The 82,968-nt window shown below is 73.5% G+C and carries 72 protein-coding genes, 1 pseudogene and 1 riboswitch (1 of these 74 cut by a window edge); of the genes and pseudogenes, 38 read left to right on the top strand and 35 right to left on the bottom strand.

Translation table 11 applies throughout. From position 1 onward, the window contains the following. Positions 1-189: 189 nt before the first annotated feature. The 4 genes from ACWDD7_RS17235 to efeU form a co-directional block, all read right to left on the bottom strand. Positions 190-669, bottom strand: a complete 480-nt coding sequence (locus ACWDD7_RS17235) for a DUF5709 domain-containing protein (RefSeq protein WP_450457901.1) — start codon at positions 667-669, stop codon at positions 190-192. A gap of 120 nt (positions 670-789) precedes the next feature. After that, on the bottom strand, positions 790-1,941 hold the full coding sequence (locus ACWDD7_RS17230; protein WP_450457900.1) for a HoxN/HupN/NixA family nickel/cobalt transporter: 1,152 nt from the start codon (positions 1,939-1,941) through the stop codon (positions 790-792). Positions 1,942-2,144: 203 nt separating this feature from the next. Next, entirely contained in the window at positions 2,145-3,416 is a 1,272-nt protein-coding gene (efeB, locus tag ACWDD7_RS17225) for an iron uptake transporter deferrochelatase/peroxidase subunit (RefSeq protein WP_450457899.1), read from the bottom strand. Positions 3,417-3,454: 38 nt separating this feature from the next. After that, positions 3,455-5,494, bottom strand: a complete 2,040-nt coding sequence (efeU, locus tag ACWDD7_RS17220; RefSeq protein WP_450457898.1) for an iron uptake transporter permease EfeU — start codon at positions 5,492-5,494, stop codon at positions 3,455-3,457. A 212-nt stretch (positions 5,495-5,706) separates the two neighbouring features. Between efeU and ACWDD7_RS17215 the strand changes: the two genes are divergently transcribed. From ACWDD7_RS17215 to ACWDD7_RS17200, 4 genes are read left to right on the top strand one after another with little or no spacing between them, the layout of a single operon-like run. Continuing rightward, a complete protein-coding gene (locus tag ACWDD7_RS17215) occupies positions 5,707-6,372 on the top strand; it encodes a DedA family protein (RefSeq protein WP_450457897.1) in 666 nt (221 codons plus the stop codon). Between the two features lie 40 nt (positions 6,373-6,412). Next, a complete protein-coding gene (locus tag ACWDD7_RS17210) occupies positions 6,413-7,099 on the top strand; it encodes a phosphatase PAP2 family protein (RefSeq protein WP_450457909.1) in 687 nt (228 codons plus the stop codon). A gap of 38 nt (positions 7,100-7,137) precedes the next feature. Then, positions 7,138-7,440 (top strand): isochorismatase family protein, encoded by a 303-nt coding sequence (locus tag ACWDD7_RS17205; protein ID WP_450457896.1) that lies wholly within the window; start codon positions 7,138-7,140, stop codon positions 7,438-7,440. Next, complete coding sequence (locus ACWDD7_RS17200; protein WP_450457908.1) at positions 7,326-7,715, top strand: hypothetical protein; 390 nt, start codon at positions 7,326-7,328, stop codon at positions 7,713-7,715. The genes ACWDD7_RS17205 and ACWDD7_RS17200 overlap by 115 nt, the downstream gene beginning before the upstream one ends. 79 nt (positions 7,716-7,794) lie before the next feature. On the opposite strand, the gene prcB is transcribed toward ACWDD7_RS17200, so the two are convergent. Continuing rightward, positions 7,795-8,649, bottom strand: coding sequence for a proteasome subunit beta (gene prcB, locus ACWDD7_RS17195; RefSeq protein WP_351868089.1), 855 nt, complete (start codon positions 8,647-8,649; stop codon positions 7,795-7,797). Positions 8,650-8,676: 27 nt separating this feature from the next. Next, the gene (locus ACWDD7_RS17190; RefSeq protein WP_450457907.1) at positions 8,677-10,194 is read right to left on the bottom strand and encodes a hypothetical protein; all 1,518 of its coding nucleotides are present in this window, start codon (positions 10,192-10,194) and stop codon (positions 8,677-8,679) included. 157 nt (positions 10,195-10,351) lie between these two features. On the opposite strand from ACWDD7_RS17190, the gene ACWDD7_RS17185 reads away from it, so the two are divergent. Then, on the top strand, positions 10,352-10,735 hold the full coding sequence (locus tag ACWDD7_RS17185) for a BlaI/MecI/CopY family transcriptional regulator (protein ID WP_392213379.1): 384 nt from the start codon (positions 10,352-10,354) through the stop codon (positions 10,733-10,735). 149 nt (positions 10,736-10,884) lie between these two features. Further along, positions 10,885-11,778, top strand: a complete 894-nt coding sequence (locus ACWDD7_RS17180; RefSeq protein ID WP_351868083.1) for a M48 family metalloprotease — start codon at positions 10,885-10,887, stop codon at positions 11,776-11,778. A 13-nt stretch (positions 11,779-11,791) separates the two neighbouring features. On the opposite strand, the gene ACWDD7_RS17175 is transcribed toward ACWDD7_RS17180, so the two are convergent. Both ACWDD7_RS17175 and ACWDD7_RS17170 read right to left on the bottom strand, forming a co-directional pair. Beyond that, positions 11,792-14,149, bottom strand: a complete 2,358-nt coding sequence (locus tag ACWDD7_RS17175) for a glycoside hydrolase family 65 protein (protein WP_450457894.1) — start codon at positions 14,147-14,149, stop codon at positions 11,792-11,794. Then, positions 14,146-14,886 (bottom strand): beta-phosphoglucomutase family hydrolase, encoded by a 741-nt coding sequence (locus ACWDD7_RS17170; protein WP_450457893.1) that lies wholly within the window; start codon positions 14,884-14,886, stop codon positions 14,146-14,148. Before ACWDD7_RS17170 ends, ACWDD7_RS17175 begins: the two co-directional genes overlap by 4 nt. An 86-nt stretch (positions 14,887-14,972) precedes the next feature. On the opposite strand from ACWDD7_RS17170, the gene ACWDD7_RS17165 reads away from it, so the two are divergent. From ACWDD7_RS17165 to ACWDD7_RS17150, 4 genes are all read left to right on the top strand, one after another. After that, complete coding sequence (locus ACWDD7_RS17165; protein WP_450457892.1) at positions 14,973-15,656, top strand: nucleoside/nucleotide kinase family protein; 684 nt, start codon at positions 14,973-14,975, stop codon at positions 15,654-15,656. 121 nt (positions 15,657-15,777) lie between these two features. Further along, on the top strand, positions 15,778-16,695 hold the full coding sequence (locus ACWDD7_RS17160) for a MurR/RpiR family transcriptional regulator (protein ID WP_450457891.1): 918 nt from the start codon (positions 15,778-15,780) through the stop codon (positions 16,693-16,695). A 345-nt stretch (positions 16,696-17,040) separates the two neighbouring features. Continuing rightward, positions 17,041-17,403: a hypothetical protein gene (locus ACWDD7_RS17155; protein ID WP_392213387.1), complete on the top strand. Its 363-nt coding sequence runs from the start codon at positions 17,041-17,043 to the stop codon at positions 17,401-17,403. Positions 17,404-17,553: 150 nt separating this feature from the next. Beyond that, complete coding sequence (locus tag ACWDD7_RS17150; protein ID WP_450457906.1) at positions 17,554-20,004, top strand: SpoIIE family protein phosphatase; 2,451 nt, start codon at positions 17,554-17,556, stop codon at positions 20,002-20,004. A gap of 31 nt (positions 20,005-20,035) precedes the next feature. Here the strand turns inward: ACWDD7_RS17150 and ACWDD7_RS17145 are convergent, their stop codons facing one another. Next, complete coding sequence (locus ACWDD7_RS17145; protein WP_351868068.1) at positions 20,036-20,521, bottom strand: flavin reductase family protein; 486 nt, start codon at positions 20,519-20,521, stop codon at positions 20,036-20,038. Positions 20,522-20,734: 213 nt separating this feature from the next. After that, positions 20,735-21,577, bottom strand: a complete 843-nt coding sequence (locus tag ACWDD7_RS17140; RefSeq protein WP_450457890.1) for a hypothetical protein — start codon at positions 21,575-21,577, stop codon at positions 20,735-20,737. Positions 21,578-22,144: 567 nt separating this feature from the next. On the opposite strand from ACWDD7_RS17140, the gene ACWDD7_RS17135 reads away from it, so the two are divergent. From ACWDD7_RS17135 to ACWDD7_RS17120, 4 genes are all read left to right on the top strand, one after another. Then, positions 22,145-23,299 (top strand): CaiB/BaiF CoA transferase family protein, encoded by a 1,155-nt coding sequence (locus ACWDD7_RS17135; protein WP_450457889.1) that lies wholly within the window; start codon positions 22,145-22,147, stop codon positions 23,297-23,299. A 171-nt stretch (positions 23,300-23,470) separates the two neighbouring features. After that, complete coding sequence (locus ACWDD7_RS17130; RefSeq protein WP_351868060.1) at positions 23,471-24,232, top strand: TetR family transcriptional regulator; 762 nt, start codon at positions 23,471-23,473, stop codon at positions 24,230-24,232. 174 nt (positions 24,233-24,406) lie between these two features. After that, the gene (locus ACWDD7_RS17125; RefSeq protein WP_351868057.1) at positions 24,407-24,823 is read left to right on the top strand and encodes a Zn-ribbon domain-containing OB-fold protein; all 417 of its coding nucleotides are present in this window, start codon (positions 24,407-24,409) and stop codon (positions 24,821-24,823) included. A gap of 173 nt (positions 24,824-24,996) precedes the next feature. After that, positions 24,997-27,777 carry a hypothetical protein gene (locus ACWDD7_RS17120; RefSeq protein ID WP_450457888.1) on the top strand — a complete coding sequence of 927 codons (2,781 nt, stop codon included), beginning with the start codon at positions 24,997-24,999 and terminating at the stop codon, positions 27,775-27,777. A 32-nt stretch (positions 27,778-27,809) separates the two neighbouring features. On the opposite strand, the gene ACWDD7_RS17115 is transcribed toward ACWDD7_RS17120, so the two are convergent. Both ACWDD7_RS17115 and ACWDD7_RS17110 read right to left on the bottom strand, forming a co-directional pair. Then, positions 27,810-28,199: a PPOX class F420-dependent oxidoreductase gene (locus tag ACWDD7_RS17115; RefSeq protein WP_392213397.1), complete on the bottom strand. Its 390-nt coding sequence runs from the start codon at positions 28,197-28,199 to the stop codon at positions 27,810-27,812. Positions 28,200-28,221: 22 nt separating this feature from the next. Next, complete coding sequence (locus tag ACWDD7_RS17110) at positions 28,222-29,400, bottom strand: MalY/PatB family protein (RefSeq protein WP_450457887.1); 1,179 nt, start codon at positions 29,398-29,400, stop codon at positions 28,222-28,224. Here ACWDD7_RS17110 and ACWDD7_RS17105 point away from each other — a divergent pair. Both ACWDD7_RS17105 and ACWDD7_RS17100 read left to right on the top strand, forming a co-directional pair. Next, positions 29,399-30,426 (top strand): annotated as a pseudogene (locus ACWDD7_RS17105) (hypothetical protein). The gene ACWDD7_RS17110 and the pseudogene ACWDD7_RS17105 sit on opposite strands and share 2 nt — an antisense overlap. Before the next feature lie 52 nt (positions 30,427-30,478). Then, positions 30,479-31,309: an SAM-dependent methyltransferase gene (locus ACWDD7_RS17100; RefSeq protein WP_351868047.1), complete on the top strand. Its 831-nt coding sequence runs from the start codon at positions 30,479-30,481 to the stop codon at positions 31,307-31,309. A 55-nt stretch (positions 31,310-31,364) separates the two neighbouring features. On the opposite strand, the gene ACWDD7_RS17095 is transcribed toward ACWDD7_RS17100, so the two are convergent. From ACWDD7_RS17095 to ACWDD7_RS17085, 3 genes are all read right to left on the bottom strand, one after another. Then, entirely contained in the window at positions 31,365-31,550 is a 186-nt protein-coding gene (locus tag ACWDD7_RS17095) for a hypothetical protein (RefSeq protein WP_085568129.1), read from the bottom strand. A 209-nt stretch (positions 31,551-31,759) separates the two neighbouring features. Further along, complete coding sequence (locus tag ACWDD7_RS17090) at positions 31,760-32,458, bottom strand: L,D-transpeptidase family protein (RefSeq protein ID WP_450457886.1); 699 nt, start codon at positions 32,456-32,458, stop codon at positions 31,760-31,762. Between the two features lie 102 nt (positions 32,459-32,560). After that, complete coding sequence (locus ACWDD7_RS17085; protein ID WP_392213402.1) at positions 32,561-33,190, bottom strand: maleylpyruvate isomerase family mycothiol-dependent enzyme; 630 nt, start codon at positions 33,188-33,190, stop codon at positions 32,561-32,563. A 71-nt stretch (positions 33,191-33,261) separates the two neighbouring features. Here ACWDD7_RS17085 and ACWDD7_RS17080 point away from each other — a divergent pair, with 71 nt between their 5' ends. After that, on the top strand, positions 33,262-34,182 hold the full coding sequence (locus ACWDD7_RS17080) for a LysR family transcriptional regulator (protein ID WP_450457885.1): 921 nt from the start codon (positions 33,262-33,264) through the stop codon (positions 34,180-34,182). A gap of 17 nt (positions 34,183-34,199) precedes the next feature. Here the strand turns inward: ACWDD7_RS17080 and ACWDD7_RS17075 are convergent, their stop codons facing one another. The 5 genes from ACWDD7_RS17075 to ACWDD7_RS17055 all read right to left on the bottom strand — a co-directional run bounded on the left by ACWDD7_RS17075 (position 34,200) and on the right by ACWDD7_RS17055 (position 38,056). Then, the gene (locus ACWDD7_RS17075; RefSeq protein WP_450457884.1) at positions 34,200-34,994 is read right to left on the bottom strand and encodes an SDR family NAD(P)-dependent oxidoreductase; all 795 of its coding nucleotides are present in this window, start codon (positions 34,992-34,994) and stop codon (positions 34,200-34,202) included. A gap of 66 nt (positions 34,995-35,060) precedes the next feature. Then, positions 35,061-35,975, bottom strand: coding sequence for an SDR family oxidoreductase (locus ACWDD7_RS17070; RefSeq protein WP_351868033.1), 915 nt, complete (start codon positions 35,973-35,975; stop codon positions 35,061-35,063). Between the two features lie 44 nt (positions 35,976-36,019). Then, a complete protein-coding gene (locus ACWDD7_RS17065; RefSeq protein WP_450457883.1) occupies positions 36,020-36,310 on the bottom strand; it encodes a DUF4180 domain-containing protein in 291 nt (96 codons plus the stop codon). Positions 36,311-36,338: 28 nt separating this feature from the next. Beyond that, positions 36,339-36,968 (bottom strand): MBL fold metallo-hydrolase, encoded by a 630-nt coding sequence (locus tag ACWDD7_RS17060; RefSeq protein ID WP_351868028.1) that lies wholly within the window; start codon positions 36,966-36,968, stop codon positions 36,339-36,341. Continuing rightward, complete coding sequence (locus ACWDD7_RS17055; RefSeq protein WP_450457882.1) at positions 36,968-38,056, bottom strand: S-(hydroxymethyl)mycothiol dehydrogenase; 1,089 nt, start codon at positions 38,054-38,056, stop codon at positions 36,968-36,970. Before ACWDD7_RS17055 ends, ACWDD7_RS17060 begins: the two co-directional genes overlap by 1 nt. A gap of 852 nt (positions 38,057-38,908) precedes the next feature. Between ACWDD7_RS17055 and ACWDD7_RS17050 the strand changes: the two genes are divergently transcribed. Further along, on the top strand, positions 38,909-39,691 hold the full coding sequence (locus ACWDD7_RS17050) for an acyltransferase domain-containing protein (protein ID WP_450457881.1): 783 nt from the start codon (positions 38,909-38,911) through the stop codon (positions 39,689-39,691). Between the two features lie 9 nt (positions 39,692-39,700). Here the strand turns inward: ACWDD7_RS17050 and ACWDD7_RS17045 are convergent, their stop codons facing one another. After that, a complete protein-coding gene (locus ACWDD7_RS17045) occupies positions 39,701-40,006 on the bottom strand; it encodes a hypothetical protein (protein ID WP_392213411.1) in 306 nt (101 codons plus the stop codon). Between the two features lie 165 nt (positions 40,007-40,171). Between ACWDD7_RS17045 and ACWDD7_RS17040 the strand changes: the two genes are divergently transcribed. Together ACWDD7_RS17040 and ACWDD7_RS17035 are read left to right on the top strand one after the other, a co-directional pair. Then, a complete protein-coding gene (locus tag ACWDD7_RS17040; RefSeq protein ID WP_351868017.1) occupies positions 40,172-40,537 on the top strand; it encodes a nuclear transport factor 2 family protein in 366 nt (121 codons plus the stop codon). Between the two features lie 358 nt (positions 40,538-40,895). Then, a riboswitch (ZMP/ZTP riboswitch) is annotated at positions 40,896-40,976 on the top strand. Between the two features lie 25 nt (positions 40,977-41,001). Beyond that, a complete protein-coding gene (locus ACWDD7_RS17035; protein ID WP_450457880.1) occupies positions 41,002-41,862 on the top strand; it encodes a bifunctional 5,10-methylenetetrahydrofolate dehydrogenase/5,10-methenyltetrahydrofolate cyclohydrolase in 861 nt (286 codons plus the stop codon). Between the two features lie 120 nt (positions 41,863-41,982). Here ACWDD7_RS17035 and ACWDD7_RS17030 read toward each other — a convergent pair whose 3' ends face one another. Next, positions 41,983-43,008 (bottom strand): alcohol dehydrogenase catalytic domain-containing protein, encoded by a 1,026-nt coding sequence (locus tag ACWDD7_RS17030; protein ID WP_450457879.1) that lies wholly within the window; start codon positions 43,006-43,008, stop codon positions 41,983-41,985. A gap of 864 nt (positions 43,009-43,872) precedes the next feature. On the opposite strand from ACWDD7_RS17030, the gene ACWDD7_RS17025 reads away from it, so the two are divergent. The 6 genes from ACWDD7_RS17025 to ACWDD7_RS17000 are packed head-to-tail and all read left to right on the top strand — an operon-like array spanning position 43,873 to position 50,543. Next, the gene (locus ACWDD7_RS17025; protein ID WP_351868008.1) at positions 43,873-44,403 is read left to right on the top strand and encodes a (2Fe-2S)-binding protein; all 531 of its coding nucleotides are present in this window, start codon (positions 43,873-43,875) and stop codon (positions 44,401-44,403) included. Then, complete coding sequence (locus tag ACWDD7_RS17020) at positions 44,400-46,781, top strand: xanthine dehydrogenase family protein molybdopterin-binding subunit (protein ID WP_450457877.1); 2,382 nt, start codon at positions 44,400-44,402, stop codon at positions 46,779-46,781. The genes ACWDD7_RS17025 and ACWDD7_RS17020 overlap by 4 nt, the downstream gene beginning before the upstream one ends. After that, complete coding sequence (locus tag ACWDD7_RS17015; protein ID WP_450457876.1) at positions 46,778-47,632, top strand: FAD binding domain-containing protein; 855 nt, start codon at positions 46,778-46,780, stop codon at positions 47,630-47,632. The genes ACWDD7_RS17020 and ACWDD7_RS17015 overlap by 4 nt, the downstream gene beginning before the upstream one ends. A 15-nt stretch (positions 47,633-47,647) precedes the next feature. After that, entirely contained in the window at positions 47,648-48,523 is an 876-nt protein-coding gene (locus tag ACWDD7_RS17010) for an AAA family ATPase (protein WP_351868000.1), read from the top strand. 5 nt (positions 48,524-48,528) lie between these two features. Further along, positions 48,529-49,764 (top strand): vWA domain-containing protein, encoded by a 1,236-nt coding sequence (locus ACWDD7_RS17005; protein ID WP_450457875.1) that lies wholly within the window; start codon positions 48,529-48,531, stop codon positions 49,762-49,764. Between the two features lie 59 nt (positions 49,765-49,823). Then, a complete protein-coding gene (locus tag ACWDD7_RS17000; RefSeq protein ID WP_450457874.1) occupies positions 49,824-50,543 on the top strand; it encodes an SRPBCC family protein in 720 nt (239 codons plus the stop codon). A 165-nt stretch (positions 50,544-50,708) separates the two neighbouring features. Here the strand turns inward: ACWDD7_RS17000 and ACWDD7_RS16995 are convergent, their stop codons facing one another. From ACWDD7_RS16995 to ACWDD7_RS16980, 4 genes are read right to left on the bottom strand one after another with little or no spacing between them, the layout of a single operon-like run. Continuing rightward, on the bottom strand, positions 50,709-51,299 hold the full coding sequence (locus ACWDD7_RS16995; protein WP_351867994.1) for a GNAT family N-acetyltransferase: 591 nt from the start codon (positions 51,297-51,299) through the stop codon (positions 50,709-50,711). A 27-nt stretch (positions 51,300-51,326) separates the two neighbouring features. Then, the gene (locus ACWDD7_RS16990; RefSeq protein ID WP_450457873.1) at positions 51,327-51,821 is read right to left on the bottom strand and encodes a metallophosphoesterase family protein; all 495 of its coding nucleotides are present in this window, start codon (positions 51,819-51,821) and stop codon (positions 51,327-51,329) included. A gap of 9 nt (positions 51,822-51,830) precedes the next feature. Continuing rightward, a complete protein-coding gene (locus ACWDD7_RS16985; RefSeq protein ID WP_450457872.1) occupies positions 51,831-52,841 on the bottom strand; it encodes an SDR family oxidoreductase in 1,011 nt (336 codons plus the stop codon). Positions 52,842-52,869: 28 nt separating this feature from the next. After that, a complete protein-coding gene (locus ACWDD7_RS16980; protein ID WP_450457871.1) occupies positions 52,870-55,818 on the bottom strand; it encodes an enolase C-terminal domain-like protein in 2,949 nt (982 codons plus the stop codon). Between the two features lie 121 nt (positions 55,819-55,939). On the opposite strand from ACWDD7_RS16980, the gene ACWDD7_RS16975 reads away from it, so the two are divergent. Together ACWDD7_RS16975 and ACWDD7_RS16970 are read left to right on the top strand one after the other, a co-directional pair. After that, the gene (locus tag ACWDD7_RS16975; RefSeq protein ID WP_351867984.1) at positions 55,940-56,377 is read left to right on the top strand and encodes a MarR family winged helix-turn-helix transcriptional regulator; all 438 of its coding nucleotides are present in this window, start codon (positions 55,940-55,942) and stop codon (positions 56,375-56,377) included. Positions 56,378-56,500: 123 nt separating this feature from the next. Beyond that, the gene (locus tag ACWDD7_RS16970; protein WP_351867981.1) at positions 56,501-57,085 is read left to right on the top strand and encodes a hydrolase; all 585 of its coding nucleotides are present in this window, start codon (positions 56,501-56,503) and stop codon (positions 57,083-57,085) included. 129 nt (positions 57,086-57,214) lie between these two features. Here the strand turns inward: ACWDD7_RS16970 and ACWDD7_RS16965 are convergent, their stop codons facing one another. Beyond that, the gene (locus ACWDD7_RS16965) at positions 57,215-57,583 is read right to left on the bottom strand and encodes a DUF6479 family protein (protein ID WP_392213427.1); all 369 of its coding nucleotides are present in this window, start codon (positions 57,581-57,583) and stop codon (positions 57,215-57,217) included. A gap of 66 nt (positions 57,584-57,649) precedes the next feature. After that, complete coding sequence (locus tag ACWDD7_RS16960; RefSeq protein ID WP_351867977.1) at positions 57,650-57,937, bottom strand: hypothetical protein; 288 nt, start codon at positions 57,935-57,937, stop codon at positions 57,650-57,652. Between the two features lie 224 nt (positions 57,938-58,161). Here ACWDD7_RS16960 and lanKC point away from each other — a divergent pair, with 224 nt between their 5' ends. The 4 genes from lanKC to ACWDD7_RS16940 all read left to right on the top strand — a co-directional run bounded on the left by lanKC (position 58,162) and on the right by ACWDD7_RS16940 (position 65,144). Beyond that, complete coding sequence (gene lanKC, locus ACWDD7_RS16955; RefSeq protein WP_450457870.1) at positions 58,162-60,888, top strand: class III lanthionine synthetase LanKC; 2,727 nt, start codon at positions 58,162-58,164, stop codon at positions 60,886-60,888. A gap of 49 nt (positions 60,889-60,937) precedes the next feature. Continuing rightward, complete coding sequence (locus ACWDD7_RS16950; protein WP_351867971.1) at positions 60,938-61,048, top strand: SapB/AmfS family lanthipeptide; 111 nt, start codon at positions 60,938-60,940, stop codon at positions 61,046-61,048. A gap of 194 nt (positions 61,049-61,242) precedes the next feature. Beyond that, positions 61,243-63,189, top strand: coding sequence for an ABC transporter ATP-binding protein (locus tag ACWDD7_RS16945; RefSeq protein WP_450457869.1), 1,947 nt, complete (start codon positions 61,243-61,245; stop codon positions 63,187-63,189). Positions 63,190-63,284: 95 nt separating this feature from the next. Continuing rightward, positions 63,285-65,144 carry an ATP-binding cassette domain-containing protein gene (locus ACWDD7_RS16940; protein WP_450457868.1) on the top strand — a complete coding sequence of 620 codons (1,860 nt, stop codon included), beginning with the start codon at positions 63,285-63,287 and terminating at the stop codon, positions 65,142-65,144. Between the two features lie 38 nt (positions 65,145-65,182). Here ACWDD7_RS16940 and ACWDD7_RS16935 read toward each other — a convergent pair whose 3' ends face one another. Continuing rightward, positions 65,183-65,791 carry a LuxR C-terminal-related transcriptional regulator gene (locus ACWDD7_RS16935; protein ID WP_392213432.1) on the bottom strand — a complete coding sequence of 203 codons (609 nt, stop codon included), beginning with the start codon at positions 65,789-65,791 and terminating at the stop codon, positions 65,183-65,185. 351 nt (positions 65,792-66,142) lie between these two features. Here ACWDD7_RS16935 and ACWDD7_RS16930 point away from each other — a divergent pair, with 351 nt between their 5' ends. The 5 genes from ACWDD7_RS16930 to ACWDD7_RS16910 all read left to right on the top strand — a co-directional run bounded on the left by ACWDD7_RS16930 (position 66,143) and on the right by ACWDD7_RS16910 (position 74,928). Then, positions 66,143-68,290 (top strand): SpoIIE family protein phosphatase, encoded by a 2,148-nt coding sequence (locus ACWDD7_RS16930; protein WP_450457867.1) that lies wholly within the window; start codon positions 66,143-66,145, stop codon positions 68,288-68,290. A gap of 466 nt (positions 68,291-68,756) precedes the next feature. After that, on the top strand, positions 68,757-68,972 hold the full coding sequence (locus tag ACWDD7_RS16925) for a type A2 lantipeptide (protein ID WP_351880883.1): 216 nt from the start codon (positions 68,757-68,759) through the stop codon (positions 68,970-68,972). Between the two features lie 102 nt (positions 68,973-69,074). Then, entirely contained in the window at positions 69,075-69,881 is an 807-nt protein-coding gene (locus ACWDD7_RS16920) for an HlyD family efflux transporter periplasmic adaptor subunit (protein WP_450457866.1), read from the top strand. Continuing rightward, complete coding sequence (locus ACWDD7_RS16915) at positions 69,878-72,103, top strand: NHLP family bacteriocin export ABC transporter peptidase/permease/ATPase subunit (protein WP_450457865.1); 2,226 nt, start codon at positions 69,878-69,880, stop codon at positions 72,101-72,103. The genes ACWDD7_RS16920 and ACWDD7_RS16915 overlap by 4 nt, the downstream gene beginning before the upstream one ends. Continuing rightward, the gene (locus ACWDD7_RS16910; protein WP_450457864.1) at positions 72,103-74,928 is read left to right on the top strand and encodes an NHLP bacteriocin export ABC transporter permease/ATPase subunit; all 2,826 of its coding nucleotides are present in this window, start codon (positions 72,103-72,105) and stop codon (positions 74,926-74,928) included. The genes ACWDD7_RS16915 and ACWDD7_RS16910 overlap by 1 nt, the downstream gene beginning before the upstream one ends. Positions 74,929-74,985: 57 nt before the next feature. On the opposite strand, the gene ACWDD7_RS16905 is transcribed toward ACWDD7_RS16910, so the two are convergent. Then, positions 74,986-75,510 carry a hemerythrin domain-containing protein gene (locus ACWDD7_RS16905; protein ID WP_450457863.1) on the bottom strand — a complete coding sequence of 175 codons (525 nt, stop codon included), beginning with the start codon at positions 75,508-75,510 and terminating at the stop codon, positions 74,986-74,988. A 232-nt stretch (positions 75,511-75,742) separates the two neighbouring features. Here ACWDD7_RS16905 and qcrB point away from each other — a divergent pair, with 232 nt between their 5' ends. Next, positions 75,743-77,377 (top strand): cytochrome bc1 complex cytochrome b subunit, encoded by a 1,635-nt coding sequence (qcrB, locus tag ACWDD7_RS16900; protein WP_450457862.1) that lies wholly within the window; start codon positions 75,743-75,745, stop codon positions 77,375-77,377. A 65-nt stretch (positions 77,378-77,442) separates the two neighbouring features. On the opposite strand, the gene ACWDD7_RS16895 is transcribed toward qcrB, so the two are convergent. From ACWDD7_RS16895 to ACWDD7_RS16875, 5 genes are all read right to left on the bottom strand, one after another. Continuing rightward, positions 77,443-78,618: a hypothetical protein gene (locus ACWDD7_RS16895; RefSeq protein ID WP_450457861.1), complete on the bottom strand. Its 1,176-nt coding sequence runs from the start codon at positions 78,616-78,618 to the stop codon at positions 77,443-77,445. Between the two features lie 155 nt (positions 78,619-78,773). Continuing rightward, positions 78,774-79,166, bottom strand: a complete 393-nt coding sequence (gene ctaF / locus ACWDD7_RS16890) for an aa3-type cytochrome oxidase subunit IV (RefSeq protein WP_450457860.1) — start codon at positions 79,164-79,166, stop codon at positions 78,774-78,776. Further along, the gene (ctaD, locus tag ACWDD7_RS16885; RefSeq protein WP_450457859.1) at positions 79,163-80,881 is read right to left on the bottom strand and encodes an aa3-type cytochrome oxidase subunit I; all 1,719 of its coding nucleotides are present in this window, start codon (positions 80,879-80,881) and stop codon (positions 79,163-79,165) included. The genes ctaF and ctaD overlap by 4 nt, the downstream gene beginning before the upstream one ends. A 689-nt stretch (positions 80,882-81,570) precedes the next feature. Continuing rightward, on the bottom strand, positions 81,571-82,020 hold the full coding sequence (locus ACWDD7_RS16880) for an OsmC family protein (RefSeq protein WP_450457858.1): 450 nt from the start codon (positions 82,018-82,020) through the stop codon (positions 81,571-81,573). Positions 82,021-82,225: 205 nt separating this feature from the next. After that, positions 82,226-82,968, bottom strand: partial view of a ribonuclease BN gene (locus ACWDD7_RS16875; RefSeq protein ID WP_392213443.1) — the 3' portion only. 67 nt of this gene lie beyond the right edge of the window; 743 of the gene's 810 nt are visible here — the last part of the coding sequence; the start codon falls outside the window, past its right edge — the gene reads right to left on this strand; its stop codon occupies positions 82,226-82,228.

Raw genomic sequence — 82,968 nt, 5'->3', positions numbered from 1 at the left:
CTGTCTTAACTACACTCTTTCCCTACCCCCCGCTCTCCCTATCTTCCGGCGGCGTTCGTGACCCTTCGGCCTTCGGGGTTTCACGGGGTACCCCGGGGGGGCGGCGCCGCGCGGCGCCGCCCGCCCTGGTGCATGCTGTGCGGCTCGTGCCCCTGAGGAGGGGCACCGGGAGCCGGCGGGGGCGATCCGTCAGTCCGGCAGGTCGGTCTCGTCCGGTACGACATGCACCGCGGCCTCCTCCGCGCCCGCCGCTCCCCCGTCGATGCCCACGTCCTCGGCGACCTCCTCCTTGGTGGTGTCGGCGTGGGTTCCCTCGTCCGGGGCCACCAGGCGGCCCGCCCGGACGTCGCCCACCTCGCGGTCGAGGGGCTCGCCCTCGCCGCCGGGCAGGTCGCCGATGTCGTCGCCGACCGGTTCACCCGTCTCCGGTACCTCCTGGCGCAGTCGCTCGTCGAGGGTCTCGCCCGCGCGCTGCTCGGCGGCGGTGGTGCCGCGTTTGGTGACGCCGAGGGGGCGTTCGGGCGGGGAGTAGCCCTCGTCGAGCATGTCGTCGTAGGAGGGTTCGCCGACCGCGTCCTCGGGGTCGAGGGGCGCGGCGTCCGCCTGCTCCTCGTTGGTCCCGGTGGGCTGGTAGGCGTCGTCCCCCATGGGAGTCTGCGCTTCGCTCATCGTCGCCTCCTTCCGTGTTCGCGTGGCGGTCCCGGTCCGCGTTTCCCGCAGCCGGGACGTCAACCCCGCCGGGCCGGATCCGGCCGGCGCGACCGCCGCGCCCGCGCCGGCGCGACGGCTTCAGTCGGCGGACCGCTCGGCCAGGCCCGCGGTCCACTTCTCCTCGATGCGCCCCGCCTTCCACACCAGCAGCGCGAGCGCCCAGGTGGCGAAGAACAGGCCGACGATGACGAAGCCGACCGTGTTGAGGTCGAGCCCCGCGACCCAGTCCCAGAAGAAGCCGTGCAGGTCCATCTTGTCGGCGAGCAGGCCGAGGAGTTCGACGGAGCCGATGATGAGGGCCACGGCGACGGACAGACCGGTGACGGTGAGGTTGTAGTAGACCTTGCGCACCGGCTTGGAGAACGCCCAGCCGTAGGCGAAGTTCATGAACGAGCCGTCGATGGTGTCCAGCAGCGACATGCCGGCCGCGAACAGCACCGGCAGGGTGAGGATGGCGTACCAGGGCAGCCCGGAGGCGGCGCCGGAGCCGGCGAGGACGAGCAGGGCGATCTCGGTCGCCGTGTCGAAGCCGAGCCCGAACAGCAGCCCCAGCGGGTACATCTGCCAGGGCTTGCTGATCGAGTTGGTGACCCGGCCCAGCAGGCGGTTCATGAAGCCCCGGTTGTCGAGGTGGGCCTCCAGGGCGGCCTCGTCGTAGTGGCCGGTGCGCATCCTGCGGAAGACCTTCCAGATGCCTGCGAGGATGACGAGGTTGATCCCGGCGATGAGGTAGAGGAAGGCGCCGGAGACGGTCGTGCCGATGAGGCTGGTGACCTGGTGGAGGTGCGAGTTGTCGTCCTGGACCGGTCCGGCCAGCGTCTTCATGCCCAGGGACAGCAGCAGGGCGAGACCGAAGACGATGCTGGAGTGCCCGAGGGAGAACCAGAAGCCGACGGACAGCGGGCGCTGCCCCGAGCCCATGAGCTTGCGCGTGGTGTTGTCGATGGCCGCGATGTGGTCGGCGTCGAAGGCGTGCCGCATGCCCAGGGTGTAGGCGGTCACGCCGATGCCGATGCCGAAGGACTCGCCGCCGACGCTGAAGTGCTGCGGCGCGATGACGCCGACGAGCGTGCCCCAGCCGATGACGTGCAGGGCCAGCACGAAGGCGACCATCGAGCCGACCCTGATCCACTCCTGGCGCGTCATGGAGCGTCGGACGCGTTGCCAGGCCGACGGCTTGGCGCCGGCCTGTGCGGGGAGGGACGGAGCGGGACCAGGGGCGGCCGTCATCGGGAGGGTCGTTCCTAACGTCGTACGGGTACGGCTGCGCACCACAGCCTGGTGCCATCATCCCGTACTTGCAAGTCATGTGCAGTAAAGGCGGCGGCAGGCCTTTCCCATGGTCAGGAAAAGACCATGAACAGGAAAAGGCCGCTCCCCCGGGCGGGGGAGCGGCAAAGCGGCGGGGCCGGGCCGGGAGGCCGCGGGTCCGGTCAGGCGGAGAACATGCCCCGACCCAGCCAGTCCCCGGCACCCCGCACGCCGGGCAGGGCGAAGAAGTAGCCGCCGCCGGTCGGGGAGATGTAGTCCACCAGGGGCTCGTCGATCAGCCGGGTCTGCACGGCCTCGAACTGGCGCTTGACGTCCTGCTGGTAGCAGCAGAAGACGAGGCCCATGTCGAGGTCGCCGACGTTGTCCACGCCCCGGTCGTAGTTGTAGCCGCGGCGCAGGATGCGGGAGTCGTCCGACTTCGCGGTGCGCGGGTTGGCGAGGCGGATGTGGGAGTCCAGCGGGATCGCGTTGCCGTGCGGGTCCTTGGCGTAGTTGGGGACGTCGGTCTCCTCGGCGCCGTCCAGCGGGGCGCCGGTGTCCTTGCGGCGGCCGAACATCCTCTCCTGCTCGGTGAGCGAGACCCGGTCCCAGAACTCGACCAGCATCCGGATGATCCGGATGACCTGGTAGCTGCCGCCGGCGGCCCACGCGGGCTCGCCCTGGCCGTCGCCGACCCAGATCAGCCTGTTCGTCTCGCGCGCGGAGTCGACGTCCGGATTGGCGATCCCGTCCTTGAAGCCGAGCAGGTTGCGCTGGGCGCCGGTGGGCCTCGGCGCGTTCTGGAAGCCGTCGATGCGCCACTTGACCTGCATCGCGCCCCGGGTGTGCCGGGCGATGTCACGCAGGGCGTGCAGCACGGTGTCCCTGCTCTGCGCGCAGATCTGCAGCGAGAGGTCGCCGTGGCACTCGGCCGGGTTCAGGTTGTCGTTCGGGAAGGTCCGCATGGGCACCAGCCGGGCGGGCCTGGCCTTGCCGAGGCCGTAGCGGTCGTCGAACAGGGAGGAGCCGACGCCGACGGTGAGGGTGAGGCCGTCCGCGGGGACCTCGGGGCCGAGGATGCCGTTGTCGGAGGGCGGCGCGCCGACGCCGAGGTCGGCGGGGGCGCCGCCGGAGGTGAGGGAGCGGGCCCGTTCGGTGACGGTTCTCAGCAGGTCGGCGACGCCGTCGCGGTCGTCGGCGATGACGTCGAAGGAGACGAACGCGGCGGCGGCGGGCGGCGGGGTGGTGATCCCGGCCTGGTGGGCGCCGTGGAACGGCACCTTCGTACGGCCGTCCGGGCCGCTCGTCCGGGCCTCGGCCGTGTCGCCGCTCGCGCCGAGCGCGAAGCCGCCGCCGGCCAGGACCGCACCCGCGGCACCGGCGCCCAGCGCGCCGCGCACGAAGGAGCGGCGGGCGGGACCGACGGGGCAGGACGGCGTGTCGGCGGTGGACATGGGCGGGTTCCCTTCGGGGTGCGGGTGCGCGGTGGTCATCAGGCGGACTTCCGGATCTCCAGCAGGTCCGGGATCGGGGCGAGGTCCTCCAGGAGCTGCCCGGTGGCCCCGTCGAGGCGCTGCCGGTCGGCGGCGGAGAGCTTCTCGACGGGGGTCCAGTGGGCGCCGTCATGGGCCGCGTCCAGCAGCTTCTGCACCCGGTCGATGTCGCTGTCGACGGTGGGCGGCGCCTTGGGAGCGCGGTCGGTGAGCAGCGGCTTGAGGACGGTGAGCAGTTCGCGGGTGCCGGCCAGGTTGGCGTCGGCGGTGGCGAGGTTGGTGCCGCTGCCCTCGTCGGTGTCGCCGGTCAGCTCGAACTGGAGGGTGTTCTCCAGGATCTCGTGGGCGCGCAGCGGCAGGTCGCCCGGGTCGAAGTCCTGGCTCGGGAACGCCTTGCGCAGCCCGGCCGCGTCCGCGCTGAGCCGCCTGGCGGGCCCGGTCAGCTCCTTGGCCGACTGCCCGTGCCACAGGCCGTACTCCAGGCGCAGGAAACCGGTGAAGTCCTTGTCCTGCTCGCCGCCCGGCAGGCCGTCGGCGCGGCCGTCGATCTTCTGGTCGAAGTCCTCGAAGGTGCCGTAGGCGGCGCCCAGGGAGGCGTAGGTGCGGTGGGCGGTGAGCCAGTCGGTGCGGGCCTTGTCCAGGTGGCCGCCCTCGATGTCGTGCCGGAGGGTGCCGGTCTGGGCGACGAGGGTGTCCAGACCCTTGCCGACGTACGTCCTGTACGACGCCAGGGGCGCGGCGAGGTCCTGCTCGGAGACGGGGGCGACCGGCTTGGCCGCGCCGCCGCCGGCGACGGTGACCGGCTTGGAGGTGACGGCCTGGCCGTTCGCGGGGACGCAGCGCCAGGCGTAGGTGCCGCCGGCGACGGTGGCGACGAGGTCACGGGTGGTGCCGGGGGCGAGGCCCTCGATCTCGCCGTAGACCGCGTTGGTCGACGGGTCCACGAGGTAGACCTCGGCGGCCTGGCGGCCGGTGTTCCGCATCCGGAAGGTCTGCCGGCCGGGCTTGGGCGCGGTGAAGCCCTTGCCGCAGTCGGTCCCGGAGACGGCGACGGTCTGGTCCCCGGCGGGCTTGGGGCGGCCGAGGGTGACGAAGAGTCCGGCGATCACTGCGGGTACGGCGACCACGGCGGCCGGGACCACCCAGGCCGGGCGGCGCCGGGCCGCGGGCTCCGGCGCGTCGGCACCGTCCGCGGCCGCCTCGGGCTCCGCCTTGGGCTTGGGGGTGGTGACGCGCACGCCGCGCACGAAGAGGGTCATCACCACGACGAGGTAGGCGACGTAGGCGACCACCTGGAGCCAGGTCATGGTGGGCATCAGGTTGAAGACGCCCTGGATCAGGGTGCTGTACCAGGAGCCCGCGTCGATGCTGCCGGCGAGGTCGACGGCGTAGGCGGTCCCGCCGGGCAGCACGCCGCCCTCCTGGAGGTCGCGCAGGCCGTAGCCGAGGACCCCGGCGGCGATGACGATGAGGACGACGCCGGTGGCGGTGAAGAACTTCGTCAGGTTGATCTTCAGGACCCGGCGGTACAGGCCCCAGCACAGTCCGGTCGCGAGGACCAGGCCGATGGCGGCACCGGTCAGCGGGCCCGCGGACTCACCGGCCGCCTGGGCGGTGGTCCACAGGAACAGGGCGGTCTCCAGGCCCTCACGGCCGACGGCCAGGAAGGAGGTGAGGATCAGCATGCCGGAGCCCATGGCGAGGGCGCCGGTGACCTTCTGCCTCAGCTCGCTGGAGAGGTTGCGGGCCGAGCGGCGCATCCAGAACACCATGGCGGTGACGAACGCGACGGCGATCACGCTGAGGGAGCCGCCGAACGCCTCCTGGGCCGTCTCCGGCATGGACGCGGCGGTGAAGGTGAGCACCGCACCGAAGCTCATCGCGACGGCGATCGCGGCCAGGACGCCCGTCCACACCTGCGGCAGCCGGGAGCGTGCCTCGGCGCGCACCAGGGTGGCGACCAGGATGGAGACGATGAGTCCGCCTTCGAGCCCCTCTCTCAGTCCGATCAGGAAACTCGGAAACGCGTCGTCCCACATGCCCTGCGACCCTCCCGGTAACTTAGCGAAGGCATGCCTTACCTTCGCGACCATGATGACCACACCTTCGTAGGCAACCAGTCACGAACCGGTAATCCCCCGGCAAAGTCCGGGAAGGATGCCCTGTCCGCGTTCGTCGGGGCGCCGGACCGACGTCTACAAATGTGTAGTCACATGTTGTCGAGGCAAGTCGAAGGAAAGGGCGTGCGGCCGTGGCCACTCCCCCACATCTGGCGTCGCAGCTCGCGGTCAACGTGCTCGACGCCCACTCGCTGCTGGCCGCCTTCGGCGTGTTCGGCGTCGGCGTGGTGCTCTTCGCGGAGACGGGCCTGCTGATCGGGTTCTTCCTGCCCGGGGACTCGCTGCTGTTCACGGCGGGGCTGCTGTGCACGGGCTCGGCCGACCGCGGGCTGCACCTCTCGCTCGGCCCGCTGCTGCTCGCGGCGGCGCTCGGCGCGCTGGCGGGCTCCCAGTGCGGGTTCCTCATCGGCCGCAGGGCGGGCGGCGCGCTGCTGGCCCGCACCCGCTCGGCGAAGCTGCGCGAGGGCGCGCGCCGCGCGGAGGAACTGCTGGACCGGTACGGCCACGCGAAGGCGATCGTGCTGGCCCGCTTCGTGCCGGTGGTGCGCACCGTGCTGAACCCGATGGCGGGCGCGCTCGGCGTGCCGACGCGCACGTTCACCGCGTGGCAGGTGATCGGCGGCCTGGTCTGGAGCCTCGGCCTCACGCTGGGCGGGTACGCGCTGGGGTCCTCGATCCCGAACGTCGACAAGTACCTGCTGCCGGTGATCGCGCTGATCGTCGTCGTCTCGCTGATCCCGCTCGCGGCGGAGGTGCTGCGCTCACGGCGGGCCGCGGCGGCGAAGGAGACATCGTGACGAGGGGCTCGGAGGCTCGGGCATGGCAGTCGTCGACGGTGTGAGCCGGCGCGGTCTCCCGGTGCCGGTGGCCGCCGCGGGCCTCGGCGCCTGGCTGGCCTTCGCCGCGCTGGCCCTGGTCGTGGTCGCGCGGCACGGCACCCCGCTCCCCCCGGACCGCGCCCTGCTCGCCTGGTCCCTCGGGCACCGGCCGCCGGTCGCGGTCGCCGTGGCACGCGGGCTGACCGACACGGGGACGGGGGCGGTGCCGTACGTCCTGGCGGTCGCGGCCGGACTGACGGCGGGCCGCACGACCCGGCAGCGGTGCGCCGCCGCGCTGCTGGGCCTGGTCTGCCTCGGCCTGGGGCAGGCGGTGCGGTACGGCGTGATGGACCTGGTCGGCCGGGCGCGCCCGCCGCGCGGGGACTGGGAGGCGCTCGCCTCCGGCTGGTCGTTCCCCTCCGGCCACACGACCACCTCGGCCCTCACCGCCGGACTGCTGATCGCGGCACTGTGGCTGCGCGCCCCGCACGGCCGGGGCCCGCTGACGCTGCTCGTCGCCTGCTGGGGCGCTGGAGTGGGGCTGACCCGGATCTTCCTGGGGGTGCACTGGTTCACCGATGTGCTGGGCGGCTGGCTGTTCGCGGCGGGCTGGCTCGGCCTGCTGCTCGCGGCGGCGGCCCGGTGGCTGCCCGCCGACCTCCGCCCCGGCGCTCCGGGCCCGCGTTCCGGGGCGGAAGCATCCTGAGGCGATACCGAGGCGGCTTTACAAGTCCGCTGCGCGGTTTGAGCGTCACCCAGGTGGTGCTCACCGGCGTCTCGACCGGTTCGGACGTCGAGTCGACCGCGCGCTCGGCCTCCGACCACGGCCACCCCGTCGCGCCGGCCACCGGCGCCATGTCCGATCCGGACGCCGGGGCCCACCGGCACAGCGCCGAACGCGTCTTCCCGAAGCTCGGCCGGACCGCGACGGCCTGTCCCCGCACCTGGCCCGGCCCCCGCCGCCGTCCGGCACCGCGCAACTCCTGCTGGTGGACGAGGACATCGACGCTCCCCCGGCCAGGCCGGCCGTGCGCTGCCTCGCGCTGATCGACACGGCTGCCGGGCATCTCGACCCGGGCGCGCTCGGCGCCCGGCAGCCGGGCCCCGGCGTACGGCCGCTGCGGTCCGCCATCGACCGCGGCCACCACGGCCCCGCCCGCGTCGAGGGCCACGGGCCGCACCGCTACACCTTCCGGCTGTTCGCCCTCGCCGCCCCGGTGGACACCCCGCGACCGGACCGGGCCCGCCCCCTCGCCCTGCTGCCCGCCGTCCCCGCCCCCGTCCTCGCCCGCGCCCGCCTGACCGGCGTCTACCAGCGCTGAAGGGCTTCGGGGGTGCCGTCGGCCAAGGTCCATTCGGCCGCCGCGGGTTCGTTGCCGCTCGCCCCACGCGCGGTCGGGGTCAGGGCGCGACGTGCGGGCCGTCCGGGCGCTCGTCGCGCATGCGCACCATCTCCCGGGCCAGCTCCTCGGTCTCGGCCTCCGGCATCCGTTCGAAGCCGTCCTCGGTGATGAACGAGACGATCGGGAAGATACGGCGGTTGAGGTCGGGCCCGCCGGTCGCCGAGTCGTCGTCGGCGGCGTCGTACAGTGCGTGCAGCGCGGCGAGGGCGGCCTCGCGGCGGGTCAGGCCGGGCCGGTAGAGCTTCTTGAGGGCGCCGCGGGCGTACGGCGAACCGGAGCCCTCGGCGTGGAACTCCCGCTTCTCGTACAGCCCGCCGGCCGCGTCGAAGGCGAAGATGCGGCCGCCCTCGCCCGTGGGCGCGCCGACGTCGTACCCCGCGAGCAGTGGCACGACCACGAGGCCCTGCATGGCCTGGGCGAGGTTCTGCCGGATCATCGTCGCGAGGCGGGTCGCCTTCCCGCGCAGGGTCATCGGGATGCCCTCGATCTTCTCGAAGTGGGCCAGCTCGACCTGGTAGAGCCGCACCATTTCGAGGGCGAGTCCGACGGTGCCGGCGAAGGCGACGGCCGTGTGGTCGTCGGCGGGATGGACCTTCTCCAGGTCCCGCTGGGCGATCAGGTTGCCCATGGTGGCCCGGCGGTCCCCGGCGAGCAGCACGCCGTCGCCGTAGGTGAGCGCGAGCACCGTGGTGCCGTGCGGGAAGCGGTCGGGGCCCGCGCTCGTGCCGGGGGGCAGCGGTGCCGCGGTGGGCAGCAGGCGGGGCCGGTGCGCCGCCAGGAACTCGGCGAAGGACGAGCTTCCCGGCGTGAAGAACGCCTCGTCCGGCAGCCCAGCGGTGTCGTTCCCCGTCATCTGCTTCCCCTCCGTACGCACGCGGTGTCACCCGTCTCCTACCTGACCCGGCCGAACCGGAAACTCCCCGCGCCCCAACGTGTAGTACAGCCGTCGGCTTTCGGCCGGAACCCAGGGCCAGTCACGGGCGTACGCGGGCGGTCGCGCACCGGCCGGCACGAGGGTGGCCACCGGGATGCGCCGGGCGGTGCGCGCGATGGCGTCCGCGGTGGTGTCGGCGTTGGGGCCGGACGTCGCGGCCGAGGAGCAGCCGGCGTAGAAGGCGATGGGCAGGGCGTCGTCGCCGGTGACCAGGCAGGGGGCGCGGACGCCCAGCCGGTGCAGGGTCTCGGCGGTGCGCGACCAGGCGCGGTGTCCCGCGGTGGTGCCGTGCGCCACGTGCACCAGGACCGTCACCTGGGCGGCGAGATGGACGACGAGTCCCAGGCACAGCGCGGCGGCGACCACCGGGCGCCGGCGCCGGGGGGTGACGGTGACCAGCCGGAGCAGCGCGGCGGCGACGGGGACCGCGAGCAGGGCGTAGGCGGGCAGCAGGAAGCGGGGCGCCGCGTAGCCGATCAGGAACAGGTACGGGAAGGCGGCCGACGCCGCGCACGCGAGCGGCAGCGCCGTGGCCGTCGTCCGTCCGGCGCGGACCGCGAAGTACAGGGCGAGCGCGGCGAGGACGGGCAGCACGAACCACCAGACGGTGAGGAGCGGGGCGGGCAGCGCGCCGGTGCACGGCCGGCACAGGGTGCGCCCGCCGAGGCTGCGCACCTGGTCGACGACGGCGAGGTGCCAGCCCAGTCCGCCCTGGATCGCCGAGCCCTCGGCGAGCCGGTGCAGCAGGCCGCCGTAGCGCACGTAGGCCTCGATCACCCACTCGGCCACCCCGGCCGCGAGGCCGGCGAGCAGCGCCGCCGACCGCCTCCGGTGCCGGCGCAGCAGACCGACCGCGAGCAGGGGCAGGACGACCCAGACCGCGTCCATGGGGCGCATCCAGCCCATCAGCGCGGCCCCGGCGGCGAGACCCGTCAGCGCGGCCCGGTCCGCGGGCGGTGCGCCCGCGCGCAGATATGAGCCCACCACCGCCAACGCCCCCACCGCGACCCAGTAGTTGGGCATGGCCTGGAGGCCGTAGAAGAGGGTCACCCACAGGGAGGCGAAGAGGGCGGCGGCGAGGGTGAGGACGCGCGGCGGGAACAGGCCGCGCCAGGTGCGCAGCGCCAGGTACAGGGCGAGGCCGGACAGGACGGCGAGGTAACAGCGCAGCAGGACCGTCGAGGACGACCACGCGGCGACGGGCGCGACGAGCAGGGAGATGCCGCGGGCCCTCGGCGCGCTGAAATAGGACGCGGGGGCGCCCGCGCCGACCTGGCTGACGTACACCGCCTCGTCCCAGCCGAGGCCCATGCCGGGCCGGACCAGGAGCAGTTGGGCCAGAGTGAAGGCGGCGGCGACGGCCGCGAGCGGGACCGCGGGCCGCGGGCCCCGGCCGCCGTCGGACAGGTGCCAGAAGCGTGCGGCCCGCGTCCGGGCGGGTGCGGCGTCGGCGCTGCCGGTCATCATTCCCCCTTCGCCCCGTACGGGGCATTACCGGAAAACACCACCACCCCATCACAGAGTCGGCCCGGATCGCGGGCGAACCCGCCCGCTCCCCGGGGTGTCCGGTGGAGGCGGGACGGCCATCGGCCCCCGCCACTACGCGCTGTAAGGTTGGCCCATGGCTGGCACAGGGTCCCGGGGCAGGGTGGAACGGCGCAGCGCCGGGGAGCTGGAGAGCGAGGTGCTGGCCGCCCTCTGGGCCACCGACCGGCCGCTCACCCCGGCGGAGATCCAGGCCGGCATCGGCGGCGGTCTCGCGTACAACACGGTGCACACCATCCTCAAACGGCTGTACGACAAGGGGCTGGTGCTGCGTGACGCGGACGGGCGGCGCGGTGCCTACCGTCCGGCGAAGAACGCGGCCCAACTGACCGCCGAGGCCATGCACCAGGCCCTGGACCGGGGCCCGGACCCGATCGCCGCGCTCCAGCAGTTCGTGACCGGCCTGAGCCGCGAGGAGGAGCAGGCGCTGCGCGCGCTGCTCGCGGAGGGCGACGCGTGAGGGCCGGGTCATGAGGGCGCGTTCATGAGGGCGCGCTCATCAGGGCACGCTCATCAGGTACGTGCATGAGACCCGGCACCTGAGGTCCGGCACCTGAGGATCGGGCCATGAGGTTCCGCGCACGACGTCCGAAACACGAGGTCTCGCGCATGAGATTCGATGTGTACACCCCGCTGGCGGTGTCGCTGCTGCTCGCCGTGGCGGGCCCGTTGACCGGCCGGTACGTCGCACCGGCGGCGGCCGCGCGGGTGCTGGCCGCGGCCGCCGTGCTGACCGCCGGGGCCACCACGTGGTCGCTGGTGCTGCTCGGCGCCGTGCTGCTCGGGGACGCCCCGCCGGTGGTGCGCGAGGCCCGGGAGAACGGGCGGACACCGGCCGCTCCGGTGCCGGAGGAGATCGCGCTCGCCGCGTGTCTGGCGCTGGTGGTCGTCGCGGTGCGGGTGCACCGGGCCGTACGCGACGAGCGGCGCACACGCCGGGCGCTGCGGCGGCTGTGCGCCGGGCACCCCGCGGACACGGAGTTGATCGTCGCGTCCTCGACGGTGCCGCGGGCGTTCGCGATCCCCGGGCGGCCGGGCCGGATCCTGGTCACCTCGGCGATGCTCGGCGCGCTCCGACCCGACGAGCGGCGGGTGCTGCTCGCGCACGAGCGGGCCCATCTCGCCCATCGGCACGGTCTGCTGGTGACGGCGGCCACGCTCGCGGCGGCGGCCGACCCGCTGCTGTGGCCGGTGCGTTCGGCCGTCGTCTACCTGGTGGAGCGGTGGGCCGACGAGCAGGCGGCGGCCGCGGTCGGCGACCGTCGTACCGCCGCCCGCGCGCTGGCACGGGCCGCGCTCACCGCGGGGCCGGTCCGCCCGGACCACGCGCTGCGCTTCGGCGACCGTGCCGTCACCCGCCGCATCACCGCCCTCCAGGCCGGACCGCCGCCGAGCCTGCGGTCCGCCGCGCTGGCCGTCCTCGCCCTGAGCACCCTGCCGCCGCTGCTGGCGGCCGATGCCACGGGCGACCTCTTCGGGCTGCTGACGGGCACGCTGCACTGAACGGGCGGGTCCCTTACGAGGCCCCGTTCGGCGCACGGTGCCGCGGCTGCTCCGGCGCCGGCCGGCGCGCGGCCGGCGGTACGGCGCGCACGGCCGGCTCGGCCAGGGTCACCGTCACGGGCTCGCCGTGGTGCCGCAGGGTCAGCGCGGGCCCGTCCAGCAGCGCGTACGTCGTCTTGTCCGCGCCGATCTCCACCCGCAGCCGCCGCCCCCGGAACTCCACGTGGAAGGCGAGCCGGGCGAGCCGTTCGGGCAACCGGGGGGCGAAGCGCAGCCGTTCGCCGTCGCGGCGCATCCCGCCGAAGCCCGCCACCAGGGCCATCCAGGTACCGGCGAGCGAGGCGATGTGCAGCCCGTCGCGGGTGTTGTGCTCCAGGTCGTGCAGATCCATCAGGGCCGCCTCGGCCGTGTAGTCGTAGGCGAGGTCGAGATGACCGGTCCGGGCGGCGACGACGGCCTGGCAGCAGGCGGACAGGGAGGAGTCGCGCACGGTCAGCGGCTCGTAGTAGGCGAAGTCCCGGGCGATCTGCTCCTCGTCGTACCGCTCGGCGAAGTAGCCGTCGCAGGTGTACAGGGCGAGCACCAAATCGGCCTGTTTGACGACCTGTTTGCGGTAGAGGTCGAAGTACGGGAAGTGCAGCAGCAGCGGGTACTGGTCGGGCCGGGTGCCCTCGAAGTCCCAGCGCTGGTAGCGGGTGAAGCCGGAGTGCTGTTCGTGGACGCCGAGTGCGGCGTTGTACGGCACGTGCATCGCCGAGGCCGCGTCCCGCCAGGCCGCGCCCTCCTCCTCGTCCACGCCCAGCCGCTCGGCCACGCGCGGATGGCGTTCGACGGCATCGGCGGCGGCCAGCAGATTCTGACGAGCCATCAGGTTCGTGTAGGTGTTGTCGTCGGCGACCGCGCTGTACTCGTCGGGGCCGGTGACACCGTCGAGATGGAACACGCCGTGCACGTCGTGGTGGCCGAGCGAGCGCCACAACCGGGCGGTCTCCACGAGCAGTTCGACCCCGGCCTCACGTTCGAAGGCGGTGTCGCCGGTGGCCTCGACGTAGCGGACGACGGCATCGGCGATGCCGGCGTTCACATGGAAGGCGGCGGTGCCGGCCGGCCAGTACGCCGAGCCCTCCGGTCCGGCGATGGTCCGCCAGGGGAACGCGGCCCCGGCGAGCCCCAGTTGGGCCGCGCGTTCACGGGCCTCGTCCAGGGTGTTGTACCGCCAGCGCAGCGCCTCGGCGACGGCCGCGGGCGCAGTGTGGGTGAGCACCGGCAGCACGAACATCTCGGTGTCCCAGAAGGCGTGCCCGTCGTAGCCGGAACCGGTCAGGCCCTTCGCGGGTATCGCGCGCCGCTCGGCACGGGCCCCGGCCTGGAGGACGTGGAACAGGGCGAACCGTACGGCCTGTTGGATCTCCTCGTCGCCGGTGACCTCGACGTCGGCGCGCGCCCAGAAATCGTCCAGGCAGGCCCGCTGGTCGGCGAGCAGGCCGGGCCAGCCGTCGTGGGCGGCGGCCGCGAGCGCGGCGTCGACCTGGTCGGCCATCGCGGGCAGGGAGCGGGAGGCGGACCAGCCGTGGGCGACCAGCTTCTCCACCCGCAGCGTCTGACCGGGCTCCAGGACGGAGGTGACGGTCAGCCGGGCCAGGTCGGTGCCGCTCTCGCTGCGGGCGGTGGTGCGTCCGGGTCCGCTGACGACATGGTCGGCGGCGACCGCGACCCGCAGGCCGCTGCGCCGGGTCCGGTGCACCAGGCGCAGCCGGTTGCCCGAGGCGAGGTGGTCCTCCTGCTCCAGGGGCGACCGGAGCGCCCTCGCGGCGCGCGGGTCGCCGTCGGAGTCCGGCAGGCTCTCGTTGGCGACCAGCTCGGACTGGATCACCACCCGGCTGCGGGCGTCGACGGCCTCCACCTCGTACGCCACGGCGGCCACGGCGCGCTGGGTGAGCGAGACGAGCCGGGTGGAGCGCACCCGGACCGTGGAGCCGGCCGGGGAGGTCCACTCGCAGGTGCGCTCCAGCACCCCGCGACGCAGGTCGAGGACCCGCTCGTGGGCGGTGAGGCGGCCGTAGCGCAGGTCGAACGGCTCGTCGTCCACGAGGAGGCGCAGCACTTTGCCGTTGGTGACGTTGATGACGGTCTGGCCCGACTCCGGATAGCCGTACCCGGCCTCCGCGTAGGGCAGCGGGTGCACCTCGTGCACACCGTTGAGGTAGCTGCCGGGCAGTCCGTGCGGTTCGCCCTCGTCGAGGTTGCCGCGCCAGCCGACGTGGCCGTTGGACAGCGCGAACACGGACTCGCTCTGGGCGAGGACGTCGAGGTCGAGGACGGTCTCGCGGACGGCCCACGGCTCGACGGCGTACGACCCCTGGGTGATCACCGCTTGCCCCCCAGCTCGGCGAGGTCCTTGACGACGACGCTCGCGCCGTGCGCGTACAGGGCGTCGCTCTGGCCGACCCGGTCGAGGCCGACGACGTACCCGAAGCCGCCCGCGCGGCCCGCGTCCATGCCGGCCAGGGCGTCCTCGAACACGGCGGCCCGGGACGGTTCGACGCCGAGGTCGTGGGCGGCGGCGAGGAAGGTGTCGGGGTGCGGCTTGCCCGGCAGCCTCCGCTCGGCGGCCACCACGCCGTCGATCCGTACGTCGAAGAAGTGCTCGGCGCCCACGGCCCGCAGCACGTCACGGCAGTTGGCGCTGGAGGAGACGATCGCGGTGCGCAGCCCCTCGGCCCGGACCGCCTCCAGGTAGCGCAGGGTGCCCTCGTACGCCTCGACGCCGCCGGTGCGGATCCTCTCCAGGAGCAGTTCGTTCTTCCGGTTGCCGAGGCCGTTGACGGTCGGGGCTTCCGGCGGGTCGCCCGGGGTGCCCTCCGGCAGATGGATGCCGCGCGAGTCGAGGAAGGCGCGCACACCGTCGGCGCGCGGGCGGCCGTCGACGTACTCGTCGTAGTCGGCGACCGCGTCGAACGGCCGTGCCCCTGGGCCCTCGTGGGCGCGCAGGAACGCGTCGAACGTCTCCTTCCACGCGGCCGCGTGCACCACGGCCGTCCTGGTGACGACGCCGTCGAGATCGAAGAGGCATGCCTGGATGTCGTCGGGCAGACCGAGCAGAGTCATACCGAGGACTGTTCCCCGTGAGCGGCGCTCCAGTGGGTGTCCCGCGCCACAGGTTTTCCGGCTTCCGGGGTGACACACTCTGCGGTGTGCCGCCGACCTTCCCCCCTGCGCCCCTGACCTTCGACGACCTCCTGGCGCGCGCCCGCGCACTGCCCCGAGGAGGCCGGCGTGCCCTGCTCGGCCTCGCGGGCGGCCCCGGGGCGGGCAAGTCCACGCTGGCCGAGCAGTTGGTGCGCGCCCTGAACGCCGACGGGCCCGCGTGGGTCGCCCACGTCCCCATGGACGGCTTCCACCTGGCCGACGCCGAACTCGACCGGTTGGGCCGCCGGGACCGCAAGGGCGCGCCGGACACCTTCGACGCGGCCGGGTACGCGGCGCTGCTGCGGCGGCTGCGCGACGACACCGAGGAGGTCGTGTACGCGCCCGGGTTCGAGCGCGTCCTGGAGCAGCCGCTGGCCGGTGCGATCCCGGTGCCGCCGGGTGCGCGGCTGGTGGTGACCGAGGGCAACTACCTTCTCCTGGAGGAGGGTTCGTGGGCGCGGGTGAAGCCATGCCTGGACGAGGTGTGGTACTGCGAGATCCCCGAGGAGGAGCGGATCCGCCGACTGGTCGCGCGGCACGAGGAGTTCGGCAAGGAGCGGGCGGCGGCGCGCGCCTGGGTGCTGGGCACGGACCAGCGCAATGCCGAGCTGGTGGCGACGACACGGGACCGGGCGGACCTGCTGGTTCCGGTCGGCGCGCTGCCGTCGCCGGATCGCGCGGCCGGTTAGCGGCGCCGTTCGCCCCGGGGCTCCCGTTGTGTTCCGGTTCGCTCGATTGCTGGTCAACCCGCTGGTCACGGCCTTGGGTGAGCTATGTTGAGTGCTCGTGGGAGACAAAGGAGACGGACCGGTGCCCTCGCCGCAGCAGGCCCGCGCACAGGCATCAGCGATCACCTCGGGCAAGACCGCGCCGGAGGTCGAGGCGGCCCCGACCTCCCAGCTCAGGGAGCTGTTCGACGGCCCCCGTCTGTCGCCGGGGCAGCGCCGGATCGCCCAGTACCTGATCGAGCACATCACCGAGGCCGCGTTCCTGTCGATCACCGAACTGGCGGACCGGGTCGGGGTGAGCCAGCCCTCGGTGACCCGCTTCGCCGGCGCGGTCGGCTTCAGCGGCTATCCGGCGCTGCGCGAGCGGCTCCAGTCGATCGCCCTGAAGACCCTGGCCGGCGGGCCCGGCGAGCCGAACCGGGCGAATGAGTTGCAGGCGGCCGTGGACGCGGAGATCGCGAACCTGGAGAACCTGCGGCGCGACTTCGCCGACCCCGACCGGGTGATCCACATCGGCCGCGAGCTGTCCCGCTCCACCCCGCTGACCGTGCTGGGCCTGCGCATCTCGGAGTCGCTGGCCGAGTACTTCGGGTACGCGGCGCGTCGCATCCACCCCGATGTGCGGCTGGTGACGCGGGGCGGCAGCGTGGCCTACGACGCGCTGCTCCAGTCCCGCGAGGCCGGCGGCAGCTGGGTGCTGGCGTTCGCCATGCCCCGGCACTCGCACGAGACCCTGCAAGCGGTCCGGGTGGCGCACCGCGCCGGTCTGAAGGTTGCCCTGATCACCGACCTCGCGCTCGGCCCGGTGGCCGACGAGGCGGACGTCACCTTCGCCACCGGCACCGGCTCCCGGCTGGTCTTCGACTCCTATGCCGCGCCGGGCGTGATGGCGGCGGCGCTGCTCCAGGCGATGACCGACGCGGATCCGGAGCGGACGCAGGCGCGCCTGGAGAAGTACGAGCAGGTGTCGGAGCAGCACCAGTTCTTCGTCAGGGACTGAGTCCCTCTCTTCCCCCGCCCCGGAACGACCGCCGGTCCTGCGGCGGCGTCCTCACACCCGTGAAGATCTTGCGGTCACCGATCGCCCCTAGGTGGATCTTTCACCCCATATCGCGCATGAATGTTTTCATACGCCTTGCAAACTGCTCGGTATATATAAATACTCTGCTGGCGGATCGCCCGCGCGGGCACCCTCCAACGCCGACCCCTACCCATATCGGCGCCCGGGGTGTCCGGTGGTGCGGCGCCCCTGTGCCGCACCGGGGGCGGCCCCGGTCATCCCCTAGACCGGGGCCGCCCGTATCTCGTCGGACCACCCTCACGACGCCGCAGACCGGAAGTGACCATGCAACTGACCAGCACGCGCATCAGCCCCGACTGGCCCTGCCAGGTCAAGACCCCGGGCTCGTACGACTGGGAGCGCTCGGCCGCCAAGTGGCTGCGCGAGCTGATCCCCGCCCGCTACGCCAGCTACCCGGCCCTGATCCGGCACCCCGTCCTGCTCGCCCGGCACGCCCAGATCCAGGTCGACCAGGAGATCCGGGTCGCCCGCACCGCGCTCCAGACCGCGCGGGCGGAACTGCCGACGCTCGGACTGCCCGAATCGGTCATCGAACACACGATCAAGATGTACGCCGCCGAGGTGCTCCAGCTCCAGCACATCGCCCGCAGCGTCCGCGCGGTCAGCACCGCCCTGGGGCGCCGCTGAGGCGCATGGCGCCCGGGTCGTCGCAGGCCCACGGGTGGGCCACCGGGAAGGGCGGGCCGAGGGCCGCAGGGCCTCGGTCACCACGGACGAGTGATCGAACGCCCCCGAATGTGCGATGCTCAACGCGTGACGAGCGAGTCCGTGCCCCCGATGGACGACCCCGGAACGGGCGCCGACAGCGCGGCGCTGGCCAAGGTCGTGGCCCGTCAGCGCGCCGAGCTGGAGCAGCTGCGCGACCTCGCCGCGACGACGGCGGTCATCGAGCGGGCCAAGGGTGTCCTGATGGCGGTCACCGGATGCGCCCCCGACGCCGCCCACGAGGAACTGCGCCGCCGCGCCGAGGACAACGGGCGCACCCTGATCGAACAGTGCTGGCTGACGCTGGGCTCCCTCCCGCCGCCCCAGGAACAGCCGCCTCCCGCGCCCCCGGCACCCGCCCCGCGCGCGACCCCGCCCGCCGGTGCCCCGGAGATGGCGGACGTACTGGCGCAGACAGGCCGGGACCTGCTCCGGGTCGGCTCGCCGCACGAGCTGGCCGGGCGGCTCCTGGACCACCTGGCGCCGGAGGTGCGGGCCGACGCTGTACTCCTGTACGAGCGGCGGGCCGAGGGCGGTCTCGAACTGGTCGGCCATGCCGGGATCGACGCGCACCTCGCCGCCCAGTGGCGGCATGTGCCCCCGCTGGACAGGGTGCCCGCGTTGGAGGCCCTGGCGGCGGGCGAACCCCTGTGGCTGGAGGACCTGGCGGCCGACCGCACCCGCCACCTGCTGCTCGGTGACCCGGCCGAGCGGTGGCGGAGCCAGGTCTGGCTGCCCGTGCCCGTCGGGGGAACCGCCCGGCACGCCCTGGGGGTGATGCGCCGGTGCGGCGGGCCGTTCGCGCCGCGCGAGCACCAGCTGATCGTCGCCGCCGCCCGGTTGTGCGCGGGACGGCTGCGCGCCTTCGACACCGTGCGGGAGGCGCCCGGCGAACTCGGCGTCGCCCGGACCGTGCAGGCGGTGTTCGACGCGCTGCCGGGGGCCGCGATGCTGCTGACGCCGCTGCGCACCGCCGCCGGTGAGGTGGAGGACTACCGGATCGACGCGGCCACCCCGCAGGCGGTCGACGTGTCCGGCCGCACCGGCCGGGACATGGTCGGCCGGCGCATCCTGGAAAGCTACCCGTCGGTCGCGGGCGAGCCGCTGTGGCGGGGCTATCTGGAGACCCTGGAGACCGGGGTGCCGTTCGAGAGCGAGCCCTTCGCCTATCAGGAGGTGTCCGACGGGCCGGCCCTGACCGGCACCTTCTCGGTGCGGGCCGCCCCGCTGGGCGGGGGCCTGCTGGTGTCCTGGCTGCGGCTCGACCCCCTGGACCGGCAGGAGCAGCGCCTGGCCGACGTGCAGCGGCTCGGCAACCTCGGCTGGGCGAACTGGAATCTGGTCACCGGGCAGATCTCCTGGTCCGCGCAGGCCTGCACCGTTCTGGGGCGCGGCGCCGGACAGGGGCCGCTGGAACTGGAGAAGCTGCCGGAACTGGCGCTGCCGCAGGACGCGGAACCGCTGGCCGCCGCGATCACCGGACTCGTGCGCGAGGGCCGGCCCTTCGACGTGCCGTTCCGCGTCGAGGGGCCCGAAGGCGTACGGCATCTGCGGATGGTCGCCGAGGCCCTCTGCGATCCGGACGGCACCCCGGCCGAGGTGCACGGCTTCGTGCAGGACCTCACCGCGCAGCGCAGCGCGGAACTCGCGCTGGTCAAGAGCGAGCGCACCATGCTGCTCCAGCGCGGGGTCCTCCAGGCCGAACGGGCGCTCGCCGCCCGGCTCCAGCACGCCCTGCTGCCCCTGCCCAGCAAGCCGGTACGGCTGGCCGGGCTGCGCGTCGAGGTCGCCTATCTGCCCGCGCAGTCCGGCATCCACGTCGGCGGCGACTGGTTCAGCGCCATCGAACTGCCCGACTACGACGCGCTGTTCGTGGTCGGCGACGTGGCCGGGCACGGCATCGACGCGGTGGCCACCATGGCCCAACTGCGGTTCACCGCCAAGGGGATGGTCAGCACCGGCACCTCGCTCACGGTCGCCCTGGCACGGCTCAACCAACTGCTGCTGCACTCCCGGGACAGCCAGATGACGGCGACCATGATCATGGCCCGCTACGACCCGGACAGCCAGCTGCTGGCCTGGGCCCAGGCCGGGCACCTCCCGCCGTTGCTGGTACGCGAGGGCGAGGTGCGCTACCTCGACCGCCCCGGCGGCATGCTGCTCGGTGCCAGCGCGAACCCGTACTACGAGTCGGCGGAGCTGCGCCTGGAACCCGGGGACCGGCTGCTGCTGTACACCGACGGCCTGGTCGAACGCCCCGCCGAGGGCTTGGACGCGGGTCTCGACCGGCTCGCTGAGGCGGTGCGCGTCCATGGCGCGAAGGGTTCCGGCTCCCTGGACGCGCTGCTCGCCGCGATGCTGGCGGACGAGCGGCGGGACGACGTGTGTGTGGTGGACGTCCGGATGCCGGCGCGGGCGGAGGATCGTACGGAGGAGCCGGTGGACGCGGCCGAGGCGGCCGAGGCGGCGGAGCCGGCGGCGAAGACCGCCGAGACGGGGAGGGCGGCCGGCCGGGACGAGTAGCCGCCCTGGGTGTCGGCCCGGACGGCCCGGGTCAGTCCACGGGGTGACCGGCCTCGATGCCGACGGCGTCGGACAGCCGCAGCAGGTCGCCGGCCCGTCCCTCGCCCCAGTCCAGGGGGTCGAGCACGAAGCCGACATGGTCGCCGCCGTCGACGCGGTGCAGGATCTCGCCGACGAACCAGGCCGCCGCGTCCGGAAGGACGACCGCGCCGCCGGGCCCCTGCGCGCAGTCGAGACCCGCGAACTTGTCGGTGTCGTCTCCGGTCTCGCCGCCGAAGCGTTCCGCGAGGGCGTGCTGGTCGCGGGTGAGCAGGTGGACGGCGAGGCAGTGCGCGGCGCGGGCGACGCGGTAGGTGTGGTTGGCCTTGGACAGCCACACGGCGAACCGGGGCGGCTGGATGGAGCACTGCGAGGCGAAGCCGACGAGGCAGCCCGCCCGCTCACCCCCGGCCGCGGCCGTGACCACGCACATGTCGGGGTCGAGCCGCCCCAGGAAGCCGTCCTCCGCCCGCGTCATGCCGCTCCGCTCTCCTCGCCACCGCTCCGGGTACCGGCGCACCGGTGGTGTCGCGTGCCCATCGTCGCGTCCACCGGTCGTTCACCGCTCCGGCGTTCCCCGCGCGCCGCTCCCGAATCGCCCCACCGGCCGAACTCACCCTCACCGCACGGGTCGCTCACACCGGCCCTCAGCGGCCCCACCGGCACGGCCGGGGCCACCCGGCCGATCACGTCAGACCGCGTCGGCCGCCTCCCGCACGAACCGGCTCAGGGACGCCGTGAACGCGCCGACGAAGGCGTCCCTGTCCGCCTCCGGCAGGGCCTCCAGCGACAGATAGGGGTTGAGGTCCTCCAGTTCGACCAGCAGCAGGCCGCCGTCGGGGGCGCGGCAGGCGTCGACGCGCTGGATGCCGTGGCCGAGGTCGTTCCAGTCGATGAAGCGGCGGGCGAACTCCAGGTCGGCGGCGGTCGCCGCGTACGGCTTCAGCTCCCAGCGACGGCGCGGGTCGGGGGCGTACAGGGCGTACTGGAAGTCGTCGTCCACGAAGTAGAAGGACACCTCGTAGTCGAAGTCGACATGCGGCTGTATCAGGACGTCGTCCCCGGCGTGCGCGTCGACGCGGGTGGCGGGGACGATGCGGAGGCCCAGGGAGTCCGCGCCGAGCCGGGGCTTGACCACGTAGCGGTGCGCGGACGGCAGCCGGTGCAGGTCCTCGACCCGGTCGACGGTCGGGATCACCGGGTACCCGGCGGCGGTCAGGTCGAGGAGGTACTGCTTGCCGGCCATGTCCGCCTTGCCGGTGACCGGGTTGTACACCCGGCTCCCGCGTTCCAGCGCGCGTGCGCGGAAGGCGTCGTACGCCTGCTGGTAGCCGAGCACGGGGCCGCTGTTGCGGACGACGACCGCGTCGTGACCGTCCATCAGCGCCGCCGCGTCCAGCGGATGGCACAGGGCGAGATCGAAATGGGCGCGCAGCCGGGCGGTGAGGAAGATGTCCTCGTCGCAGTACCGGCGCCCGCGAGCCTGGTACGCCAGGTCGGTGACGTAGAGGACGCGGGGGCGGGCGACGGGCATACGGGGTCTCCTTGGGCGGCACTGCGAAGGGCGTGGCGGCGAGGCCAGGCGCAGAAAGGTTACGCCTGACCGGTGGGCGTTCATCCGATCGCCCGGGGTGCGGGCTCGTCACGCTCTCCCGCAGGAGTGCGCGGGCGCGGCGCCATCGACAGATCGGCGCGTCCCGCCCCCCGGTACCAGGCCATTTCGTCCAGTGCGCACCGGGCCGGCCGCCCCCACAATGGCGGCCTCAGCCAGGCCACCGCAGCTCGGGACACCACGGCGTGCGGGGCGTGCCGAAAGGAGTGGCGAATTGCGGGCCATCGCAGGCAGGGGCGCGGGGCGGGGCGGAGCGGTCCGGGGGCACCGGGGCCGGCACCGCCTCGTCGTGGGGAAGTGGCGACCCGGGGGCGGTGGTGAGTCGGTCGACGTCGGTCGGACACGGCCGGGCGACAGCGCGGTCGCGGGGTGGCCGGGCGACAGCGCGGTCGCGGGACGGCCGGGCGACAGCGCGGCCGCGGGACGGCCGGGCGGGGAACGGGACCGCGCCGGCACCGGGTGCCCGCTCACCTCCGGAGGGACGACGTCATGACCGCCACGGACCCGCTGCCGCTGAGCGGCGTTCTCGTCGCCGACTTCGGACGGGTGCTCGCCGCGCCGTACGCGACGATGCTCCTCGCCGACCTGGGCGCCGACGTGATCAAGGTCGAGCATCCGGCGGGCGGTGACGACACCCGCGCCTGGGGACCGCCGCACGCGCACGGCGAGGCCACCTATTTCCTGTCCGTCAACCGCAACAAGCGCTCGGTCGCCCTCGATCTGCGCGAGCCGGCCGACCGGCGCCGTGCCGTCGAACTGGCCCGCCGCGCCGACGTGTTGTTCGAGAACTTCCGGCCGGGGACGCTGCGGAAGTACGGGCTCGGATACGACGAGGTACGCGCCGCGAACCCGGGCATCGTGTACTGCTCGATCACCGGCTTCGGGTCCGGGCCGGGGGCCGCGCTGCCCGGGTACGACCTGCTGATCCAGGCCGTGGGCGGGCTGATGAGCGTCACCGGGGCCGCGCCCGGGGAGCCGGTGAAGACCGGGGTGGCGCTGGTGGACGTGCTCACCGGGCTGCACGCCACGATCGGTGTGCTCGCCGCGCTGCGGCACCGGGACGCGACCGGGGAGGGGCAGCGCATCGAGGTCGATCTGCTGACGACCCTGCTGTCGAGCCTGGTCAACCAGTCCGCCGGATACACGCTGGCCGGCCGGGTGCCGGGCATCATGGGCAACCGGCACCCGTCCATCGCCCCGTACGAGGTGTACCGGGCCAAGGACCAGCCGCTGGTGATCGCCGTCGGCAACGACCGCCAGTTCGCGGCGCTCTGCCGCGGCCTCGGCGCGCCCGAACTGGCCGACGACGCGCGCTTCGCCACCAACGCCGACCGGGTGGCCCGTGTCGACGCGCTGGCGGAGAGGCTGGGCGAGCTGCTCGCCGCCCGTACCGCCGCCGAGTGGTTCGAGCACCTTACGCCCCTCGGGGTCCCCTGCGGGCCGGTGAACGACCTCGCCCAGGCCTTCGCCCTCGCCGACCGGCTCGGCCTGGCTCCCCGGGTGTCGGTGGACGGGGACGACGGGTCCACGCTGGATCTCGTCGCCAATCCGATCTCCCTCTCCCGCACCCCACCCCGGTACGACCGCCGCCCGCCCCGCCTCGGCGAGCACACCGGGGAGATCACCGACTGGCTGGACTCCTGACCGGAGGGCCCGGAGAGCCCGGAGAGTCCGGAAGGCCCGGCGGGTCCAGAGGTTCCGGCGGGCCCTCCGGAGCCGCCCGGCCCGGGGTACATGCAGCACTCAGTTCCCTCACTTCGCCGCTGTTACTGCACTGAGTGTCACAATCAGGGTCCGGGTGCTACGTTCCCGTTCATGAGCTCCAGCAGCGCGGCGCCGGCCGCAAAACCGCCGATGCGGGACGCCTTGGTCGAGGCGGCCTTCCGGCTCTTTCTCGAACGCGGCTACGAGCAGACCACGGTGGACGACATCGTTGCCCTGGCCGGGGTCGGACGGCGTTCCTTCTTCCGCTACTTCCCCTCCAAGGAGGGCGTGGTCTTCCCCGACCACGAGCGCTGCCTCGCCGAGATGACCGCCTTCCTCGCCGCGGGCGGCGAGGAGCACGAGCCGGTGCGGCGGGTGTGCGACGCGGTCCGCATGGTGCTGCGCATGTACGCGGAGAACCCGGCCTTCTCCGTGCAGCGCTACCGCCTCACCCGCAAGGTGCCGGGCCTGCGGGCGTACGAGCTGTCGGTGGTGTGGCGCTACGAGCGCGCGATGGCCGAGTACCTGCGCGGCCGGTTCGCCGGGCGCCCCGACGGGACGCTGCGCGCCGACGTGCTCGCGGCCGCGGTGGCCGCCGCGCACAACAACGCCCTGCGCTCCTGGCTGCGTTCGGACGGGAAGGGCGACGCGGACGCGGCGGTGGACCACGCGCTGGAGTACGTGCGGCGGGAGTTCGGGCAGCAGGACGAGCCGGCGCCCGGCACGGGCCGCCGCACCCCCGCGAGGCCCGGCTCCGCACCGGAGGAGGGGGACGGCACGCGCCCCGAGGACGTGCTGGTCCTCGTCGCCCGGCGGGACGCCCCGCTGTGGCGGGTGGTGCAGGAACTGGAGACGGCGCTGGATCGCGCCTGAGGTCCGGCGCCCTGGACCCGTGTACGCTCTCTGGAAAATTGGGGGTACCGAGTACCTTTACGAGTGACACTGGGTGCCATACCCTGTCGAGCGTGCGCGGTGGCCAGGCCGCCGGGTGCACGCGTGCAGGGACGCGCACGCGGGATTCCGGCCAAGTGCAGGGAGTTGACCAGGATGTACCACCACTCAGCGATCGCCCCGCACCCGGCGGCGGGCTCCGCGGCGGGCGTACTCGATCCCGTCCCCGCGGACGCCAGGGACGCCATCCTCTTCCAGCGCTGCACCTGGTGCGGTACCGCGATGTACCACCGACTGCTGTGCCCGGTGTGCCAGGGCAGCGAACTGCGCACCGAGCGCAGTGAGGGCGTCGGCACCGTCCGTCACTCCACGATCATTCACCGCAACACTCCGGCGGCGCGCAATGTCTCGCTGATCGAGATGGCCGAGGGGTTCGTCGTGCGGGGCCGGGTCATGGGTCCGCCGGTCGGCATCCACAGCGGCGACCGGGTGCGGCTGTCGACCGCCAAGGACCCGGTACGCGGCGAGCCGGTCTTCCAGCTGGTGGACGAGCCGTACCGGGCCTGGACCTGACACCCGCGTACGGCTGAAGCCCCGCACACCTGGTCCTCGTACGTCCGATTCCGCGCGCAGGTGATCCACCGCTTCTCCCTCACAGGCAACCCACAGCCTCGGCGTTCCGTCCTCCGGGAGCGAGGGGCCCCGGGACGGCCGGGGCGCCCGAGGTCGGGGGTCGAGGAGGAACCGTGGTCCGTGCCCGGCGCATATGGGTCACCGCCGCCGCGTTATGCGTGGTGGCGGGAGCGTCTCCAGGAGTGGCGGCCGCCCAGGGGCGACCGCCGTCGGCGGCAGGGGCGTCCGCGGACGGCGCAGCGGTGCTGCCGCCGGGCTGGCGGCTGACCGGCGGAGGTTCGACGCCCCGGCTGGAGTGGCGGTCCGACCGGCCGGTGCCGATGGGTGACGCCCGGGTCGAATTCCGTGCGGGTGGACGGCTGCTCGGGGTGCCGCGGCCGGAGGGTGACGGCCGTACCTTCGGGCTGCCGCTCGACACGACGCGGAGGAACGGGCTCGACAGGCCGCAGGTCTGGTCCGGTGGCCGCCGGCTGGACGGCCCTACGACCGGACCGGCGCCCGCGTCACCCGGCTCACCGCTCAAACCCGCTCCCCTGTCCCCGCCCCCCGCGAACGGCGTGGACCCGGGCGAACCGGGCGCCTACCGCACCAAGACCGGCGAGTACACCCTGAAGTCGGTGCGGCTGCCGGGTTTCGCGGCACCGGTGGAGATGCGCGCGGTGGTCGTCGCACCCGTCGGCGCGCCCGGCGAACGGCCGCTCGCGCTCTTCCTGCACGGCCGCCACTACACCTGCTACCGGGGCGACGACATCACCGCCGACTGGCCCTGCAAGACCGGCTACCGGCAGGTGCCGAGCTACCGCGGCTATCTGCGCGACCAGCGGCTCCTCGCCTCCCAGGGCTACATGACCGTCTCGGTCTCGGCCGACGGGATCAACGGCCAGGACGACGAGTCGGCCGAGGACGGCGGCGCCCAGGCGCGCTCCTCCCTGATCCGGCTCCACCTGGCCCGCTGGGCCGACTGGGCCCGGCACCCCGCCACCGCGCCGGCGATCGTCCGCGACGCACCCCGTGCCGACCTGTCCCGGGTACTGCTCGTCGGGCACTCCCGGGGTGGCGAGGGCGTCAACCGGGCCGCCCTGGACAGCCTTTACCCGCCGCCCGCCGACCAGGACGGCTATCACGGCGCGGTGCGCTGGACCGTGCGCGGCATGGTGCTCATCGGCCCGACCGTCTTCGGTCAGAACCCGGTGCCCGACGTGCCGTCCATGACGATCCTGCCCGGCTGCGACGGCGATGTCTCCGACCTGGAAGGCGAGTTGTACGTCGACGGCACACGCGCGGTCAGCACGGGCACCGCGCTGCACAGCGCCGTGTACGTCGTCGGGGCCGACCACAACTTCTTCAACTCGGAGTGGACGCCCGGGAGGTCGGCGGCGCCGTCCGAGGACGACTTCTACGACGACCCGGACCATCCGGACCCGGTGTGCGGCAAGCGCGCCGCGACCCGGCTCACCGCCGACCAGCAGCACCGGGCCGGCGCGGTGTATGTCGCGGCGGCGGCACGGCTGTTCGTGGCCGGCGACGACCGGGTGCGGCCGCTGCTGGACGGCTCCGGGAAGCGCGCGCCGTCGGCGGACCCGGCGCGGGTCCTCAGCCATGCCGTGGGGGCGCGCCGCGGCGGCGGTTTCCTGCCGGACGGCGGGGTGTCCGTGGCCGGCGGCAGGCTGTGCGCCGCCGTGGATCCCAGCCCGGCGAAGACCTGTCTCGGCGGCGACGCCCACGGCTACTCGCCGCACTTCGCGCAGTGGGAGACCGACCAGGAGTCCGGCCGGCACGCGATCGCGCTGCACTGGACGCGCACCGGCGCCCGGACGCGGGTGACGGCGCGGCGGCCGGTGTCCCTGTCCGGCGCCCAGGACCTGGCGCTACGGCTGTTCGTGCCGCCCAACTCCCGTGGCACGCAACTCGATGTGACCCTCACCGACACCACCGGCCACCGCGCGACGCTGGGCCGGATCCACGCCGACGGGCTGCCCGGCAGCGAGCGGACCGCCTCCTACTGGGGCCGCGAGTTCCGGGTCCCGCTGACCGCCGCCACCCGCACCGGGCTCGATCTGCTCTCGGTCAAGTCCCTCGAACTGGCGGCGCGTTCGTCGTCCGGCCGGGCCTGGCTCGTCGACGCGTGGGCCTGGCGTCCGGGGACGCCCGAGGTCCGTGCGGCGGCGCTGCCCCGCGTGGACCTCGGCCGGCTGACGGTCGCCGAGGGCGACTCGGGCACGCGCACCTACCACCTCCCGGTCCGGGTGTCGGGCCACGGCAGCGGCCAGGTCCGGGTCCACGTCCTCGACCCGGACACGGGCCACGGCACGGAGCGGCTGGTCACGGTGCACCCGGGCGGCCATGACATCGACGTACCGGTCGAGGTCGAGGGCAACACCCGCTACGGACCGGACCGGTCGTACGACGTGCTGGTCAAGGCGGTCCACGGCGCGGTCGTCGGGTCCTACCGGGGCGGCGTCACCGTCCACGACGACGACCCCGCCCCCACCATGAAGGTCACCCCGCTCGCCGGACGCGTCGCCGAGGGCCAGTCCCTCACCTGGCGTGTCTCCCTGTCCGAACCGGTCGACGTGGACATGGGCGCCGTCTTCGGCGTCACCCCGCCCGCCACCGGCCCCGAGCTGTCCACGAAGGACGTCCCCGCCTCCTGGCTGCGCGACATCTCCGGTCGATCCCCCGACCCGGAGCGCCCGTTGTCCAAGGTGACCGGCCTCTACCTCTGGATCGACATTCCCCCGGGCCACACCAGCACGGACGTCACCCTGCCCATCGTCAAGGACCGCGTGGCCGAGCCCGAGGAGTCGGTCCGCTTCCGCCAACTGGACGACATGACGGGCAAACCGCTGCCGGACGGCCTGGAGTTGGCGGGGTCGGTGGTGAACGTGCCGTAACCGACGGGTAGTTCCGGGTGAACCCTCGGCCGTCAGTCGCCGAGGGTCACCCGGATGCCGACCGTGCCGTCCACACCGCGGCGCAGACGGCTGCCCAGCAGGGTGAGGCGGCCGAGGAGACCGTACTTGCGGGCGATCAGGGTGCGGTAGCGGGCGGTGGTGGCGGGGTCGGCGATCTCGGCGGTGGCGGGGGTCTGGTCGCCGGTGGGGTTGCCGCGCAGATCGCAGGGGCCGACGAGGACGCCGGCGCGGTTGCGGATGCGTTTGACCTTGAAGCTGTCGGCGGCCGTCCACACGCCGAGGCTCGCGCCGTCCCGGACCACCCATACCGGGGTGGCGACGGGGGTGCCGTTCCTGCGGTAGCTCGTGACCAGCAGGTACTTTCCGGCGGCGAGCCGGGCCAGGCGCGCTTCGTCGTCCATGACAGGGAGTCTACGGGTTCGGTCACTTCAGGGCGGCGGCCATGCGGCGCACTCCCTCGGTGAGGATCTCCGGCGGGGTCGCGAGGTTGAGGCGCACGCGGCCCGCGCCGCCGGTGCCGAAGGGGAGGCCGGCGGAGAGGGCGACGCGGCCGCGGTCCAGGAAGACCTGGGCGGGGTCGTCGCCGAGGCCGAGGGCGCGGCAGTCGAGCCAGGCCAGGTAGGTGGCCTCGGCGGGGTGGGCGTGGACCCCTGGCAGGTGTTCGGCGAGCAGGGCGGTGAGCAGGCGGCGGTTGGCCTGGATCCCGGTGAGCAGGGCGTCGAGCCAGCCGGTGGCCTCGCGCAGCGCGGCGGTGTGCGCGAGGACGGCGAGGTGGCTGGCGCCGTGGCCCACCTCCTCGGGCAGCCGCGCGAGGTCGGCGGCGGCCCCGGGCCCGGCCAGGGCGAGCGCGGCCTTGAGGCCCGCGAGGTTCCAGCCCTTGGAGGCCGACATCAGGGACAGGCCGCGAGCGGCGGCGGGCACGCTGAGGTAGGGCACGAAGGGGACGCCCGGGGCGGTGAGCGGGGCGTGGATCTCGTCCGCCACGACCCGCACCCCGTGCCGTTCGGCCAGTTCGGCGACGGCCGTCAGCTCGGCGGCGGTGTGCACGGTGCCGGTGGGATTGTGCGGGCTGCACAGCAGATAGGCGGCGCGCCCGCCGCCCGCCGTGGCCCGCCGGAAGGCCGCCTCCAGCGCCGCCGGGTCGATCCGCAGATCCGCGCCGAGCGGGGCCTCCACGACGTGGCGGTCCATATGGGCGACGAAGGCGAAGAACGGCGGGTACACCGGTGGGTTGACGATCACCGGATCGCCCGGTCCGGTGACCAGTCGGAGCATTTCGACCACTCCGAGCATCACGTCCGGAACGAGCGCCGTCCGCTCCACCGCGATCCCGTCCCAGTGCCAGCGCCGGGCGGCGAACCCGGCGAGGGCCTCGGCATAGGCGGTGCCGGCCGGGTACCCGGTGTCGCCGAGGGCGAGCGCCTCGGTGAGGGCGCGGACGACGGGCGGGGCGAGCGGGACGTCCATCTCGGCCACCCACATCGGGAGGACGTCCTCGGGGTAGGTGCGCCACTTCATGCTCGTACGACGGCGCAGCCGCTCCAGGTCGAGGGCGCGCAGCGGTTCCGGTTCGCCGGTGGTGTCGTGCGGGAAGCTGGTCATGGGGCACAAGATAGGGGGCGGCGCGGTGAGCCGGAACGGGGCGGCGGAGACGGACGGGGCGGCGGCGCGCCGCCGGGAGGTCGCCTGTGACGAGTCGGGATCGGACGGGGAGAACCTGACCGGCGGCAACACCGAGGTGTTCGCGCACGCGAGCGTGGCGCTGCCGGTGGACGTGGCGGCGGAGTGCGTGCGCGAGATCCGGCTCCGGATCCGTTCGCCCGCCGAGGAGTACAAGGCGGGCCACCTGCTGCGGGAGAAGCACCGGGCGGTGCTGGAGTGGCTGCTGGACGCGGCGGGCCCGATCCACGGGCACGCCCATGTGCGGCTGACGGAGAAGGCGTACTTCGTGGTGGAGCGGACCGTCGAGCTGCTCCTCGGGGACGTGGCGGAGGCCCGCCCGCTGTACCGGCGGGGGCCCGGCGCCTTCGGCGAGCCGGGCCGGCGGGAGTTCCTGCGCGCGGCGAACCGCCTGCTGCGCGTCCGCCCGAACGGCGATCCGCTCACGGCCGGCAATGACTTCTTCCGCACGGTCGACACGCTCGCGCAGGCGCATCCGGGCACCGAAGCGGCCCGCACCCTGCGCCGGCTGTCCGCGGCCCGCCCCCGCGCGGACGCTACCGGGAGGGCGTCGAGGCCACCCCTCCCCTGTTCCCGGTCCTGAACCCCCTCTTTCCCGCGATCCGGCGCACGGCCGCCCACTGGAGCGCCGACGGGGTGCCGGTGACGCTGGTCCACGACCGGCAGAACGCGCTGACACCGGGCCGGATCGCGGCGATCGTCCAGGGCGCCCGGCGCGACGGGATCGCCCTCGCCGGGCTGCGGCTGGTCGACTCCCGGGACGACGCGCGCGTGCAGATCGCCGATTTCCTCGCCGGTATCGCCCGCAAGATCGCTTCCGACCAACTGGCCGGAAGCGGCGACCCGTTCCTCGCCGCGCGCCTCGCGCCGTACGTCGGCGGCTGGGCGCCCGCGGGCGCGGTGCCGGAATCGGGAGGCCCGGCGGCACGGGACAACTCGGGGGACTAGATTGCGTCTTGAAGGTTGAACTTCTCCTCCAGGCACCCAGGAGCTGACGCACGTGACCGACAACCCCGCAGCCACCAACGACGTGGCGGTGTCGCTGCGCGCCCGTATCAACACCAGCCAGCCGCACACGGCGCGGATCTGGAACTACTGGCTCGGCGGCAAGGACAATTACGAGGTCGACCGGGCCGCCGGTGACCAGATCCGCCAACTGCACCCGGGCATCGGGGAGTACGCGCGCGCGGACCGGCTGTTCCTGGGGCGGGCCGTGCGGCATCTGGTCGAGGACGCGGGCATCCGGCAGTTCCTGGACATCGGCACCGGGCTGCCCAGCGCCGACAACACGCACGAGGTGGCCCAGCGCATCGCGCCGGAGTCGCGGATCGTCTACGTCGACAACGACCCGCTGGTCCTGGCGCACGCGCGCGCCCTGCTGACGAGCACGCCGGAGGGCCGTACCGACTACCTGGACGAGGACCTGCGCAATGTGGACGCGATCCTCGAACACGCCGCGAAGACCCTGGACTTCACCGAGCCGGTCGCATTGATGCTGCTCGGCGTGGTCATCTTCATCGAGGAGGACGAGAAGGCGTACGGGCTGGTGCGGCAGTTGATGGACCGGCTCCCGGCGGGCAGCCATCTCGTGCTGTCGCACACGGTCACGCATCCCGCGATGCCGGACGTGGACGAGGCGGTGAAGTTCTGGAACGAGCACGGCACGCCGAAGCTGACCCAGCGCACGCCCGCGGACGTGACGCGTTTCTTCGACGGCCTGGAGCTGCTGGAGCCGGGCGTGGTCTCCTGCTCGCGCTGGCGCCCGGAGCACGACAACGGGGCCGAGCCGGAGGAGGTCGCGATGTTCGGCGGGGTGGCCCGCAAGGGCTGAGGACGGTCCGTCGACCCGCGACTCCCGTTCGGGGTCGCGGGTTCGCGTCGCGAGGTCAGACCGCCCGGTACGGCCGTGGGGCCGCGGCGGCCCATTCCATCACGAGGCGCTGGTACTGCTTGCGCTGCTCGGTGGTCAGCGTCCCGCCCGATCGGCGCCACAGGGCCCGGATCTCCTCGTTGACCTCCGCGGCCGATCGCTCGGAGGCGGCTTCAAGAGTGGTGGACATGCTGTGAAGCATATGCCGATCGGAGTGAAGGCGCTGTGAGTAAGTACCCTCGATGCGGACATTTCGGACCGTGTTACTCATCACGTCAATGTGTCAAGCGGTGTAAGGGAGTTCACACCCGACCCTCACCCGGCGGCCGTACCGGGACCGCCGGACGAGGGTGAGCGAAGACCCGCCACCCGCTCGAAACGCGTGCGGAGCACGCGCGGACGACCGGACGCTCAGGTGCCGGGCTTGCGGCCGTAGACGAAGACGTCGTCGCCCGTCCGCAGCAGCGACCAGTACTTCTTGGCGTCCTTGGGGGTCATGTTGACGCAGCCGTGCGAGCCCGGCGGGTTCCACATGCTCAGGCCCACCGAGTGGAAGGCCTCGCCGCCGTTGAAGAACTGGCTGTAGGGCATCGGCACGTCGTAGAGGGTCGAGACGTGATGGAGGTCACGCCAGTAGACCTTCGTCAGGCCGGTGCGGGTGACGTACCCCTTCCGGCCGGTGCGCACGGGCACGGGGCCGTAGACGAGCTTCTTGCCGTCCTGGACCCAGCTGAGCTGGTGCGTCAGGTCCACACAGGCGATCCGGCCCTTGTTCACCGGGCACTTGCCGCTCTTGTTGGGGTTCTTGCCGATGGCCTTCTGCTGGTTCATCAGATCCATGACACCCCAGGTGACGGACCCGGCGTAGCCGATGGTCGGCGTGATGCCGTGCTTGGCCTGGAAGGAGCGGATGGCCTTGCAGTCCGCGGTGGACTGGCGGCCGTCGACCGGCCGGCCGAGGAACTTCTCCACCTGCTTCTGGTACGGGCCCGTCGAGGTGGTGCAGTAGCTCGCGGCCTGGGCCGGTGCCGCGGTGAGGGCGAGTGTGAGCGGCGCCACCAGGCCGGTCAGGCCGAGTGCGACGGCACCTCGTCTGCGTATGTCCCCCATGAGGGCTTTCTCCTTGTCCCCGGTTCGCGGGTGTTTTCGTGCGCGATTCCCACGATCTCGGACAAGTAGACCCGAGCGGGCACGCCAGGGTTGTGGTTCTGGTCACGCCGTGACGAAACGGTGAACTTCCTCACCACGGAGCCGACCGCCGGGGAGCCGGCGGCCGTAGGCGACGAGCAACAGGTCCTGAGCGCTGCCGTGCAGGGGCGCGCCGGTGCCGAAGGACCAGTCGAGGTCGTCGGCGCACAGCCGGACCCCGGTGAGGTCGGCGCCGAAGAACCGGAAGGCGCGCGGGTCGACCGCGTCGAGGAGGATCCGCAGCCGGTCCTCGGGGACCCGGCGGTCCAGGCCCAGGGCGACGGTGACGTCGAGGCCGTGGACGACGTCATGGCCGAGGGCCGCGGCCAGGCCGCCGACCGGGGGCTTCCAGGGGTGGTGGGCGTGGGTGCGCAGAAAGCCGGCGAGGTCGCGGGCCGGGTGGGCGGCCGCGTCCCGGCGGGCGAGCCGGTCGGTCATCCGGTTCAGGCTGCCGCGCGCCCTGACCAGCTCCACCAGCACCTTCGCCGTCGGGTACCGGAACCCCATCGACATGTGCGCCACGACCTCCCGCACCCGCCAGCCCGCGCACAGGCTGGGCGCGTCCCACTGTGCGGGAGCCAACCCATCGAGAAAATTGGCCAGTTCGAGTCGTTCGGCGGCGATGTGCGCGGCGATGTCCGGTGCTTTCCCCATGCCTCTCAGCATGCGGGTGCCCCGTCGGCAGGTCCAAGACGTGATCCGTCTCGGAACTAGCATGATCCGTTATGGAGTTGAGGCAGCTGCGCTACTTCGTGACGGTGGTCGAGGAGGCCGGTTTCACCCGGGCCGCCGAACGACTGCATCTCGCGCAACCGGGACTCAGCGCTCAGGTACGGCAGCTGGAGCGGGAGCTGGGGCAACCGCTGCTGGACCGCTCCGGGCGCGCCGTGCGGCCGACGGAGGTCGGTGAGGCCGTGCTGCCGTACGCGCGCGCGGCGCTCGCGGCGGTGGAGGGGGTGCGGCAGACGGTCCAGGAGTACTCGGGGCTGCTGCGGGGACGGGTCGCGATCGGACTCGTGCCCGGCGCGCTGGCGCATCCACTCGACCTCGCCGCCCTGCTGGCCGGCTTCCACCGGGCGCACCCGGGGGTGGAGGTCACGCTCACGGAGGACGTCTCGCAGGGGATGCTGTCCGCGTTGCTCGGCGGCGAACTGGACCTCGCGGTGGCCGGGGTCGCGCAGGAGTGCCCGCCGCCGGGCCTCGCCTGGGAGGTGTTCGTCGACGTGCCGCTGGTCGTGGCGGCCGTACCGGAGCACCCGTTGCCGGCCGCACACCCCGAGGGGGAGGCCGTCCCGTCGGCCGCGCTGGAGGGGCACCGGCTGATCGCTCTGCCCCGCGGGACCGGGACGCGGACCGTGCTGGAACGGCTCTGCGCCGAGGCCGGGTTCCGGCCGCACGTCGCGTTCGAGGCCGCGACCCCGGACGCGCTCGCCCGCCTCGCCGCGCGTGGCCTCGGGGTCGCCGTCCTCCCGGGCCACGGCCCCCGCCCCGGCCTGCGTACCGTTCCTCTCGCCGACCCCCGGGCCCGCGGCCGCGTGGCCCTCGCCTGGCGGACGCGCGGGCCGCTGGGCCCGGCGGCACGGGAACTGCTGGGCCGGTTGCGCCGCGCGACGCGCGGCCCGGGAGCGGTGCCGGTCCCCCGCTGAGACCCCGCGGACGACGGTCAGTCGCGCGGGTGCCGCAGGGCCGCGTGGAAGGCGGTGTGGACCGCGGTGAGGCCGCCGTCGACCACGAGGGTGGTGCCGGTGATCCAGGCGGCGTCGCGGGAGGCGAGGAAGGCGACCGCGGCGGCGATGTCGTCCGGTTCGCCGATCCTGCCCAGCGGGTACAGGGCGCGCACGGCCGCGAGGTCGTCGTCGCGCCCCTCCCACGCCGAGGTGCGCACCGTCCCCGGCGCCACGAGGTTCACCCGGACGCCCCGGGCCGCCGCGTGCCCGGCGAGGGTGCGGGTGAGGGAGCCGAGGCCGGCCTTGGCGGCGCTGTAGCCGTGGTTGCCGAAGTCCTGGAGGCCGTTGACGGAGCCGATGCTCACGATCGCCCCGCGTCCCGAGGCGGCCAGGTGCGGCAGGGCGGCGCGGCAGCAGCGGTGGACGCCGGTCAGGGTGATGTCGAGGTCGCGCGCCCAGGACTCGTCGGAGCCGTCCTCGAAGCGCGGGCCGTCCGGGGTGCTGTGGGCGGCGCAGTTGACCAGCACGTCGAGGGAGCCGAAGGCGTCGACGGCGCGGGCCACGGCCGCCTCCACGGCACCGCGGTCGGCCACGTCGCATGCGAACGCCTCGGTGTCCAGGCCTCGTCGGCGCAGCGCCGAAGCGGTCCGCTCGGCCTCGGGCAGGTCCTGGTCGGTCACCAGGACCCGGCCGCCCTCCTCGGCGAGCCGCCGGGCGACGGCGGCACCGATGCCACGGGCCGCCCCGGTGACGAGAACTCCGTGTCCCGCGAAACGGGTGTGATCGCTCATGGGGCGACGGTACGACCGTACGCGCGGTCTTTCACCGTGCTGACCGGGTGTTCCGCGAACTCCCGGTCAACGGTAGCCGGTTGTGTCCGCCGGGCGGCCCGCGTCCTGGACCTCGACCAGATAGCGCCAGGCGTCGGGGCGGCTGCCGTCGAGGTCGGTGAAGCCGTACTCCCGGGCGAGGCCGCCGCTGGAGAGGGACTGCCCGTTGAAGCGGGCCACGGCGGGGTCGGCGGCCAGCGCGGCGACCGCCCGGCCGGTGAAGCGCGGGGTCTCCGAGATGGCGAAGTGCGGCTCGCGGTCGAGGACTTCGCGCCAGTTGTCCTCGCGGACGCCGTACAGCTCCAGCATCAGCTCCGAGCGCATCCAGCCGGGGGTGAGGGCGACGGCGGTGGCGCCGCGCGGACCGAGCTCATGGCCCAGGGCGAAGGCCATGCGCAGGACGGCACTCTTGGCGAGGTCGTAGAAGAAGTTCACCCGGTAGGTGTCCCGGTTGTAGGCGGCGGTGCCGTCGGTGACCTCCACGACCAGGCCGCCGGGCCGGCGCAGCAGCAGCGGAAGCGCGAAGTGGCTGGTGACGGCGTGGGTCTCGATCGCGAGGCGGAGGAGTCTGAGCCCGTTGTCGAGGTCGTGCTCCCAGACGGGGGTGTCCCACTCGAAGAGCTTCTCGCCGCCCCAGATGTCGTTGACGAGGACGTCAAGGCGGCCCTGTTCGTCCGCGATGCGGTCCACCAGGTCGCGTACGGCGGACGGCCGCAGATGGTCGACGGGTACCGCGATGCCGTGGCCGCCGGCCGCGGTGACGAGGTCGGCGGTGTCCTCGATGGTCTCGGGGCGGTCGTACTCGGAGCGCCGGGCGCGGGTGCTGCGGCCGGTGACGTAAACGGTGGCGCCGGCCGCGCCCAGTTCGACGGCGATGCCCCGTCCGGCGCCCCGGGTCGCCCCCGCGACCAGTGCGACCTTGCCTTCGAGCGGTTCTGACATGTCCGGCCTCCCGTGCGCCGTGCGTGTGCTGTCGCCCCTCAGCGTCACGGAGAAGCCGGACATCTTCTGTCGGGTTTCGCGGCGCGGAACCCCTGTCGGGCGAGCCGCACCCGGTGGTTCGCGAACTTCTGGACCACGGCGCCCGCGACGCCCGACCGCAGCGGGAAGAAATCCTCCGCGATCCGCGCCACGGGCACCTCGACCAACGGGGCGTCCTGCCCGTAGACGTCGCCGATCAGGTCCAGCGCCGTGCTCTCGCCGTCCAGCGGCGGGCCGTCGGGAGCGCGGCGCAGGACGCGGGTGCCGCGCAGGGCCACGACCGTGTTCGTGGTCATGACCGTGACCCTGTGCACAGGCCGGGGCTCAGTGCCCGCGTCTGATCCATTCCTCCAGATGGGGAGCCTCGGCGCCGATGGTGGTGGAGTCTCCGTGGCCGGTGAGGACCTCGGTCTCGGGCGGGAGGGTGAGCAGCTTCTCCCGGATGGACTCGATGATCGTCGGGAAGTGGGAGAAGGACCGGCCGGTGGCGCCGGGGCCGCCCTTGAAGAGGGTGTCGCCGGTGAAGACGACGCCGAGGCCGGGGTCGTAGAGGCAGACCGCGCCGGGCGCGTGCCCGGGGGTGTGCAGCACGGTGAGGTCGGCGCCGGCCGCCTCGATGACCTGGTCGTCCACGAGGAGCCGGTCCGGTTCGCGGTCGGGGTGGGTCATCCGCCACAGCGTCAGGTCGTCGGGGTGCAGCCAGATGACCGCGCCGGTGCGGTCGGCCAGTTCGGGCGCCGCGTCGATGTGGTCGTTGTGGGCGTGCGTGCACACGATGGCGGTGAGCCGCCGGTCGCCGACGGCCCGGACGATGGCCTCGGCGTCATGGGCGGCGTCGATGACGATCGCCTCATGGTCGTCGCCGACGATCCAGACGTTGTTCTCGACGTCCCAGGTGCCGCCGTCGAGGGTGAACTGGCCCGAGGTGACGAGGCGTTCGATACGGGCGGTCATCAGAGCACCACCACCGAGCGCAGCACGTCGCCCTGGTGCATGCGCTCGAACGCCTTCTCCACCTCGTCCAGTCGGATGGTCTCGGTGACGAACGCGTCGAGCGGCAGCCTGCCTTGCAGGTGCAGGTCGATGAGCATCGGGAAGTCGCGGGAGGGCAGACAGTCGCCGTACCAGCTGGACTTCAGGGCGCCGCCGCGGCCGAAGACGTCCAGCAGGGGCAGTTCGAGCTTCATCTCGGGGGTGGGCACGCCGACGAGGACGACGGTGCCGGCGAGGTCGCGGGCGTAGAAGGCCTGCTTGTACGTCTCCGGGCGGCCGACCGCCTCGATGACGACGTCGGCGCCGAAGCCGCCGGTCAGCTCGCGGACGGCCTCGACCGGGTCGTTCTGCCGGGAGTTGACGGTGTGGGTGGCGCCCAGGGCGCGGGCCTTCTCCAGCTTGCGGTCGTCGATGTCCACGGCGATGATCTTCGCCGCGCCGGCGAGGGCGGCGCCCGCGATGGCCGCGTCACCGACGCCGCCGCAGCCGATGACGGCGACCGAGTCGCCCCGGCCGACCGCGCCGGTGTTGATGGCGGCGCCGATGCCCGCCATCACGCCGCAGCCCAGCAGGCCCGCGACCGCCGGGGAGACGGACGGGTCGACCTTGGTGCACTGGCCGGCGGCGACGAGGGTCTTCTCGGCGAACGCGCCGATGCCGAGGGCCGGAGAGAGTTCCTGGCCGGTGGAGGCGAGGGTCATCTTCTGCTTCGCATTGTGGGTGTTGAAGCAGTACCAGGGGCGGCCACGCAGACAGGCCCGGCAATTGCCGCACACCGCACGCCAGTTGAGGATCACGAAATCGCCGGGCGCCACCTCGGTGACGCCGTCGCCGACCGACTCCACGACACCGGCGGCCTCATGGCCGAGGAGGAAGGGGAAGTCGTCGGAGATGCCGCCCTGCTTGTAGTGCAGATCGGTGTGGCAGACACCGCAGGCCTGGACGCGTACGACGGCCTCGCCCGGCCCCGGATCCGGCACCACGATCGTCTCGACTCGTACGGGCTCGTTCTTGCCCGGTGCGATCACGCCGCGTACTTCCTGCGCCATGGTCTGGTTCCTTCCATCGAGTGCTGACGGTGCAGACCCTACGCGCGTCCGATCGGCGGCGGGACGGGCCACGGCGGTGATCGTGGATCTTTCCCCCGGGGGGCAGCCACGGACGCGGCGGTTCGGCTCCGGCGGCCGTTCATCAGCGGGACGCCGGGGGTGGGCGGCAGGTTCGTGAGCGTCACCGAGTCACCCGATCCCACGGGGACGCACCACCGTGTGTACCTGCCTGACCAGGAACTTCGCCCTCGCTGTCGCCGACGCGGCGCTCGCCCCCGTCGGCCGCGCACGAGGGCCGTCGGCCGGTCTTCGGCGGCGCCCGGAGACGCCTCGGCTCCGCCGCTCCGCCGCGTCCGCGCCTTCCCCCGACGGCCGCCTCCGCCGGGCTCCTCCGCCGGGCGCACGGCTGCCTCCGGCGGCTCCGGAAGGGGCGGCCGCGCGGGGAGCCTCCGGCTCGGAGCCACCGGCGCCGGTACCGCCGCGTGCCACCTGACCGCCGCGCCCACCGTGTCGTACGCGCGGGGCCTCGTCCCCGCCGAGGGCCGGCGGAGCCCCGCGCCGCCCGATCCGGCGCGAGCCGGGGCCGGGCCCCACGCCGCCGTCCGGTGGCCTCCCCGGCGACGACTCCTCGGTCACCCGCCCAGGCCCGACCTCGCCGTCGGCGCCCCTGTCCCCGGCGCGCAGGGGCACCTGGCGGCGGCTCGACGGGGCGATGCGGTCCATGACCCGGGGAATGCTTGTGAATTACGCAAGAGCGCGTCCGCACGACGACGTTCGATGATGGCAATTCCTTTGCGGGGTGCGGGAATCCGCCTGGTGTGTGCCCTTACCCGGTCGTGTCTGCATGGAGGCATGTTCGCCGATGGCCGTAAGGGACGTATCGCATTCCTGTTCTCGGCCGGCGCCTCGTCGCGCCCCGGGATGGGTCGTGAACTCGCGGCGGCTCAACCACTGTTCGCCGAGACGCTGGACGAGTTGTGCGCGCGCCTCGATCCGTATCTCGAACTGCCCCTGAAATGTGTGATGTTCGCGGACCCCGGCACCCGGACGTCGGCGCTGCTGGGGCGGGCGCCGTTCGCCGGCCCCGCGCTCTTCGCGCTCCAGGTGGCGCAGTACCGGCTGCTGCGGAGCTGGGGCGTGCGGCCCGATGTGCTGTTCGGGCATACGGCGGGGCGGATGGCCGCCGCGTACGCCGCCGGGGTCTTCTCCCTCGCGGACGCCTGCCATGCGGTCGGGGCGCTGGCCCGGTTGCCGGACGGCGCCCCGGGCGAGGCGCCACCGCGGTCGGCCCTCGCCGCCTGCGGCCGTGCGCTCGCCGCGCTCCGTCCCTGTCCGCCGCGGCTCCCCCTCGTCTCCGACGTCACCGCCCGCCCGGTGACCGCCGAGACCACCGAGCCGGGGTTCTGGCTGCCGGGCCCGCCGACCCGGCGGTTCGCGGACGTGGCCGCCCTGCTGCACCGGGACGGGGTGCGCACCTGGCTGGAGCTGGGCCCCGGGGACACCCTCACCCGCGCGCTCCCCGGATGCCTCCCGCCCGGCACCGCCGCCGACCCGGGCTCGGCCTACGCCGTGGCCAGGGACTGGGCGGTGCTGGACGCGGGCAGCGGGCCGGGACTCGGGAGCGCGCCGGCGTGAGGCGCCGGCTCAGGCCTGTACGGCCGGCAGCAGGCCCGTGACCGGTGCCACGATGTCCGTGACCTGGTGGAGTTCACTGAGCTTGTTCAGCTCGCTGACCTGGTTCAGGGCCTTGAGCTGCTCGGAGACCGCGGGCATCTCCGCCTGCTGTGCGGCCGGGAGACCGCTGGCGGCGAGCGTGTCCAGCGTGGTCATGGGGTTGATCCGCCCGGTGTGCGTGGCGCTCGCGTCTGCCGCGTTGGCGAGGGGCGCGGCCAGGCCCGTGACCCCGGCGGCGAGACCGAGGACGGCGACGATACGGCGTGTTGAGATCATGCTCTCAGCAACGCCCGCGCCCCCCGGCCGGACACGGGCGGCGGCCGCCGCTCACTCGTGAGGTGGAGCGCGTCCCGTGCGCTTGCCGAGGCCGCCGGGCCGGAGGACTCTCGAAGACGGGGCCCGCACGGTCCGCCGGGCCGCGAGCGCCTGAAGGAGGTCACCATGGGCACCGCGACAGGCTCTGGCTTCGACACCGAGACACTGCGCCGAGGCATCGAGGGGAACACCGGGAACACGCTGCTGGCCCTGTACGCGGACGACGCGGAGATCCGCATCGTCGACCGCAACACCCAGCCCAGCCACCCCAAGATCCTGCACGGCCGCGGCGAGATCGCCGAGATGCTCGACGACGTCTACCGCCGCGACATGATCCACAAGCTGGAACGGTGCGTGGTGCAGGGCGACCACGCCGCGTTCACCGAGTCCTGCCAGTACGGGGACGGCACCCGCGTCCTCGCCGAGTCCATGATCACGTTGCGGGACGGGAAGATCGCCGAGCAGATACTGATCCAGGCATGGGACGAGTAGGCGGGAGGTTCGCCGGAATCCAGGTCAGCTCGCGGCTGACCTGGACCTTCTCGGCCCGAGCGGTGGCGGGACGGGCGCGGCCGCGGCGACGGGGGCCGATCTCGGCGGCGCGTGTGCCGGTGACGACGGCGGTGGTGCGGTCGGCGCTGAAGGCGGTGCGGGTGCGGCCGCGTACCGCGGTGCCGCGGGCTCCGCGCCTTCGGTGTCTTCGGCCCCTTCGGCGCGGCAGGACGCGGTGAGGCGGCCGTCGCGACACGGCGGGGACGGCCGGGACTTGAGGTGAGGCCGGTCTCGGCTCGCGCTCACGGGGTGGGCGTCGGAAGCCGGGGGCTCGGCCCGTGCGTGGCTCGGTTACGCTGTACCCGGCCGTGACTGGCGCTGAGGTGGAGAACCACCGGGGAGCGGTCCATGGTGGTTGCCGCGCGCCTGGGCGAGAGAATCGATCCAGCTCAGGAGTGTGCCGCATGACCCAGGCCCGTCTCATGGACGGAACCGCCCTCGCCCGCCACATCATCGAGGACACCGCGCGCAGGGCCGCGGAACTCACCGCGCGCACCGGCGTCGCGCCCTGCCTCGCGACCGTGCTGGTCGGCGAGGACCCGGCATCCGTGACGTACGTCCGGATGAAGCAGAACCGCTGCCGCAAAGCGGGCATCACCTCCCGGCACGTGGCCCTGCCCGCCACCACGACCACCGCCGAACTCGTGGGCACCCTGCGGGAGTTGTCGGCCGATCCGACGGTGCACGGAATCCTGCTCCAGCATCCGGTGGGCGACCACGTCGACGAGCGGGCCGCGTTCGAGGCGATAGCGCCGGAGAAGGACGTCGACGGGGTCACCTTCGCCTCCTTCGCCACCATGAGCTTCGGCCTGCCGGGCTTCGTCTCCTGCACACCGGGCGGCATCCTGCGGCTGCTGGACGAGTACGGCGTCGACCCGGCCGGGAAGCGGGCCGTGGTGGTGGGCCGCAGCGCGATCCTCGGCAAGCCCGTGGGCATGCTGCTCCTGGCCAGGGACGCGACGGTCACGTACTGCCACTCGCGCACCCGGGATCTGTCGGCGGCGGTCCGCGAGGCCGACATCGTCGTCGCGGCGGTCGGCAGGCCCCGGCTGATCCGGGGGCAGGACATCAAGCCCGGCGCGGTCGTGATCGACGCCGGCTACAACGCCGGGAACATCGGCGACGTCGACTTCGACTCGGCCGCCGAGCGCGCCTCGCTGATCACCCCGGTGCCGGGCGGCGTCGGCCCGATGACGATCGCCACGCTGCTGGAACAGACGGTGACGGCGGCGGAGGCCGCGGCCGGGGGGACCGAGGCGGCCTGAGGAGCCGGACCGGGTCACGCGCGCCGGCACCGAGCGCCGGCCGACCACCGTCCGGAACCGGGCCCCCGACCCCCGTGGCTCCACCCTGACGGCCGGAGTCGCCCCCTCACCGTCACCCGCTCAGCCGGTGGTCAGCACCATCCGGAACCTCGCGCCCCCCGACATCATCTTCCGGTACGCCGCATCCGCCTCCCCGAGCGGCACCTTCTCCGTCATCGGCCGGATGCCGTGCAGGACGCTGAAGGCCATCGTGTCCTCGATGTCCCGCGAGGTCCCGGAGGGATGGCCCCGGACCACGCGCCCCGCCATGAGGAGCTGGTTCGGGTTGATGTCGAGGGGGGCGACGTCCGCGCCGATGACGACCAGTTCACCGCGGTGGGTGAGGCCGTCCACCGTGGCGGAGATGGCCTCGGAGTTGCCGGCCGTGGCGAGGACGACCTTGGCGCCGCCGAGGGCTTGGAGCGCCTCGGCGACCGGGGTGGCGGCGGTGCTGTCGACGTAGTGGTGGGCGCCGAGTTGCTCGGCGAAGTCGGCCTTCTGGGGGCCGCGGGCGATCGCGACCGTCTCGAAGCCCATCGCGGCCGCGTACTGCACCCCCAGGTGCCCGAGCCCGCCGAGGCCGAGCACCGCGACCAGGTCGCCCGGGCGCCCCGCGCTGCGCCGCAGCCCGTTGAACGTGGTCACGCCGGCGCAGGCCAGCGGCCCGGCGTCGCTCGCGGCCAGCGGGTCGGGAATCCGGGCCAGGGCGTCCACGGGTGCGATCACCCGCTCGCCGAAGCCGCCGTCGTAGGTCCAGCCCGGCACCTTGAGGTTCTCGCACACGATGAAGTCGCCCTCGCGGCAGGCCCGGCAGTGGCCGCAGCTGCCGCCGAACCAGCCCACGGCCACCCGGTCGCCGGCCTGCCACCCGCGGTCGCCCGCCCCCTCGCCCAGTTCCTCGATCCGCCCGGCGATCTCGTGTCCGGGCACCTCGGGGAACGTCACGCCCGGCACCGCCGCGCTGACGAACAGCGCGTCGCTGTGGCAGACGCCGCACGCCTCGACGGCGATCCGCACATGGCCGGGGCCGGGCCTCGGCACCTCGCGCTCGACCAGCTCGAAGGTGCCGTTCGCCGCGGTCACTTGGGCGACTCGATAGCTACTCATGGATCTCTCCGGAGAAGGGACTGCGAGCGGCGGGAGGCGGCCGGGTCGCGGGGGAACGGGCGCGACGGCCGCCGCTCCCCACGGACCCGCCGGGTACGGCCGGACGGGCCCGGTACGGTGCCTGACAGGGCGGGTACGACGGCCCGCCCCTCCCCCAGCAGACCAGTTCCGGCCCGATCGCGCGCGCCGAACGTCCCGGACGTCCCCGGCCCCGGAACGCCTGCGTCCCCGCGCCTGAATCCCCCTCCGGCCCGGCCCCGCGCCGTCCGCCCCCGTCCTCCGCGTGACGTCGAGCAGGTACTCCATCCTGCTGGTGCCGGTGGTCTCGGGGATCGCGCCGAGCCGGGCGAGCACCGGCAGCAGCACGCCGAGGGTGTCCCCCGGTGCCGTCGGCCGAAGCGGCGCACCGGCTCGTACACCCGGGTGCGGGTCCGGCGCGGCGCCTCGGCGAGCAGCCGGAGTGGGTCATGGTGACCGCGCCGTCGGTGAGCCGCCGGGCACAGCGCCGTAGAGGGACACGGACGTCCCGCCGCGTTCGCTCGCCGTGGCGTACGGCGTCGGGCGGGTCCGGTGCGGCGGGCTGGACGCACCGTCGGGTGCGCCGCCCGGCCCCGCCGCTCGTCCCCCTGGGCGCCCCGCCGCCGCCCGGCACCCGCGCCGCCCGCTTCGCCCCGGCCCCACCGTCCCGGAGGGTGCCCGCCGACGCGCCCCGCCGGTCGATCTCGCCGGCGTCCCGCGCCGCCGCTCCCACGCCCGACCGCTCCGTGCCGCAGCGCTCGCCGGGTCCACACCCCGGTCATAGAGTGACCTACATCATGCCGGACCGGCTGATAACGACTCCTGCCCGCACGGTCTGGAGGGCGCATGACGCACATCAAGGTGAATGTCGACGACACGACCTACGAGGACGACGTGGAGCCCCGGCTGCTCCTCGCCCACTACCTGCGCGACCGTCTCGGTCTGACCGGTACCCCGATCGGCTGCGACACCTCCAACTGCGGGGCGTGCACGGTCGAGCTGGACGGCGCGACCGTCAAGAGCTGCTCGGTGCTGGCCGTCCAGGCGGACGGGTGCGCGGTGACGACGGTGCAGGGCCTGGCGAAGGACGGGGAGTGGACGGCGCTCCAGCGCGCTTTCCACGAGCGGCACGGACTTCAGTGCGGCTACTGCACCCCGGGCATGATCATGGCGGCGCGCGACCTCCTCCGGGAGAACCCGCACCCCACCTCCGAGGAGGTGCGCGGGGCCCTGGAGGGCAACCTCTGCCGCTGTACCGGCTATCAGAACATCGTCCGCGCGGTGCTCGCCGCGTCCGGACAGCCGGACGGCCCGGGACCCGCGTCCCGCGCACAGGACACACCCGGACCGCAGGTCACCGAGGAGGTCACGGCATGACCGGGCAGGCCGTGGCGGGCGAGACCGAGGCCGGGCGGGAGGTCGGCCGCTCCCGGCTGCGCAAGGAGGACGCCCGGCTGCTCACCGGCCAGACCAACTGGACCGACAACATCCAGGTCGCCGGGCTGCTGCACCTGGCCATCCTGCGCAGCCCGATGGCGCACGCCCGCCTCACCCGCGTCGATGTCGCACCCGCGCTCGAACGCCCCGGTGTGCTCGCCGCGTTCAGCGGCGCGGATCTCGCCGAGGGGCTCGGCTCGCTGCCCTGCGCGTGGCCGGTGACCGAGGACATCGTGCTGCCCGACCATCCGCCGATCGCGGTGGACGAGGTCCGCTACGCGGGCGACCCGGTGGCGGTCGTCGTGGCCCGCGACCGGTACGCGGCGGCCGACGCGCTGGAGGCGGTCGAGGTCGACTACGACCCGCTGCCGCCGGTGCTCGACCTGGAGGCGGCACTGACCGAGGGCGCCCCGCTGGTCCACTCCGACAAGGGCACCAACCGCTGCTACACCTGGCCGCTGGCCACCGGCGAGGCTTTCGACGCCGTGCGCGAGCGCGCCGAGGTGACGGTCAAGCGGCGCTACCACCAGCAGCGGCTCATCCCCAACGCGATGGAGCCGCGCGCGGTCGTCGTCACCCCGCTCGCCGCCTCCGGCGAGTACACCGTGTACTCGGCCACCCAGATCCCGCACATCCTGCGGATCATGCTGGCCACGGTCACCGGGATCCCGGAGCACAAGCTGCGGGTGATCGCCCCGGACGTGGGCGGTGGCTTCGGCTCCAAGCTCCAGGTGTACGGCGAGGAGGCCCTGGCCCTCGCGGTCGCCCGCAAGCTGGGGCGGCCGGTGAAGTGGACCGAGTCCCGGTCCGAGGGCTATCTCGCCACGCACCACGGGCGCGGCATGATCCAGGACATCGAGGTCGCGGCCACCCGCGAGGGCCGGCTGCTCGGCCTGAAGGTGGACCTGATCGCGGACATGGGCGCCTATCTGATGCTGGTCACGCCGGGCATCCCGATCCTGGGCGCGTTCATGTACCCGGCGATCTACAAGATGGACTCCTACGAGTTCAACTGCACCGGCGTCTTCACGACGCGTACCCCGACCGACGCCTACCGGGGCGCCGGCCGCCCGGAGGCCACGTTCGCCATCGAGCGGATCATGGACGAGCTGGCCGCCGAACTGGGCCTGGACCCGGTGGAGTTGCGGCGCCGCAACTGGATCCGGCGCGAGGAGTTCCCGTACACCACGATCGCCGGACTGACCTATGACAGCGGCGACTACGAGGCGGCGACCGCGAAGGCCCTGAGCCTGTTCGGCTACGACGGACTCCGCGCCGAGCAGCGCGAGCGCAACGAGCGCGGCGACCCGGTCCGCCTCGGCATCGGCGTGTCCACGTTCACGGAGATGTGCGGACTGGCACCGAGCCGGGTGCTGCGCGACCTCAGGTACGGCGCGGGCGGCTGGGAGGCGGCGAGCATCCGGATGCTGCCCACCGGCAAGGTCGAGGTGGTCACCGGCACCAGCCCGCACGGGCAGGGTCACGAGACCTGCTGGAGCCAGATCGCGGCGGACGTGCTCGGCGTGCCGTTCGAGGACGTCGAGGTGCTGCACGGCGACACCAGGTCCTCCCCGCAGGGCATGGACACCTACGGCTCGCGGTCGCTGGCCGTCGGCGGCGAGGCCGTGCACCGGGCGGCGACCACCGTGGTCCGAAAGGCCCGCAAGGTCGCCGCACACCTGCTGGAGGCGAGCGAGCAGGACCTGGAGTTCCGGGACGGCGTGTTCTCCGTGAAGGGCTCCCCGGAGGCGCGCAGGTCCATCCAGGAGATCGCCTTCGAGGCGTTCACCAACCACGACCTGCCCGACGGCGTGGAACCGTCCATCAACGCCGAACACGTGGTCGACCCGGAGAACTTCTCCTTCCCGCACGGCACCCACCTGTGCGCGGTCGAGGTCGACACGGAGACCGGGCACACGAGGATCAGGTCGTACGTCTGCGTGGACGACGTCGGCCATGTGGTCAACCCGATGATCGTGGAGGGGCAGGTGCACGGCGGGCTCGCGCAGGGCATCGCGCAGGCGCTGTACGAGGAGGCCGTCTACGACGACGAGGGCAACCTCGTCTCCGGCAGCATGGCCGACTATCTCGTGCCCTCGGCCGCCGACCTGCCGGAGTTCGTGACCGACCGGACGGAGACTCCCGCGTCGTCCAACGCGCTCGGGGTCAAGGGGGTCGGGGAGGCCGGGACGATCGCCTCGACGCCCGCCGTGGTCAACGCCGTCGTGGACGCGCTGCGGCCGTTCGGCGTCGACGACGTACGGATGCCCTGCACCCCCGAACGGGTGTGGCGCACGGTGAGGGAGGCGACGGCATGATTCCCCCGGCATTCGAGTACGCCCGTCCGAAGACCGTCGAGGAGGCCGTACGGCTGCTCGGCGAGGCGGGCGACGAGGCGAAGGTGCTGGCCGGCGGGCAGAGCCTGCTGCCGCTGCTGCGGCTGCGTCTCGCCTTCCCCGAACTCGTCGTGGACGTGGGCCGGATCCCCGGCCTGCGCGGGGTGCGTGAGGACGGTGACGCGCTGGTCATCGGCGCGCTCACGACGCACCACGACGTGATCCGCGATCCGCTGGTGCGCCGCCACGCCGGGCTGCTGGCGGCCGCCACGGCCACCGTCGCCGACCCGGCGGTCCGCCACCGGGGCACGCTCGGCGGCTCGTTGGCGCACGCCGATCCGGCCGGCGATCTGCCCGCGGTCGTCCTGGCGCTGGACGGCGAACTGGTGGCGGCCGGTCCGAACGGCCGACGCACCGTCCCCGCCCGGGAGTTCTTCGTCGACTACCTCCAGTCCGCCCTCGCCCCTGACGAGGTGCTGGTGGAGGTGCGGGTGCCGAAGGCGGACGGCTGGGGCTTCCACTACGAGAAGTTCCACCGGGTGGCGCAGTCCTGGGCGATCGTCGGCGTCGCGGCGATGGTGCGGCGGGAGAACGGGCGCATCGCCGAGGCGCGGGTCGGCCTGACCAACATGGGCACGACCCCGCTGCGGGCGGCCGCGGCGGAGTCGGCGCTGGCCGGTGCCGACGGGCCGGACGCGGTGGTGCGGGCGGCGCGGTCGGCGGCCGAGGGCGCGCAGCCGGGGCAGGACACGTCGGCCTCGCCCGACTACCGGACGCACCTGGCACAGGTGCTGACCAAGCGAGCGGTGCTGACCGCGGCCGGGATGGGGTGAACACCGATCACCCGGATGGACGGCCCGGAGCAGGTGCGGGCCCGCCTGGAGGAGACGGGGTACCTCGTCGACGAGGGGCTGGCCGTCACCTGCTACCTGGCACTGAGGCTGCACCGGCCGCTGTTCTGCGAGGGCGACGCGGGCGTCGGCAAGACCGCGCTCGCCTCCGCCCTCGCCGAGGCACTGGACGCACCGCTGATCCGGTTGCAGTGCCACGAGGGCATCGACGCCTCGCAGGCCCTGTACGACTGGGACTTCCCGCGTCAACTGCTGCATCTGCGGGCGGCGGAGGCGGCCGGCGTCAGGGACGCGGACCGGCTGGAGAGCGAGCTGTACGACCGGCGCTTCCTCGTCGCCCGGCCGCTGCTCCAGGCGTTGCAGACACAGCCGTCGGTACTGCTGGTGGACGAGATCGACCGGGCCGACGACGAGTTCGAGGCGTTCCTGCTGGAGCTGCTGTCCGAGTACGCGGTGACGATCCCGGAGCTGGGCACGCTGCGGGCCGAGGTGCCACCGGTGGTCGTCCTCACCTCCAACCGGACCCGCGAGGTGCACGACGCGCTGAAGCGGCGGTGCCTGTACCACTGGTTCGACCATCCCGGCTTCGCCCGTGAACTCGCCATCGTGCGCCGCCGGTTGCCGGCGGTGTCGGCGCGCCTCGCCGAGCAGGTCACCGCGCTCGTGCAGGCGTTGCGCGGCGCGGACCTGGTGAAACCCCCGGGTGTCGCGGAGACCATCGACTGGGCCGAGGCGCTGGACGCGCTGGGCGCCACGGAGGTCGACGCGGAACTCGCCGTCTCCACACTGGGTTCCGTCCTGAAGTACCGGGAGGACATGGACCGGGCCAGGGGGCTCGACCTGGCCGCGGTGCTGGCGGCGCGGGGAGTGTGAGCGCGGTGACCGGCGACGGGCGGGAGGAGGCACGGGAGGCCGGGGTCCCGGGTTCGGGACCGGCGGGGGCCGACGCCGTACTGCTCGGATTCGTACGGGCGTTGCGCGCGGCGGGAGTCGACGCGAGCGCCGAGCGGATGTACGCCTTCCTGCGGGCGGTGTCCGTGCTGCGGCCCGGTGTGCGGGCGGATGTGTACGCGGCGGGGCGGGCGACACTGTGCGGCGGGCCGGACGATCTGGAGCGGTACGAGCGGGTGTTCGCCGCCTACTTCGGTGCCGCCGAGGGGTCACCCGCGCGGCCGACGGTGCGCGCCCCTGCCCCGCCCCGGCCGCGGCTGCGCGCGAGGGACGTGCCGGACGGCGGCCGTACCCCTGGCGCGCGCGACCCGTCGGGCCCGCCCACCGCCGCGCTCGCCAGCTCCACCGAGGTGCTGCGGCACCGTGACGTCGCCGCGCTGGACGCCGGGGAGCGGGCCCAGCTCCAACGGTTGCTCGCCGCGTTCGCGCTGCGCGGCGAGGCGCGGCGGTCGGCCCGGCGGCGGCCCGCGCGGCGCGGGGAGGTGGACCCGCGCCGTACCGTGCGCGAACTGCTGCGGCGCGGCGGCGAACCGGCCCGGCTGCGCCGGCACGCCCGCGTGGACCGGCCGCGCCGGGTGGTGCTGCTGGTGGACGTGAGCGGTTCGATGGCGCCGTACGCCGACGCGCTGCTGCGTTTCGCCCACGCGGCCGTACGGGGCGGACGTACGGAGGTCTTCACCATCGGCACCCGGCTCACCCGGGTGACGCGCGAACTCTCCCATCGCGACCCGGACCTGGCGATGGCGGCGGTCGCGGCGGCGGTGCCCGACTGGCGCGGCGGCACCCGGCTGGGCGAGCTGCTGCGCGAGTTCCTGAACCGGTGGGGGCAGCGGGGCATGGCGCGCGGCGCGGTCGTGGTGCTGCTGTCCGACGGCTGGGAGCGCGACGATCCCGCGCTGCTGGGCACCCAGATGCGCCGGCTGCACGCGCTGGCGCACCGGGTCGTCTGGGCCAACCCCCGTAAGGCGCGCCCGGGTTACGCGCCGACGGCCGCGGGGATGGCGGCGGCGCTGCCGAGCGTGGACGAGTTCGTCGAGGGGCACAGCCTGGCGGCGCTGGAGCGGCTCGCGGCGGTGGTGCGCGGGGCGCAGGCCGGTGCGGTGCCGAAGGCGTGGGTCGGTACGGGGGCGGTGCCGGTGGCAGGGGCTGAAGTTGATCCCTGATGCCTGATTCCTGAGTCCTGATGCCTGAGTCCTGATGCCTGATTCGCAAGGAGCACGTCATGGAGCTGCACCACGAGTTCACCGTTCCGGTGCCGGTCGATCGGGCCTGGCCCGCGCTGCTCGACATCGAGCGGGTCGCGCCGTGCCTGCCGGGCGCGGTGGTGGAGGAGTACGACGGCAGGACCGTGACCGGCTCGGTGAAGGTCAAGGTCGGCCCGGTGACGGTGACGTATCGCGGTACGGCGGTGTTCGAGGAGCAGGACGCGGGGTCGCACCGGATGGTGCTGGTGGCGACCGGCCGGGAGACGCGCGGGCAGGGCACGGCCAGGGCGACGGTCACCGGCACGCTGACCGAGCGGGACGGCGGTACGGCGGTGTCGGTGCGGACCGACCTCACGGTGACGGGGCGGCCCGCGCAGTTCGGGCGCGGGGTACTGGCAGAGGTGGGCGACCGGCTGGTGGGCCAGTTCGCCGACTGCCTGGCCGCCCGGCTGGTGGAGCGGCCGGGGGCGGCCGCCGGGGAGGCGGGGGCGGGCGAGGAGGCGGTGGGAGCCGGGGCAGCGGCCGGAGCCGGAGAGGCGGCGGGAGCCGGGAGGGCGGGAGCGCCCGAGGCACGGCGCGCCGGGGAGGAGCCACCCCCGCTGGACCTCCTGCGCACCGCCGGGGTGCCCCTGGCCAAACGCGCGGCACCGATCGCGGCGGCCCTCGCCGCGCTGGTCGTGGCGGTGCTGCGGCTGCGGCGACGCCGGCGGGGGCACGGGCGCAGACGGCGCGGATGAGGTCCGCCGACGGGGGCTCCCGCGATCCCGGACGCCCCCCGAGAGACGGCCCGCGCGGGCACCGGCCGAGCCGACAGCCACCGCGCGCGGGCCCCACCGTGAACGGCGGTGCGCGCGTCTTGCCGGAAGCGGCCTCGGCTCGTACGGGAGACGGCCGGGCCACGCCTACTCGGGGTCCCCGGCCACCCGTGCGTGCAGATGCTGGTCGTGCCACCCGTCCGCGTGCAGCAGCGCGCCGCGCATCGTGCCCTCGGCGGTGAAGCCGGCCTTCTCGGCGACCCGGCAGGAGGCGGGGTTGCGGGTGGAGTGGCACAGCCGCAGCCGGTGCAGGCCCAGGTCGTCCAGGGCCCAGCGGGCCAGGCGCCGGGTCGCGGTGACGGCGAGGCCCGCGCCGCGTGCCTCGGGCAGCAGCCAGTAGACGAGTTCGGCGGCGCCACCCGCGAGGTCGATGTCGTTGAGCCCGATGAGTCCGATCGCGGCGCCGCCGGAGCGGGCGATGGCCCACACGGCACCGGTCTCGCCCCGCCACCGCTCGTGCATCCGGGCGATCCGCTGCCGGGCGTCGGCGTGGTCGGCCACGGTGAACAGGTTCCACTGCCGGATCGCCGGGTCCCGCGCAGCACCGAGCAGCACACCGGCGTCGTCCGGGCGCCAGGGCCGCAGCTCCAGGCCCTCGGCGAGATCGAGCACGGGCTGCCCGCCGTCGGCCATGCGGCCCGCGGGTACGACGTCGGGTATCCCTGCGCTGGAGATCATCCGGTGATGATCGCACGCGGGCTACCGTCACGGCAGCCGATGCAGGGTCACCTCGGCGAGCGCCCCGTCCCGGATCTCGGCCGTCAGGTAGGTGCGGTGGGGCTGGCGGCGGCGGTCGGTCGGCGAACCGGGGTTGAGCAGCCGCAGCCCGCCGGGCGCGGTGCTGTCCCAGGGGATGTGGCTGTGCCCGAAGACCAGCACGTCGAGGTCGGGGAAACGGGCGGCACAACGGGCCTCGCGCCCCTGCGCCGCCCCCGTCTCGTGCACCACCCCGAAGCGCAGACCGCCGAGTTCGGCGTACGCCACCTCGGGCAGGCGCGCGCGCAGCTCGGGCCCGTCGTTGTTGCCGTACACCCCGATCAGCCGCCGGCTGCGGCTCTCCAGCAGATCGAGCGTGGCGGCGTCCACCCAGTCCCCGGCGTGGAACACCACGTCCGCACGCGGGAGTTCGGCCAGCAGCTCGTCCGGGAGCCGCTTGGCGCGCCGGGGCAGATGGGTGTCTGACATCAGCAGGAGGCGCACGGCCTCAGCCTAGGCCGCCGAGCGCGTCAGGCGGCGGACGCCCGCGACGGCGGCGAGGGTGGCGGCGCCCGCGCCGAGGGCGGTGGTGGTGGGGTGGCGCAGGAGGGCCTCCTGCCAGGAGTGGGCGTGGGCGTCTTCGTCGAAGGCACCGTGGGCACCGTGGTCGTCGGCGGGGGCGCGGTCGACGGGGGTGAAGAGGTTGTCGTCGCCGGTGGGCGGGACCCGGTCGGTCTGCTGGGCGTCGTAGCCGGTGCGGGCCAGATAGCGGTCGAGGAGGGCGGGGACGAGGCGGTTGGCCCAGATGGTGGCGACGGTGGAGGCGCCGATGTAGTACTGCTTGCGGCGGGGATGGTCGGCCGCGTACACGACGCCGCGGGCGGCGACCTCCGGCTGGTAGATCGGCGGGACCGGCATGGGGTGGCGGCCCAGGCGGGAGCGGACCCAGTCGAACTGCGGGGTGTTGACGGCGGGCATCTGGGCGATCGTGAGGTGCACCCGGCTGCCGCGGTGCAGGAGTTCGGTGCGCAGGGACGAGCTGAAGCCGTTGACGGCGTGCTTGGCGCCGCAGTACGCCGACTGGAGCGGGATCGAGCGTTCGCCGAGCGCGGAGCCGACCTGCACGATGGTGCCCCGGTCGCGCGGGAGCATCCGGGCGAGGGCGGCGCGGGTGCCGTTGACGAAGCCCAGATAGGTCACCTCGGTGATGCGTCGGTACTCGTCCGGCGTGATCTCGTCGAACGGCGCGAAGACGGAGACGAAGGCGCAGTTGATCCAGACGTCGATCGGTCCGAACTCCCGCTCGGCGTCCGCCGCGACGGCCTCCGCCTGCGCCGGGTCGGCCATGTCGGCGGGCCTGACGAAGGGGTGGCCGCCGAGCGCCGCGACCTCGTCGGCGGCTGCCCCGAGGCCGCCCTCGCCGCGCGCGACCAGGACGACGTTGGCGCCGCGCCGGCCGTAGCGGCGGGCGGTGGCGCGGCCGATCCCGGCGCTGGCGCCGGTGATGACGACGGTCGTGGACATGGTCGGCTCCCTTTCCCTTTCGGTGAGTTCACGCCACCCGGTACGGCGCCGCCCGCTCCTCGGCGAGGACCAGGCCGAGTCCCGGGGCCCCGTCGGCGCCCGGTGTGATGCTCCCGCCGCCGGGGTCGAGGACGCCGTCGAAGAGCAGCCGCTCGATGCGGACATGGTCGTGGAACCACTCCAGATGGCGCAGGTTGGGCACCGCGGCGGCCGCATGGGCGTGGGCGCCCGGTGCGCAGTGGCCGGAGATGTCGGTGCCGTGTGCGTGGGCGAGCGCGGCGACGCGCAGCCAGACGGTGATCCCGCCGCACCGGGTGACGTCGGCCTGGAGGCAGTCGACGGCCCCGGCGGTGAGCAGGTGCGCGAAGTACGGCAGCGTGTAGCCGTACTCGCCGGCCGTGACGTCCATCGGGAGTCGGCTCCGCAGGTCGGCGAGGGTGGTGAGATGGTCGGAGGAGACGGGCTCTTCGAACCAGGTCACGCCCGACTCGGCGAGGGGGCCCGCGAGTCGGCGGGCCTGGCCGCCGGTGTAGGCGCCGTTCGCGTCCACGTACAGCTCGGGACGGTCGCCGATGCTCGCCCGTGCGCGGGCGACGCGTTCGAGGTCCCGGTCGGTACGGCGGCCCCAGGACTCCCCGATCTTGATCTTCACTCGGGGTATGCCCGCCTCCGTCGTCCAGCCGCGTGGTTGGCGGTGCTGTCGCTCGGCGTCGTACGTGGTGAAGCCGCCGCTGCCGTAGACCGGGACCTCGTCGCGCGCGGCGCCGAGCAACTGGACGAGGGGCAGGCCGAGCAGACGGGACTTGAGGTCCCACAGGGCGATGTCGACGGCGGAGACCGCCTGGGCGGCCACACCGGGCAGTCCCGCGTTGCATCGTTGACGCGTGGCACGTCGAGGGCCGGGCGGCCGATCACGCTGCCCGCGAGCTGTTCGCCGACCAGGTGGGCGGTGGCGGCGGGGGCGTAGGTGCAGCCGAGTCCGGTGGTGGTGCCGGAGCGGGCGGTGACCAGGACGAGGGTGGTGCGGTCCCGCCTTGAGGGTGGCCATGTCGACGCCGGTCGGGCAGTCGGACTTGCAGCCCTTGCAGGCCAGGCACAGGTCGAGCGCGTCGCGTACGGCGGTGGAGCGCCAGCCGTCCCGGATCGCGGAGTCGGCATGCCCGTTGAGCATCTCGAACAGCAGCCGCGCCCGGCCGCGCGTGGAGTGCTCCTCCTCCCGAGTGGCCCGGTACGAGGGGCACATCACCCCGCCCGAGTGGCTTCGGCAGTTGCCGATGCCCACGCAGCGCAGCACCGCGCGGGTGAAGGAGTGCTCGTCGTCGGGGAAGCCGAAGTGGGTGTCGGGGGTGTCCGGCCGCCAGTCGGCGCCCAGGCGCAACTGCCCGTCCACCGGCTGGGGTCGCACGACCTTCCCCGGGTTCATCCGGTCGTCCGGGTCGAAGAGTGCCTTCAGCTCGCCGAAGGCGGTGACCAGCCGTTCGCCGAACATCCGGGTCAGCAGTTCGCCCCGGGCCTGTCCGTCGCCGTGCTCGCCGGACAGCGAACCGCCGTAGGAGGTCACGAGGTCGGCCGCGCGCTCCAGGAAGCGGCGGAAGCGGGCGACGCCCTCGGCGGTGCGCAGACCGAAGGGGATGCGGGTGTGCACACAGCCCTGCCCGAAGTGGCCGTACACGGAGGGGTGGTCGTAGTCGAACTCCTGGAACAGCCCCTTGAGGTCGCGCAGATAGTCGCCCAGCCGCTCGGGCGGCACGGCGGAGTCCTCCCAGCCCTCCCAGGTCTCCCGGTCGTCCGGCGGGCGTGCCGTGACGCCGAGTCCGGCCTCGCGGGCCTTGAGCATCCTCTGCTCGCGTTCGGGGTCGTCGGAGAAGGCGATGCTCGCGCCCTTCTCGTCGCGGCCGACGGCGCGGAGCAGGGCGTGGGCCTGCTCGTCGACGTCCTCCTGGCTGTCGCCGCTGTACTGCAGCATCAGCCAACTGTCGCCCTCGGGAAGGGTGTCGAGGGAGTCGAGGTAGGCCCGCTCCTCGCGCATCAGCTGGGCCATGCGCCCGTCCAGCGCCTCCAGCTGCGTGGGCGAGCAGTGCTCCAGGAGGCGGGGGACGTCGTCGGCGGCGGCGCAGATGTCGTCGTAGCCGAGGACGAGCAGCGACTGGTACGGCGGCACGGGTACGAGGTCGAGTTCGGCGCGCAGTACGGTCACGAGGGTGCCCTCGCTGCCGACGAGCGCCTTGGCCACGTCGAAGCCGTTCTCGGGCAGCAGCGAGTCGAGGTTGTAGCCGGAGACCCGGCGCGGGATCTTGGGGTAGCCGCGGCGGATGTCCGCCAGGTAAGCGGTGGCGATGCGGTCGAGGCCGGCGTAGATCCCGGCGAGCCGGCCGCCGCCGGCGACCCGCTCGGCCGGCGGGGTGGGCCCGACCCAGGCGCGCTGTCCGTCGTAGGTGAGGACCTCCAGGCGCCGGACGTTGTCGACGGTCTTGCCGTACGCCTGGGCGGAGGCGCCGCAGGAGTTGTTGCCGATCATGCCGCCGAGGGCGCAGTGGCTGTGGGTGGACGGCTTGGGTCCGAACTGGAGCCGGTGGCGGGCCAGTCGGTGGTCGAGTTCGTCGAGGACGATCCCGGGCTCCACCACACAGGTGCGCCGCTCGGCGTCCACGCTGATCAGACCGGTGCAGTACTTGGTCCAGTCGATCACCACCGCGGTGTTGGTGGACTGCCCGGCCAGGCTGGTGCCGCCGCCCCGGGACAGGACGGGGGCGGCGAAGCGGGCGCACACCGAGACCGCGCGGGCGCCCGCCTCCACCGTGCGCGGGACGACGACGCCGAGGGGCACCTGCCGGTAGTTGGAGCCGTCGGTGGCGTAGGCGCCGCGACTGCCCGCGTCGAAGCGGATCTCGCCGTCCACCTCGGCGCGCAGTGCGGCGGCCAGCGCCACCATGCCGCCCGTGCCGCCCATGCCGCTCATGTCGTCACCAGAGGTCATCCGTACTCCTCGCGTCCGCAGGACCGCTCTCCGGCCGGGCGACGAGTACCCCGGAGTTCTTCAGGTAAAGCTGAACAGTCTTGGCTGGACAGCCTCTCCTGACGGACCTAGGGTGACCGGCATGGAAGACATCTCCGACGCGGCCGCCCGCGCGGCGCGCGACCTGCGGGTGGTGTTCAGCCGGCTGCGGCGCCGCATCCGCGAGGTCGCGCAGGACGCGGACCTGACCCCCTCGCAGGAGTCGGCGCTGAGCCTCGTCGGCAAGCACGGCGCGGCCACCGCGAGCGCACTGGCCGCCGCCGAGGGGGTGCGCCCGCAGTCCATGGCCACCACGCTGGCCGCGCTGGAGCAGCACGGCCTGATCCGCCGCACCCCCGACCCGGACGACGGCCGCCGCCAGCTCGTCACCCTGACCGACGCCGGCCGGGCCCGCGTCGAGGGCAACCGCCAGGTGCGCGAGGAGTGGCTGGCGCGCGCCTTCCAGGACCGGTACTCCGACGAGGAACGGCGGACGATCCTCGCGGCTCTGGAGCTGATGCAGCGGCTGTCGCGGCCGTGAGGGCGGGGCGTGCCGCCGCGCCCTGTCCGACGTCTTCTCCTCCGCAGCGGGCCGACCCTCCGAACGCCCCCGCGGAACCCCGAGAAACTCCCTGAAGAACCCCCGGAAAGGCCTGACCGACCCATGTCGCTCACCACGCTCGACCCCCGGACCGCCCTCGTCGTGATCGACCTCCAGCGCGGCATCGTGGGCTCGCCCACCCAGCCGCACTCGGGCGCCGACGTCCTGTCCCGCTCGGTGGAGCTCGCCGAGGCGTTCCGTGCCCGGAACCTGCCCGTCGTCCTGGTCCGGGTCTCCTTCGCCGCCGACTTCTCCGACGCCATGCCCGGCCGCACCGAGCAGCAGGGCGGCGGCGCGGCGTTCCCGGAGGGCTGGGACGTCATCGTCGACGAACTGACCGGCCACGACGGTGACATCCAGGTCACCAAGCACAACTGGAGCGCCCTGTTCGGCACCGACCTGGACGTGCAGCTGCGCCGCCGCGGCGTCACCCAGATCGTGCTGACCGGCATTGCCACCAGCATCGGCGTCGAGTCCACCGCGCGTGACGCGTACGCCATGGGCTACCACGTCACCCTCGCCACCGACGCCATGGCCGACCGCGACGCCGCGACGCACGCGCACAGCGTCGAGAAGATCTTCCCGAGGCTCGGGGAGACCGGCACGACGGCCGAGATCCTGGAGCTGCTGGCGAAGACGCACGGCTGAGCGCGGCGGGCGGTCGCCGCCGCGGCCCCGGGACCGGAGCGTCGGCGCCGTGCGCGCCTGGTGCGGGCTGTCCGGCGCGGGTGACCGCCCGGTGTGGCCCGCACCCGCCGGCCGCCCGGCCGCCGCCACTCAGGTACGGCCGCCACCACCGCCGCCGAAGGACCCGCTGGACCCGGGAGACCAGCGCGGACGGCTCTGGTCGTCGGCGCGCCGGGAGCGGATGTTGTCGAGCTGGTGCGGGGTGAGCCGCTCGCTCTCCCTGGCCGCCTTCGGCACGTCGCGGGGCTCGCGCATCTCACTGGTCTCGCGGACCGGGCCCGTCGGCGGCAGCTTGGGCTGCTCCTCGGGGCGCGGTGGGGCCGGCTCGCGCAGGCGCACCTTGAAGCCCAGCCGAAAGGCCCAGATCAGTCCGCCGACCAGGACGACCCCGGCGACCAGGACGAGGACGTAACCGAAGGCCTGCCTGCCGGTGGCCGCTTCGTACATGGCAGTGTTCATGGCCGCCGGGTACCCGGCGCGGGAAGGCGGATACCCGGGTTCGCGCGGACGCCGACACCGGACGCGTCAGCCGGCCGGCGGTCTCTCGCCTTGCCGCGCGGCGGCGCGTTCCACCTCGGCCTCGATGTCGGCGCGCGGACGGCCCGTCTCCTTCGCGTACTCGCTCAGCGCGGTCTGCGCATCGCGGGCGAGGTCGCGCCAGGCGCGCAGGGCGGTCTCGTAGGTGCCCGACTGGGCGCCGGTCATGCCCCGTTCGGCCGGCGGGCCGTACGTCTCCCGCAGGTCCTCGACCGTGGTGTGGGCCGCGTCCGCCGCCCGCTGCTTCTGCACCAGTTCTTCGAAGGTGTGTGCCACCCCATCGAATCTAGGCGCGGTCCGGCCGGCGCGCCTGTCCAAGCCGCAACCAAGGCGCTCACGCGGCGAAGGAGTCGAACAGCTTTCCCCTCGCTCGAAAGCCCCCGAACACAACTTCACCCATGCGTTCCGCACGGCCTTCTCGTGACAGACATGACTGTCCGCGACCGGTCGACTCCTGCGAGTGTCTAGCCGTCACCCAGGAGGAGGGGCGGATCAGGCGCATGGACAAGCGGTACGAGGTGTACGCCCTCGCCGACGGGCACTTCTACGACACGCCCGACCGGCTCTCGGCGCCCGGCGCCGCGGCCCCACCGCTGTTCGCGACGGCGTGTCGTACCGTCCCGGACGGCTGGCACGCCGCGCGCAGCGGCGACTGGCTGACGCTGACGCCGCTCGGCGCGGACGGCGCGCCGCTGCCGGCACCGGCCCAGGGCTGGAAGATCCACTCCTCGGCGACCGCGGAGAACGCGGAGCGGATCGCGGCGATCGTGTGGGACTACTGCGTGCCGCGCCGCATCCCCTTCAAGTTCGTGCCCGGTCCCCATCTGCTGCACCTGCGCAACGCCAAGTACGCGGGCCGCGACACCAGCGGCAAGTTCGTCACGATCTACCCGTGCGACGAGGAACGACTCCAGCTGATCCTGGAGGAGTTGGGGGCGCTCCTGAAAGGCCTCCAGGGGCCCTACATCCTCACCGATCTGCGCTGGCACGAGGGTCCGCTCTACGTCCGCTACGGCGCCTTCGCGCGCCGGTACGTCGTGGACGAGCGCGGCACGCTGGTCCTCGCGGTGGCGGACGGCACCGGCAGGCTGGTCCCGGACCGGCGGGCGCCGTCCTTCCAGGTGCCGGAGTGGGTGACGCTGCCGGAGTTCCTGCGGCCGCACCTTCAGGCGCGCAACACGACGACGGTGGGCGAGCTGCCGTACCGCGTCGAGAAGGCGCTGCACTTCTCCAACGGCGGTGGGGTGTACGCCGGTTCGGATCTGCGGGACGGGCGCCGGGTGGTGCTGAAGGAGGGCCGGCCGCACGCGGGGCTGGCCGCCGACGGGGCGGACGCGGTGACCCGGCTGGAGCGGGAGAAGGCGGCGCTGGAGCGGGTCGCGGGCAGTGGGGTGGTGCCCGAGGTGCGGGACTGGTGCACGCTGGGCGACCACCGGTTCCTGGTGATGGACTTCCTGGAGGGGCGACCGCTCAACTCGTTCTTCGCCGAGCGGCATCCCCTGCTCACCGCCGATCCCGACCCCGCGAAGGTGGCCGCGTACACGGCGTGGGCGCTGCGGATGCACGCGGCGGTGGAGCGGGCGGTGGCGGCGGTGCACGCGCGCGGCCTGGTCTTCAACGACCTGCACGTCTTCAACATCATGGTGGCGCCGGACGAGGACTCGGTGTTCCTCATCGACTTCGAGGCCGCCGCCCCGGCCGCGGAGAACGCCCGGCAGACCGTGGCCCACCCCGGCTTCTTCGCCCCGCCGGACCGGCGCGGCACGGACGTCGACCGCTATGCGCTGGCCTGTCTGCGACTGGCCCTGTTCCTGCCGGTGACCACGCTGTTCGTGGTGGACCGGGGCAAGGCGGCGCATCTGGCGGAGGTGATCGCCAGGGAGTTCCCGGACGTACCGCGCGCGTTCCTGGACGAGGCGGTCGCGGAGATCACCCGGGACGTCGGGGAGGGTCCGGTGCCGCAGGACAACGGGGGACCTCCGCCGTCCCGGGCCGGCGAGGAGCACCGGGCGACCCGGGCCGGCGAGGAGCACCCGGTGTCCCCGCTCGGCGGTGGGCGCCCGGTCCGCCGGAGCCGGCCGGCGCCGCCGGTGGTGCCGGGCGACTGGCCCTACAGCCGGGACTCGATGGTGAAGGCGGTGCTCGCGTCCGCCACGCCGGACCGCGACGACCGGTTGTTCCCCGGCGACATCGCCCAGTTCTCGGACGGCGGCGGCCTCGGGCTCGCGCACGGCGCGGCCGGGGTGCTCTACGCCCTGCACGCCGCGGGTGCCGCCCGCTACGACGAGGGCGAGCGCTGGCTCCTCGACCACACCGCCCCGCCGCCGCCCGGCACGCCGCTCGGCCTGTACGACGGACTCGCCGGCGTGGCCCTGCTCCTGGACCGACTCGGCTACCGGCAGCGGGCGTTGGACCTGGTCGACGGCATCCTGCGGGAGAACTGGCACGGCCTCTCCGCCGACCTGCACGGGGGCCTCGCGGGACTGGGCCTGGTCCTCGACGGCCTCGCCCGCACGACCGGCGAGCCGGAGCTGCGGGACCGTGCCGCCGAGGCCGCCGACATCCTCGTACGACGCCTCGCCGAGCCGGTGCCCAAGGCGCCGCGCCGCCGGGCCGGGCTGCTGCGGGGCGCGACCGGGCCCGCGCTGTTCCTGCTGCGCCGGTACGAACAGAGCGGTGAGGCGGCGCTGTTGGAGTGTGCCGGGGATGCGCTTCGCCGGGATCTGGCGCTGTGCGTGCGCCAGGAGGTGACCGGCGGCCTGGAGGTCGACGAGGGCTGGCGGACGCTGCCCTACCTCGGCGACGGCAGCGCGGGCATCGGCATGGTCCTGGACGACCTCCTGGCCGCTCATGTCCCCGACCCCGAGGGCGAGTTCGAGCGCGCCCGGGACGGCGTCACCGCCGCCGCCACCTCCCGCTTCTACGCCCAGCCCGGCCTCTTCCAGGGCCGCGCCGGTCTGATCCTGCACCTCGCCCGCAGCGGCGCGCCGGGCGCCACCCCGGAGCGGCTGGCGCAGCAGATCGACGGGCTCGGCTGGTTCGCGATGGACTACCAGGGCCAACTGGCCTTCCCCGGGCACCAGATGATGCGCCTGTCCATGGACCTCGCCACCGGGACCGCGGGCTGTCTGCTCGCCCTCGCGTCGGCCCTGGACGACGGCAGCACCGCGCACCTGCCCTTCCTCCCGCCGCCGACGGCGGCCCCCACACGCGGCTCCGCGAACTGACGGAGTCGTGACACAACCCGTCCCCACATCGAGCGAAAGGACAACCACCATGGCGCTTCTCGACCTTCAGGCCCTGGAGTCGGACGAGTACAACAGCGGTGCGAGCACGGTGAGCCTGCTCTCCTGTGTCTCCGCGGCGAGCGTGCTGATCTGCCTCTGACCGGGCGCTGAACCACGGCTCCGGGCGCCCCGCGAGGGCCGCCCGGAGCTTTCGCGTACGACGCCTTCGCATACGACGCCTTCGCGTACGACGCCTTCCGCACGGCGCCTTCCGTATGACGCCGCATGAAGCTGTACGACGCCGTATGACGCTGTATGAAGCCATTTCGTCCAAGTCCTGTGAGGCGGCGGCTTATGACCTCCGATGTTCCCGACCGTCTGCCGCGTGCGGTGCTCAAGAACGGTGGGTCCCGCGCCGCCGCGCTGTGTGCGGTGAGCACGGCCGCGACGGCCGCCGGCCTGCTGCTGCCGGCCGCGCTCGGCCACACCCTGGACCTGCTGCTGGCGCACGCCCCCGCCACCCGCTGGCTGCTGTGGTGTGCGGCCCTGGTGCTGCTGACCGCCGTTCTGGAGGGGGTCATGGAGGTGCTGGCGGGCACGCTCGGCGCGGCGTCCACGGCCTGGCTGCGCCGCCGGGTGGTCCGGCACGTGCTGGCGCTGGGACCGCGTGCCACGGGCCGGTTCGGTGCCGGGGACCTGGTGGCGCGGCTGGTCGGCGGCGCCGCACAGGCCGGAACGGCGCCCGGAGCGGTGGCCGCGCTGCTCGCCGCGCTCGCCGGGCCGCTCGGGGGCGTGGTGGCGCTCGGCCTCATCGACCCATGGCTGGCGGCCGTCCTGCTGGCCGGTGCGCCGGCGCCGGCGCTGCTGCTGCGCGCCTTCGCACGGGACACCTCGGCCTGTGCGGCCGACTACCTGCGGGCACAGGGCACGATCGCAAGCGCGCTCGCGGAGGCGCTCGGCGGGCATCGTACGATCCGCGCGGCGGGTGCCGAGGACCGTGAGACCGCCCGCATCCTCGCGCCGCTGCCCGAACTGTCCGACGCGGGACACCGGATGTGGCGGGTGCAGGGGCGGGCCGCGGCGCAGGCGGTCGCCGTGGCGCCGCTGCTGAACCTGGCCGTGCTGGCGGTCGCCGGGCTGCTGCTGGCCCGACACCGCCTGTCCGTGGGCGAGTTGCTGGCCGCCTCCCGGTACGCGGTGCTCGCCACCGGAGTCGGCGTGCTCGTCGGACAGTCGGCCGCGCTCGGCCGGGCCCGCGCGGCGACGGGACGGCTCACCGAGGTGCTGGCCGAGCCCGCGCCCGCGCACGGGGCGCGGGCCCTGCCGCCGGGTCCCGGCCGGCTGGAGCTGCGGGGGGTACGGGCCGGGCGGGGCGGGCGCACCGTGCTGGACGGGGTGGACCTCGTCGTGCCGGGCGGCACCGTCCTCGCCGTGGTCGGCCGCTCCGGCACGGGTAAATCCCTGCTGGCGGAGGTGGCCGGGCGGCTCACCGACCCGGACGCGGGCGACGTACGGCTCGACGGCGTCCCGCTGCGCGAGCTGAGCCACGCGGAGCTGCGCGGCGCGGTGGGTTATGCCTTCGAACGCCCCGCGCTCCTCGGCACGACGATCGAATCGGCCCTCGCCCTCGGCGTCACCGCCCCCTCTCCCACGGCCATCCGCACCGCCGCCCGCCGCGCCTGCGCCGACGACTTCGTACGCCGCCTGCCCGAGGGCTACGCCACCCCGCTGCCCGATGCCCCCCGCTCCGGCGGCGAGTCCCAACGCCTCGGCCTGGCCCGCGCGTTCGCCCACGGCGGCCGCCTGCTGATCCTCGACGACGCCCTCTCCAGCCTGGACACGGTGACCGAACACCGCATCACCCGTTCCCTGCTCACCTCCGACGGCCCGACCCGCCTCCTCATCGCCCACCGCGCGACGACCGCGGCACGGGCGGACCTGGTGGCATGGCTGGACGGGGGAAGGGTGCGGGCGGTGGGACGGCACAGGGATCTGTGGGGGGACGCGGAGTACCGGTCGGTGTTCGACGGCGGAAAGGGCGCGGGAGACGGGGCGGAGGCGAAGGATTCGGGGGCCGGGGAAGCCCCGGGGGCACCGGGGGCCGAGGCGGACGCGGAGGGAGGGACCGGGCCGGGGCACCGGGCGTCGACGGAGGACAAAACCGAGGGCGGGACGGGGGGATTCGGGCCGCAGCGCGGTTCCCGGACCGGGCGCCTCGGGGACGTGGCGGAACCGGAAGCGGGGCACGCGGCCGGGGCGGGGTGCCCCGCGGTCGCGGACGGGCCGGAGGCACGGGCGTGAGCGGCGTACGAGGGGGCCGGAGCGTTCGCGCCGTATGGCGGCCGGGTCTCCTCCGGACGCGGTGGCCGGCGTTCCCGCGGGTGCGGTGGGCGGTGGTGGGACGGCTCGCCGGGTGGTCGTCGCTGGAGGCGGGGCAGACCTTTCTGCTCGGGTACGCGCTGGCGCGGGCGTTGGACGCCGGGTTCCTGGCCGGGGACACGCGGGTCGGGCTGTGGTGGCTCGGGGGCGCCGGGATCGCCGTCGGGGCCGGGGCGCTGGGGACCGGGCGGGTGTACGGCGCGGTCGCGGCGCTCGTGGAGCCGGTTCGGGACCGGCTCGTGACGGAGGTGGTGGCGCGCGGGGTGCGCACGGCGGACACCGGGGCGCTGTCCGGGCTCACCCAGCAGGTGGAGCTGGCCCGGGACGCGCTCGCCGGGGTGGTACTCGTGTCCCGGTCGTTCGTGTTCACCGCCGTCGGGGCGCTGATCGGCCTGTGCTCCCTCGACCCGTTGCTGCTGGCGGTCGTGGTGCCCCCGCTGCTGACCGGAACCGCCCTGTTCGCGGTGACGTTACGGCCGTTGGCCCGTCGCCAGGAGTCCTTCCTCGCGGCGGACGAGGCGCTGGCGGAGGATCTCGGCGCGGTGTGCCCGGGACTGCGGGACGTCACGGCGGCCGGGGCGGAGGCGCGGGTCGCCACGAGCACCGGGGAGCTCATCGCGGGCGAGCAGCGCGCCGCGCGTGCCCTGGCCCGCTGGGGCGTGGCCCGGGTGGCGGCCCTGGCGGTCGGCGGGCAGCTCCCGATCGTGCTGCTGCTCGCCACCGCGCCCTGGCTGCTCGGCCACGGCGTCACCCCCGGCGCCCTCGTCGGCGCGCTCGCCTACGTCACCCAGTCCCTCCTCCCCGCCCTCCAGAACCTCGTCCACGGCCTGGGCACCAGCGGCTCCCGCCTGGCCGTGGTCCTGCGCCGCCTGACCGCACCGGGGAGCGAACACCTGACCGCACCGGGGAGCGAACAACGGCCGGGCGGCCGGGCGCCGTCGGCCACGCCGGCCGAGCACGCCCCCGTCGGGGCCGGGACCGCGCGCCCCGGAGAACGGCCCGGAACGTCCCGGCCCTCGGACGCGCCGCCCCGGGGCGCCCGCCCCCGCGAAGAACACGCCGAAGACACCTGGCCACCGGCCTCACCCCCGCGGCACGAGAACCGGCCTTCGGCAATCCCCCGACCGCTCCCCCGCCGCGGCTCCCCCACCACACCGCCCCCCGCCCTCTCCCTCACCGGGCTCTCCTTCTCCTACGGCCCCGCCAGCGCCCCCGTTCTCGACGGCTTCCACCTCGACGTGCCCGCGGGCGCGCACCTGGCCGTCGTGGGCCCGAGCGGCGTCGGCAAGTCGACGTTCGCCGCGCTGGTGGCCGGGCTGTTACGGCCGGGGCAGGGCGCGGTGCAGGTGTACGGGTACGACGTGCCGGGACCCGACGCGGCCGCCCTCCGCGTGCTCGTACCGCAAGAGGCGTACGTCCACACCGGCACCCTCGCCGAGAACCTGGCCCTGTACCGGGACACCCCCGTACCCGAGGCCGAGATGCTGGCGGCGGCCGAAGCCGTCGGGCTCGCCCCGCTGCTCCGGGCGCTGGGCGGACCCGGCACCCGGATCGAGCCCGCGGCCCTGTCGGCCGGCGAGCGGCAGCTGATCGCGCTGACCCGGGCCTACCTCTCCCCCGCCCCGCTCGCCCTGCTGGACGAGGCGACCTGCCATCTCGACCCCGCCGCGGAAGCCCGTGCCGAACGCGCGTTCGCCGAACGCCCCGGCGGCACCCTGGTCGTCGTGGCCCACCGCATCAGCTCCGCCCTCCGCGCCGGCCGCGTCCTGGTCATGGACGGCGCCCACACCACCTGCGCCACCCACGAGACCCTGCTGCGCTCCTCCGCCCTCTACCGCGACCTGGTCGGCAACTGGACGGCGACCCCGTCCCCCTGATCCCCCGGCCCGCGCCTCGACGCGAGAGGCCCCGGCCCCTACACCCACCCCTCCCCCCGCGATATCCGAATCGCGTCCACCCGGTTCCGCGCCCCCGTCTTCCTCGTGATCGAGGCCATGTAGTTCCGCACCGTCCCGTGCGACAGATGCAGGCTCCCCGCGATCTCCGCGATCGAGGCACCCCCTGCCGCCAGCGACAGCACGCTCAACTCCCGTCTGGTCAACGGAATCTGCGCCGCCCTGAGGAACCCGAACCCCAGCGACGCATCGACGAAACGTTCCCTCTCGGCGACCGACCGGATGGCGCGGACCAGGCGTTCCGGGGAGCCCGCCTTGTCGACGAAGCCGAGCGCGCCGGCGTCCGCGGCGCGCTTGAGCAGGCCGGGGCGGCTGGCGTGGGCGAGGACGACCAGGGCCGGGGGGCGCCCGCCGGTGCCGGGCGGACAGAGGTCGGCGAGCGGCGGCACGCCGTTGCCCTCGGCGCAGTCGAGGTCGGCCGCGCAGACGTCGGGGAGTTGGGTCCTCACCCGGGTGCCGGCACCGCGCCACGGCGTGTCCTGCACGTCCAGGCCGGGCTCGCGGCGCAACCACTCCGCCAGGACCGATCGCACCAGACACGCGTCGTGCACCAGCAATACCCGGATCACTGTCCGCCCCCTCGGCTCGCCGTCAATCGCATGGATCGTGGAGATCCTGTGGTCGTTTTCCGATTGCGCGTGCCCCATTGTTGGCGGCCGTCACCCTTCGCGGGGACGGAGAACCGGCCATCAGGTTGCGCGGGGGCGCACAGAGGCGCCCGTACGCCGGAGCGCGCAACGGCTGAGGTGGCATGGCGGGGGTCGGCGGGGGTACTCGGTCTGGTTCACGCACGGCGGGCCCTGCGGAGCGCGCGCCCCGGCCCGTACCTCGGCCGGGCCCGCGCCGGGACGCTCGCCGTGCGCTGGGCGCCGCCACGGGGGAGTCTTGGTCCCGAGTGCGACACGCGGCCGTAGGAGGAGGTGGTCGGCGTGTCCGACGCGCCAGGGCCCTCGCGGGCACCGGCGGCCGCCGGGACACCGGGCGGCGAGCCGGTGCTGTCGGTCGCGCTGGCCTCGATGATGGAGGAGGTGGACGCCCACTCCGGCGCCGTGTATCTGCTCCGTCATGACGAGCCGGTGCTGGAGATGGCGGTACACGTCGGCCTGCCACGGGCGTTCGCGGCGCCGTGGGAGCGGCTGGGGCTCGGCGCGTCGCTCCCGGTCGCGGACGCGGTGCGGCAGCGGCGGCTGGTGTGGGTGGGCGGCGAGGAGGAGATGGCAGGGCGCTATCCGCGGGTCGCGGTGGTGCTGCCGTACCCGTTCGCGCTGGCCGCGCTGCCGGTGGCGACGGAACACGAGGTCTACGGAGCGGTGTTCGTGACCTGGCCCGGCGGGCATCCGGCGGAGCTGTCCGCCGAGGACCGCGCCCGGCTGACCGCGGCCTGCGAACGGCTGGCGGAACGCCTCCAACGGGCCGTGGCGGAGCGCAGGCCGCTGGGCCGTGAGCGCGATCTGCTCGCGACGCCCGTGCCGGAGCTGGCGGGCGCGCTGGGCACCGTCGAGGCGGCGCGGATGGTGGCCCGGCTGCCGTACGGCCTGGTGTCGCTGGACCTGCACGGCCGGATCGGCTACGTCAGCCCGGCCGCCGCCACGCTGCTCGGGCGCACCGCGGAGGAACTGCTCGGCACCCTGCCGTGGGTGTCGGTGCCCTGGCTGAACGATCCGACGTACGAGGACCGCTACCGGGCCGCACTGCTGAGCCAGCAGCCGACCTCGTTCGTGGCGCTGCGGCCCCCCGGCGACTGGCTGTCGTTCCGGCTGTATCCGAGCCTGACCGGGCTCAGCGTGCGCATCGGCCGGGCGCGGCCGAGGGGCGACGTGGCGCCGGGCACCGCGGTGACGGAGCCCGGCCCGCCGCGGCTGGTGACGATCTCGCAGGTGCTGAGCCTGGCGGGCGCGCTGACCGAGGCGGTGGGGGTGCGCGACGTGGTGCAGCTGGTGTGGGACGAGGTGGCGCCGGCGGTCGGCTGCCGGGCGATGGTGATGGCCTCGGCCCAGGCCGGGCGGCTGCATGTGCTGGGGCATCGCGGGTACGCCGATCCGCACGCGGTGGACCGGTTCGAGGGGCTGCCGCTGTCCGAGCGGACCCCGGGCATGCGCGCGCTGAGCAGCGGGGTGCCCGCGTTCTTCGAGTCCCGGGAACAGCTGAGGCGGCTCTACCCGGAGCGCGGGGAGAGCCCGGACGGCTTCGCCGCCTGGGCGTATCTGCCGCTGATCGCCTCCGGACGGCCGGTCGGCACCTGTGTGCTGGCGTACGCCGAGCCGCGGGTCTTCCCCGCCGACGAACGGGCCGTGCTGACCGCGCTCGGCGGGCTGATCGCGCAGGCCCTGGAGCGCGCGATGCTGTACGACGCCGAGCACCAGCTGGCGCACGGGCTGCAGCAGGCGCTGCTGCCGCACTCGCTGCTGGCGCTGCCGGGTGTGGAGGCGGCGGCCCGGTACCTGCCGGCCACTCATGGCATGGAGATCGGCGGCGACTTCTACGATCTGGTGCGGGCCCGGCCGCTGGCGGCGGCGGTGATCGGGGACGTGCAGGGGCACAACGTGACGGCGGCGGGCCTGATGGGGCAGCTGCGCACCGGGGTGCGGGCGTACACCGCGGTGGGGCAGAGCCCGCACGAGGTGATGGTCAGCACCAACCGGCTGCTGATCGATCTGGGCTCGGAGTTGTTCGCCAGCTGTCTGTATCTCCGCCTCGATCCGGCGGCCGGGCGGGCCGTGATGGCGCGCGCGGGGCATCCGCCGCCGCTGCTCAGACGCCCCGACGGCCGGGTGCGGGTGCTGGACCTGGCCGGGGGCCCGCTGCTCGGCATCGAGGCGTCGGCGGCGTACCCGACGACGGAGGTGTCGCTCGCGCCCGGCTCGGTCCTCGTCCTCTACACCGACGGCCTGGTGGAAGCCCCCGGCGTCGACATCGAGGACGCCCTCTCCGAGCTGGCCGCCCGGCTCGCGGAGGCCGGCGATCTGCCGCTGGAGACCCTCGCGGACGAACTGATCCGCGCGAGCGTGCCCGCGGGGGCGCGGCTGGACGACGTGGCGCTGCTGCTTCTGCGGGCGCGCGGCGACTGAGTCCGGCACGCGAAACGACACGCTCCGCGATCGATCAGTAACGGTCGGCTCCCATCGCGTACCGGAAGCCGCGCTTCAGGGAATCTACACATTGAATGCTCAACCAAGCCATCGCGGTCAGCTCTTCTGCACATCCGCGCGCCCCCTGCCCGCTCCCGGCGCGCGGTTGCCGAACGCGGCGCACGAGGCAAGCCCATGGCCGCGACGATGCCGTGCGGCATGTGAAAAAGTCGCCGACAAGACGTGCCCGCGCCTGCACGGTTGAGCCCCTTCGTGGATCAAGTTCCCTGGTGAGGGCCCTGATTGATTGGAAGCGCGCGCGGCCCGCGTGCTTTGATCCTTCGCACCGCGGGGGGCCGACGGGCCCCGGCGACGGAGCCCGCCACCCGCGGCCGCGGCCTTCCGTCCGTTTCCCGGCGGGGGCCGTTCCCCCCTTGTGAATACCCATATGAAGGGAAGTCCCGTCATGAACTCCACCCACCAGGTCGAGACCGCCGAGATCGCCGACGCCGAGCTGGACGCCGTCTCCGGCGGCCTGCAGGTGAACGCCCTCGGCACCGTGACCGGCGCCGTCAACGGCATCGCCCCGGTCTCCGACCTGGCCGGCACGGCCATCGGCACGGTCGAGGGTGTCACCGGCCTGAACGTGGCCCCGGTCACCGGCCTGGTCGCCGGTCTCTGACCGCGCCTCCTCGCACCCGGCAGTCCCGGAGCCGTCCCCCGGCTCCGGGACTGCCGGGCGTCCCGACACCCCGTCATCCGCACCACAGGTGAGGGAAGTTCCGTGCAGTTCCGCCAACAGGCCCTCGCCAAACTCCAGTCGCCCCAGGAACTGGACCTCCCGGTGCGGCTCGCCCGCCCGCAGGGCTGGCTCGCCCTCGGTGTCACCGTCGCCGTCATGGCCGCGGCCTCCGTCTGGGCGGTGACCGGATCGGTCGCCTCCACGGTGAGCGCGGGCGCCATCCTCACCCACGGGCAGGGCAGTTATGTGCTGCAGAGCCCCGTGTCCGGGCAGGTGACGGCCGTCCTCGTCCGGCAGGGCGAACAGCTGCCCGCCGACGCCCCGGTGGTCAAGGTCCGTACCGCCCAGGGGGATTCGGTCGTGCGCACGGTCGCCGCGGGCCGCGTCACCACGCTCGCCGCCACCATCGGGCAGATCGTCCGGACCGGCACCGACGTGGCCGCCGTCGAGAAGGTCGCCCACCCCGGTGACCCGCTGTACGCCACCGTGTACGTGCCCGCCGAGAACGCCGCCGCCATTCCCGCGCACGCCTCCGTCGACCTCACCGTCTCCTCGGTGCCGACGCAGCGCTACGGCGTGCTGCGCGGCCGGGTGCGCTCGGTGGACCGGGCCGCGCAGTCCGCCCAGTCGATCGCCGCGTTCCTCGGCGACAGCCAGCTCGGCCGGCAGTTCACCAAGGACGGCCGCCCGGTCGCCGTGACCGTGCGACTGGACGACTCCAAGGAGACCAGGAGCGGTTACCGGTGGTCGACCGCCGACGGGCCGCCCTTCCGGCTGGAATCCATGACCCTCGCCTCCGCCTCGATCAGGCTGGCCGACCAGCACCCCGTCGATTGGCTGCTCCCGTGACGCCCGCTCCCCCGCAGACCCGCGGCCGCAGACGCGCCGCCCCCGCCCGGCGTCCGGCCCCCAAGTCCCGTACCGGCACGGTCCGTACGCCCACCGTGCTCCAGATGGAGGCCGTCGAGTGCGGCGCCGCCTCCCTCGCGATGGTCCTCGGCCACTACGGCCGCCACGTCCCGCTGGAGGAGCTGCGCATCGCCTGCGGCGTCTCCCGGGACGGCTCGCGCGCCAGCAACCTCCTGAAGGCGGCGCGCAGTTACGGTCTGACCGCCAAGGGCATGCAGATGGACCTGGCCGCCCTCGCCGAGGTGCGCGCCCCGGCCATCCTGTTCTGGGAGTTCAACCACTACGTCGTCTACGACGGCATGGGCCGCCGCCTCGGCCGGCGCGGCATCCACATCAACGACCCCGCCAAAGGCCGCCGTTTCGTGCCCCTGGAGGAGTTCGACGGCAGCTTCACCGGTGTCGTCCTGGTGCTGGAGCCCGGCGCGGACTTCGCCCGGGGCGGGCGCAAGCCGGGCGTGCTCGGCGCGATGCCGGCCCGGCTGCGCGGCACCGCGGGCACCCTGCCCGCCGCGGTGCTGGCCAGCCTGCTGCTGGTCGCGGTCGGCGCGGCCGTACCGGCGTTGAGCCGCACCTACATCGACATGTTCCTGATCGGCGGCCAGACCTCGCTGCTCGGCGTCCTGTTCGCCTCGATGGCCGCCTGCGTGCTGCTCACCCTGGTGCTCACCTGGTTGCAGCAGGCCAACCTGCTGCACGGCCGGATCATCTCCTCCACCCTGACCAGCGCCCGCTTCCTGCGCCATCTGCTGCGGCTGCCGGTGACGTTCTTCGCCCAGCGCTCCCCCGCCGACCTGGTACAGCGTCTGCAGTCCAACGACCAGGTCGCGGAGACCCTGGCCCGCGACCTCGCGGCGGCCGGCGTGGACGCGATCGTGGTCGTGCTCTACGCGGTGCTCCTCTACACCTACGACCCGCAGCTGACCCTCGTCGGCATCGGCGTGGCCCTGCTGAACATCGTCGCCATGCGGCTGGTCGTGCAGCTGCGCGCGACCCGTACGGCGAAGCTGCGCGCGGACACCGCCCGGCTGACCAACACTGCTTACACCGGGCTCCAGTTGATCGAGACGATGAAGGCGACCGGTGGTGAGGACGGCTACTTCCGCAAGTGGGCCGGGCAGCACGCCACCACGCTGGAGGAGCAGCAGCGGCTCGGGGTGCCGAGCGCGTGGCTCGGGGTGGTCGCGCCGACGCTGGCCACGTTCAACAGCGCGCTGATCCTGTGGATCGGCGGTCTGCGCGCCGTCGAGGGCCATATCTCGGTGGGTCTGCTGGTGGCCTTCCAGGCGCTGGTCACCCGCTTCACCGCACCGCTCACCCGGCTCAACGGGGTGGCGGGCCGCATCCAGGACTTCGCGGCCGACGTGGCCCGCCTCAAGGACGTGGAGAACTTCCAGGCCGACCCGCTGCACGCCCGCGGCGGCCCCGGCGACTCCACCCGCCGGCTGCTCGGCCATGTCGAGCTGGAGAACGTCACGTTCGGCTACAGCCCGCTGGACAAGCCGCTGCTGACCGGCTTCGACCTGACCGTGGGCCCCGGGCAGCAGGTGGCGCTCGTCGGCGGCTCGGGCAGCGGCAAGTCCACGGTGTCCAGGCTGATCTCGGGACTGTACGCGCCCTGGGACGGGGTGATCCGCATCGACGGCCGGCGCCTGGAGGACATCCCGCGCGGCGCGCTCGCCGCCTCCGTCTCCTTCGTGGACCAGGAGGTGTTCCTCTTCGAGGGCTCGGTCCGCGACAACGTCGCCCTATGGGATCCCTCGATCCCGGACGAGGCGGTGGTGGAGGCGCTGAAGGACGCCGCCCTGTACGAGGTGGTGGCGCGGCGGCCCGGCGGCATCCACGGCAAGGTCGAGCAGGACGGCCGCAACTTCTCCGGCGGGCAGCGCCAACGCCTGGAGATCGCACGGGCGTTGGTGCGGCGGCCGAGCATCCTGGTGCTCGACGAGGTGACCAGCGCGCTGGACGCGCAGACCGAGCTGGTGGTGATGGACAACCTGCGCCGTCGCGGCTGCGCGTGCGTGGTGATCGCACACCGGCTGAGCACGGTCCGCGACAGCGACGAGATCGTCGTGCTCCAGCACGGCACGGTGGTCGAACGCGGGCGGCACGAGGAGCTGGTGGCGCGCGGCGGCGCGTACGCGGCGCTGGTCAGGGAGCGTTGATGACGTCTGTTCAGGAGGGGTACGACGGCGACCTGGTGCTCGGGGCGCTGGGCGCGCTCGGCACCCGGGTCGACTGCGCCGGGTTCACCCGCCTCGACCTGGAAGGGCCCCAGGTGCTGTGGCTGGTGGCGGCCGGCGCCCTGGACCTGTTCGCGGTGGACGCCGGCCGGCAGGGCCACTGGCACCACCTGGGCCGTCTGGAGGCGGGCGCGCTGCTGCTCGGTCCGGTCGCGGGCGCCCGCCACACCCTGGTGGCCCGCCCGGTGCGGGACTGCGTGGTGCACCGGGTGAACCTGCGCGAGCTGTACCAGCCGGCGGGCACCCAGACCTGGTCGTACGACGAGTACGGGCGGCCCCAGTACGTGCCGCCCGCGTCCAGCCCGCTGGAGTACGCCCTCGCGCTCGGCGTCGGCCGCGGCCTGTCCGTCCTCTTCCAGGCTCCGACGGCCGAGGAGCGTCCCGAAGTCCCCACGGACGATGACGTGTTCTGGATGCAGGTGCCGCCCGGCAGCGTCCAGTACGGCTCCCTGTACGGCACGGAGGCCGCCGCCGACCTGCTGGTGGACCCGGCGTTGTGGCAGTCGATGGTCGACCAGCAGTACCGGCTGCTGACCGCGCTGGACCGCTGGATCGAGCAGCTGGAGCGCAGTCACGAGACCAGGACGGCCGCCGGGATCAAGGCCGGTGAGGCCGCGGGCGCCCAGGCGGACCGCACCCTGCTGGCCTCGATCGGCCGCCGCTCGGGACGTCGTACGACGACCGCCGACGCCGATGCCACGTACGCGGCCTGTGTGCTGGTGGCGGAGGCGGCCGGGATCACGCTGGCCGAGCCCGCGCGGAGCGGCACCGAGAGCGAACGCCTCGATCCGGTCGAGCGGGTGGCACTCGCCTCCCGGGTGCGCACCCGCGCCGTACGGCTCGAAGGCCGCTGGTGGCGGGAGAACGTGGGTCCGCTGGTGGGGCAGCGGGCGCTGTCCGGGGCGCCGGTCGCCCTGCTGTGGCGGCGCGGCGGCTACGCGGCCGTCCACCCCGGCACCGGCCGGGAGACCCCGGTCGACGGGGCGAACGCCGAGGACTTCGAGCCGCGCGCGGTGATGTTCTACCGGCCGCTGCCCGACAAGGCGCTCTCCCCGCTCGGACTGCTCCGCTTCACCATGAGCGGCGCCCGCGGCGATCTGCTCGGCCTGCTGCTCGCGGGGCTGGTGACGGTGGCGATCGGGGCGCTGGTACCGATCGCGACCGGCAAGGTGCTCGGCGAGTACGTGCCGAGGGCCGAGGAGGGCCTGATCGTCCAGGTGTGTCTGGCGGTCATGGTGAGCGGGGTGGTGTCGGCGGCCTTCACGCTGCTGGAGAACCTCTCCATCCTGCGCCTGGAGGGCCGCGTCGAGGCGGCGCTGCAACCGGCCGTCTGGGACCGGCTGCTGCGGCTGCCCACCCGGTTCTTCACCACGCGCTCCACCGGCGAACTCGTCAGTGCCGCCATGGGGATCAGCGCGATGCGCCGGATGCTGGCGGGCGTCGGCCCGGTGGTCGCCCAGTCGGTGACGGTCGGCGCGATGAACCTCGGCCTGCTGCTGTGGTACAGCGTGCCGATGGCTCTCGCGGCGATCGGCATGCTGGTCGTCATCGCGGCCGTGTTCCTGGGGCTCGGGCTGTGGCAGGTGCGCTGGCAGCGGCGCCTGGTGGTGCTCGGCAACCGGCTGAACAACCAGGCTTTCCAGACCCTGCGCGGACTGCCCAAGCTGCGCGTCGCGGCCGCGGAGAACTACGCGTACGCCGCCTGGGCACGGGAGTTCGCCCGCAGCCGGGAACTCCAGCGCAAGGCGGGTCGGATCAAGAACCTCACGACCGTGCTCGGCGCGGTCTATCTGCCGGTGTGCTCGCTGCTGATGTTCACGCTGCTCGCGGGACCCGCGAAGGGCACCCTGTCGGCGGCGGACTTCCTCACCTTCAACACGTCGGTGACGATGGTGCTGACCTCGGTCACCCAGCTGACCGGCTCGCTGGTGTCGGCGGTGGCCGCGCTGCCGCTGTTCGAGGAGATCAGGCCGGTCCTGGATGCCGCCCCCGAGGTCCGCGCCGCGAGCACCCGCCCCGGCCCGCTCTCCGGCGCGCTGGAGGCCCGCCGCCTCTCCTTCCGGTACGCCGACGACGGCCCGCTCGTCCTGGACGACGTCACCTTCACGATCCGCCCCGGCGAGTTCGTCGCGGTCGTCGGCCCCAGCGGCTGCGGCAAGTCCACCCTGCTGCGGCTGCTGATCGGCTTCGACGGGCCGGTCTCCGGCAGCGTCCTCTACGACGGCCAGGACCTCGCGGCACTGGACCAGTCGGCGGTACGCCGCCAGTGCGGGGTGGTGCTCCAGCACGCCCAGCCGTTCACCGGCTCCGTCCTGGACGTCATCTGCGGCGCCGAGCCGTACACCCCCGAGGAGGCGATGGCGGCGGCGGAGATGGCCGGGCTCGCGGAGGACATCAAGCGCATGCCGATGGGCCTGCACACCATCGTCTCCGGCAGCGGCTCGGTCTCCGGCGGCCAGCGCCAGCGCCTGATGATCGCCCAGGCCCTGATCCGCCGCCCCCGCATCCTCTTCTTCGACGAGGCGACCAGCGCCCTGGACAACGACACCCAGCGCGTCGTCATCGACAGCACCCGCAAACTCCACGCCACCCGCGTGGTCATCGCCCACCGCCTGTCCACGGTCCTCGACGCGGACCGGGTGATCGTGATGGAGGAGGGCCGGGTGGTCCAGCAGGGCAGCCCCGCCGAACTGCTCGCGGACACCACGGGACGGCTGCACGAACTGGTCCGGCGGCAGCTGACGTAGCGACGCGCCCCGGCACCACCCACCGGACTTCCCGGCCGACGCCCCCTCGACGAAGGTCTACTGCCGGCCGCGGCGGGACACGGCGTCACGGAGGCGTCCCCAGGTACCGCCTACCGGGGCGGCGGTTCTCCCCACCGGCGCCGACGGCTCCGCTCCGCACGCCTGCGACTCCAGTTCTTGCAGGACATCGGCGGGACAGACCCCTTGAAGGCGCGGGAAGAGGAGCTGTTCCTCCACGACGACGTGTTCCGTCACACGGGTGACCACCGAGACCAGGAGGTCCCCGAACCGTTCGTCGTCGGGCTCCCGAGCCTCCAGCAAGGTCAGCAGCTCCTCGATCTCACGGTACTCGGCGAGCCGGCCGTCCGCCCGGGTACCGCCGTCCGGCAGGTACCGGCGCAAGGCCGGGCACAGGTACTCCCGCTCCACCGCGAAGTGCCGGACCAGACTGGTGCCCAGCTGCTCGACGAGCGCCCTGCGCCCGCTGCCACCGGGTGCCGAGCAGCGGATGCGGTCGACAAGGCGTTGGATCCTCCGGTGGTCCGCCGTCAGTACCTCGATGATGCCGCTCCGACTGCCCACTCCCACTCCCTGGTGGCTCTGTGCACCGCTCGGCGTCGTGTGCCGGGACACGAACGGGGACATCCGCCCGCTCGATCACCGCTGAAAAGCGTGCGCCCTCGGCATGCCTGCGCCACGCGCCTCGGGATCACGATCAAGATTGAAGCACGCGGCGCCCGGCCGCTCCCCGGCACGCGGCCGACCGGGGCGCGCTGCGCGGTGCGGCACAAGACGTGGAGGAGCGTGGTGCGGCATGCTGCGGCGGCGGCGCGGAACGGGGGCGGAGGCGCGACAGGCGGCCTTCCAGGCGTACGTGGTGATGGACCGGCGCGCGCCGATCTCGGAGCTTGCCGGACAGCTGTTGCGCAAGGCATTCCCCGACCACTGGTCCTTTCTGCTCGGTGAGATCGCACTCTACGGTTTCGTCGTTCTGGTACTCACCGGCAGTTACCTGACGCTCTATTTCGATCCGAGCCTGACCCAGGTGCCCTACTCCGGTTCGTACGGCCCGTTGCAGGGCGTTCTGGTCTCGAAGGCGTACGACTCGACCCTCCATGTGAGTTTCGATGTGCGGGGCGGCCTGCTGATCAGGCAGATGCACCACTGGGCCGCCCTCGTCTTCGTCGCCGCCATCGGCGTCCACATGCTCAGGATCTTCTTCACCGGCGCCTTCCGCAGGCCCAGAGAACTCAACTGGGTCATCGGCGTGACCCTGTTCATGCTGGCCCTCCTGGAGGGCTTCTGCGGCTACTCGCTCCCGGACGACCTCCTGTCCGGCACCGGCCTGCGCACCGCCAACACCATCGTGCTGTCGATCCCGGTCGTCGGGACGTACCTGGCGCTCTTCGCCTGGGGTGGCGCCTACCCCGGCACGGTGCTCGGCCAGCGGCTCTACATCCTCCATGTGCTGTTCGTCCCGGGCCTGCTGATCGCCCTCATCGCCGTGCATCTGTTCCTGGTGGTCTATCTGAAGCACACGCAGTGGGCGGCCCCCGGAAAGACCAACCGGAACGTGGTGGGGCACCCCATGTACCCCTCGTTCGCCGTCAGGTCGACCGGGCTGTCCCTGATGGTCTTCGGCGTCACCGCGCTGCTGGCGGGGGTGGCACAGATCAACCCCGTGTGGAACTACGGCCCGTACGTCACTGACCAGGTCTCGACGGACGCCCAACCGGACTGGTACGTCGGATTCCTGGAAGGGGCCCTGCGGCTGATGCCGGCCGCGGAGACCGACATCGCCGGGCACACCTTCATGTGGAACGTGCTCCTGCCCGCGGTGGTCCTGCCCGGACTGCTCTTCGTCGTGCTGTACCTGTACCCCGTCTTCGAGCGGTGGGTGACCGGGGACCTGCTGGAGCACCATCTGTGCGACCGGCCCCGCGACCGGCCGGTGCGAACGGGTCTCGGGGTGGCGGGCGTCGTCGCGTACGCCGTGCTGCTCATGGCGGGCGGCAACGACGTGACGGCCTTTCTGTTCGGCGTCTCCGTCAACACCCTCACCTGGGTCTTCCGCATCGCCCTCGTCGTCGGCCCCGTCGTCGCGTACCTCGTCACCCGCCGCGTCTGCCTCGCGCTGCAACTGCACGAGCGGCATCTGTACCAGGAGGGGGAGGAGACGGGTGTGGTGCGTCAGGACCTTGCGGGCGGCATGGCCGAGCGCCACACGGGCCTCGACCGGGCGCGCCGCTATCGCCTGCTGGTCAGGGAGCTTCCCCGGCCGCTCAAGGCGCCCGGACGCCAGGCACCGCTGCGCCACCGCCTCAGGGCGTCGCTGAGTTCCTGGTACTACCGGGACCGCGTCGAACCGCCCATGACGGCGGAGGAGCGTCTGCAGATCGCCGGCCGCACGGCGGATCCGGTGGCAGGCGGCGCCGACGCCGACGAGTGACCGAACCGGCTCGCCGCCGGTTCAGCGGCGGACGGCCGCGCCGTCACCCGGGCAGTGGGGGTTTCTCACCGGCCGACGGCGAGGAACAGGGCTCCGACCACGACCGACAGGAAGATCTCGTAGCCGAGGACGGCGCAGGCCAGGGCCACCACTCCCTTTTGCCACAGACGCGGCCCGCCGTAGGGAAGGAGCGGCGGCTGGTCCGAGGGCTGGAGCGCCGCGTCGGTCGCGGTCGTGCCGGTCTCCGCGTGGGTGCGCCACCAGTCCCCCAGCGTTCGGATCTTGGCTTCGAACTCCGAGTCCCAGAGCACTCGTCCGACACGCGGCACCGGCAAGGGCGTCCGGCGGCTGTCCGCTCCGAGGACGACCGGCCTGCGCCCACCGCGGTGGCGCTCGACGGTGATCCCCTGGATCTCGTCCCAGGGAACGGTTCGGGGCCGCAGCCCTCGTACGACCAGGTGGTCGGCGGTGAGGACGACGCCTCTGCCGAGACTCAGGAAGCCCGCGCCCAGCAGCAGCGCGATCGCGACCAGTGCGCCGAGCACCCGGCTGAGGAGCGTCGGATGAGCAGAGCCGGGCCCCTCGGCGAACCCCGCCATCAGCGCGTCGGCCGCGAGCCAGCAGAGCAGCAGGACCGTGGGCACCGACCGGCTCGGCGCAGGTCGCATCCCCAGTCGCTCGGGCAGCCGGCCGTGGGTGTCCCCCCAGACCTCGGGTCCACCGGTCGTGTCCTCGACGCGGGCCGCGCCCCTGTTGGCGAGCCACCAGCTCCGGATGGTCGCGGCCTTCTCGTCGAACCGGCGGTCGCGGGACAGGAAGCCGGAGCTGGGCATTCGGAGCGGGGTGCGGTGTCCGTCCGTCTCGTAGAGGACCACCCGCCGTCCGCCGGCGAACGGCTCGACCGCGACCTCGGCCACGCGGGTCCACGGGATGGTCCGGCGGCGCAGGTTGTGGACGACGACCGCCTCAGGGGTCAGGGTCACCCCGACGTAGCGGCTCAGCACCCACAGTTCGAGCGCGACGAGGAGCGGCAGCACCACGGAAACGACCCGCGCGTCGAACGGCAGGCCGGGCAGTCCGGGCCGCTGGTGCGCCCACAGCAGAGGGTTGGACAACTGCGTCAGCACGACGGCGCCGAGGATCACGGCCAGGGGCAGGGACTGCTGCCACGAAGCCCGGTAGCGGACTCGGCCGATCGTTCCCGACGATTCCGCTCCGCCGTCGCGGGCTTCCTTGTTCACCGTTGTTGCACCCCTGCCCCGTGATCAATGCGAGGCATCATGCACGGCATGGGACCGTTCGCGCAATGACCGGCGGCGGCCCCGGCCCGACGGGGCAACGGGCAGCCGGGGCGGACGCGCTCCCCGGCGGGCGGGCGGGCCGTCCTTCAGAGACCTCACCGGCTCTCCCGGTCTCCGAACTGCAAGACCATGCCGAAGACTCCGGGCCACAGGAGGCCGAAACCGATGAGGATGATCCATACGCCGTAGACGATGCCGACGGCGATCACAGCGGCGCCCAGCGCGGTGACGACCGGGTAGCCGCTGTACGGGGGGAAGAAGTCCAACGTACCGGTGCGCTCGCGGATGTCGGAGTCCGGTCGGTCTTCGGGGCGCACTCCCTTGCGCCGGTAGTTGATCATGCAGAAGAACGCGATCACCGACGCCATGCCGAACGAGACGCTCAACGCGGCGATGCCGGCGGGTTCGCGCGCGAACCAGATGTAGGCCGTGTCGGTGAGGAGGAAGAACAGCGCGACGCCGGCGAAGAGGTACGCCTCGGATTTCATTCGCTCTGCTCTCCCAAGGTGTCCGGGGTCGGCTCGACCGTTCCGCGAGCCGGCGGCTCCAGTTCCTCCCGCACCTCGGGGTGATGCAGATCGAATGCCGGTGAATCGGACCGTACGCGGGGAAGCGCGGTGAAGTTGTGGCGGGGCGGGGGGCACGACGTGGCCCACTCAAGGGAGCGGCCCCAGCCCCAGGGATCGTCCATGCCGACCTCGGTGGCGTACTGCGCGGTCTTCCACACGTTGTAGAGGAAGGGGAGCGTGGACAGACCGATCAGGAAGGCGCCGATCGACGAGATGGTGTTCAAGAGGGTGAAATCGTCGGCCGGCAGGTAGTCCGCGTAGCGGCGGGGCATCCCCATCTCACCGAGCCAGTGCTGGACGAGGAACGTGGTCTGGAAGCCGACGAACAGCGTCCAGAAGTGGATCTTCCCGAGGCGTTCGTCGAGCATTTTTCCCGTCATCTTGGGCCACCAGAAGTAGAAGCCGGCGAACATCGCGAAGACGATCGTGCCGAACAGCACGTAGTGCAGATGGGCGACGATGAAATACGTGTCGGTCAGGTGGAAGTCCAGGGCCGGGGAGGCGATGAGGACGCCGCTGAGCCCCCCGAGCAGAAACGTCACCAGGAAGCCCGCCGACCACAGCATCGGCGTCTCGAAGGAGACACTGCCCCGCCACATGGTCCCGATCCAGTTGAAGAACTTCACCCCGGTCGGAACGGCGATCAGGAAGGACATCAGGGCGAAGAAGGGCAGCAGCACCGCGCCCGTGGCGAACATGTGGTGGGCCCACACGGTGGCCGACAGCATCGTGATCGAGATCGTCGCGCCCACCATGCCGGCGTATCCGAAGACCGGTTTACGGCTGAACACCGGGATGATCTCCGTGACGACGCCGAAGAACGGCAGTGCCACGATGTAGACCTCCGGGTGGCCGAACCACCAGAACAGGTGCTGCCACAGCAGCGCGCCGCCCGAGGCGGAGTCGAAGATGTGCGCTCCGTAGGCCCGATCGGCCACCAGGGCGAGCAGGATGGCGGTGAACACCGGGAAGGCCAGCAGCACGAGGATCGAAGTGAACAGGATGTTCCAGGTGAAGATCGGCATCCGGAACATGGTCATGCCCGGCACCCTCAGACACACGATCGTGGCGATGAAGTTCACGGCACCGAGCGTGGTGCTCACGCCCGCCACCGCGAGCCCCATCGCCCACAGGTCACCGCCGTGGCCGGGAGAGTGCACCGCGTCGTTCAGGGGTGCGTAGGCGAACCAGCCGAAAGGCGCCGCGCCCTGGTCGACGAAGGAGCCGGACAGGACGACCAGGCCGCCGAAGAGGAAGAGCCAGTACGACAGAGCGTTCAGACGCGGGAACGCGACATCCGGGGCACCGATCTGCAACGGCATGACGGCGTTCGCGAACCCGGCGAACGTGGGGGTCGCGAAGAGCAGCATCATGATCGTGCCGTGGATCGTGAACAGCTCGTTGTACTGCTGGTTGGTGACGATCTGCAGGCCCGGGCGAGCCAGTTCCGCACGCATGATCATCGCCAGCACACCGGCGAGGAGGAAGAACCCGAACGAGGTGACGAAATACAGGTGGGCGATCTTCTTGTGGTCGGTGGTCGTCAGGTAGTCCCGGATCCGCACTCCCGAGGGCACCCGAGGTTCACGGGTGGTGACCTGCTGCTCGCCCGGCCCTGGAAGAGTCTGTGCCATGAGCGCCCTCCACGCGCTGAGTCAATCGAAGCGGCCCCGCGGGGACGCGGTCGTCGCCCTGAGGGTCGGTCCCCGAGATGAGCGCGAGGTCTGGCGAGCGCCGGGCACCCGCGGCTCCCATGCCGCCCGCGCCGCCGACGGCGTGTCGTCGGTTCCACGGACCGGGGAGGCGGTGGGCGTGCCGACGAGCCGGCGCTCGGCGCGCACGTCCGTGGCCACTGTCCGCCCGCGCGTACGGCCGAACACCGGAGTGCCGGATGCCCCGGCGCTGGTGGCAGCGTGCGGGAAACCCCCGCAAGGGCCGCCGTGCCGGATGACACGGCGTCAGCATGGCAGAGATGACGGCTCGTCGCCTGTGACGCGACGGTGCCATCCGGGTTACCCATCATCCGGCGGTCACCAGGTCGATCCTCCCGAGCCGAGACACCGCGGGCACCGGTGTCCGGACGGGTTCATGGCAGCCGCAGCCGCTGCGGGGATCGCCGCGCTCACCGGAGCGCCCGACGCCGACCCGGCCGGGCCCCGGTCGCCGGGACGAGGGCGAGGGCGAGGGGATGCGGGGACGAAGGGGCGAAGGGGCGAAGGGGCGAAGGGACAGCTCGCCCAAAGTGCTCACCGCGTGGCCGCGCCCGGCGGAGGCAGGGCGCGACGCCGGTGCCGGCGGGACGGCCGTCGGCACCGGCAGGGGCTCACGCCAGCTCGACGCCGACCTCGGGTGGCTGCTTGAGCGTGTTGTGGACGGTGCAGTGCGAGGCCACGGCCAGCAGGCCGGCGCGGCGCCGCTCGGGAAGTTCCGGCGGCGCGACGATCACGATCCGCAAGGAGGCGACGCGGGCCGGGGAGTCGGAGGCCATGACGAACTGCGCGCGGACCCGCAGTCCGGAGCGGGGCAGGCCGTGGCGGTGCAGGTAGCTTCCCGCGTAGAAGGCGACACAGGTGGCCAGGGAAGCGGCGAACAGCTCGACGGGCGTCGGCGCGGTGTCCGTGCCGCCCGCCTCGACGGGCTGGTCGACCTGGACGCGGTGCCCACGGATGTCGACGCTGTAGGCGTCGTCACCGACATGGGTGACCTCCAGTCGGTGCACGTCGGTTTCTCGCGCCTGGGTCGTGCCACTGGTGTGGTGAGTGGTGCCGGTCATGGCGGGGCCTCTTCTGCCTGCGGACGTCCGGTGGTGGTTCCAGTGGACCGCCTACGGCTCGCCGGTGCGATGGGCCGACAGGGTGCCGCGGGGCCCGACCGGCCCTCTCCGGTGAGGCGACGCGACGTCCGCGGGTCGACACGCCACCCCGCCATGCCCGGGGCGACGACCACACCCGGCTCGGGCAACGGTTTCCGGCCGGGCACTAGGACTCCTCGTCCTCGTCACGGTGGTGGACCGGCATCCAGTGGTGCTCGCAGAACCAGCGGCCGAACACGGCGCCGCCGTAGATGACGAAGCCGACGCCGATCAGCCAGGACTCCAGGACGAGGACGGTGCCGACCGCGCCGTAGCTCAGGGCGTTGGTGACGATGAGGGGCGTGAAGACGAGGTAGGAGAAGGCGCGCAGGCCCGCGAGGCCCACCACGGTGGCCAGCGCGCCCGGCAGCAGTTCGCGCCAGCGGACCTGGTTGCCCAGCAGGAAGTGCTGCCCCCACCAGAAGAACAGCACCCCGCTCACCCCGGACAGCATGATCCGCTGGGAGCCGTGCAGCGCCGCCTTGGTCGCGACTTCCTGGTAGAGGTACGCCGTCAGCACGACCAGCCAGGTGGCCTGCCGCCAGACCCGGTGCCAGGGCCCGGCGGCGAGGCCCCAGATGCGCTCGTAGGCGTTCTGCACGCTGCCGCCGAAGGACACGCCGAACACGGCGAGCAGGAGGGCGCTCCAGGCGCTGGTGGTGCCGATGACGCTGTGCGGAGGGCTGATGACGTCCGTGACCACGCGCGCCGACCGTCCGGACAGCCCCATGCCGTCGGTCAGCCAGGAGGCGAACCCGCCCTGCACCAGCGGGTCGGCGGCCGCGACCACGATGAGCAGCGGGGCCAGCGTCACCAGTGCCAGGGTGGCGAAACCCATGGCCCGGTGCATCAGCTCCAGCTCCCGGCCGT

The organism is Streptomyces sp. NPDC001056, from assembly GCF_053598955.1.
This window is presented reverse-complemented; position numbering and strand designations above follow the sequence as displayed.

Excerpts from the sequence above, each read along its gene's own strand:
- ACWDD7_RS17235 (WP_450457901.1), bottom strand. The coding sequence starts at position 669 with ATGAGCGAAGCGCAGACTCCCATGGGGGACGACGCCTACCAGCCCACC.
- ACWDD7_RS17230 (WP_450457900.1), bottom strand. The coding sequence starts at position 1,941 with ATGACGGCCGCCCCTGGTCCCGCTCCGTCCCTCCCCGCACAGGCCGGC.
- efeB (WP_450457899.1), bottom strand. The coding sequence starts at position 3,416 with ATGTCCACCGCCGACACGCCGTCCTGCCCCGTCGGTCCCGCCCGCCGC.
- efeU (WP_450457898.1), bottom strand. The coding sequence starts at position 5,494 with ATGTGGGACGACGCGTTTCCGAGTTTCCTGATCGGACTGAGAGAGGGG.
- prcB (WP_351868089.1), bottom strand. The coding sequence starts at position 8,649 with ATGACGGGGAACGACACCGCTGGGCTGCCGGACGAGGCGTTCTTCACG.
- ACWDD7_RS17190 (WP_450457907.1), bottom strand. The coding sequence starts at position 10,194 with ATGACCGGCAGCGCCGACGCCGCACCCGCCCGGACGCGGGCCGCACGC.
- ACWDD7_RS17185 (WP_392213379.1), top strand. The coding sequence starts at position 10,352 with ATGGCTGGCACAGGGTCCCGGGGCAGGGTGGAACGGCGCAGCGCCGGG.
- ACWDD7_RS17180 (WP_351868083.1), top strand. The coding sequence starts at position 10,885 with ATGAGATTCGATGTGTACACCCCGCTGGCGGTGTCGCTGCTGCTCGCC.
- ACWDD7_RS17170 (WP_450457893.1), bottom strand. The coding sequence starts at position 14,886 with ATGACTCTGCTCGGTCTGCCCGACGACATCCAGGCATGCCTCTTCGAT.
- ACWDD7_RS17155 (WP_392213387.1), top strand. The coding sequence starts at position 17,041 with ATGCAACTGACCAGCACGCGCATCAGCCCCGACTGGCCCTGCCAGGTC.
- ACWDD7_RS17150 (WP_450457906.1), top strand. The coding sequence starts at position 17,554 with ATGGACGACCCCGGAACGGGCGCCGACAGCGCGGCGCTGGCCAAGGTC.
- ACWDD7_RS17145 (WP_351868068.1), bottom strand. The coding sequence starts at position 20,521 with ATGACGCGGGCGGAGGACGGCTTCCTGGGGCGGCTCGACCCCGACATG.
- ACWDD7_RS17140 (WP_450457890.1), bottom strand. The coding sequence starts at position 21,577 with ATGCCCGTCGCCCGCCCCCGCGTCCTCTACGTCACCGACCTGGCGTAC.
- ACWDD7_RS17135 (WP_450457889.1), top strand. The coding sequence starts at position 22,145 with ATGACCGCCACGGACCCGCTGCCGCTGAGCGGCGTTCTCGTCGCCGAC.
- ACWDD7_RS17130 (WP_351868060.1), top strand. The coding sequence starts at position 23,471 with ATGAGCTCCAGCAGCGCGGCGCCGGCCGCAAAACCGCCGATGCGGGAC.
- ACWDD7_RS17125 (WP_351868057.1), top strand. The coding sequence starts at position 24,407 with ATGTACCACCACTCAGCGATCGCCCCGCACCCGGCGGCGGGCTCCGCG.
- ACWDD7_RS17115 (WP_392213397.1), bottom strand. The coding sequence starts at position 28,199 with ATGGACGACGAAGCGCGCCTGGCCCGGCTCGCCGCCGGAAAGTACCTG.
- ACWDD7_RS17110 (WP_450457887.1), bottom strand. The coding sequence starts at position 29,400 with ATGACCAGCTTCCCGCACGACACCACCGGCGAACCGGAACCGCTGCGC.
- ACWDD7_RS17095 (WP_085568129.1), bottom strand. The coding sequence starts at position 31,550 with ATGCTTCACAGCATGTCCACCACTCTTGAAGCCGCCTCCGAGCGATCG.
- ACWDD7_RS17090 (WP_450457886.1), bottom strand. The coding sequence starts at position 32,458 with ATGGGGGACATACGCAGACGAGGTGCCGTCGCACTCGGCCTGACCGGC.
- ACWDD7_RS17085 (WP_392213402.1), bottom strand. The coding sequence starts at position 33,190 with ATGGGGAAAGCACCGGACATCGCCGCGCACATCGCCGCCGAACGACTC.
- ACWDD7_RS17080 (WP_450457885.1), top strand. The coding sequence starts at position 33,262 with ATGGAGTTGAGGCAGCTGCGCTACTTCGTGACGGTGGTCGAGGAGGCC.
- ACWDD7_RS17075 (WP_450457884.1), bottom strand. The coding sequence starts at position 34,994 with ATGAGCGATCACACCCGTTTCGCGGGACACGGAGTTCTCGTCACCGGG.
- ACWDD7_RS17070 (WP_351868033.1), bottom strand. The coding sequence starts at position 35,975 with ATGTCAGAACCGCTCGAAGGCAAGGTCGCACTGGTCGCGGGGGCGACC.
- ACWDD7_RS17065 (WP_450457883.1), bottom strand. The coding sequence starts at position 36,310 with ATGACCACGAACACGGTCGTGGCCCTGCGCGGCACCCGCGTCCTGCGC.
- ACWDD7_RS17060 (WP_351868028.1), bottom strand. The coding sequence starts at position 36,968 with ATGACCGCCCGTATCGAACGCCTCGTCACCTCGGGCCAGTTCACCCTC.
- ACWDD7_RS17055 (WP_450457882.1), bottom strand. The coding sequence starts at position 38,056 with ATGGCGCAGGAAGTACGCGGCGTGATCGCACCGGGCAAGAACGAGCCC.
- ACWDD7_RS17050 (WP_450457881.1), top strand. The coding sequence starts at position 38,909 with ATGTTCGCCGATGGCCGTAAGGGACGTATCGCATTCCTGTTCTCGGCC.
- ACWDD7_RS17045 (WP_392213411.1), bottom strand. The coding sequence starts at position 40,006 with ATGATCTCAACACGCCGTATCGTCGCCGTCCTCGGTCTCGCCGCCGGG.
- ACWDD7_RS17040 (WP_351868017.1), top strand. The coding sequence starts at position 40,172 with ATGGGCACCGCGACAGGCTCTGGCTTCGACACCGAGACACTGCGCCGA.
- ACWDD7_RS17035 (WP_450457880.1), top strand. The coding sequence starts at position 41,002 with ATGACCCAGGCCCGTCTCATGGACGGAACCGCCCTCGCCCGCCACATC.
- ACWDD7_RS17030 (WP_450457879.1), bottom strand. The coding sequence starts at position 43,008 with ATGAGTAGCTATCGAGTCGCCCAAGTGACCGCGGCGAACGGCACCTTC.
- ACWDD7_RS17025 (WP_351868008.1), top strand. The coding sequence starts at position 43,873 with ATGACGCACATCAAGGTGAATGTCGACGACACGACCTACGAGGACGAC.
- ACWDD7_RS17020 (WP_450457877.1), top strand. The coding sequence starts at position 44,400 with ATGACCGGGCAGGCCGTGGCGGGCGAGACCGAGGCCGGGCGGGAGGTC.
- ACWDD7_RS17015 (WP_450457876.1), top strand. The coding sequence starts at position 46,778 with ATGATTCCCCCGGCATTCGAGTACGCCCGTCCGAAGACCGTCGAGGAG.
- ACWDD7_RS17010 (WP_351868000.1), top strand. The coding sequence starts at position 47,648 with ATGGACGGCCCGGAGCAGGTGCGGGCCCGCCTGGAGGAGACGGGGTAC.
- ACWDD7_RS17000 (WP_450457874.1), top strand. The coding sequence starts at position 49,824 with ATGGAGCTGCACCACGAGTTCACCGTTCCGGTGCCGGTCGATCGGGCC.
- ACWDD7_RS16995 (WP_351867994.1), bottom strand. The coding sequence starts at position 51,299 with ATGATCTCCAGCGCAGGGATACCCGACGTCGTACCCGCGGGCCGCATG.
- ACWDD7_RS16985 (WP_450457872.1), bottom strand. The coding sequence starts at position 52,841 with ATGTCCACGACCGTCGTCATCACCGGCGCCAGCGCCGGGATCGGCCGC.
- ACWDD7_RS16980 (WP_450457871.1), bottom strand. The coding sequence starts at position 55,818 with ATGACCTCTGGTGACGACATGAGCGGCATGGGCGGCACGGGCGGCATG.
- ACWDD7_RS16975 (WP_351867984.1), top strand. The coding sequence starts at position 55,940 with ATGGAAGACATCTCCGACGCGGCCGCCCGCGCGGCGCGCGACCTGCGG.
- ACWDD7_RS16970 (WP_351867981.1), top strand. The coding sequence starts at position 56,501 with ATGTCGCTCACCACGCTCGACCCCCGGACCGCCCTCGTCGTGATCGAC.
- ACWDD7_RS16965 (WP_392213427.1), bottom strand. The coding sequence starts at position 57,583 with ATGAACACTGCCATGTACGAAGCGGCCACCGGCAGGCAGGCCTTCGGT.
- lanKC (WP_450457870.1), top strand. The coding sequence starts at position 58,162 with ATGGACAAGCGGTACGAGGTGTACGCCCTCGCCGACGGGCACTTCTAC.
- ACWDD7_RS16950 (WP_351867971.1), top strand. The coding sequence starts at position 60,938 with ATGGCGCTTCTCGACCTTCAGGCCCTGGAGTCGGACGAGTACAACAGC.
- ACWDD7_RS16945 (WP_450457869.1), top strand. The coding sequence starts at position 61,243 with ATGACCTCCGATGTTCCCGACCGTCTGCCGCGTGCGGTGCTCAAGAAC.
- ACWDD7_RS16925 (WP_351880883.1), top strand. The coding sequence starts at position 68,757 with ATGAACTCCACCCACCAGGTCGAGACCGCCGAGATCGCCGACGCCGAG.
- ACWDD7_RS16910 (WP_450457864.1), top strand. The coding sequence starts at position 72,103 with ATGACGTCTGTTCAGGAGGGGTACGACGGCGACCTGGTGCTCGGGGCG.
- qcrB (WP_450457862.1), top strand. The coding sequence starts at position 75,743 with ATGCTGCGGCGGCGGCGCGGAACGGGGGCGGAGGCGCGACAGGCGGCC.
- ctaF (WP_450457860.1), bottom strand. The coding sequence starts at position 79,166 with ATGAAATCCGAGGCGTACCTCTTCGCCGGCGTCGCGCTGTTCTTCCTC.
- ctaD (WP_450457859.1), bottom strand. The coding sequence starts at position 80,881 with ATGGCACAGACTCTTCCAGGGCCGGGCGAGCAGCAGGTCACCACCCGT.
- ACWDD7_RS16880 (WP_450457858.1), bottom strand. The coding sequence starts at position 82,020 with ATGACCGGCACCACTCACCACACCAGTGGCACGACCCAGGCGCGAGAA.